Source organism: Streptomyces parvus, assembly GCF_014648875.1.
GTDB lineage: Bacteria > Actinomycetota > Actinomycetes > Streptomycetales > Streptomycetaceae > Streptomyces > Streptomyces parvus.
Genome location: NZ_BMRY01000001.1, coordinates 57,672 through 173,014, shown reverse-complemented (window position 1 = coordinate 173,014; position 115,343 = coordinate 57,672). Strand labels below are relative to the sequence as shown.

At 72.0% G+C, this 115,343-nt stretch carries 94 protein-coding genes, 1 tRNA gene and 2 pseudogenes (2 of these 97 cut by a window edge); 47 read left to right on the top strand and 50 right to left on the bottom strand.

Annotation, left to right across the window (positions count from 1 at the left end; translation table 11 throughout):
• A protein-coding gene (locus tag IE140_RS00715; RefSeq protein WP_189459974.1) for an LLM class flavin-dependent oxidoreductase crosses the window boundary here: on the bottom strand, positions 1-101 show its beginning. The gene continues 970 nt to the left of window position 1, outside the view; only the first 101 of its 1,071 coding nucleotides appear in the window; the start codon lies at positions 99-101; its stop codon lies off the left edge, out of view.
• Positions 102-314: 213 nt separating this feature from the next.
• Here IE140_RS00715 and IE140_RS00710 point away from each other — a divergent pair, with 213 nt between their 5' ends.
• Positions 315-644: an Rv1322 family protein gene (locus tag IE140_RS00710; RefSeq protein WP_010072153.1), complete on the top strand. Its 330-nt coding sequence runs from the start codon at positions 315-317 to the stop codon at positions 642-644.
• Between the two features lie 8 nt (positions 645-652).
• On the opposite strand, the gene IE140_RS00705 is transcribed toward IE140_RS00710, so the two are convergent.
• From IE140_RS00705 to mce, 7 genes are all read right to left on the bottom strand, one after another.
• A complete protein-coding gene (locus IE140_RS00705) occupies positions 653-1,504 on the bottom strand; it encodes an ABC transporter permease subunit (RefSeq protein WP_093442001.1) in 852 nt (283 codons plus the stop codon).
• Positions 1,501-2,664, bottom strand: a complete 1,164-nt coding sequence (locus IE140_RS00700) for an ABC transporter ATP-binding protein (RefSeq protein ID WP_189459972.1) — start codon at positions 2,662-2,664, stop codon at positions 1,501-1,503. Before IE140_RS00700 ends, IE140_RS00705 begins: the two co-directional genes overlap by 4 nt.
• 185 nt (positions 2,665-2,849) lie before the next feature.
• On the bottom strand, positions 2,850-3,629 hold the full coding sequence (locus IE140_RS00695; protein WP_093442098.1) for an ABC transporter permease: 780 nt from the start codon (positions 3,627-3,629) through the stop codon (positions 2,850-2,852).
• Positions 3,630-3,634: 5 nt separating this feature from the next.
• On the bottom strand, positions 3,635-4,630 hold the full coding sequence (locus IE140_RS00690; protein ID WP_150196037.1) for an ABC transporter ATP-binding protein: 996 nt from the start codon (positions 4,628-4,630) through the stop codon (positions 3,635-3,637).
• 83 nt (positions 4,631-4,713) lie between these two features.
• On the bottom strand, positions 4,714-5,652 hold the full coding sequence (locus IE140_RS00685; protein ID WP_006127615.1) for a coiled-coil domain-containing protein: 939 nt from the start codon (positions 5,650-5,652) through the stop codon (positions 4,714-4,716).
• 183 nt (positions 5,653-5,835) lie between these two features.
• Complete coding sequence (gene scy / locus IE140_RS00680; protein WP_150196039.1) at positions 5,836-9,729, bottom strand: polarized growth protein Scy; 3,894 nt, start codon at positions 9,727-9,729, stop codon at positions 5,836-5,838.
• 200 nt (positions 9,730-9,929) lie between these two features.
• A complete protein-coding gene (gene mce, locus IE140_RS00675) occupies positions 9,930-10,358 on the bottom strand; it encodes a methylmalonyl-CoA epimerase (RefSeq protein ID WP_010072158.1) in 429 nt (142 codons plus the stop codon).
• 175 nt (positions 10,359-10,533) lie between these two features.
• Between mce and IE140_RS00670 the strand changes: the two genes are divergently transcribed.
• Both IE140_RS00670 and meaB read left to right on the top strand, forming a co-directional pair.
• Positions 10,534-11,709 carry an acetyl-CoA C-acetyltransferase gene (locus tag IE140_RS00670; RefSeq protein ID WP_065488261.1) on the top strand — a complete coding sequence of 392 codons (1,176 nt, stop codon included), beginning with the start codon at positions 10,534-10,536 and terminating at the stop codon, positions 11,707-11,709.
• A gap of 36 nt (positions 11,710-11,745) precedes the next feature.
• The gene (gene meaB / locus IE140_RS00665; RefSeq protein ID WP_176734613.1) at positions 11,746-12,714 is read left to right on the top strand and encodes a methylmalonyl Co-A mutase-associated GTPase MeaB; all 969 of its coding nucleotides are present in this window, start codon (positions 11,746-11,748) and stop codon (positions 12,712-12,714) included.
• Between the two features lie 87 nt (positions 12,715-12,801).
• Here the strand turns inward: meaB and IE140_RS00660 are convergent, their stop codons facing one another.
• A complete protein-coding gene (locus IE140_RS00660; RefSeq protein WP_150196042.1) occupies positions 12,802-13,548 on the bottom strand; it encodes a PepSY domain-containing protein in 747 nt (248 codons plus the stop codon).
• A gap of 118 nt (positions 13,549-13,666) precedes the next feature.
• On the opposite strand from IE140_RS00660, the gene IE140_RS00655 reads away from it, so the two are divergent.
• Both IE140_RS00655 and IE140_RS00650 read left to right on the top strand, forming a co-directional pair.
• Complete coding sequence (locus IE140_RS00655) at positions 13,667-14,329, top strand: response regulator transcription factor (protein ID WP_010072162.1); 663 nt, start codon at positions 13,667-13,669, stop codon at positions 14,327-14,329.
• Positions 14,326-15,777 carry a sensor histidine kinase gene (locus tag IE140_RS00650; protein WP_150196044.1) on the top strand — a complete coding sequence of 484 codons (1,452 nt, stop codon included), beginning with the start codon at positions 14,326-14,328 and terminating at the stop codon, positions 15,775-15,777. Before IE140_RS00655 ends, IE140_RS00650 begins: the two co-directional genes overlap by 4 nt.
• Before the next feature lie 60 nt (positions 15,778-15,837).
• On the opposite strand, the gene IE140_RS00645 is transcribed toward IE140_RS00650, so the two are convergent.
• From IE140_RS00645 to IE140_RS00630, 4 genes are all read right to left on the bottom strand, one after another.
• Positions 15,838-16,314 carry a MarR family winged helix-turn-helix transcriptional regulator gene (locus IE140_RS00645; RefSeq protein WP_032770414.1) on the bottom strand — a complete coding sequence of 159 codons (477 nt, stop codon included), beginning with the start codon at positions 16,312-16,314 and terminating at the stop codon, positions 15,838-15,840.
• A gap of 104 nt (positions 16,315-16,418) precedes the next feature.
• Positions 16,419-17,192 carry an AIM24 family protein gene (locus tag IE140_RS00640; RefSeq protein ID WP_150196046.1) on the bottom strand — a complete coding sequence of 258 codons (774 nt, stop codon included), beginning with the start codon at positions 17,190-17,192 and terminating at the stop codon, positions 16,419-16,421.
• Positions 17,189-17,839, bottom strand: a complete 651-nt coding sequence (locus tag IE140_RS00635; RefSeq protein ID WP_032779010.1) for an AIM24 family protein — start codon at positions 17,837-17,839, stop codon at positions 17,189-17,191. The genes IE140_RS00640 and IE140_RS00635 overlap by 4 nt, the downstream gene beginning before the upstream one ends.
• Positions 17,839-18,471, bottom strand: coding sequence for an AIM24 family protein (locus IE140_RS00630; RefSeq protein ID WP_032770408.1), 633 nt, complete (start codon positions 18,469-18,471; stop codon positions 17,839-17,841). The genes IE140_RS00635 and IE140_RS00630 overlap by 1 nt, the downstream gene beginning before the upstream one ends.
• 243 nt (positions 18,472-18,714) lie before the next feature.
• Here IE140_RS00630 and IE140_RS00625 point away from each other — a divergent pair, with 243 nt between their 5' ends.
• The 6 genes from IE140_RS00625 (at position 18,715) to IE140_RS00600 (ending at position 25,179) form a co-directional block, all read left to right on the top strand.
• Entirely contained in the window at positions 18,715-19,065 is a 351-nt protein-coding gene (locus IE140_RS00625) for a DUF3817 domain-containing protein (RefSeq protein WP_010060127.1), read from the top strand.
• Entirely contained in the window at positions 19,062-19,355 is a 294-nt protein-coding gene (locus IE140_RS00620) for an MTH1187 family thiamine-binding protein (RefSeq protein WP_006127629.1), read from the top strand. Before IE140_RS00625 ends, IE140_RS00620 begins: the two co-directional genes overlap by 4 nt.
• Before the next feature lie 184 nt (positions 19,356-19,539).
• On the top strand, positions 19,540-21,354 hold the full coding sequence (locus tag IE140_RS00615) for a glycosyltransferase family 2 protein (protein WP_189459970.1): 1,815 nt from the start codon (positions 19,540-19,542) through the stop codon (positions 21,352-21,354).
• Positions 21,355-21,357: 3 nt separating this feature from the next.
• A complete protein-coding gene (glxA, locus tag IE140_RS00610; RefSeq protein ID WP_150196050.1) occupies positions 21,358-23,313 on the top strand; it encodes a radical copper oxidase GlxA in 1,956 nt (651 codons plus the stop codon).
• 79 nt (positions 23,314-23,392) lie between these two features.
• A complete protein-coding gene (locus tag IE140_RS00605; RefSeq protein ID WP_150196052.1) occupies positions 23,393-23,950 on the top strand; it encodes a SigE family RNA polymerase sigma factor in 558 nt (185 codons plus the stop codon).
• Positions 23,947-25,179, top strand: coding sequence for a hypothetical protein (locus IE140_RS00600; protein WP_150196054.1), 1,233 nt, complete (start codon positions 23,947-23,949; stop codon positions 25,177-25,179). The genes IE140_RS00605 and IE140_RS00600 overlap by 4 nt, the downstream gene beginning before the upstream one ends.
• A 33-nt stretch (positions 25,180-25,212) precedes the next feature.
• Here the strand turns inward: IE140_RS00600 and IE140_RS00595 are convergent, their stop codons facing one another.
• Together IE140_RS00595 and IE140_RS00590 are read right to left on the bottom strand one after the other, a co-directional pair.
• Complete coding sequence (locus tag IE140_RS00595) at positions 25,213-26,262, bottom strand: glycoside hydrolase family 6 protein (protein ID WP_093440359.1); 1,050 nt, start codon at positions 26,260-26,262, stop codon at positions 25,213-25,215.
• Positions 26,263-26,422: 160 nt separating this feature from the next.
• Positions 26,423-27,406: an ArsR/SmtB family transcription factor gene (locus tag IE140_RS00590; protein WP_150196056.1), complete on the bottom strand. Its 984-nt coding sequence runs from the start codon at positions 27,404-27,406 to the stop codon at positions 26,423-26,425.
• 103 nt (positions 27,407-27,509) lie between these two features.
• On the opposite strand from IE140_RS00590, the gene IE140_RS00585 reads away from it, so the two are divergent.
• From IE140_RS00585 to IE140_RS00555, 7 genes are all read left to right on the top strand, one after another.
• Entirely contained in the window at positions 27,510-28,919 is a 1,410-nt protein-coding gene (locus tag IE140_RS00585; protein WP_189459968.1) for an MFS transporter, read from the top strand.
• A gap of 10 nt (positions 28,920-28,929) precedes the next feature.
• Positions 28,930-29,439: a MarR family winged helix-turn-helix transcriptional regulator gene (locus IE140_RS00580; protein WP_010060117.1), complete on the top strand. Its 510-nt coding sequence runs from the start codon at positions 28,930-28,932 to the stop codon at positions 29,437-29,439.
• 101 nt (positions 29,440-29,540) lie between these two features.
• Positions 29,541-29,867, top strand: coding sequence for a DUF3817 domain-containing protein (locus IE140_RS00575; RefSeq protein ID WP_029182238.1), 327 nt, complete (start codon positions 29,541-29,543; stop codon positions 29,865-29,867).
• 93 nt (positions 29,868-29,960) lie between these two features.
• Positions 29,961-31,661: a coenzyme B12-dependent isobutyryl-CoA mutase large subunit gene (gene icmA, locus IE140_RS00570; RefSeq protein WP_032779019.1), complete on the top strand. Its 1,701-nt coding sequence runs from the start codon at positions 29,961-29,963 to the stop codon at positions 31,659-31,661.
• Between the two features lie 393 nt (positions 31,662-32,054).
• Complete coding sequence (locus tag IE140_RS00565; RefSeq protein WP_128806461.1) at positions 32,055-32,693, top strand: sporulation delaying protein family toxin; 639 nt, start codon at positions 32,055-32,057, stop codon at positions 32,691-32,693.
• 146 nt (positions 32,694-32,839) lie between these two features.
• Positions 32,840-33,436: an SdpA family antimicrobial peptide system protein gene (locus tag IE140_RS00560; RefSeq protein ID WP_093440347.1), complete on the top strand. Its 597-nt coding sequence runs from the start codon at positions 32,840-32,842 to the stop codon at positions 33,434-33,436.
• The gene (locus IE140_RS00555; protein ID WP_150193518.1) at positions 33,433-34,353 is read left to right on the top strand and encodes a sporulation-delaying protein SdpB family protein; all 921 of its coding nucleotides are present in this window, start codon (positions 33,433-33,435) and stop codon (positions 34,351-34,353) included. The genes IE140_RS00560 and IE140_RS00555 overlap by 4 nt, the downstream gene beginning before the upstream one ends.
• Here the strand turns inward: IE140_RS00555 and IE140_RS00550 are convergent.
• A complete protein-coding gene (locus IE140_RS00550; protein WP_032770390.1) occupies positions 34,307-34,933 on the bottom strand; it encodes a TetR/AcrR family transcriptional regulator in 627 nt (208 codons plus the stop codon). The genes IE140_RS00555 and IE140_RS00550 overlap by 47 nt on opposite strands.
• Before the next feature lie 399 nt (positions 34,934-35,332).
• Between IE140_RS00550 and IE140_RS00545 the strand changes: the two genes are divergently transcribed.
• The 4 genes from IE140_RS00545 (at position 35,333) to IE140_RS00530 (ending at position 39,557) form a co-directional block, all read left to right on the top strand.
• Positions 35,333-36,304, top strand: coding sequence for a tetratricopeptide repeat protein (locus IE140_RS00545; RefSeq protein ID WP_150193519.1), 972 nt, complete (start codon positions 35,333-35,335; stop codon positions 36,302-36,304).
• Positions 36,305-36,932: 628 nt separating this feature from the next.
• Positions 36,933-37,586, top strand: coding sequence for a DUF6230 family protein (locus tag IE140_RS00540; RefSeq protein WP_010072170.1), 654 nt, complete (start codon positions 36,933-36,935; stop codon positions 37,584-37,586).
• 95 nt (positions 37,587-37,681) lie between these two features.
• The gene (locus tag IE140_RS00535) at positions 37,682-38,227 is read left to right on the top strand and encodes a DUF6114 domain-containing protein (RefSeq protein WP_032779025.1); all 546 of its coding nucleotides are present in this window, start codon (positions 37,682-37,684) and stop codon (positions 38,225-38,227) included.
• On the top strand, positions 38,217-39,557 hold the full coding sequence (locus IE140_RS00530) for a hypothetical protein (RefSeq protein ID WP_150193520.1): 1,341 nt from the start codon (positions 38,217-38,219) through the stop codon (positions 39,555-39,557). The genes IE140_RS00535 and IE140_RS00530 overlap by 11 nt, the downstream gene beginning before the upstream one ends.
• Before the next feature lie 99 nt (positions 39,558-39,656).
• On the opposite strand, the gene pyk is transcribed toward IE140_RS00530, so the two are convergent.
• The 3 genes from pyk to pta all read right to left on the bottom strand — a co-directional run bounded on the left by pyk (position 39,657) and on the right by pta (position 44,538).
• Positions 39,657-41,087 (bottom strand): pyruvate kinase, encoded by a 1,431-nt coding sequence (pyk, locus tag IE140_RS00525; RefSeq protein ID WP_032770382.1) that lies wholly within the window; start codon positions 41,085-41,087, stop codon positions 39,657-39,659.
• A 74-nt stretch (positions 41,088-41,161) separates the two neighbouring features.
• Positions 41,162-42,403: an acetate kinase gene (locus tag IE140_RS00520; protein ID WP_078567258.1), complete on the bottom strand. Its 1,242-nt coding sequence runs from the start codon at positions 42,401-42,403 to the stop codon at positions 41,162-41,164.
• A gap of 53 nt (positions 42,404-42,456) precedes the next feature.
• Positions 42,457-44,538, bottom strand: a complete 2,082-nt coding sequence (pta, locus tag IE140_RS00515) for a phosphate acetyltransferase (protein WP_093440338.1) — start codon at positions 44,536-44,538, stop codon at positions 42,457-42,459.
• 339 nt (positions 44,539-44,877) lie between these two features.
• On the opposite strand from pta, the gene IE140_RS00510 reads away from it, so the two are divergent.
• Positions 44,878-45,903, top strand: a complete 1,026-nt coding sequence (locus IE140_RS00510) for an ATP-dependent 6-phosphofructokinase (RefSeq protein ID WP_032770377.1) — start codon at positions 44,878-44,880, stop codon at positions 45,901-45,903.
• A 52-nt stretch (positions 45,904-45,955) separates the two neighbouring features.
• Here IE140_RS00510 and IE140_RS00505 read toward each other — a convergent pair whose 3' ends face one another.
• The 3 genes from IE140_RS00505 to IE140_RS00495 form a co-directional block, all read right to left on the bottom strand.
• Positions 45,956-46,660 carry a helix-turn-helix domain-containing protein gene (locus IE140_RS00505; protein ID WP_189459965.1) on the bottom strand — a complete coding sequence of 235 codons (705 nt, stop codon included), beginning with the start codon at positions 46,658-46,660 and terminating at the stop codon, positions 45,956-45,958.
• Between the two features lie 181 nt (positions 46,661-46,841).
• Positions 46,842-47,516 carry a response regulator gene (locus IE140_RS00500; RefSeq protein ID WP_032779031.1) on the bottom strand — a complete coding sequence of 225 codons (675 nt, stop codon included), beginning with the start codon at positions 47,514-47,516 and terminating at the stop codon, positions 46,842-46,844.
• Positions 47,513-49,225, bottom strand: coding sequence for a sensor histidine kinase (locus tag IE140_RS00495; protein ID WP_150193521.1), 1,713 nt, complete (start codon positions 49,223-49,225; stop codon positions 47,513-47,515). The genes IE140_RS00500 and IE140_RS00495 overlap by 4 nt, the downstream gene beginning before the upstream one ends.
• Before the next feature lie 171 nt (positions 49,226-49,396).
• Between IE140_RS00495 and IE140_RS00490 the strand changes: the two genes are divergently transcribed.
• The 3 genes from IE140_RS00490 (at position 49,397) to IE140_RS00480 (ending at position 53,407) form a co-directional block, all read left to right on the top strand.
• Positions 49,397-50,767 carry a cation:dicarboxylate symporter family transporter gene (locus IE140_RS00490; protein ID WP_093440333.1) on the top strand — a complete coding sequence of 457 codons (1,371 nt, stop codon included), beginning with the start codon at positions 49,397-49,399 and terminating at the stop codon, positions 50,765-50,767.
• Between the two features lie 283 nt (positions 50,768-51,050).
• Positions 51,051-52,361 (top strand): LAETG motif-containing sortase-dependent surface protein, encoded by a 1,311-nt coding sequence (locus IE140_RS00485; protein WP_150193522.1) that lies wholly within the window; start codon positions 51,051-51,053, stop codon positions 52,359-52,361.
• Positions 52,362-52,501: 140 nt separating this feature from the next.
• Positions 52,502-53,407 carry an NAD(P)-dependent oxidoreductase gene (locus IE140_RS00480; RefSeq protein ID WP_150193523.1) on the top strand — a complete coding sequence of 302 codons (906 nt, stop codon included), beginning with the start codon at positions 52,502-52,504 and terminating at the stop codon, positions 53,405-53,407.
• 82 nt (positions 53,408-53,489) lie between these two features.
• Here IE140_RS00480 and glgB read toward each other — a convergent pair whose 3' ends face one another.
• The 4 genes from glgB to IE140_RS00460 form a co-directional block, all read right to left on the bottom strand.
• The gene (gene glgB / locus IE140_RS00475; protein WP_150193524.1) at positions 53,490-55,922 is read right to left on the bottom strand and encodes a 1,4-alpha-glucan branching enzyme; all 2,433 of its coding nucleotides are present in this window, start codon (positions 55,920-55,922) and stop codon (positions 53,490-53,492) included.
• An 80-nt stretch (positions 55,923-56,002) separates the two neighbouring features.
• Positions 56,003-57,424, bottom strand: a complete 1,422-nt coding sequence (locus tag IE140_RS00470; RefSeq protein ID WP_093443804.1) for a maltokinase N-terminal cap-like domain-containing protein — start codon at positions 57,422-57,424, stop codon at positions 56,003-56,005.
• A gap of 228 nt (positions 57,425-57,652) precedes the next feature.
• Positions 57,653-59,359 (bottom strand): maltose alpha-D-glucosyltransferase, encoded by a 1,707-nt coding sequence (gene treS / locus IE140_RS00465; RefSeq protein WP_032779036.1) that lies wholly within the window; start codon positions 59,357-59,359, stop codon positions 57,653-57,655.
• Positions 59,356-61,374, bottom strand: a complete 2,019-nt coding sequence (locus tag IE140_RS00460; protein ID WP_150193525.1) for an alpha-1,4-glucan--maltose-1-phosphate maltosyltransferase — start codon at positions 61,372-61,374, stop codon at positions 59,356-59,358. Before IE140_RS00460 ends, treS begins: the two co-directional genes overlap by 4 nt.
• Positions 61,375-62,059: 685 nt before the next feature.
• On the opposite strand from IE140_RS00460, the gene glgP reads away from it, so the two are divergent.
• Positions 62,060-64,732: an alpha-glucan family phosphorylase gene (gene glgP / locus IE140_RS00455; RefSeq protein ID WP_150193526.1), complete on the top strand. Its 2,673-nt coding sequence runs from the start codon at positions 62,060-62,062 to the stop codon at positions 64,730-64,732.
• A gap of 64 nt (positions 64,733-64,796) precedes the next feature.
• Here glgP and IE140_RS00450 read toward each other — a convergent pair whose 3' ends face one another.
• Complete coding sequence (locus tag IE140_RS00450; RefSeq protein ID WP_150193527.1) at positions 64,797-66,842, bottom strand: M4 family metallopeptidase; 2,046 nt, start codon at positions 66,840-66,842, stop codon at positions 64,797-64,799.
• Between the two features lie 456 nt (positions 66,843-67,298).
• Positions 67,299-67,889, bottom strand: a complete 591-nt coding sequence (locus IE140_RS00445; protein ID WP_093443812.1) for a TetR/AcrR family transcriptional regulator — start codon at positions 67,887-67,889, stop codon at positions 67,299-67,301.
• A 120-nt stretch (positions 67,890-68,009) separates the two neighbouring features.
• Here IE140_RS00445 and IE140_RS00440 point away from each other — a divergent pair, with 120 nt between their 5' ends.
• The 3 genes from IE140_RS00440 to IE140_RS00430 all read left to right on the top strand — a co-directional run bounded on the left by IE140_RS00440 (position 68,010) and on the right by IE140_RS00430 (position 71,571).
• A complete protein-coding gene (locus tag IE140_RS00440; protein WP_150193528.1) occupies positions 68,010-69,071 on the top strand; it encodes an FAD-dependent oxidoreductase in 1,062 nt (353 codons plus the stop codon).
• Between the two features lie 442 nt (positions 69,072-69,513).
• On the top strand, positions 69,514-70,812 hold the full coding sequence (locus tag IE140_RS00435; protein ID WP_229826654.1) for a hypothetical protein: 1,299 nt from the start codon (positions 69,514-69,516) through the stop codon (positions 70,810-70,812).
• 45 nt (positions 70,813-70,857) lie between these two features.
• Positions 70,858-71,571 carry a nucleotidyltransferase domain-containing protein gene (locus tag IE140_RS00430; RefSeq protein ID WP_150193529.1) on the top strand — a complete coding sequence of 238 codons (714 nt, stop codon included), beginning with the start codon at positions 70,858-70,860 and terminating at the stop codon, positions 71,569-71,571.
• Between the two features lie 87 nt (positions 71,572-71,658).
• Here IE140_RS00430 and IE140_RS00425 read toward each other — a convergent pair whose 3' ends face one another.
• Both IE140_RS00425 and IE140_RS00420 read right to left on the bottom strand, forming a co-directional pair.
• A complete protein-coding gene (locus IE140_RS00425; protein ID WP_109180154.1) occupies positions 71,659-73,542 on the bottom strand; it encodes an ABC transporter ATP-binding protein in 1,884 nt (627 codons plus the stop codon).
• A complete protein-coding gene (locus IE140_RS00420) occupies positions 73,539-75,416 on the bottom strand; it encodes an ABC transporter ATP-binding protein (RefSeq protein WP_150193530.1) in 1,878 nt (625 codons plus the stop codon). Before IE140_RS00420 ends, IE140_RS00425 begins: the two co-directional genes overlap by 4 nt.
• A 78-nt stretch (positions 75,417-75,494) precedes the next feature.
• Between IE140_RS00420 and IE140_RS00415 the strand changes: the two are divergent.
• Positions 75,495-75,635 (top strand): annotated as a pseudogene (locus IE140_RS00415) (sensor histidine kinase); the annotation flags it as partial.
• Between the two features lie 91 nt (positions 75,636-75,726).
• On the top strand, positions 75,727-76,380 hold the full coding sequence (locus tag IE140_RS00410) for a response regulator (protein WP_150193531.1): 654 nt from the start codon (positions 75,727-75,729) through the stop codon (positions 76,378-76,380).
• A gap of 11 nt (positions 76,381-76,391) precedes the next feature.
• On the opposite strand, the gene glgX is transcribed toward IE140_RS00410, so the two are convergent.
• Positions 76,392-78,683 (bottom strand): glycogen debranching protein GlgX, encoded by a 2,292-nt coding sequence (gene glgX / locus IE140_RS00405; RefSeq protein WP_167533445.1) that lies wholly within the window; start codon positions 78,681-78,683, stop codon positions 76,392-76,394.
• Positions 78,684-78,836: 153 nt separating this feature from the next.
• Here glgX and IE140_RS00400 point away from each other — a divergent pair, with 153 nt between their 5' ends.
• From IE140_RS00400 to IE140_RS00390, 3 genes are all read left to right on the top strand, one after another.
• Positions 78,837-80,078 carry a L,D-transpeptidase gene (locus tag IE140_RS00400; protein ID WP_150193533.1) on the top strand — a complete coding sequence of 414 codons (1,242 nt, stop codon included), beginning with the start codon at positions 78,837-78,839 and terminating at the stop codon, positions 80,076-80,078.
• A 255-nt stretch (positions 80,079-80,333) separates the two neighbouring features.
• A complete protein-coding gene (locus IE140_RS00395; protein ID WP_093443827.1) occupies positions 80,334-81,584 on the top strand; it encodes a L,D-transpeptidase in 1,251 nt (416 codons plus the stop codon).
• Between the two features lie 89 nt (positions 81,585-81,673).
• Positions 81,674-82,441, top strand: coding sequence for an enoyl-CoA hydratase/isomerase family protein (locus tag IE140_RS00390; protein ID WP_150193534.1), 768 nt, complete (start codon positions 81,674-81,676; stop codon positions 82,439-82,441).
• Between the two features lie 160 nt (positions 82,442-82,601).
• On the opposite strand, the pseudogene IE140_RS00385 reads toward IE140_RS00390, so the two are convergent.
• A pseudogene (locus tag IE140_RS00385) lies at positions 82,602-82,958 on the bottom strand (Imm10 family immunity protein); the annotation flags it as partial.
• A gap of 203 nt (positions 82,959-83,161) precedes the next feature.
• On the opposite strand from IE140_RS00385, the gene IE140_RS00380 reads away from it, so the two are divergent.
• Positions 83,162-83,761, top strand: a complete 600-nt coding sequence (locus IE140_RS00380; RefSeq protein ID WP_150193537.1) for a DUF6058 family natural product biosynthesis protein — start codon at positions 83,162-83,164, stop codon at positions 83,759-83,761.
• A gap of 142 nt (positions 83,762-83,903) precedes the next feature.
• Here IE140_RS00380 and IE140_RS00375 read toward each other — a convergent pair.
• Positions 83,904-83,967 (bottom strand) — tRNA-Arg (locus IE140_RS00375).
• A 265-nt stretch (positions 83,968-84,232) separates the two neighbouring features.
• On the opposite strand from IE140_RS00375, the gene IE140_RS00370 reads away from it, so the two are divergent.
• The 4 genes from IE140_RS00370 to IE140_RS00355 all read left to right on the top strand — a co-directional run bounded on the left by IE140_RS00370 (position 84,233) and on the right by IE140_RS00355 (position 87,441).
• Positions 84,233-84,748, top strand: a complete 516-nt coding sequence (locus tag IE140_RS00370; RefSeq protein WP_093443845.1) for an ATP-binding protein — start codon at positions 84,233-84,235, stop codon at positions 84,746-84,748.
• A 401-nt stretch (positions 84,749-85,149) separates the two neighbouring features.
• The gene (locus IE140_RS00365) at positions 85,150-85,986 is read left to right on the top strand and encodes a polysaccharide deacetylase family protein (RefSeq protein ID WP_093443833.1); all 837 of its coding nucleotides are present in this window, start codon (positions 85,150-85,152) and stop codon (positions 85,984-85,986) included.
• A gap of 39 nt (positions 85,987-86,025) precedes the next feature.
• Positions 86,026-86,241 (top strand): EF-hand domain-containing protein, encoded by a 216-nt coding sequence (locus tag IE140_RS00360; RefSeq protein ID WP_032779059.1) that lies wholly within the window; start codon positions 86,026-86,028, stop codon positions 86,239-86,241.
• Between the two features lie 141 nt (positions 86,242-86,382).
• Positions 86,383-87,441, top strand: coding sequence for a CopD family protein (locus IE140_RS00355; RefSeq protein WP_150197359.1), 1,059 nt, complete (start codon positions 86,383-86,385; stop codon positions 87,439-87,441).
• A 6-nt stretch (positions 87,442-87,447) separates the two neighbouring features.
• On the opposite strand, the gene IE140_RS00350 is transcribed toward IE140_RS00355, so the two are convergent.
• From IE140_RS00350 to IE140_RS00300, 11 genes are all read right to left on the bottom strand, one after another.
• Complete coding sequence (locus IE140_RS00350; protein ID WP_150197357.1) at positions 87,448-88,929, bottom strand: carboxylesterase/lipase family protein; 1,482 nt, start codon at positions 88,927-88,929, stop codon at positions 87,448-87,450.
• Between the two features lie 185 nt (positions 88,930-89,114).
• A complete protein-coding gene (locus IE140_RS00345; protein WP_425281910.1) occupies positions 89,115-89,981 on the bottom strand; it encodes a terpene synthase family protein in 867 nt (288 codons plus the stop codon).
• A gap of 493 nt (positions 89,982-90,474) precedes the next feature.
• Positions 90,475-91,803: a zinc ribbon domain-containing protein gene (locus tag IE140_RS00340; RefSeq protein ID WP_189459963.1), complete on the bottom strand. Its 1,329-nt coding sequence runs from the start codon at positions 91,801-91,803 to the stop codon at positions 90,475-90,477.
• A gap of 4 nt (positions 91,804-91,807) precedes the next feature.
• On the bottom strand, positions 91,808-92,392 hold the full coding sequence (locus IE140_RS00335; RefSeq protein ID WP_150198612.1) for a phage tail protein: 585 nt from the start codon (positions 92,390-92,392) through the stop codon (positions 91,808-91,810).
• Complete coding sequence (locus tag IE140_RS00330; RefSeq protein WP_150198610.1) at positions 92,389-94,350, bottom strand: putative baseplate assembly protein; 1,962 nt, start codon at positions 94,348-94,350, stop codon at positions 92,389-92,391. Before IE140_RS00330 ends, IE140_RS00335 begins: the two co-directional genes overlap by 4 nt.
• A complete protein-coding gene (locus IE140_RS00325; RefSeq protein ID WP_150198609.1) occupies positions 94,350-94,811 on the bottom strand; it encodes a GPW/gp25 family protein in 462 nt (153 codons plus the stop codon). The genes IE140_RS00330 and IE140_RS00325 overlap by 1 nt, the downstream gene beginning before the upstream one ends.
• Complete coding sequence (locus tag IE140_RS00320; protein WP_150198605.1) at positions 94,808-95,125, bottom strand: PAAR domain-containing protein; 318 nt, start codon at positions 95,123-95,125, stop codon at positions 94,808-94,810. The genes IE140_RS00325 and IE140_RS00320 overlap by 4 nt, the downstream gene beginning before the upstream one ends.
• Positions 95,126-95,184: 59 nt before the next feature.
• Positions 95,185-96,966, bottom strand: a complete 1,782-nt coding sequence (locus IE140_RS00315) for a VgrG-related protein (RefSeq protein WP_150198470.1) — start codon at positions 96,964-96,966, stop codon at positions 95,185-95,187.
• Positions 96,963-97,685: a CIS tube protein gene (locus IE140_RS00310; protein WP_093443262.1), complete on the bottom strand. Its 723-nt coding sequence runs from the start codon at positions 97,683-97,685 to the stop codon at positions 96,963-96,965. Before IE140_RS00310 ends, IE140_RS00315 begins: the two co-directional genes overlap by 4 nt.
• Positions 97,686-97,734: 49 nt before the next feature.
• Complete coding sequence (locus tag IE140_RS00305; protein ID WP_032779069.1) at positions 97,735-98,160, bottom strand: phage tail protein; 426 nt, start codon at positions 98,158-98,160, stop codon at positions 97,735-97,737.
• 85 nt (positions 98,161-98,245) lie between these two features.
• On the bottom strand, positions 98,246-98,662 hold the full coding sequence (locus IE140_RS00300; RefSeq protein ID WP_229826653.1) for a hypothetical protein: 417 nt from the start codon (positions 98,660-98,662) through the stop codon (positions 98,246-98,248).
• 139 nt (positions 98,663-98,801) lie between these two features.
• Here IE140_RS00300 and IE140_RS00295 point away from each other — a divergent pair, with 139 nt between their 5' ends.
• Positions 98,802-99,536 carry a hypothetical protein gene (locus IE140_RS00295; RefSeq protein ID WP_150198474.1) on the top strand — a complete coding sequence of 245 codons (735 nt, stop codon included), beginning with the start codon at positions 98,802-98,804 and terminating at the stop codon, positions 99,534-99,536.
• 1,755 nt (positions 99,537-101,291) lie between these two features.
• On the opposite strand, the gene IE140_RS36490 is transcribed toward IE140_RS00295, so the two are convergent.
• The 5 genes from IE140_RS36490 to IE140_RS00270 form a co-directional block, all read right to left on the bottom strand.
• On the bottom strand, positions 101,292-101,450 hold the full coding sequence (locus IE140_RS36490; protein WP_003966147.1) for a DUF6760 family protein: 159 nt from the start codon (positions 101,448-101,450) through the stop codon (positions 101,292-101,294).
• A complete protein-coding gene (locus IE140_RS00285; RefSeq protein ID WP_150198373.1) occupies positions 101,447-101,950 on the bottom strand; it encodes a hypothetical protein in 504 nt (167 codons plus the stop codon). The genes IE140_RS36490 and IE140_RS00285 overlap by 4 nt, the downstream gene beginning before the upstream one ends.
• Entirely contained in the window at positions 101,947-102,387 is a 441-nt protein-coding gene (locus IE140_RS00280; RefSeq protein ID WP_010060032.1) for a phage tail protein, read from the bottom strand. The genes IE140_RS00285 and IE140_RS00280 overlap by 4 nt, the downstream gene beginning before the upstream one ends.
• Positions 102,388-102,449: 62 nt before the next feature.
• Positions 102,450-103,991, bottom strand: coding sequence for a phage tail sheath family protein (locus tag IE140_RS00275; RefSeq protein ID WP_150198375.1), 1,542 nt, complete (start codon positions 103,989-103,991; stop codon positions 102,450-102,452).
• 741 nt (positions 103,992-104,732) lie between these two features.
• Entirely contained in the window at positions 104,733-106,088 is a 1,356-nt protein-coding gene (locus IE140_RS00270) for a COG1470 family protein (RefSeq protein WP_189460139.1), read from the bottom strand.
• 236 nt (positions 106,089-106,324) lie between these two features.
• Here IE140_RS00270 and IE140_RS00265 point away from each other — a divergent pair, with 236 nt between their 5' ends.
• Positions 106,325-107,047, top strand: a complete 723-nt coding sequence (locus IE140_RS00265) for a helix-turn-helix transcriptional regulator (protein WP_075264133.1) — start codon at positions 106,325-106,327, stop codon at positions 107,045-107,047.
• An 84-nt stretch (positions 107,048-107,131) separates the two neighbouring features.
• On the opposite strand, the gene IE140_RS00260 is transcribed toward IE140_RS00265, so the two are convergent.
• Complete coding sequence (locus IE140_RS00260; protein ID WP_150198494.1) at positions 107,132-108,631, bottom strand: esterase/lipase family protein; 1,500 nt, start codon at positions 108,629-108,631, stop codon at positions 107,132-107,134.
• Between the two features lie 18 nt (positions 108,632-108,649).
• Here IE140_RS00260 and IE140_RS00255 point away from each other — a divergent pair, with 18 nt between their 5' ends.
• The 5 genes from IE140_RS00255 to IE140_RS00235 all read left to right on the top strand — a co-directional run.
• Positions 108,650-110,749: an ATP-binding protein gene (locus IE140_RS00255; RefSeq protein WP_189459961.1), complete on the top strand. Its 2,100-nt coding sequence runs from the start codon at positions 108,650-108,652 to the stop codon at positions 110,747-110,749.
• Entirely contained in the window at positions 110,746-113,058 is a 2,313-nt protein-coding gene (locus IE140_RS00250) for a WD40 repeat domain-containing protein (protein ID WP_189459958.1), read from the top strand. The genes IE140_RS00255 and IE140_RS00250 overlap by 4 nt, the downstream gene beginning before the upstream one ends.
• Before the next feature lie 326 nt (positions 113,059-113,384).
• Complete coding sequence (locus tag IE140_RS00245) at positions 113,385-114,071, top strand: RES domain-containing protein (RefSeq protein ID WP_093444708.1); 687 nt, start codon at positions 113,385-113,387, stop codon at positions 114,069-114,071.
• 502 nt (positions 114,072-114,573) lie between these two features.
• Positions 114,574-114,957 carry an XRE family transcriptional regulator gene (locus tag IE140_RS00240; RefSeq protein ID WP_093444707.1) on the top strand — a complete coding sequence of 128 codons (384 nt, stop codon included), beginning with the start codon at positions 114,574-114,576 and terminating at the stop codon, positions 114,955-114,957.
• Between the two features lie 259 nt (positions 114,958-115,216).
• Positions 115,217-115,343 carry the start of a DUF11 domain-containing protein gene (locus IE140_RS00235; protein ID WP_229826652.1) on the top strand. It continues 3,143 nt past the right edge of the window, so 127 of the gene's 3,270 nt are visible here — the first part of the coding sequence; it begins with the start codon at positions 115,217-115,219; its stop codon lies off the right edge, out of view.

Genomic DNA, 115,343 nt, shown 5'->3' with positions numbered 1-115,343 from the left:
CTCTCCTCCGCGGCCTCGGTGGACCGGACGGCCCGGTGCAGGGCCTCACCCGGCCCCTGTCCCGGGAACTGGGCTGCCAGAACGAACGTTCCGATGCGCATCGCTACTTGCCTCCTTGCGGCCCGACGCGTTTCTCCCCCACCGGCAACAACGTCTGACACGTGCCAAAGGCACGGTCCCGGCGGAAGTTGTTGCGATTTTCCGCTAACTCACCCCACTGCCGGACCGGACCGGCGGGCCGGCCGACGACTGCCCCGGACGAGACCGCCTAGGCTGGGTGGAACCCAGCCCGATCCGTTTCCGTGAGGTGTCCCGTGTCCCCGCGCCGCAACCGCCCCCGTGGCGGCGAGAGTCCCGACGAACGCCCCGGCACGGCGCCCGGCAGGTACGGCGGGGGAGGGGCCACCGAGAGCTGGCAGGGTGAGGAGTGGTCGGTGCGCCCGGTCAGCGGCGCGAGCGCCCAGGGCAAGCGGTACCGCTGCCCCGGCTGCGACCAGGAGATCCCCTCCGGGGTCCCGCACCTGGTGGCCTGGCCGGAGTACGGCGGTATCGACGACCGCAGGCACTGGCACAAGGCCTGCTGGAACGCGAAGGACCGCCGCACCACGAAGGTGCAGCGGTCCCGGAACGCACCGCGCTACTGAAGCGCTCCTCAGACGTCGCGCCGGTTCAGCAGCGCGACCGCCCCGCCCAGCGCCACGGCCACCAGGCCCAGCATCACCAGCAGCGGTTCCCAGGCGGACGGGCCGGAGTTGGTCATCGTCGTGCCGTAGAGCGCGCTGAGCTGGTTGGGGATCGAGTACTCGATCAGGAAGCGCTGAAGGCCCCGCAGATCCTCGGCGAACATGAACAGCGCGAGGACCAGCGGCAGCAGCACCACGCCGATCATGATGGTGATCGCGCCCGCCGAGTGCCGCACGATCGCGCCGACTCCGAGCGACAGCAGGCCGAGGCCCGCGAGGTAGAGCCCGACGCCGACCGTGGCGCGTGCCCACTCGCCACCCGAGGGGGCGACCGGGCTGTCGAGGATCAGAGTCTGGAGCACCGCCACGACCGTGGCGGTCACCGTCGTGATGACGAAGGTCAGCGAGAAGAAGACGATCGCCTTCGCCGCGAGCACCCGGACCCGGCTCGGGCAGGCCGTCAGCGTCGTACGGATCATGCCGGTGCTGTACTCGGAGCCGATGGTCAGCACCCCGAGCGTGATCACGCAGATCGAGCCCAGCAGCACTCCGAAGAAGCCCATGGCCAGCGAGGGCTCGCCCGCCAGGTTGGTGTCGTTCGCCGCGAGCAGCAGCGCGGTGCCCACCCCGAGCGTCAGCATCAGTGCGACCATCACGCCGAGCGTCCAGACCGTGGCGCGCACGGAACGGAGCTTGGTCCACTCCGAGGCGATCGCATCGCCCAGGGTGGCGGGCCGGATCGGGATCGGCGACTCGTAGAAGCTCAGCAGGCCCGCCTGCGGCGCCTGCCGGCGGTCCTGCGGGGTGGCCGGGGACGTCATCTCAGGTCCTTGCTGGTCTGCTCTCCGGCCGGGGCGGCGGAAGAGGGCTCGGCGGCCGGGGAGGGCTCTGCGGCGGGGGAGGGGGCGGGCGGCGCGGGGGCCGGGCGCGGACCGGGCGGCGGCGGGGCGTACCAGCCCTCCTGCGGCACCTCCACCGGCTCGGCGGGCACCTCGGCGCGGCCGCCGACCGGATGGCCGTACGCGTCCAGGGGCGGCGGCTCCACGAGCCCCGCCTTGGCGTCGTCCGTCGAGCGGTAGTCCACCAGACCCTGCGTGAGGCGCATGTAGGCCTCCTCCAGCGACGCCTGGTGCGGGGACAGCTCCCAGAGCCGTACGTCGCAGCCGTGGGCCAGGTCGCTGATCCTCGGCAGCGGCAGCCCGGTGACCCGCAGGGCCCCGCCCGGCTCCGACAGGACCTGGCCGCCCGCCTCGATGAGCGTGGCCGTCAGTTTCTGCCGGTCCTCGGGGCCGTCCTCGGGCACCCGGACCCGGGCGAAGTCGGCGGAGTTGGCGGAGATGAAGTCCGTGACGCTCATGTCGGAGAGCAGCCGGCCGCGCCCGATCACGATCAGATGGTCGGCGGTGAGGGCCATCTCGCTCATCAGGTGGGACGAGACGAAGACCGTGCGTCCCTCGGCGGCGAGCGACTTCATCAGATTGCGGACCCAGTGGATGCCCTCCGGGTCGAGACCGTTGACCGGCTCGTCGAACAGCAGCACCTGCGGATCGCCCAGCAGCGCCGCCGCGATCCCGAGCCGCTGCCCCATCCCCAGCGAGAAGCCGCTGGAGCGCCGCTTGGCGACGTCCTGGAGGCCGACGACGCCGAGGACCTCGTCGACCCGGGCCGCCGGGATCCCGGCCAGCTGGGCCAGGGACAGCAGGTGGTTGCGGGCGGTGCGGCCGCCGTGCACGCCCTTGGCGTCCAGCAGCGCGCCGACCTGGCGCGGCGCGTTCGGCAGGCTGCGGTAGGGGTGGCCGCCGATGGTGACATGACCTGCGGTGGGGCGGTCCAGGCCGAGGATCATGCGCATCGTCGTGGACTTGCCCGACCCGTTGGGACCGAGGAAGCCGGTGACGGCCCCCGGCCGCACCTGGAAGGAAAGGTCGTCCACGGCCGTCTTCGCGCCGTAGCGCTTGGTCAGGCCGACTGCCTCGATCATGCTCCAGCCCCATCGACTCACTCTGTCGTTCGGGGCCCGGGCCGCCCGGCCGCACACCCCCGTAAGAGTTAGGAGGATAACCAGGCGCTGTCGGTTCCGGCCAAGTTGCGCACAGCGTGCGAGCGGGCGGTTACGGGGTCTGCGCGTCCCGCTGCCTCAGGACTACGCGTCCCGCTGCTTCAGGACTACGCGTCCCGGTTCTTCAGGACCAGGAAACCGCCGAGCACCGCCGCCAGCACCCAGAGCACCATGATCCCGAGCCCTCCCCAGGGGCCGTACGGGGCGGGATCGGTGTTCATCGCGTCCGGGACGACCTGCATGATCTTCGAACCGGCCTGGTCGGGGAAGTACCGGGCGACGCTCTTGGCCCCGGGCACCGCCGCGAGGATCTGCGAGACCAGGAAGAAGAACGGCATCAGGATGCCGAGCGACAGCATGGAACTGCGCAGCATCGCCGCCACGCCCATGGAGAAGATCGCGATCAGACCCATGTAGAGCCCGCCGCCGATGACCGCGCGCAGCACGTTCTCCGCGCCGATGTCGGTGCCCCGGTCGCCGAGCATGGCCTGGCCCAGGAAGAACGAGACGAAGCTGGTGAGCAGCCCGACGCCGAGGGCCAGCACACCGGCCACCGCGATCTTGCTGAAGAGGAAGGTCGCGCGCTGGGGCACCGCCGCCAGCGAGGTGCGGATCATGCCGGAGCTGTACTCCGTGCCGACCACGAGCACCCCGAACACCACCATCGCGAGCTGGCCGAGAACGGTCCCGGAGAAGCTGACGAAGGTCGGGTCGAACGTCGCCTGCTCGGCCTCGGAGAGGTCGTCGAACGTGGCGTTCAGCAGGGCGGCCAGTGCCGCGCCCATCACGACCGTGACGGCGAACGCCGAGATGAGGGTCCAGGTGGTCGAGGAGACCGACCGGATCTTGGTCCACTCCGAGGTGAGAACCGCGGGTACCGATGCCATCGTCGTCACTTGCCCTCGGTGTCGTTGCTGCCCGGCTTGTTGCAGTTCTCGCCCCAGCCCGCTCCCACCGCGGGCGGTTCGGCCGCCGGATCCCGGTCCGAATGGGCGTGGTACTCCACCGAGCCGGCGGTCATCTGCATGAACGCCTCCTCCAGCGAGGCCCGCTGGGAGCTCAGCTCGTGCAGCACCACCTGGTGCCGGGCCGCCAGCTCGCCCAGCTCCTCGGTGGTGGCGCCGTCGATCTCCAGGACGCCGCCCGCCGTCTCGACGGCGGTGAAGCCCTCCTGGTGCAGCACGTCACGCAGCCGTTCGAACTGCGGTGAGCGCAGCCGTGTGTAACTGCGGGAGTTCTCCTGGATGAAGTCCGCCATCGAGGTGTCGGCGAGCAGCTTGCCCTGGCCGATCACGATCAAATGGTCGGCGGTCAGCGCCATTTCGCTCATCAGGTGCGAGGAGACGAAGATCGTCCTGCCCTCCGCGGCGAGCGCCTTCATCAGATTGCGGATCCAGTGGATGCCCTCCGGGTCCAGTCCGTTGACCGGCTCGTCGAACATCAGGATCTCGGGGTCGCCCAGCAACGCGGAGGCGATACCGAGCCGCTGGCCCATGCCGAGGGAGAACCCCTTGGACTTCTTCTTCGCGACCGCGCTCAGTCCCACCATGTCGAGGACCTCGTCGACCCGGCCGCTCGGGATGCGGTTGCTCTGCGCCAGGCACAGCAGGTTGTTGTACGCGCTGCGGCCGCCGTGCATCGCCTTGGCGTCGAGGAGCGCCCCGATGTACTTCAGCGGTTCCTGGAGGTCGCGGTAGTGCTTGCCGTCGATGCGCACCGTACCGCTGGTGGGGTTGTCGAGATCGAGCATCATCCGCATCGTGGTGGACTTGCCCGCCCCGTTGGGGCCGAGGAAGCCGGTCACGATGCCCGGCCTGACCTGAAACGACAGATGATCGACGGCGACCTTGCTGCCGAATCGTTTGGTGAGTCCCTCGAGCTCGATCATGCGCACACGCTAGAACGCCAGAGCGCCCGGCGCCACCACAAAGGCGGAACCGGGCGCACACGGGGGTAGCGGTACTGCGGGGATCAGCGGCTCTGCTGGGCCGGGACACCGCGGGTGGCGGGCTCGTCCTCCACCGGGGTGCCGGCGGCGGCCACGGCGGCACCGGTCAGCGTCGCCAGCATCTCGCGGACGTTGGTCAGCTGCGCGTTGATCGAGTCGCGGCGGTTGGTGAGCGCAGCCAGCTCGCGCTCCGATTCGCTGCGGATCCGGTCGGCCTTGGCGTTGGCGTCGGCGACGATGTCCTCGGCCTGACGCTGGGCGGTCTCCACCGTCTGGCGGGCCCGGCGCTCGGCGTCCGTGCGGAGCTTCTCGGCCTCCAGGCGGAGCTGCTCGGCGCGGTGCTCGATCTCGGCGAGACGCTTCTCGGCCTTGGCCTGACGGGACGCGAGGTCGCGCTCCGACTGCTCGCGGCGCTTGGCCAGGTTGGTCTCGAAGTCGGCCGCGGCCTGGGCGGCCTTGGCGCGGGTCTCCTCGAAGAGGGCGTCGGCCTCCTCACGCTTCTGCTGGGCGTCCTTCTGCGCGTCGGAGCGCAGGGTGTTCGCCTCGCCCTGGGCCTTCTCGACGATGCGGACGCCCTCGTCCTCGGCCTTCGCCTTGCGCTCGGCGGCGAACGTCTCGGCGTCGTTGCGCACCTGCTGGGCGGCCGACTCGGCGAGCTCGCGGTGCTGCTCGGCCGCGCGACGGGCCTCCTCGCGCAGGTCCTTGGCCTCCTCCTCGGCGAGGCGGAGAATCTTCTCGACACGGGCGCCGAGACCGGCGTACGACGGCTCGGCGTCGTTTACCTGGGCCTGGGCGTTCTGCGTCTCGAGGTGCAGTTCCTCGATGCGCTTTTCCAGAGAGGTGATTCGGGCCAGGGCACTGTCACGGTCCGCGATGAGCTTGGCGATGCGGTCGTCCACCTGACCGCGGTCGTAGCCACGGCGCACGTGCTCGAAGCCGAAGGGGGAGGAAGGGTCACTCATGGGGTTCCTGTCGAATGAGACCGGTGAGGTGATAGAGGGAATCCTAGGGGCCATTGCGGCGTGTCAGCGTGAAGATGCCGGTTTGATCTGGAGAATGACACCCCTTTTGAGTGGCTGACCCCCGGAGTGCTTGCCACTCGAAGGCTTGAATGTCCATGACGAAGCGCGGCGCACCGTGGACGGTCACCGCTCGGACGACTTGCCCCCCGACCGTGTGCCCGCCGCCGCCGGAGCCTTGGCGCCTCCCGCGGAACCACCGGCCGGTTTCCCGCCCCCGCCCGGAGTCTCGAAACCTTCCAACGCTTCCAGCACGTCCTGGACACGGGAGATCTCCGCATTGATGTCCTCGCGCCTGCGCACCAGGACGTCCAGCTCGCGTTTGCCCTCGTCGACCGTCGCCTCGGCCTCTGCCTTCGCCTCGGCCCGCAGCTTCTCCGCCTCGCGGATCAGCTCGGCCTTCTTGGTCTCGGCCTCCTTCAGCAGCGACTCGGCCCGTTTCACCGCGGCGATACGGACCTTGCTCGCCTCCGAATTGGCCTCCGCCATCAGCTCCTTGGCCTTCGCCTCGGCCTCGTCGCGCTGCTCGGTCGCCGCCTTCATGAGGTTGTCGACGCGCTCCCCGGCGGTCTTCATCTGCTCGGACGTCTCCCGGCGGGCCCGCTCGTGCAGCTCCTCGATCTCGCTCTCCAGCCGGGCCCGCAGCTCCTCGGCCCGCTCCCGGATCTGCGTCGCGTCACGCCGGGCGCCGACCAGCAGCTCGTCCGCGTCGGCACGGGCGCGCTCCACCAGGGTGTTGCCCTCGACGGTCGCCTCCGAGGTGATCCGCTGGGCCTCCTTGCGGGCCGCACCGACCATCGTGTCGGACTGCGTCTCGGCCTCGGTGGCCGTACGCAGCGCCTCTTCCCGCGCCTTGTTGATGAGCTGGTCCGCCTGCTCGGCCGCGTCCGCCCGGCGCTTGGCCGCCGCCTCGCGCGCCTCGTCCAGCACCCGGTCCGCCTCCTGGCGGGCCGACGAGCGCAGCTCCTCCGCCGCCGACTCCGCCTCGTCGCGCAGCCGCTCGGCCTCCTCGTGGGCGCGGGCCGCGTGCTCCTGCGCGGAGCCCAGCCGCTCCGCCGCCTCGCCGCGCAGCCGCTCCGACTCGGCGGTCGCCTCGGCCAGCATCCGGTCCGCCTTCTCGGTGGACTCGCTCCGGCGCCGGTTGGCCTCCGTGGTGGCCTCGACAACGAGCTGCTCGGAGGACTGGGCGGCCTCGTTGCGGACGCGTTCGCTCTCGGTGGTCGCCTCGCCGATCAGCCGGTCCGCCTGGGCCGCGGCCTCGGAACGGATCCGGTTGGCGTCCTGACGGGCCTCGGCGCGGGCGCGCGAGGCGTCCTGCTCCGCCGACGCCAGCGCGTCGGACCCCTCGGTGCGCATCCGCTGGCTGTACTCGGAGGCGTCCGCGCGCAGCCGCTCCGACTCGGTGATCGCCTCGGAGACCGTCCGCTCGGCCAGCGCCTTCGCGGCCTCGGTCTCCTCGTGCGCCTCCTGCCGGAGCCGGCCCGACTCCTCGTTCGCCTCCCGGCGCAGCCGGACCGCGTCCTCCGAGGCCCGCTCCCGCTCCGCGTGCGCGTCGGCGCGGACCCGGTCCGCCTCCTCCTGCGCCTCGCTACGGGTGCGCTCCGCGGCGTGCTCCGCGGCGAGGCGCAGCCCGGTGATCTCCTCCTCGGCCTGCTCGTGCAGACCCGTGACGGAGTCCCGTACCTGCTGGGCGGTCTGCTCGGCCGCCGCGACCAGCTCGGTCGCCCGGGCGTCCGCCTCCTCGACCAGACGGCGCGCCTCGGCCTCCGCCTCCTCGACCCGCTTGCGGGCGGAGGCGAGCAGCTCCTCGCTCTGCTCGCGGGCCCGCTCACGCTCCTGCTCCGCCTCGGACCGGGCGGCACCGAGGGTCTCCTCGGCCTCCCGGCGGCGGCGGGTCGCCTCCTCCTGGGCGGCGGCCAGCGCCTCGGCGGCCTCGGTCCCGACCCGCTCGGCGGCGGCCGCGGCCTCCGCGCGCACCCGGTCGGCGGCCTCCTGCGCCTCGGACCTGAGCCGCTCCGCCTCGGCGGCCGCCTCGCTCCGCAGCCGTACGGCGACGTTCTCGCCCTCGGCCCGGGCCTCGGCGGCGTCCGCGGCGGCCTCGTCGCGCAGCCGCTCGGCCTCCGTCTCGGCCTGCTCGGTCAGCGCCCGCAGCCGCTCGGCGGCCTCCGCGCGCAGCCGCTCCGACTCCTCGTTCGTCTCGCGGCGGATCCTCTCGGCCTCGGTACGGGCCTCGCCCAGCGCCTCCTCGGCGGCCGTGAGCTTCGCCTCGGCCTCGGTGTGCAGCCGGGCCAGCTCGTCGGCGGCCTCGGCCTGCCGGGCGGCGACCCCGCGCTCGGTCTCCTCGCGCAGCTCGGCCGCCGCCGCCTCCGCGGCCGCCGTGACGGCCGCCGCCTGCTCCTCGGCCTCGGCCCGCAGTGCGTCGGCCTCGGTCCGGGTGCGCTCCAGCGTCTCCTCGGCCTGCTTGCGCAGCGTCGCGGCCCGCTCGGTGGCCTCGGTGCGGATGCGCTCGCTCTCGCCGTTCGCCTTGGCGCGCACCTCGTCCGCGTCGGAGCGGGCCTTGGTCAGCAGCTCCTCGGCGGTACGGGCGCCCTCCTCCAGCTGCTGGACCGCCTCACGACGGGCCTCGCCCCGGATCCGCTCGCCCTCGGCGACCGCCTCGGAGCGCAGCTGCTCGGCCTCGCCGCGCAGCCGGCGGGCCTCCTCCTGGAGCTCGACCGTCTTGGCCCGGTACTCCTTGGTGTCGTCCTTGGCCGCGCCCTTCAGCTCGTCGGCCTGCTCGGCCGCCTCGCCGCGCAGCCGGTCCGCCTCGGCCTCCGCCTCGCGGCGGATCCGCTCCGCCTCCTCGCTCGCCGCCTTCGTCGTCGACCGCGCGTCCTCGGAGGCCTTGGTGAGCACCTCCTCGGCGCTGCGGGCCGCCTTCGCCAGCTGGGCCGCGGCGTCCTCGGCCGCCGCCGTACCGGCCTTCTCGGTCGCCTCGGCGACCAGCCGCTCCGCCTCGGCACGGGCGTCGGCGAGGGCCTGCTCGGCCTCTTCCTTGAGGGTGTCGGCGCTCTTGGTGGCCTCCCCGACCAGCCGGGCGATCTCCGACTTGGCCGTACGGGTGCGCTGCTCGTTCTGCGACTCCGCGGCGGCCAGCTGCTTGGCGGCGGCCTCCTTCGCCTCGGAGAGGACCTTCTCGGCCTCCAGGCGGGATTCGCGCAGCCGGGTCTCCGCCTCCGCGAGACGCTGCTCGGCGGTGCGGTTCAGCTCGGCGGTCTGCTGGCGGGCCTGGTCGGTCTCCGCGGTCGTGCTGGAACGCAGCTGCTCCGCGTGGCTGGTGGCCTCCTGCGCCTGCGCGGAGGCGGCCCCGAGCATCCGCTCGGCGTCCTTGCGGGCGCGCAGCAGGATCGCTTCCGCTTCGGCCCGGGCGGTTTCGGCCTCCGAGCCGGTCCGGCGACGGGTCTCCTCCGCCAGCCGGGCGGCCTCGTCGCGGGCGGCGGCCAGCGCCTGCTCGGCCTCGGCGCGGGACTCCTCCAGCAGCCGGCGGGCCTGCGACTCGGTGCGGGCGCGCAGCTGTTCGGCCCAGGCGACGTTCTCGTTGACATGCGACTCGACGGTCTGACGGCGCTCCGCCAGCTCCTGGTCGAGCCGCTGCCTGCGCTGGACGGCCTCGGTGTGCAACTCGGCCTGGAGGCGCGCCTGGTGCTCGGCGTGCTCCTGGAGGATCCGCTGGGTCTGGGCGCGGGCCTCGCGCAGTTCGCGCTCGGCGTCACTGCGCATCTGCTCGGCCTGGACCTGCGCGTTCCGCAGCATCTGCTCGGCCTGGTAGCCGATGTCCGCGCTGTCGTAGGCGGGACGGGTTGCGAGATTGCGCCGGGCCTCGTGCAGCTTGGCACGCAAGACCTCGACCTGGTAACCGAGGTCCTCGGCGTGCTGGACGGCCTTCTCCCGGTCGGTCTTCAGCCGGTCCATCTCGGCTTCGAACCGCGAGAGATGGTCGTCTTCAGCTCGGTGGCTCTCCTGGCGTTCGTAGCCCCGCACTGCGCGGTCCCATCCTTCCCCGAGCTCTCAACTTCTGCGAGCAGGGGAGACCCCAACCCTGGTCGTGACTCTGCACACGGGGGGCTCGCCGACGAGCGGTCCCCCGGGGAATGGTGACAGACAAACGACGAGGACGCGGTACGGCCCCGACCCGGCCCCGGCCCGGAACCGCCCACTCTACCGGGCCGGGTATGCGGCGGTCAGTGGTCCGCCCGGCTCGTGACCAGTTCGGTGAGGACACCGTGGCAGTCCTTGGGGTGCAGGAACGTGATCCGGGACCCCATCGACCCCGTCCTGGGCTCGTCGTACAGCACCCGGACGCCCTTCTCGCGGATGTCCGCGGCGTCCCCGTCCACATCCTCCGTACCGAAGGCGATGTGGTGCACGCCTTCCCCGTTCTTCGCCAGCCACTTGCCCACGGCGGAGTCCTCGCGGGTGGGCTCCAGCAGCTGGAGATAGGAGGCCCCGCCGTCCGAGGTCTCGTTGATCCTGAGCATGGCCTCGCGGACCCCCTGCTCCTCGTTGACCTCGGAGTGGAACACCTCGAACCCGTACGTGGCACGGTAGAACTCGACCGTCTTGTCCAGGTCGAAACAGGCGATCCCGATGTGATCGATTCGCGTCAGCATGGATTCAGCATGGAGCCGCCGTCGCGCTCCCGCCATGGTTACGCAACGTGCGCGCCGTCACACCGGCAGCCGGATGACGGGCGCGGGAGCGCTCAGTACATTCAGGTAAACCCTCGTTCACATCCGATCCCAAGGGGCCGTGCCCATGCCAGCAACGACCGGTACCACCACCTCAGTGATCGTCGCGGGCGCCCGGACGCCCATGGGCCGTCTCCTCGGCTCCCTGAAGAGCTTCTCCGCGGCCGACCTCGGCGGCGTCGCGATCAAGGCCGCGCTGGACCGGGCCGGCATCGGCGGTGACCAGGTCCAGTACGTGATCATGGGCCAGGTGCTCCAGGCCGGCGCGGGCCAGATTCCCGCCCGGCAGGCCGCGATCAAGGCCGGCATCCCGATGAACGTGCCCGCGCTCACCGTCAACAAGGTGTGTCTGTCCGGGCTCGACGCCATCGCGCTGGCCGACCAGCTCATCCGCGCCGGGGAGTTCGACGTCGTGGTCGCGGGCGGCCAGGAGTCCATGACCAACGCCCCGCACCTGCTCCCCAAGTCCCGCGAGGGCTACAAGTACGGCGCGATCGAGATGCTGGACTCGATGGCGTACGACGGTCTCACCGACGCCTACGAGAACATCCCCATGGGCGAGTCCACCGAGAAGCACAACGGCCGCCTCGGACTGGACCGCGCTGCCCAGGACGAGATCGGCGCGCTGTCCCACCAGCGGGCCGCCGCCGCCCAGAAGAACGGCCTCTTCGAGGCGGAGATCACCCCGGTCGAGATTCCGCAGCGCAAGGGCGACCCGGTCCTCTTCTCGAAGGACGAGGGCATCCGCGCCGAGACGACCGTGGAGACCCTCGGCAAGCTGCGCCCCGCCTTCGCCAAGGACGGCACGATCACCGCCGGCACCTCCTCGCAGATCTCCGACGGCGCCGCCGCGGTCGTCGTGATGAGCAAGGCCAGGGCCGAGGAGCTGGGCCTCGACTGGATCGCCGAGATCGGCGCCCACGGAAACGTCGCGGGCCCCGACAACTCCCTCCAGTCGCAGCCCTCCAATGCCATCAAGCACGCGCTGAAGAAGGACGGCCTGACCGTCGACGACCTCGACCTGATCGAGATCAACGAGGCGTTCGCGGCCGTCGCCGTCCAGTCCATGAAGGACCTGGGCGTCACCTCGGACAAGGTCAACGTCAACGGCGGCGCGATCGCGCTCGGCCACCCCATCGGGATGTCCGGCGCCCGGGTCGTCCTGCACCTGGCCCTGGAGCTGAAGCGGCGCGGCGGCGGCACGGGCGCGGCGGCACTGTGCGGCGGCGGCGGCCAGGGCGACGCGTTGATCATCCGCGTCCCGGGCAAGTAACACCGTAACGACACGAGGCAAGGCGAGAACGGAGCGGTGAACGTGGACGTGGACGTCCCCACGCTGGTCGAGCAGGCGCGAGCAGGCAGGCCGCGTGCGGTGGCCCGGCTGATCTCGCTGGTGGAGGGGGCGTCCCCGCAGCTCCGTGAGGTGATGGCGGCACTGGCCCCGTTGGCGGGCCATGCGTACGTCGTCGGCCTCACGGGCTCGCCGGGCGTCGGCAAGTCCACCTCCACCTCGGCCCTGGTCTCCGCCTACCGCCGGGCGGGCAAGCGGGTCGGCGTGCTCGCCGTCGACCCCTCCTCGCCGTTCTCCGGCGGGGCGCTGCTGGGCGACCGGGTCCGGATGTCGGACCACGCGTCCGACCCGGGTGTCTACATCCGCTCGATGGCGACCCGGGGCCACCTCGGCGGTCTCGCCTGGGCCGCCCCGCAGGCCATCCGCGTCCTGGACGCGGCGGGCTGCGACGTGGTCCTCGTCGAGACGGTCGGCGTCGGCCAGTCCGAGGTGGAGATCGCCTCCCAGGCCGACACCTCCGTCGTGCTGCTCGCTCCGGGCATGGGCGACGGCATCCAGGCGGCGAAGGCCGGAATCCTGGAGATCGGCGATGTGTACGTGGTCAACAAGGCCGACCGCGACGGCGCCGACGCCACCGCCCGCGAGCTGAACCACATGCTGGGCCTGGGGGAGTCCCGGGGCCCCGGCGACTGGCGCCCCCCGATCGTGAAGACGGTCGCGGCCCGGGGCCAGGGCACCGACGAGGTCGTCGAGGCCCTGGAGAAGCACCGGGCCTGGATGGAGGAGCACGGCGTCCTGGCCGAACGCCGCACGGCCCGCGCCGCCCACGAGGTCGAGTCGATCGCGGTCACCGCGCTCCGCGAGAGGATCGCGGACCTGCGCGGCGACCGCCGGCTGCACGCCCTGGCGGAGCGGATCGTGGCGGGGAGCCTCGACCCGTACGCGGCGGCGGACGAACTGGTGGCGGGGCTGACGGAGGCCTCCTGAGCGCCTGAGCGCGCGCTGAAGGCCCCCTGAGCGGATGTGTGCCGCTCAGGGGGCCTTCTCGTGTACGGGGCCGGGTACGGGCTCCCGTCAGTCGTCGTCGCCGTCCCGGTCGTCCCGGTCGTCGTTCCGGTCGTCCCGGTCGTCGTCCCCGTCGTCGTCGCGGTCCACGGTGACCTTGCCCGTCTTGGCGTCCACGCGCAGTTCGTGCTGCTTGCCGTCCTTGCCCGCGATGTCGACGTCCCAGCGCAGGACCTCGCCCCGGCGGCCGTTGTCGTCGTCATCGTCATCGTCGTCCAGGTCGATGGACGTGATGGCGCCCGGCGCGGTCTTCAGGGCCGCTGCCGCCGCCTCGTTCAGGGTGACGGCCGAGGAGCGGGGCGCGTGGTCGTCGCGGTCGTCGTTGTCGTCGTCGCGAGTCTTCAGGACCTTGCCGTTGCCGGCGTCCACCGTGACGTCGTGCCACTTCTTGTCGGAGCCCCGGACGTCCAGCTCCCACACCGAGCGGCCGTCGTGGTCGTCGTCGTCCCGGTCCAGCTCGGCCTGGGTGACCGTGCCCGGGACGCTCTTCAGCGCGGCGGCGACGGCCTGGTCGAGGGAGATCCGGGCGCTCTTCGCGGCGGCCGGGGCCCGGTCGTCCGACCGGTCGTCGGAAGCGTCGTCCGTACGGTCGTCCCGGTCGTCACGGTCGTCGTCGGCGAGGCTCACGGAGCTCGCGGACCTGGTGGATGTACGGTCGCGGTCCCCGTCGCTGTCCGCGAAGGCGACGGTGGCTGCGGTGGTGCCGCCGATCAGAACGGCCGCGGTGATCGCTGCGATGGTGACGTTGCGCTTCATGAGGTTCTCCCCGAGAGCTGCTGTGCTGGCTGACGGGTTCCACACTGCCGACCCGATGCTGAACGCAGCCTGAAGCCACCTGAAGGCTTCTTCAGGTGGAGTTTGCGAGGCTGTGCGCATGCGCCTGTTGATCGTGGAGGACGAGAAGCGTCTCGCGGTGTCCCTGGCCAGGGGACTTACCGCCGAGGGCTTCGCCGTGGATGTCGTGCACGACGGCCTGGAGGGGCTGCACCGGGCGAGCGAGGGCGGCTACGACCTGGTGATCCTCGACATCATGCTGCCCGGCATGAACGGCTACCGCGTCTGCTCGAACCTGCGCGCCGCCGGACACGAGGTGCCGATCCTCATGCTGACGGCCAAGGACGGCGAGTACGACGAGGCCGAGGGCCTGGACACCGGTGCCGACGACTATCTGACCAAGCCCTTCAGCTACGTCGTCCTCGTCGCCCGCGTCCGCGCCCTGCTGCGCCGGCGCGGGGCCGGAACGGCCGCGCCCGTCCTGACCGTCGGCCCCCTGCGCATCGACACCGCCGCCCGCCGGGTCATCCGAGGTGAGGACGAAATCGCCCTCACCGCCAAGGAGTTCGCCGTGCTGGAGCAACTCGCCCTGCGCGCCGGGCAGGTGGTCAGCAAGGCGGAGATCCTGGAGCACGTCTGGGACTTCGCCTACGACGGCGACCCGAACATCGTCGAGGTCTACATCTCCACCCTGCGCCGCAAGCTGGGCGCCGCCACCATCCGCACCGTACGCGGCGCCGGCTACCGGCTGGAGGCGAAGTGAGGTCCGTCCGGGCCAGGGCCGCCCTCGGAGCCACCCTGGTCGTCGCCGTCGCCCTGATCGGGGCCGGTCTCGCCGTGCTCCTGGTCCTGCGGGCCAACCTGATCGACCAGGCGGACCTCCAGGCCGAGGTGGCGGCCCGCGAGGTGGCCGGGGCGCTGGCCACCGGCACGCCGTACGAGGACGTGGAGCTGGACGACGACGAGGACCACCCGGTCCAGGTGACCGACGAGGAGGGCCGGGTCGTCCTCGTCTCCAAGGACCTGCGGGCCGTCACCGGCACCGGTGCGACGGGCGTCACCCCCGTGCCCTCGGCCTCGGCCGGGGCCACCCCGGCACCCGACGACGATGACGACGGCGACGACGACGATCAGGACGACGACCGCAGCCGCCCGGGCCGGAGCGAGGTCTCCTCGGACGACCCGGACTTCTCCGACGGCACCGCCACCGTCGACCGCACCACCGCCGACTACCGCTTCGCCGCGGTCGAGGCGACCACCCCCGACGGCGTCACCCTCACCGTGTACGCGGGCGCTCCGCTCGCCGCCGAGCAGGAGGCCGTCAACACCGTGCGCGGGGCCATGCTCACCGGGCTTCCGGTGCTGCTGGTCGTCGTCGCCGGGGTGACCTGGCTGGTGACCCGGCGGGCACTGCGGCCCGTCGAGGGCATCCGCCAGGAGATGGCGGCCATCACCGCGTCCGAGGACCTGGCCCGCCGGGTGCCGGAGCCCGATTCGCGGGACGAGATTGCGGCCCTGGCCCGGACGACGAACGAGACGCTCACCGTCCTGGAGGCGTCCGTGGAACGGCAGCGGCGGTTCGTCGCGGACGCCTCGCACGAGCTGCGTTCCCCGATCGCCTCGCTCCGTACCCAGCTGGAGGTGGCCGAGGCCCACCCGGAGCTGCTGGACCTCCCGGGCGCGGTCGCCGACACCGTACGGCTCCAGGTGCTGGCGGCGGATCTGCTGCTGCTGGCCCGGCTGGACGCGGGGGAGAAGCCCGGGAGCGGGACGGTGGAGCTGGGCGCGCTGGTCCGCGAGGAGGTGTCGCAGCGCACCCGGGACCGGATCGCGGTGGCGGTGGAGGTCCCGGAGGGCGGTGCGTTCGAGGTGAACGGGTCGCGCGGGCAGCTGTCCCGGGTGATCGGCAATCTGCTGGACAACGCCCAGCGGCATGCCGAAAGCAGCGTCGCGGTGTCGGTGGTGGCCGACGGACGCGGTGTGCGGGTCGAGGTCCGGGACGACGGGGCGGGCGTACCCGAGGACGAGCGGGAGCGGATCTTCGAACGGTTCGTCCGGCTCGACGACGCCCGCAGCCGGGACGACGGCGGCGCCGGCCTGGGCCTCGCCATCGCCCGGGACGTCGCGGCCCGCCACGGCGGGACGCTGACGGTGCACCGGGCGGACGAGGGCGGTGCGGCCTTCCGGCTGTGGCTGCCGCGCCCGGCCTGATCAGCGGGGCGCGGCCCTGGTCGCCACGGCTTGCCGCGCCCCGCCCGAGCGGCCTCGCCGCTACAGCTTGCCGCGCTTGCCGCGCAGGTGTTCCGCGATCGGGGTCAGCGCGGCGTGCAGTTCGCTCAGCGCCTCGGGGGACAGCAGGTCGATGAAGTGCTGCCGCACCGAGTCGACGTGGTGCGGGGCGACCTTCCGCATGGTCTCCGCGCCGTGCTCGGTGAGGACCGCGAACAGTCCGCGCCGGTCCGATTCGCAGTGCGTACGCCGCACCAGACCGGCGGTCTCCATGCGGGTGATCTGGTGCGAGAGCCTGCTCTTGGACTGGAGCGTGGCGGCGGCGAGGTCGCTCATCCGCATCCGCTGGTCGTCCGACTCGGAGAGGTTGACCAGGATCTCGTAGTCGTTCATGGTCAGGCCGAACGGCTGGAGGTCCTTCTCCAGCTGGTGCATCAGCAGCCTGCTGACGTCCAGGTGGGTGCGCCAGGCGCACTGCTCCGCGTCGCTCAGCCAACGGGTGGCCGTCTCGGTCTCCATATATGGATTCTACCTAAGAAGTTGAAAGCCGGACGAAATCGGCGAGGTCTGGGGAGTGTGACAATCGGCGCAGACGTTCGATGTCACACTCCGCAGACTACCGCTCACAAACCGAAGCGACGCTGGAGGTCCCCCAGCTGGCCGGGCATGCGCGGGGTGGAGCCGTGTTGACCTCCACCGCCCGGCCCGCCCGGAACACCCGGCTCGTTCGGTACGAGGCCCGTCGCCTGCTCGGCCATCAGCGCCTCGCTCGACTGCATCAGCACCGTGCCGGCCCCGACGAACTCGAACTGGTGCTCCTCGCCCGACGTCCCGCCGATCCCCGTCAGTGACCGGATTCCGCCCATCACGCCCGTCATGTACCCGTGGTCGTAGTGATGGCACGGGGAGGGGCAGTCGGCCCACCCCACCAGCGCCTGCGGGTCCACCCGCAGCGGCGGCTCCATGAAGACCACCGGACCGTTGGACGCGGCCACGAACTTGCCCGTGCCGATCAGCGTCACGAACCCCGGCACGATCGACTGCTTCAGCGCGAGCGAGGGCTCGTACGCCAGCAGGTTCCCGGACCGGATGGTCAGGTTCCCGTCGTCCAGGTCGAAGGAGTTCACGTCGAAGGCCCGGTCGGCCAGCAGCATCTTCCCGCTGCCCTCCGCCACCACCCAGTCGCTCGCGTGCAGCGGCGAATGGAAGCTCGTGCGCACCAGCCGCTCGAACCGGCCGTGCCCGATGCCGTCGAAGCTGATCTGCCCGTAGTAGGCGATCATCTTGCCCTTCTGCAGGAACCACCGGCTCCCCTTGAGCTCCACGCAGAAGGTGTAGGAGTTGACGTTGTCGTCCGACGGCAGCGTCATCGGATCGAGGACCACGGGCGTGTTCACAGCTTCTCCTCCGATGCCTGGACGTACACCGCACCGCTCCCGCTCAGCTCCAGCTGGAACGCCTCGCCGGAGCCCCGCCCGACCATGTCCCGCCAGCCGACCGCCGTGGACAGCTTGTTGCGGACGTCCCCGTGGTGGGCGACGTAGGCCTGCGGGTCCACATGGACGTCCCGGCCCGGGGTGATCGGCAGTTCGATCACCCCGCCGTGCGCCATCACCGCGACCGCGCCGTGCCCCTTGAGCGTGGTGGTGAACAGGCCCTGGCCGGTCACCTGGCCGCGCACCATGCCCATCACCCCGCCCTGCGAGCCCATGAACATCGTGCCCTGCTGGAGCGTCCCGTCGAAGGCGAGGAGCCGGTCCGCCTCCACGTACAGGGTGTCGCCGGACAGGTTGATCACCTGGATGTGGTGGCCGCCGTGGCCGAACATCACCGTGCCCGACCCCTCGACCGTCATCAGCGGCGTCGCCTCGCCCGCCACCCGGCGGCCGATCATCGACGCGAAGCCGCCCTGGCCGCCCTGGATGTTCGGGGTGAAGGACACCTCGCCCCGGTACGCCAGCATCGCGCCGCGCTGGCTGAACAGCTTCTGGCCCGGCGCGAGCGTGGCCTCGACCATCTTGGAGTTGATCTCACGGAACGGCATCAGACATCGCCCCCGACGGTGTTGCGCTCGCTGGGCTGGACGTAGACGAGCCCGTCGCCCTCGAAGCGGATCTGGAACGCCTCGCCGGAGCCCTCGCCCATCAGCGTCCGGAAGTTCACACCCGACTGGAAGCTCTGCTGGAGCCGGCCCTGATGGGCGATGTACGCGCCGGGGTCGACCATCAGCGGATACTGCGGCGACACCCGCAGCAGCACCGCCGTCCCGTCCGACACGATCGCCGCCTGCCCGGTGCCCTCCACCGTCGTGGTGAACAGCCCGTTGCCGCTCGCGCCGCCGCGCAGCCCGGTGAACGTGGTGCCCGTGCGCAGCCCGGCGTCGGTGGCCAGCAGATTGCTCGCCTCCACGTACAGCTTGTCGCCGTGCAGGGAGACCAGGTTGATCTCGCTCGCCCGGTCGGCGAAGTAGCAGGTGCCCTGCCCGGACACCTCCATCACGGTCATCTGCTCACCGGTCAGCCGGCGGGTCACCATGCCGCGCAGGCCCTCGCCGCCGCCGGACATCTTCTTGAAGGTCATCCGGCCGTCGTACGCGACCATCGAACCGTTCTTCGCCTTGACGGAATCGCCGGCCAGATCGACGGCGAGCGTCTTGCTGCCTTGGAGTCGGAACATCGCCACGCCCCGAAGGTAGCCCGCCGCCCCGCCCCCGTACCAGGTCCCACGGAACCGTTACGCCCCTGATGCGCACCCGGACCGGCCCTGATATGCGGTGATAAGGGCGACCGTGCCCCACAGCCGCCCCCGGCTCCGGGGGCGTACCGGCGCGATGCCACAATGGGGGCGGCTTGTGCCCGCGTTCACAAGCCCGTACGGCCCTTCCCGCCCACACGACCCCCTCCCACCGAAGGTGCCCTCGTGGACATCAAGACCGCTTCCGCCCTGCATCGGCTGCGCCTCATCTCGCTTCCCGAGGCGCTCTCCTTCCCGGCGCTCCTCATTTTCGGTTCGCTGCTCATGCGCGTCTCGGACATCGACTTCCTGATGCCGCCCCTCGGCATGATCCACGGCATCCTCTTCACGATCTACGTCGTGTTCCTGCTGGACGTCTGGGTCAAGGCCAAGTGGCCGCTCAAGCGTGTGGCGCTGTTCTTCCTCCTCGCCGTCATCCCCTTCGGCGGTCTCTACGGCGACAAGCTGCTGAAGAAGTACGAGGCCGACGGCGTCATCGCCGCCCGCGCCCGCCGCGAGGGCACGGTCAGCGCATGATCGTCGCGTTCTCGGTCTCGCCGCTCGGCGTCGGCGAGGACGTCGGGGAGTACGTCGCCGACGCCGTACGGGTCGTGCGGGAATCCGGGCTCCCCAACCGCACCGACGCGATGTTCACCTCCATCGAGGGCGAGTGGGACGAGGTCATGGACGTCGTCAAGCGCGCCGTGGCCGCCGTCGAGGCCCGCGCCGGCCGCGTCTCCCTGGTACTGAAGGCCGACATCCGGCCCGGTGTCACCGACGGTCTGACCTCGAAGGTCGAGACCGTGGAGCGGTATCTCAACCCCTGACGGACCGTCCGCGCGCGGACGCCCCGCCAGGCATCCGCGTTCACCCGAAAAGCCCCCGGCGCCACACGGCCGGGGGCTTTTCCGGTCCCGGACCGAAAACCCCTCACTCGGACCTGCCAGGTCGACACGCCGTTAGCCGTCCCCTTCTGTGGGGATATCAACCCGTTCGACAGTGGGAGGCACGGTGCGGTCGGGCTACGACTACGACACCTACAGCCGGCTCGCGGGTCCGCTCACGGAGCCGGAACCGACGGGGTACCGGGTGCGGTACAAGAGCCTGCTCTCGACGGAGAAGCACCGAATAAGAGCGGTCCTGCTGATGACGCTCGCCCCCGTGCTCACCGGCATCCTCCTGCTGTACCTGGTCTGGCCCACGCACTGGACCGAGCGGGAGAACGGGGAACGCTGGCTGGTCGTCGCCGACACCGTGATGCTGGTGTCGATCGCCCTGATCGAGCTGTTCATGCTGGTCAACGTGGTCTCCATCGCGCACGCCACGCTCGTCGCGCGGGACCCGGTCCCGGTGACGCCCGAGCCCGGCACCCGGGTCGCCTTCCTCACCACGTACGTCCCCGGCAAGGAACCGCTCTCCATGGTCCGCGCCACCCTCAAGGGCGCCGTACAGCTCGAACACCCCGGTCCGCTGGACGTCTGGCTGCTCGACGAGGGCGACGACCCCGGCGCCCGGATGCTCTGCGCGGAGCTCGGCGTCCACCACTTCACCCGGCGCGGGGTCCCCGAGTGGAACCGCGACAAGGGCGTCCACAAGGCGAAGACCAAGCACGGCAACTACAACGCCTGGATCGCCCTGCACGGCGGCGACTACGACTTCTTCGCCTCCGTCGACACCGACCACGTGCCCATGCCCAACTTCCTGGAGCGGATGATGGGCTACTTCCGCGACCCGGACGTCGCCTTCGTCGTCGGGCCGCAGGTCTACGGGAACTACGACTCGGCCGTCACCAAGGCCGCCGAGTCGCAGCAGTTCCTCTTCCACGCCCTGATCCAGCGCGCGGGCAACCGCTACGGCGCCCCGATGTTCGTCGGCACCAACAACGTCGTGCGCATCGCCGCGCTCCGGCAGGTCGGCGGCCTGTACGACTCGATCACCGAGGACATGGCCACCGGCTTCGAGATCCACCGCCGCCGCAACCCGCGCACCGGGCACTACTGGCGTTCCGTCTACACCCCCGACGTGCTCGCCGTGGGCGAGGGCCCCGCCTCCTGGACGGACTTCTTCACCCAGCAGCTGCGCTGGTCCCGGGGAACGTACGAGACGCTGTTCAAGCAGTACGGCAAGGCGCTCTTCCGGGTGCCCCCCGGGCGGCTCCTCAGCTACACGCTGATGCTCGTCTACTACCCGATGACCGCCGTGAACTGGCTGCTCGGCATCCTCAGCTGTGTGTTGTTCCTCTGGTTCGGCGCGTCCGGCACCCAGGTCGCCGCCTCCATCTGGCTGATGCTCTACAGCGACGCCGCCGCCCTCCAGATCGGGCTGTACCTCTGGAACCGCCGCCACAACGTCTCGCCGCACGAGCCCGAGGGCTCCGGCGGCCTCGCCGGCATGGCCATGTCCGCGCTCTCCGCGCCGATCTACCTGAAGTCGCTCGGCTCGGCCGTGCTGCGCACCGACGGCCGCTTCGTCGTCACACCCAAGGGCGGCCAGGCCTCCCCGGACCGGCTGCTCACCTTCCGCATCCACCTCTTCTGGGCCGCGGTCCTGCTGTCCTCGCTCGCCGCGTCCGTGTACCTCGACCACACCCATGTCGCGATGCGCACCTGGGCGACGCTGGGCCTCGCGATATCCCTCTCCCCGGTCGTCGTCTGGGCCTGGACCGTCCGGCAGGACAAGCGCGCCGAGGCCGCGCGCGCCGTCCCCGTCCCGGCGCCCCCGCCTCCCGAACCGGCGTACGTCACCACGACGACGACCCCCGCCCCCCAGGCGACCACCACGGCGAGCGCCGGCACCACCGCCACCACCACCGCAGGAGGGAACTGAGCCATGGCCTACCGGCCCTCGAAGAAAATGAGGAAGACACTCCTGGGCGGCGGCGCTGTGGTGCTGCTCGCCGGGCTGAACGCCCCTGCCGCGCTCTCCTTCGCCGAGGACCGGTACCACGCGTACAAGATCGACCAGCCGGAGTACAAGGCGGAGTACGGCTCCTGGGAGCGGGTGAACATCCCGAAGGAGTACCGCACCAACGCGATCCACGCGGCGCTCCTGCACACCGGGAAGGTCCTGATCGTCGCGGGCTCCGGCAACGACGAGGCCCACTTCGACGAGGGCACGTTCGACACCGTGCTGTGGGATCCGGCCGAGAACACCTTCCAGAAGATCCCCACCCCGGAGGACTTCTTCTGCGGCGGCCACGCCCAGCTCCCCGACGGCCGCCTCCTGATCGCGGGCGGTACCGCCCGCTACGAGGTGCTCGACGACAAGGTGAAGCGGGCCGGCGGCGGGATGCGGGTCAAGAACGAGAACCCGGACAAGCCGCTGAAGCTCAAGAAGGGCACGGTCTTCCGCTCGCCGTCGGGCGTCGAGTACCGGGCCAAGTTCGACGTCACCGTGCCCAAGGCGAAGCGCGAGTTCGAGGTCGACTACTTCGAGAGCGGCCAGATGAAACCGTGGAAGACCAAGGTGACCGCCGCCGAGCAGCGGGTCTTCGTCGAAGCGGTCGAAGAGGGGCCGGACGCGGTGACGACGGACGCCGCCCAGTACGAGATCGTCGGGCTGAAGGGCAAGGAGGCCGACAACTCCTACGGCCTCGCCGAGAAGATCACCATGGACAAGCAGGACTTCCAGGGGATCCGCGCCGCCTACGAGTTCGACCCGACGGCGGAGAAGTACATCAAGGTCGACCCCATGAAGGAGGCCCGCTGGTATCCGACGCTCGTCGGCCTGGAGGACGGCCGGGTGCTCTCCGTCTCCGGCCTCGACGACGTCGGCGCGATCCTCCCGGGTGACAACGAGATCTACGACCCGAAGACCAAGAAGTGGTCCGAGGGACCCTTCCAGTACTTCCCGACCTATCCGGCGCTCTTCCTCACGAAGGGCGGCAAGCTCTTCTATCCGGGCGCCAACGCCGGATACGGTCCGGCGGACAAGGGGCGCGAGCCCGGGATCTGGGACATCAAGAAGAACACCTTCACCAAGGTCCCCGGCCTCACCGACACCGACCAGCTGGAGACGGCGGCCTCGCTGATGCTGCCGCCCGTGCAGGACCAGAAGGTGATGGTGCTGGGTGGCGGCGGGGTCGGCGAGTCCAAGAAGTCCACGGCCCGCACGGCCGTCATCGACCTCAAGGAGGCCAGCCCGGCCTTCAAGCCCGGCCCCGACCTGCCGCAGGGCACCCGCTACCTCAACAGCGTGATCATGCCCGACGACACCGTCTTCACCAGCGGGGGGTCCGAGGACTACCGGGGGCGCAGCGCCAGCAACATCCTCAAGGCACAGACGTACGACCCGAAGACCAACACCTTCAAGGAAGCAGCCGAGCCGACCGTGGGCCGCAACTACCACTCCGAGGCGCTGCTGCTGCCCGACGGACGGGTGGCGACGTTCGGTTCCGACTCCCTGTACGACGACAAGGACAACACCAAGCTCGGCAAGTTCGAGCAGCGCATGGAGGTCTACACCCCGCCCGCCCTGCACCGCGGCAAGGACAGGCGGCCGGTGATCGGGAACGGCCCCGAGAACGCCGAGCGCGGCGCGACGGTGACGTACGAGAGCGCCGACGCCGACCGGATCGCCACCGCCCGGCTGATGCGCCCGAGCGCCGTCACCCACACCACCGACGTGGAGCAGCGCTCCATCGAGCTGGGGCTGAAGAAGGCCGGCGGCAAGCTCAGCGTGACCGTGCCGGACGACCCCACCCTGGTGCCGCCCGGCTGGTACATGCTCTTCGTCACGGACACCGACGGCATCCCGTCCGAAGCGAAATGGGTCAAGGTCGCCTGAGGAGGCATAGCGGGGAGCACCCGCGCGCGTCAGTACGGTCAGGGAGGGCAGGGGGCCCGCCCGGGAAGAGAAGGTGACCGTGGACGCGGCAGGCCAGGAGAGCTTCCGTGAATTCGTGAGCAACCGTTCGGCGCCGTTGCTGAAGACGGCCGTCCTGCTCAGTGGCGGGGACCGCCACGCGGGCGAGGACCTGTTGCAGAACGCGCTGATCAAGGCCGCCGGGCGATGGGGGCGGATCGATGAACCCGAGGCGTACGTACGCCAGATCCTCTACCGGCAGCAGGTCAGTCGCTGGCGGCTGAAGGGCCGCAGACGGGAGCTGACGGTCGCCGAACCGCCCGACCGGGGCAGCGGCACGGACGGCGCGGGCGCCACCGAGCTGCGGCTCGTGATGCGCGAGGCCCTGTCCCGGCTCACCGCCCGGCAGCGCACCGTCCTCGTGCTGCGCTTCTTCGAGGACCTTCCCGAGGCCGACGTGGCCCGCCTCCTCGGCTGTTCGGTGGGCACCGTGCGGTCCACCACCCACCGCTCCCTGGCCCGGCTGCGCGCCCACGCGCCCGAACTCACCGCCCTCGGCGGGCCCGGCGCGGAGCAGCCGCCGTCCCGCAATCTCGCTGCCGTGGAGGTACGACCGTGAACGTCGAGGAACTCGTCCGTGACTCCCTGCGCGAGCAGGCCTCCGGCATCGCGCCCCCGCGCTCCGGCTTCGCCGACCGGATCCTCGCCGCACGGCGGCGTCGCCGGGCCCGCACCCTCGCCGCGGCCGCGGGCACCACGGCCCTCGTCGTCGCGGCCGTCGGCGTACCCACACTGCTCGACGCGGGCCCGGACGACGGCCGGGGGCAGGGCGTCCACGTGGTCGGCGGCGAGGTCTCCGACCGGGGCGTCCAGAGCCATGTCGACCAGTCCCCGCCGCGCGACAGGATCGCCGTCGGCGGCCAGGTACTCGCCGCGTACTACACCTCCGAGAAGGTCCGTCAGCCCAACCGCGACGAGATCGTCGAGCGGACCTACTCGGTGCTGAACCAGGAGACCGGCCGCTACGAGGCCGACGACCGCTGGTCCTTCCTCGCCGTCGCGCCCGGCATGCGGACCGCCGCCGTCCTGGAACGTGAACTGCCCGCCCCCCGCATCGGGCTGCTCGACCTCCGTACCGGCGAGGTGACCCGCTGGATCCCACTGGCCCAGGGCGTCGGCGGCCTCTTCTTCTCGCCCGACGGCAGCAAGCTGGTGGCCACCACGTACGACAAGAACCCGGACCGCGCCTACTGGTCCCACAAGGTTCAGGTGAACGACGACCTGGAGCCTCAGCGGGTGCCCTGCCGCACGGGGTTCGCCGTGGTCGACGTGGCGACGGGGGACTCGGACTGGCACGCCCTGCCCGCGTTCACCGACGCGGGCCGGAGCTTCGGCTCCGGCGAGAACCTGCGCTTCAACACCGACGGCACCCTGCTGTACGAGCCCATCAACGTGAACCCGGGCGTCGTCTACCGCGACTTCGCCGGCAAGAAGGTGCCCGTACCGGCGAAGGAGGCCCATGTGGACCTCATGTTCGCGCCCGCCGGTCTCTCCCCGGACGGCAAGCTCGTCGCCGGGCCCTTCGCGGGCGGGCTGAAGACCACCGCCACCCAGGTCCTCGACCCCCGGACGGGCGAGCGCGTCGCCAAGCTGCGCGGCCAGGAGCTCCTGGCCTGGGTCGACAACGAACGGCTGATCGCCTGGGACATCGCCCCGGGCGGCGGGGAGTACGAGAACCGGCTGGTCCTCGTCGGCGTCGGCAGCAAGAAGACGATCTCCCTCAGCGGCGCCCGCACGCCCAAGGACCACTCGTCCAAGCGCTGGGAGCCGATCTTCGCCCGGAGCTGAGAGCGCGTCGCGCGTCGTCCGGGGATACAGGACTCAGGTGGCGGCGCGCCGGGCGAGGCCGAGGGCGTACTCCGGCCACCAGTCGCCGGCCGGCGGGCCGCCCCGGCAGGTGCCGTCGGAGTCGCCCGGCCGCTTGATCCACAGATAGGCGTCGAGCCGCTCGTCGCCGGTGTCGGTGGTCGGGGGCGTGCCGAGCCCCCGGCCCGGCGGATTGCACCAGGCTTCCTCACGGCCCCCGGACAGGGGGCCCTTGCCGTTGCGGCTGGTGTCGATGACGAAGTGCGAGCCGCCCACCGCGTCGGAGAGCTGTCCCGCGTACGTCTTCACGCTGTCGTTCGACTGGAAGTTGGAGACGTTCAGCGAGAAGCCGTCGGCCCGCTCGACACCCGCCTGCCGCAGCGGCTGCGCCATCTTGGCCGGTTCGTCGATCCAGTCCGGGTTGCCCGCGTCCAGGTAGACCTTGGTGTTCGGGAGGGCCTTGAGGGTGTCCACCGCCTCGGAGAGGAGCTGGTAGCGCTCGGCGTGGTGCTCGGGCGGGGTGCAGCCGTCCGTGATGTGGGGGAGGGCGTCCGGCTCCAGGACCACGGTCGCGGGCGCGTCCCCGACGGCGCCCGCGAACTCCCCGATCCAGGAACGGTAGGCGTCCGCGTCCTTCGCTCCGCCCGCGGAGTACAGCCCGCAGTCGCGGTGCGGGATGTTGTACGCCACGAGCACCACGGTCTTCTTCGTCCGGGCGGCGGACCGCACGGCGGACCGGATCCCCGGGGCCGGGTCGTCCCACGCGGGCCAGTCGGCCACCGGCCGCTCGGAGATCCGCCGCAGCATCTTCGCCTCCGCGTCGCGCCCCTCCTTCTCCCAGGCGCGCACCTGGCGGGCCGCGTCGCTGTCCGGGTCGACCCAGAACGGGGAGGCCGCACTCGGGGCGGGTTCGCCCCGGACGGGTCCGTCCCCCTCCTCGGCGGCCCCGGTGACGCGCGGCTGCGGCGTCGAGCACCCCGCGGTGAGGGCGGTCGCCAGGGCGAGGGCGGCCAGGACGTGGACGGTACGGGGGAGAGCGCGCGGGACGATGCTGCGGCCGGACATCCAGACCCCTCGGGCGGCGATGACTCACGGACACGGGGAAACAGGGGCAATCGTGACATATTGGTTACAGGGAGTGGTGGTGCGACACCGTCCGTGACGCGTCTTCAGGCACTCGGACGGGATCCGTGGCGCGTCGGTACGTACGTCCGCGGGCGCGCCCTCAGTCCGAGGCGGCCAGGGCGATCCCCAGCGGGGTGCGCTCGTACAGCACCTGGTGGCCGTAGCGCCGCGAGGTCAGCAGCCCCGCCCCGCGCAGCACGGACAGATGGGCCGAGACGGACGAGGCGGCCAGGCCCAGCCGGTGGGCCAGCGCACTCGTCCCGGCCGGTTCGTCCAGCGCGCACAGCACATCGGCCCGGACCCGGCCCAGCAGCCGGGCGAGGGCTTCCGGCGTCCGCTCCCCGGCCTCGCTCCACAGCCCGCCGATCCCGCGCGCAGGGTAGATCAGCCCGGGCTGCCAGGGCTCCAGGTGGCCGCCGACCACCTCGGGCCAGACGAAGACGCTCGGCATCAGCACCAGCCCCTGGCCGCCCAGCACCTGGTGGTGGTCGCCCCGCGTCCCCTTCACGGTGAGCGTCGAACCGTTCCAGCTCAGCTGGGTGCTCACCTCGCCCAGCAGCCCTTCCAGACCGCTGTCCGCCAGCCGCCGGGAGTGGTAGGCGATGTCCGCCTCCAGCAGGGCCCGCAGCCGGGGCCAGTACGGCTCGATCAGGGTCCGCCAGACCTGCTCCAGCAGATCGGCGAGCTCCTGCACGGCCCGTGCCGGATCGGCCAGCAGGCGCCGGCCCGTCGCGGATTCCCGGGCGGCGGGCCGTTCCGCCAGCGCCAGCGCCATGTCCGCCCACGCCACCTCCGGGTCGACCGCCCGGACGCCCGCGATCTCCTCGTCGAAGGTGGCGAACGGGCCGATCGGCGGCGGGCAGATGAAGTCCGGGTTGTGGCCGCCGTCCGGCATCAGCAGCCACAGCGGCTCCAGGTCCAGGGTCGCGGCCGCCTCCCGGATCCGGCGGAGCCACGGCAGGTGGTAGCCGTGCCGGTGGGGACGGGCCAGGGTGCGCACGGCCTCCTGGGTCTCGAACAGCGGGGACAGGGCGAACCGGCAGCGCAGCAGGTCGCTCTCGCTGAAGTGCAGCTGGAACGGCACGCCTCTCCCTCCGCGGCGAAGCCCCCGCGGGCCCGCGGGGCTGAACATTCGGCCTGAGCCGAAAGTCTACGGAGGGCGGGGGTCCTGGCCCCAGTCTCGTCCCATGCCGACCGACAGCCCCGCCCCGGCGGACACCCCCTGTACCACGCCCGCCCCGGCGGCGCAGTCCCCGGCTCCGCCCCCGGAGCGTGCCGCCCTCCCCGACCCGGGCTCCGCGCCCACGCTCCGGGGCCCCGTCGCCCCGAAATCCGAGCCCGCCGCCCCGCGCGGCTACCGCGCGGTCTTCGCCGTCGCCGAGTTCCGGGCCGTCTTCGCCGCGCATCTGCTCTCGCTGCTCGGCGTCGTCGTCAGCGAGCTCGCGCTCACCGTGCTCGTCTACGACCTCACCGGCTCCCCGCTGCTCAGCGCGCTGACGTTCGCGCTCGGGCTGCTCCCGTACATCGTCGGCGGCACCCTCTTCGCCGGGGTCGCCGACCGTTACCCGGCCCGCCGCGTCCTGGTCGTCTGCGATCTGCTCTGCGCGGCCTGCGTCGCCGTGATGCTCGTGCCCGCCACCCCGGTCGCCGGACTCCTCGCCCTGCGCTGCCTGGTCGCCGCGATCGCGCCCGTCTTCACCGGGACCCGGATGGCGGCGCTCACCGACATCCTCGGCGAGGGCGACCTCTACGTCCTGGGCCGCTCCCTCCTGCGGATCGTCTCGCAGAGCGCGATGCTCATCGGGTTCGGAACCGGCGGGGTGCTGCTCACCGTGCTGTCCCCGCGCGGCGCGATCACCGTCACCGTGGTGACCTTCCTCTGCTCGGCCGTCCTCCTCCGCTTCGGCACCCAGGACCGTCCCGCCCGCGCCACCGGCGACGGCGGCGGGGCCCTGCTCAAGGAGTCGCTCTCCGGGGCCCGCCTCGTCCTGGGCGACCGCCGCATCCGCGCCCTGATGCTGCTGTTCTGGCTGCCCGCGATGTTCGTCGTGGCCCCCGAGGCGCTCGCCGCCCCGTACGCCGACGCGATCGGGGCCCCGCCCGCTGCGCTCGGGCTGCTGCTCTGCGCGATGGCCGTCGGGCACATCGGGGCCGAACTGTTCGTGGGGTCCGCGCTCAGCCCCCGTAACCGCTCCCGGATCGTCCTGCCGGTCGCCGCCGTCGGCCTGCTGCCGCTCCTCGTGTACGCCGCCCGGCCCGGACTGCCGCTCGCCCTGGCGGCCCTCGCGCTGGCCGGGGCGGGAGCCGCGTACGTCATCGGGCTCGACCAGTGGTTCGTCGACGCCGTGCCCCAGGAACTGCGCGGCCGGGCCATGACCCTGCTCACCGCCGGACTGATGACCGTCCAGGGCCTCGGGATGGCGCTGGCGGGGCTCGCGGCCGAGTTCTTCCCGGTGCACCAGGTGGTCGCCGGATCCGGAATCATCGGTACCGTCTGCGCGCTCCTGCTTGTCGCGGAGGTCCGCAGGACGGCCCCCGGGCAGATGTCCGATACCGAAGGACGAGACGGGGCTGACCGGCATGTGACCAGTCGGTAAGGTCGTTGCCGTGCCGAAGCCGCTCAGCCTTCCCTTCGATCCCATCGCCCGCGCCGACGAGCTCTGGCAGCAGCGCTGGGGACCCGTGCCCTCGATGGGGGCGATCACCTCGATCATGCGGGCCCAGCAGATCCTGCTCGCCGAGGTCGACGCCGTCGTCAAGCCGTACGGGCTGACCTTCGCCCGGTACGAGGCGCTGGTGCTGCTCACCTTCTCCAAGGCCGGGGAACTGCCGATGTCCAAGATCGGTGAGCGGCTGATGGTGCACCCCACCTCGGTCACCAACACCGTGGACCGGCTGGTCAAGTCCGGTCTGGTCGACAAGCGGCCGAACCCCAACGACGGCCGCGGCACCCTCGCCTCCATCACGGACAAGGGCCGCGACGTCGTCGAGGCGGCCACCCGGGACCTGGTCGCGGTCGACTTCGGCCTCGGGGTCTACGACTCCGAGGAGTGCGCCGAGATCTTCGCCATGCTGCGCCCGCTGCGGGTCGCGGCCAAGGACTTCGAGGAGCGCTGAGCGCGGCCTTCCCGTGAGGGGCGTATCTGCGTGAGGCGAGGCTCGGCCGGTGGGAGGGGTCGCGCGAAGATCGCCCCGGACGCCCGGTTACGCTCGATGCCATGAAACAGAACGTGCTCACCCGCTACCGGGTGATGGCCTACGTCACCGCCATCTGGCTGCTCGTCTTCACGGTGGCGATCATCGCGAAGTACGGCTTCGAGACCGGCGACACCATGCTGATCTCCCAGATCCACGGCGTGCTGTTCATCGTCTACGTCGTCTTCGCCTTCGATCTCGGCTCCAAGGCGAAGTGGCCCTTCGGCAAGCTCCTGTGGGTGCTGGCCGCGGGCTGCATCCCCTTCGCCTCGTTCTTCGTCGAACCGAAGGTCAGCCGCGAGGCCCGCGCCCTGGTCACCGACCCGGCCCCGGCTCCCGCGAAGGTCTGACCCGGTACCTCCGGCACACCCGACCGCCCCGCGCACAAAGCGCCGGGCGGTTTGCCATCGACATTTACTAGGACGTCCTAGTAAATTTGAAGTATGGACGCTGACGCGATCGAGGAAGGCCGCCTCCGCTGGCAGGCCCGTTACGACAAGGCCCGCAAGCGTGACGCGGACTTCACCACGCTCTCCGGGGATCCGGTGGAGCCCGCGTACGGGCCCCGCCCCGGCGACACGTACGAGGGATTCGAGCGGATCGGCTGGCCGGGGGAGTACCCCTTCACCCGCGGACTCCACCCCACCGGCTACCGGGGCCGTACGTGGACGATCCGCCAGTTCGCCGGCTTCGGCAACGCACAGCAGACCAACGAGCGCTACAAGATGATCCTCGCGGCGGGCGGCGGCGGCCTCAGCGTCGCCTTCGACATGCCGACGCTGATGGGCCGCGACTCCGACGACCCGCGCTCGCTCGGCGAGGTCGGCCACTGCGGGGTCGCCATCGACTCCGCCGCCGACATGGAGATCCTCTTCGGAGACATCCCCCTCGGCGACGTCACCACCTCCATGACGATCAGCGGCCCGGCCGTCCCCGTCTTCTGCATGTACCTGGTCGCCGCCGAGCGCCAGGGCGTCGATCCGGGCGTGCTCAACGGCACCCTCCAGACCGACATCTTCAAGGAGTACATCGCGCAGAAGGAGTGGCTCTTCCAGCCCGAGCCCCACCTGCGCCTCATCGGCGACCTGATGGAGCACTGCGCCGCCTCCATCCCCGCCTACAAGCCGCTCTCGGTCTCCGGCTACCACATCCGCGAGGCCGGAGCCACGGCCGCGCAGGAGCTGGCGTACACCCTGGCCGACGGCTTCGGCTACGTGGAGCTGGGCCTCTCACGCGGTCTCGACGTCGACACCTTCGCCCCCGGCCTCTCCTTCTTCTTCGACGCCCACCTCGACTTCTTCGAGGAGATCGCCAAGTTCCGCGCCGCCCGCCGCATCTGGGCCCGCTGGATGAAGGAGACGTACGGCGCGAAGACCGACAAGGCGCAGTGGCTCCGCTTCCACACCCAGACCGCCGGGGTCTCCCTCACCGCGCAGCAGCCGTACAACAACGTCGTCCGCACCGCCGTGGAGGCGCTCTCCGCCGTCCTCGGCGGCACGAACTCGCTCCACACCAACGCCCTCGACGAGACCCTCGCGCTCCCCTCCGAGCAGGCCGCCGAGATCGCGCTGCGCACCCAGCAGGTGCTGATGGAGGAGACCGGCGTCGCCAACGTGGCCGACCCGCTGGGCGGCTCCTGGTACGTCGAGCAGCTCACCGACCGGATCGAGGCCGACGCCGAGAAGATCTTCGACCAGATCAGGGAGCGCGGCACCCGGGCCCACCCCGACGGGCAGCACCCCATCGGGCCGATGACCTCCGGCATCCTGCGCGGCATCGAGGACGGCTGGTTCACCGGCGAGATCGCCGAGTCCGCCTTCCAGTACCAGCGCGCCCTGGAGAAGGGCGACAAGCGGGTCGTCGGCGTGAACGTCCACCACGGCTCGGTCACCGGCGACCTGGAGATCCTCCGGGTCAGCCACGAGGTCGAGCGCGACCAGGTCAGCCAGCTCGCCGACCGCAAGGCCGCCCGCGACGACGCCAAGGTCACCGCCGCCCTCGACGCGATGCTGGCCGCCGCCCGCGACGGCTCCAACATGATCGCGCCGATGCTCGACGCCGTACGGGCCGAGGCCACGCTCGGCGAGATCTGCGGGGTGCTGCGCGACGAGTGGGGCGTCTACACGGAGCCGCCGGGCTTCTGAGCCTTGTCAGGAGAGCGTCGGGTCGGACAAGCGCTCGGCCGGGGTTTCCCGGTCGAGCGCTTCGTCGTGCGCGGCGGCCGGGTCCGGCGTCGTGCGCGGCGCGGTGGGCGGCGCCGCCGGTTCCTCGTGTCGGAATGAGCGCCCGGCCCGCCCCGGACCTGCGGTCATCGCGCCCGGACCGGTGCGTCCGGCCGCCGGGAGCGTACGAAGGCCGGGGCGCGCGGGGTACCCCCCTTTCTGGTGGGTACCCCGGTCTCCGGTCGGCTGCTTTGGTTGCCCCCATGGTCGCTCACCCGCCGTCCTCCGCCTGACGTCCGCTCGACGCGGAGCCACGCCGGTACAGCGTTCCCGGACGTGGTCGCGGGACGGTGCGGCGGTGGGCATGGAAAGGAAATGGGAGGCATTCCTGTGCAGTTCTCACCGAAGGTGATCGCCACCGCCCTGGCGGCGGCCGTCGCCCTGGGAGCCGGTGTCGTCGGCACCGCTCACGCGTCCGCGTCGCAGACGGCCCCGCCGGCCGCCCTGGCGGTCAAGAAGGCCGCATCGGCGAAGGAGGACGGCCGCGCCCTGTTCGGCGGCCTGGTCTTCACTCAGGGACGGGTGGCCGACAGCCTCATCGCGGGCGGCTACTACCGGAGTTCGAAGGAGACGCTCAAGGAGAACCGCAGCGTCAAGTCCGTGGCCGCGGTCGGCAAGCTGATGGACGTCATGGAGAAGAGCGAGCCGGGCTTCTTCGCCGGGCTATCGGCGGACCTCCGCAGCGGCGACCCCCGACGGGTCGAAGCAGCACTGGACCACACCTCGGCGCTTCTCAAGAACCACGTCAAGTTCATCGAGAGGAGCGGGGACGGCAGCACCGGGGCGTGTGTCGCCGTCGTCGTCGCGGTGAACGTCGCGGTGGTCGGCAACGTTGTCGCCGTCTACAACGCCGAGGTGGCGTGGGACGTCCAGCACTTCTGGATGGAGCAGCGGCCGATGCTGTCGGCGGAGGAAAGCATCGCCCTCCTGACGACGCTTCTGAAGGACGCCTGACGGCGGCGGGGCGCCCGGAGCCGGTCCCCCGGCCCGGACACCCCGCCGGGCCGACGCGTCAGCCGTCCCGCACCGTTCTTCCCCGGCACCCCGGTGCCGGGGAAGAACGGTGACCGCGTCGAGCAACGAGCGAAGGAAGACCTCCTATGAACTGGCCAGCGAGCGGTCGCCGGTGGGCCCGGCTGTCGATCTCCCCGCCCCGTGCCCGTCGCGTACCACGGTCCCTGGCGGCAGGAGTCACCGCTGTGTGGGCGGTGCTCCTCCTGTATGTGGTGCAGACACAACTACCGGACAACGCAGTGAAGTTGCCGGGACAGGACTCGGTGGAATCCACTACGCGGACCGTGGTCCCCCAAGGGTGGGCGTTCTTCACCAAATCTCCGAGGGAGACGGACATGGACCCCTACGGCCTGGTCGACGGCACCTGGCGCGGCCTGCGGTCGGGCCGGCACGCCGAGTACGGCTTCAATCGGGAGTCGCGAGCCCAGGGCCTGGAGATCGGCCTGCTGTTCTACCAGGTCCAGGACACCAAACCCTTCGCATGCGAACGCCGTGCGCTGACGGACTGTCTCGACCGCGCGAGCGCGGACATCACCCCGGTCGGCAACCCGTCGCCGTCGCCCACCCTGTGCGGCCGGGTCGCGCTGGTCGACCAGCTGCCCGTTCCGTACGCCTGGCGCGACTTCTACGCGGACACCCACACGCCGGAGAGTGTGCGGATCCTGGAGGTGACGTGCGGATGAGATCCTTCCCGTCGCCGTGGACCAACGTCTACGGACTGGCACGCACGCTGGTGGCCCTTGCCACATCGGGCACCCTTCTGTGGAGCGGTTCCGACACGCTCTTCCGCCCGTCCGCGGGCCGCGACGACATCGTGGGCTGCGACGGACTGCGGTCGGTCGGCCTGTTCTGCCACGTTCCCGAGCAACGCCTGGACGTGGCGCGGCTGGTGTGCGTGGCGGTCCTGCTCGTCGTCGCGTCCGGCTGGCGGCCCAGGTGGACGGCGCTGCCGCACCTGTGGATCACGTACAGCGTCTGGGCCAATGTCGCCATCCCGGACGGCGGCGATCAGATCGCGTGCAACCTCGCCGTCCTCCTCGCCCTCGCGGCCCTCGGTGATCCCCGGCGCTGGCACTGGGACGACCCGCCGGAGGAACGGACCGGCTCGGTGCGCTCGCAGGTCACGGCCTTCGCCTGTTGCTCCGCCCTGTTCATGGCCCAGTTGCAGATGTCGTTCCTGTACTTCCAGGCCTGCGTCGCGAAGCTTCCCCATGCGGAGTGGGCGGACGGAACCGCGATGTGGTACTGGACCAACAACCTCGCCTTCGGCGCTCCCGGGTGGCTCCACCCGGTGGTGGACCTCGTCGTCCGGCAGCCTCTGGGGGTCGCGGCGCTGACGTGGGTGCCCCTGTTCATCGAACTGGGCCTCGCTCTGGCCCTGCTGCTGCCGCGGCGCTACCGCCTGTACCTGCTGGTGGCCGGCTTCCTCTTCCATCTCTCCATCGCGCTGATGATGGGGCTGTGGAGCTTCGCCTTCGCCATGTGGGCGGGGCTCGTCCTCCTCTGCCTCCCGCTGGGCGCGGGTCTGCGCGCCGGACCGCGTGCGCGGAGTCTCACCCCGCCTGAGCGCCCGCCAGTCCCAGCAGCAGCAGCGAGGTGAAGCCGCTCGCCCACTCGGCGTCCACCGGCTCCGCGCTCACCAGCGTCCGGTGCACCACCGCTCCGGCGATCACGTCGAAGATCAGGTCCGCGTTGCGGGCGGCGGCCGACGCGTCGTCCTCGTACCGCAGTTCGCCACGGGCCTGGGCGCGCTCCCGGCCCAGCAGCACCAGCCGTTTCTGCCGGTCCACGATGGCCGAGCGGATCCGTCGGCGCAGCGAGTCGTCGCGGGTGGACTCCGCGACCACGGCCATCAGCGCCGTACGGGCCTCCGGCCGCTCCAGCAGCGCGGCGAACTGGAGCACGACGCCCTGCACATCGGCGGCCAGGCTGCCCCGGTCGGGCAGCTCCAGCTCGTCGAAGAGGACCGCGACCGCGTCCACGACGAGTTCGTTCTTGCCCGCCCAGCGCCGGTAGAGGGTCGTCTTGGCGACCCCGGCCCGGGTGGCCACATCGCTCATCGTCAGCTTCGACCAGCCGAGATCCACCAGGGACTCCCGCGTCGCGTCGAGGATCGCGGCATCGGCCGCGGTGCTGCGCGGACGTCCTGTTCGAGTGGCTTTGGGGTCGGTGGCGCTCATGATGCGGCGACCATACCGGTCGGTAGGGAGAACGGTTGCGCCCCGGGGCCCGTGAGACAGATCACCGGGACGATCTGTTCCGGCGGGCTGATCGGCAGTTACGCTACGGGTCGTAGCGTAAGGAAGGTGGCTCGGACCCGCCCCGAACGCCACGGAACACGAACGACAGCCACCGGGGCCTTCAGGGGCCCCAGGCGCCGGGTGGGGACCCGGAGCCGAACGGACCGGCCGGATGGGGATCCGGCAGGTCCACCAGGGTCTTTCAGAGGTCCACCAGGGTCTTTCAGGGGCCCGCGACCGTTCCGGTCCGTACGCCCCCGCACGCCGGCGGGGGCCCGGGCCGGGCCGGTTCTCGCGCTCGCTTTTCGCAGCGGCGTGTTCTCGGGGGAGGATGTACGTATGCAGCCTAGGAACATGTCCATGAGCGGCGTTGTCGACCTCGCCGCGGTCAAGGCGGCCGGAGAGGCCAAGGCCAAGGCGGAGCAGGCCCGCGCGGAGGCCGCCCGCACCGGGGGCGCCGGCGCCGTGTCGCCCGCCGCCCTGGTGATCGACGTCGATGAAGCCGGTTTTGAGCGCGATGTCCTCCAGCGCTCCGCCGAGGTCCCCGTCGTCATCGACTTCTGGGCCGAGTGGTGCGAGCCGTGCAAGCAGCTCGGCCCCCTGCTGGAGCGCCTGGCCGTCGAGTACAACGGCCGCTTCCTGCTGGCCAAGGTCGATGTCGACGCCAACCAGATGCTGATGCAGCAGTTCGGCATCCAGGGCATTCCGGCCGTTTTCGCCGTCGTCGCCGGTCAGGCCCTCCCGCTCTTCCAGGGCGCCGCCCCCGAGGCCCAGATCCGCGAGACGCTGGACCAGCTGATCCAGGTCGGCGAGGAGCGCTTCGGCCTCACCGGGATCGTCGTCGACCCGGACGCCGGGGCGCCGGGCGCGGCCCCGGCCGAGGTGCCGGCCGGTCCCTACGATGCGCTGCTGGAGGCCGCCGCGTCCGCGCTCGACGCCAATGACTTCGGCGGGGCGATCCAGGCGTACAAGAACGTCCTCGTGGACGAACCGGGCAACCCGGAGGCCAAGCTCGGCCTCGCCCAGGCGGAGCTGCTCGGCCGCGTCCAGAGCATGGACCCGCAGGCGGTCCGCAAGGAAGCGGCGGACAATCCGGGCGATGTGGACGCCCAGATCGCCGCGGCCGATCTCGATCTGGTCGGCGGTCATGTCGAGGACGCCTTCGGCCGGCTCGTCGAGGCGGTCCGTCGCACGGCCGGCGACGACCGGAACACCGCACGGCTGCGGCTGCTGGAGCTGTTCGAGGTGATCGGTCCGGAGGACCCCAGGGTCACCGCCGCGCGCACCGCGCTGGCCCGCGTTCTGTTCTGACGAGCCTGATTGTGCCGATGTGACAAGGCGGCCGCACTGCCCACCGGGCGGGGCGGCCGTTTTGCCGTTCTGACGTCGAAGAAGGGCCCCGGAGGCCTTCGCTTTACCAAATCTTGACAAAGATGCAAACTGTTACCCGCAGTAAGTCCGGCGGGCTGTTCTGTCCTGTTTCCAGGAAGTTTCCCGCCATTCCGATGTCCCTTTCGTGCCACCCTGTGTCGCCGCTCGATGCCGCCCTGTCGTCCTCCGGTTATCGGGCCGTTACTAGCCAGTAACGATCCCCCTTGTGTCAGGGCCGTGAATGCACCACGATCGGCCACGCTCGGTCCAATACCTTCAGCCCGGTCTCCAGCCGGTGCCCGAGGGTCTGTTGGGTCCCCACCGGGTGGGCCGGCGGCAGAGGCGCCGGCCGTGGACAGGGGGGTTCCCGCTCACGGGCGGGGCCTGTCCGACCGGCCGTGCGGAACGTGCGGCCAGTGGTTGTCGCTCGGGGGTGAACGCCGGTGGATCGGATGCGGGACACGTCTCCGATACGGGCGCTCTCCTTCCCGAGGACGTAGCACTTCTCCCATCCCAGGACGGGCACGACGCCCGGCCGGAGATGTACGTCCGAGAAGAAGGAGCAAGTATGGGTTCCCAGGTTCGCGGTGGGACGAGATGGAAGCGGTTCGCTCTGGTCATGGTGCCGAGCGTCGCCGCGACGGCCGCGGTGGGCATAGGCCTGGCCCAGGGTGCGCTGGCGGCTTCGTTCAGCGTTTCCGGCCAGAGCTTCAAGGTCAGCACGGACCGTCTTGAGGGCGAGAACTTCGTCCAGTACGGCAGCGTCGCGGTCGGCAAGGACATCGAGGGCGAGAAGGACCAGGCGCACGCGGTCGCGGTGTCGGGCTTCAGCGACGCCAAGATCACCAACATGTGCCAGTCGGTCGTCACGCCGAAGGTCCCCTTCCTCGGCAACGTCAGCCTCATGCTGAACGCCGGCACCAACCCGAAGAAGCCGGTCGTCGCGACCAACCTCTACCTGGACGTCGCGGAGCTCGACGCCGACGCCGACTTCGAGAACATCGACATCGGTGTCGCGGCCGGATCGCTGAAGAAGGAGAACAAGCCCGGGAGCATCGGCATCCAGCCGGGCACCCAGGCCAAGCAGGGCGGCTTCGCGCAGCGCGCCGACAAGGCCGTGCTGACCAACGTGAAGCAGACGGCGTGGGCGACCACGGCCGGCACCTTCAAGCTCAGCGACCTGAAGCTGAGGCTGCACACGGGCGTCAAGGAGTGCTTCTAAGCACTCGCCCGGGTGGCCGGAACACCCCCGGCGGGTCTTCCGGCCGCCCACCCCTTCTCCTTTACGGCAGTACCGGTTCCAGGGAGCTGTTTTCCATGAGCCCCGAGTCCACAGGGCAGAACGAGCACTACATCAGCGTCGCCCGACGACGCTTCCGCACCTGGCGGGGTGACCGGCCGTTCTGGGCGGGTCTGTTCACCATCCTCGGCGGTGCGCCCATCGCCTATTTCCCGTACGCCGACCTGCACCTCGGCAACATGACGCTGACGATGTCCACCACCGCCGGCGCCGGTTCCCTGATCATCGGGGTTCTGCTGATCACGCTGGGTCTGACGATGTGGTTCCACCACATCGTCCGGGTCTTCGCCGGTATCGCGGCGATCCTGCTCGCGCTGATCTCCATACCCGTGGCCAACATCGGCGGCTTCCTCATCGGGTTCCTCTTCGCGCTCGTCGGCGGAGCCCTGTCCATTTCCTGGGCGCCGGGCCGGCCGGAGAGCGAGCAGGCGCCGTCCGACGAGCAGCCGTACGAGGAGCGGCCCGAGGCCGAGCTCCAGGGTGCGGCGGCCGTACCGCAGCAGCAGGGCGCCGAGTTCGACACGGCGGCCGACGCCGACGGTGGGAGGCACCGTGCGGGGTGACGACGAACAGCAGACGAACGCCTACCACCCCGGCGACGGCTTCCGCGAGCGCAAGAGCCCCCGTCACGCGGCCCCCAGGAAGTCGCTGCTGACCAAGCTCCACCTGCCCAGCGGCAAGAAGGCGCTGGCGCTCGCGGCGATGCCGACCGCGGTCTTCGTGGGCATGGGACTGACCCCCAAGCTCGCCCTGGCCGACGACAACGGCGACATTCCCTTCGCACCGGGACCGTGCGTCACCCGGTCCGACGAGCCGAGCGAGAGCGAGTCGCCGAAAGCGACCCCGTCCCCCTCGGCCACGGCGAAGGACGAGAAGGACGACGCCTCCGGCAAGGACGACTCCGCGACCCCGAAGCCCTCGGCGAGCGGTTCCGCCTCCGGCCCGGACGAGGACCCGGCGGCCGACGCGAAGCCGGACGCGGACGTGGACACGTCGGCGCGGTCCGCCGATGAGAAGCCCGCCGACGAGCCCTCCGCGACCCCGACGCCCACGAAGTCGAAGAACCCTCTCGACCCGCTCGGCCTCGGCGACGCCCTCAAGGACCTCTTCGACGGCCCGGACAAGGACGAGGACAAGGCCGAGGAGTCGGCCGACCCGTCCCCGAGCCCCACCTCCGAGGCCCCGGCCCCGTCCGAGCAGCCGGAGAACCCGGCGAAGGACCAGCAGAAGGACCCGGTCGAGGGCGCGGCCGACAAGGCGAAGGAGGCGTCAGACAAGACGGCCGACGCCATCCGCGAGGCGGCGGAGAAGGCCGGCGAGGACGTCGAGGAGCTCGACGAGGACGTCAAGGGACTCGACCCCAAGAAGGACGAGAACATCCCCGACGGCGCCAAGCCCCGCTTCCCGTGCCCCGAGGCCGACCCGGACGCGCTCGCCGCGGCCGAGCTGGAGCCCGGCATCCCGCTGCTCCCGTCCGACCCGTGGACGCTGGAGTCGACGCTGCTCACGCTCCACGGTCTCGACTACCACGGCATCGTCGAGGTGAAGAAGGCGGACGGCAGCATCAAGAAGGTGCTGAAGTTCACCGCCGGCGCCATCGACATCAAGGACCTGCACCAGCTGACCGTCGGCCCCGCGGGCACGACGGGCCATGTGAAGTCGCGGCCCGGCTCCACGTCGACGATCCGCAACGGCGAGGTGACGATGTACACGGAGGAGCTGAAGGGCAACCTCTTCGGCCTCATCCCGATCACCTTCAGCCCCGAGACCCCGCCGCCGCTGAACGTCCCCTTCGCCTTCTTCACCAAGGTGACGGTGAAGCAGGCCGGCCAGTTCGGCGGCACGCTCACCGTGCCCGGACTGAAGAACTACCTGGAGGGCGGCAACGGCTAGCCGCCCCCACGGACCCGTCCGGGAGCCGCACACGACCGTGGCCCGCACCCCCTGTCAGGAGGGGGTGCGGGCCACGGTCGTACCGGCGGGCGCCGCGGGTCAGTCCCGCTCGCCGCCGCCCAGGTGGTGCACCCGGACCATGTTGGTGGTGCCGGGGACGCCGGGGGGCGAGCCGGCGGTGATGACCATCGTGTCGCCGGAGCTGTAGCGGTTCAGCTTGAGCAGCTCCGCGTCGACCAGGTCCACCATCGCGTCGGTGTTGTCCACGTGCGGGACGACGTACGACTCGACGCCCCAGCTCAGGGCGAGCTGGTTGCGGGTGTTCTCGTCCGTGGTGAAGGCCAGGATCGGCTGGGCCGTGCGATAGCGGGAGAGGCGGCGGGCGGTGTCGCCGGACTGGGTGAAGGCCACCAGGGCCTTGCCGTTGAGGAAGTCGGCGATCTCGCAGGCCGCGCGGGCCACCGAACCGCCCTGCGTACGCGGCTTCTTGCCCTGGACCAGCGGCTGGAGGCCCTTGGAGAGCAGCTCCTCCTCGGCGGCGCAGACGATCTTCGACATCGTCTTGACCGTCTCGATCGGGTACGCGCCCACCGAGGACTCGGCGGACAGCATGACCGCGTCCGCGCCGTCCAGGATCGCGTTGGCGACGTCGGACGCCTCGGCGCGGGTCGGCCGCGAGTTGGTGATCATCGACTCCATCATCTGGGTCGCCACGATCACCGGCTTGGCGTTGCGCCGGCACAGCTCCACCAGGCGCTTCTGCACCATCGGGACCTTCTCCAGCGGATACTCCACGGCCAGGTCACCGCGGGCCACCATCACACCGTCGAACGCCGCGACGACGCCCTCCATGTGCTCGACCGCCTGCGGCTTCTCCACCTTGGCGATGACGGGGACCCGGCGGCCCTCCTCGTCCATCACCTTGTGCACGTCCTTGACGTCGTTCGCGTCCCGGACGAAGGAGAGGGCGACCAGGTCGCAGCCCATCCGCAGGGCGAAGCGCAGGTCCTCGACGTCCTTCTCGGACAGGGCCGGGACGTTGACCGCCGCACCGGGCAGGTTGATGCCCTTGTGGTCGGAGATGACACCGCCCTCGATGACGATGGTCTTCACCCGGGGGCCCTCGACCGCGACGACCTTCAGCTCGACGTTGCCGTCGTTGATCAGGATCGGGTCGCCCTTGACGACGTCGCCGGGCAGACCCTTGTAGGTCGTGCCGCAGATCGACTTGTCGCCGGGGACGTCCTCGGAGGTGATGGTGAACTCGTCCCCGCGGACCAGCTCGACCGGGCCCTCGGCGAACTTCGCCAGCCGGATCTTGGGGCCCTGGAGGTCGGCGAGCACGCCCACCGCGCGGCCGGTCTCGGCGGCCGCCTTGCGGACGCGGTCGTAACGGCCCTGGTGTTCCTCGTGGGAGCCGTGGCTGAAGTTGAAACGGGCCACGCTCATGCCGGCCTCGATCAGAGCGACGAGCTGCTCGTGCGAGTCGACGGCGGGACCGAGGGTACAGACGATTTTGGAACGGCGCATGAGGCGGATCCTATCGGTTTGTTTCGCTGCGGAATATTCCGTCTGGTGGAAGATACAAAGGGGCGCGGGGGCGCTCAGTTGTCGCTGTGTACCGGGCTGACGGCGTCACCCCGGCTGACCAGTGCGAACGTCTGCTCGGCGATCTCCAGCTCCTCGTCCGTCGGCACCACGGCGACCGCCACCCGGGCGTATTCCGGCGAGATCAGCCGCGGCTGAGGGGACCGTACGGAGTTGAGCGAGGCGTCCACCGCCATGCCCAGCTCCTCCAGGCCCGCGATGGCAGCTTCCCGCACCGGGGCCGCGTTCTCCCCGACCCCCGCCGTGAACGCCACCGCGTCCACCCGCCCGAGCACCGCCGTGTAGGCGCCGATGTACTTCTTCAGCCGGTGGATGTAGATGTCGAAGGCCAGCGCCGCCCGCTCGTCGCCCTCGTCGATCCGGCGGCGGATCACCCGCATGTCGTTGTCGCCGCACAGGCCGACCAGCCCGCTCCTCTTGTTCAGCAGGACGTCGATCTCGTCGGCCGACATCCCCGCCACCCGCTTCAGGTGGAAGGTGACCGCCGGATCGATGTCCCCGGAGCGCGTACCCATCACGAGCCCTTCCAAAGGCGTCAGCCCCATCGAGGTCTCCACGCACCGCCCGCCCGCGACCGCCGAGGCCGACGCCCCGTTGCCCAGGTGCAGCACGATGACGTTCACCTCCTCGGGGGTCTTCCCCAGCAGCTCGGCCGTCTTCCGCGAGACGTACGCGTGCGAGGTGCCGTGGAAGCCGTAGCGGCGGATCCGGTGCGCGTCGGCGGTCTCCACGTCGATCGCGTACCGCGCGGCCGCCTCCGGCATCGTCGTGTGGAACGCCGTGTCGAACACCGCCACCTGCGGCAGGTCCGGCCGCAGCGCCTGCGCCGTCCGGATCCCGGTGATGTTCGCCGGGTTGTGCAGCGGGGCGACCGGGACGAGCCGCTCGATCTCCTTCAGCACCTCGTCGGTGATGACGGTCGGCGCGCTGAACCGCAGCCCGCCGTGCACCACCCGGTGCCCGATCGCGGCCAGTTCGGGGGAGTCCAGGCCGAGCCCGTCCGCCGCCAGCTCCTCGGCCGCCGCCTTCAGCGCCTCGTCGTGGTCCGCGATCCGGCCCGTACGCTCCCGGGGCTCGGCGCCGCCACCGGCCAGCGGGGTGTGTACCAGGCGCGAGGTCTCCTCGCCGATCCGCTCGACCAGACCCGAGGCGAGCCGCGATCGGTCGCGCATGTCGAGCAGCTGGTACTTCACCGACGAGGAGCCGGAGTTGAGGACGAGGACGCGGTGCGGTTCCACAGGGGCTGCCGTGCTTTCGTGGTCGGGGGAGGGGGCGGAGGAAGGGGCCGGGGTCATGCGGGGCGCTCCTCGCTCTGCGCCTGGATCGCCGTGATCGCCACCGTGTTGACGATGTCCTGGACGAGCGCGCCGCGCGAGAGGTCGTTGACGGGCTTGCGCAGACCCTGGAGCACCGGGCCGACCGCCACGGCGCCCGCCGAGCGCTGCACGGCCTTGTAGGTGTTGTTGCCGGTGTTCAGGTCCGGGAAGATCAGCACGGTCGCCTGCCCGGCCACCTCCGAGTCCGGCAGCTTCGTCGCCGCGACGGACGGCTCGACCGCCGCGTCGTACTGGATCGGCCCCTCCACCCGCAGCTCGGGCCGCTCCGCCCGCACCCGCTCGGTCGCCTCGCGCACCTTGTCCACGTCCGCGCCGGAGCCCGAGGTCCCGGTGGAGTACGACAGCATCGCCACGCGCGGCTCCACGCCGAAGCGGGCCGCCGTCACCGCCGACTGCACCGCGATGTCCGCGAGCTGCTCGGCGTCCGGGTCCGGGTTGACCGCGCAGTCGCCGTACACGAGGACCTTGTCGGCCAGGCACATGAAGAAGACCGAGGAGACGATCGACGCGTCCGGCTTGGTCTTGATGATCTCGAACGCCGGGCGGATCGTCGCGGCCGTGGAGTGCACCGACCCGGACACCATCCCGTCGGCGAGCCCCTCCTGCACCATCAGTGTGCCGAAGTAGTTCACGTCCGCCACCACGTCGTACGCCAGCTCCACCGTCACCCCGCGGTGCGCACGCAGCTGCGCGTACCGCTCGGCGAAGGTCTGCCGCAGCTCCGAGGTGTGCGGGTCGATCAGCTGGGTCTCGGCGAGGTCGATGCCGAGGTCGGCGGCCTTCTTGCGGATCACGTCCACATCGCCGAGGAGCGTGAGGTCGCAGACGTCCCGGCGCAGCAGCACATCGGCCGCGCGCAGCACCCGCTCCTCGGTGCCCTCCGGCAGCACCACGCGCTTGCGGTCGGAACGGGCCTGCTCCAGCAGCTCGTGCTCGAACATCATCGGCGTGACCCGGGCACTGCGGGCCACCGAGATCCGGTCGAGCAGCGCCGCGGTGTCCACGTGACGCTCGAACAGACCGAGGGCGGTCTCCGCCTTGCGCGGCGTCGCCGCGTTCAACTTGCCTTCGAGGGTGAAGAGTTCGGCGGCGGTGGGGAAGGATCCGCCGGCCACCGACACGACCGGGGTCCCCGGTGCGAGCCGGGCGGCCAGCGTGAGTATCTCCTCGCCGGGGCGCTCGTCCAGGGTCAGCAGCACGCCCGCGATGGGCGGGGTGCCCGCGCTGTGCGCGGCCAGCGAGCCCACCACCAGGTCCGCGCGGTCCCCGGGGGTGACCACCATGCACCCGGGCGTCAGCGCGTTCAGCAGATTCGGCAGCATGGCCCCGCCGAACACGAAGTCGAGCGCGTCGCGCGCGAGACCCGAATCGTCGCCGAGCAGCACCGTGCCGTTCAGCGCCGCGGTGATCTGGGCGACCGTGGGGGCCGAGAGCGCCGGGTCGTCCGGCAGTACGGAGACGGGGACGGGCAGCCGGGCCGCCAGCCGCTCCGCTATCGCCGCGCGGTCCTCGGCGGCGACCCGGTTCACCACCATGGCCAGCACGTCGCAGCCGAGACCGGCGTAGGCGCGGTAGGCGTTGCGGGTCTCGGCGCGCACGGACTCCGCGGTCTGCCCCTTGCCGCCGACCACCGCGATCACGGAGGCCCCGAACTCGTTGGCCAGCCGGGCGTTCAGCGCCAGCTCGTCGGGGAGCTGGGTGTCCGCGAAGTCGCTGCCCAGCACGAGGACCGCCTCGTACTCCCTGGCCACCTGGTGGAACCGGTCGACGAGCCGCGAGACCAGCTCGTCGGTGCCCTTCTCCGCCTGGACGGCGGAGGCCTCGTGGTAGTCCAGGCCGTAGACGGTGGCGGGGCTCTGGGAGAGCCGGTAGCGGGCCCGCAGCAGCTCGTAGAGCCGGTCGGGACCGTCATGGACCAGCGGGCGGAAGACCCCGACCCGGTCCACCTGACGCGTCAGAAGCTCCATGACTCCCAGCTCGACGACCTGCCGGCCGTCCCCCCGGTCGATCCCGGTCACGTACACGCTCCGCGCCACGCGCGCTCTCCCGTCCATGTTCGTGCCGCGACCCGCGGGGCGTCCGGACGTGCGGTGCTGCCCCCGTGCCCGCCCGGTGTTCCGCCGGATGCGGCATTGGCCTGCATTGCCTCTTGACGATACCTGCGGGGACCGCTATATCGCCCGCCGGAGGTCCCGGCGGGCGACGGCCCCAGGTCCCGTCTTTCGGGTTTCCCCTCCCCACGGGTGCCCGCCCCGGCCCGGCCGAAAGCGCGGGGTCCGTGCCCGGCGTGGGACAATCGTCGCGGTTCAGGGCAGGGGGGCCGCCACGGTCGGCCTCCTGGAAAAGCGCGACTAGCGAGCAGGAGACATACCTCGATGCGCATCGGCATTCTCACCGCGGGCGGCGACTGCCCCGGCCTGAACGCAGTGATCCGGTCGGTCGTCCACCGGGCCGTCGTCGGCCACGGCGACGAGGTCATCGGCTTCGAGGACGGCTTCAAGGGGCTGCTCGACGGCCACTTCCGTCCCCTCGACCTCAACGCGGTCAGCGGCATCCTGGCCCGCGGCGGCACCATCCTCGGCTCCGCCCGGCTGGAGCGCGACCGGCTGCGCGAGGCCGCCGAGAACTGCGAGGAGCTGGCCCGCCGTTACGGCATCGACGCGCTCATCCCGATCGGCGGCGAGGGCACGCTCACCGCGGCCCGCATGCTCTCCGATGCCGGGATGCCGGTCGTCGGCGTCCCGAAGACCATCGACAACGACATCTCCTCCACCGACCGCACGTTCGGGTTCGACACGGCGGTGGGCGTCGCGACCGAGGCCATAGACCGTCTGAAGACCACCGCCGAGTCGCACCAGCGCGTGATGGTCGTCGAGGTCATGGGACGGCACGCCGGCTGGATCGCGCTGGAGTCCGGGATGGCCGGCGGCGCCCACGGCATCTGCCTGCCCGAGCGCCCCTTCCAGGTCGACGACCTGGTCAAGATGGTCGAGGAACGGTTCGCGCGCGGCAAGAAGTTCGCCGTCATCTGCGTCGCCGAGGGCGCGCACCCGGCCGAGGGCTCCATGCCGTACGCCAAGGGCGAGATCGACCAGTACGGCCACGAGCGCTTCCAGGGCATCGGCAACCGCCTCGCCATCGAGCTGGAGACCCGGCTCGGCAAGGAAGCCCGGCCGGTCATTCTCGGCCATGTCCAGCGCGGCGGCACGCCCACCGCGTACGACCGGGTGCTCGCCACCCGCTTCGGCTGGCACGCCGTGGAGGCCGTGCACCGCGGCGAGTTCGGCCGGATGACCGCCCTGCGCGGCACCGACATCGCGATGGTCCCGCTCGCCGAGGCCGTCACCCAGCTGAAGCGGGTGCCCGCCGACCGGATGTACGAGGCCGAGTCGGTCTTCTGAGACCTCCCGGTCGCTTCGAACCGCACGGGCCGCACGGGCGGCCCGTGCGGAGTCACACTCCGGCGGTCCGCCAGAACTGCTCCACCACCCGGGCCAGGAACGCCCGGCCCGCGTCGCCCGTCGATCCGGAGCGCTCCTGGCCGGTGCTGCTCCAGCTCAGTGTCGAGACCATCAGGGCCTGGTAGTCGGTGTGCAGCTGCTCCAGCACGTCCTGGATCAGCGCCCGGTCCAGCGGCACGACCTTGGCCACCGGCCGGACGTACGCCTGCCAGCGCGTGGCGACCGCGCTGCTCAACAACTCCGCCAGCTCCTCGTCGCGGCCCGTCGCCGTCAGGAACTGGGCCGCCGTCAGACCCAGCGCCCGGCACAGCGCCGCCGACTGTTTCTCGTTGCCCCGCCAGCGCCCCGACTCCTCCATCCGCAGGTACGAGGCGCCGGTCATCCCCAGCTGCCGGGCCAGCTCGTCCACGGTCAGGTCCCGGGTCATCCGGTGCTCGCGCAGGGTGGTGGCGGCGGCCAGCAACTCCCCGGGCGCGCACCACAGGACGCCGGCGAGGGCGGTCAGCTCGCGTTCCCCGGGGGTCGCGATGCCGCGCTCCCAGGCGATGACGGTCTCTGCGCTGATCCGGAGTCCGTACTGGGCGGCGAGCCCGTAGGCGACATGGCCGGGAGCCATCCCCAGTGCCTCGCGGAGACGGCGCGCGGCGGGGGCGTTGAAGGGCGGGGTGGGGTGCACGGGCCCACCGTAGAAGTCCATTTCCGCCCTGGCTACGGTACGTTCCCCACAGAACACGCTTCGTAGGAACCTCCAGCCGCGAACCGGGCGGGCGGTACGGGAAACCCGTCTCACCAGCGCTTTCTTCTGCATCCCCGGGGGAGGCCATCAGGGCCGCGAAACCGACCAGAAAGCGCTTGTCGGCTGATGGCCTCCCGAGCGGTCAGCGCCCCGCGGCCAGCCAGCTGTAGTGCAACTCCGGTCGGCCGACCTGCCCATAATGTGGACGCCTCGCAGCGCTGCCGACGGTCACCAGATGCTCCAGATACCGCCGGGCCGTGATCCGGGAGATGCCGAGCCGCTCCCCGGCGGCGGCCGCCGTCACCCCTTCCGGGGACTCCTTCAGCACCCCGGTCACCGCCTCCAGCGTCGGTCCGCTGAGCCCCTTGGGCAGCGCGGCCGGATGCGCGACCCGCAGCGCGCCCAGCGCCCGGTCTACCTCCTCCTGGCCGCTCGCCTCCCCGGCGACGCCCCGGAACTCCGCGTACCGCACCAGCCGGTCCCGCAGCGTGGGGTACGTGAACGGCTTCAGCACGTACTGCACGACGCCCAGCGACACCCCCTCCCGCACCACCGCCAGATCCCGGGCCGAGGTCACCGCGATCACATCCGCCCCGTGGCCGGAGGCCCGCAGCGAACGCAGCAGCCCGAGCCCGTGGCCGTCGGGCAGATAGAGGTCGAGCAGCAGCAGGTCCACCGGGGTCCGCTCCAGCGCGCGCACCGCCGCCGCCCGGGTGTGGGCCACCGCGGTCACGGTGAAGCCCTCGACCCGCTCCACGTACATCTGGTGGGCGTCGGCGGCCACCGGATCGTCCTCCACCACCAGCACTCTGATCACGCCGTGACCTCCTTCGCCCGGGCCCCCGCCGCTTCCGACTTCGCCGTACGGTCCCTGAGCGGCAGCCGTACGGTGAACCGTGCCCCGCCGTCCGGACCCGCGTCCAGCTCCACCGTGCCCCCGTTGCGGTGCGCCGCCTGCCGGACCAGCGCCAGGCCGAGGCCCCGCCCCGCCCCGTGTGTGGACCAGCCGCGCCGGAACACCTCGTCCGCCGCCTCCGGACCGATGCCCGCCCCCGTGTCCGCCACCCGCAGCAGCAGCTCCCGCTCGTCGGCGAGCGCGGTCACCGTCACCCGGGCCCGGCCCGCCGGAACCCCGGCCGCCCGGGGCCCGGGCACCGCGGCCCCGGACTCCGCCGGCCCCTCCGCACCCTCGGGACCCTCCGACGCCGCGTCCACCGCGTTGTCGATCAGATTGCCCAGGATCGTCACCAGATCCCGCTGGGCCAGCGACGGCGGCAGCGCCCCGTCGTCGATCAGGCTGTCCTCCGCGAGCACCAGCTCCACCCCCCGCTCGTTCGCCTGGGCCGCCTTGCCCAGCAGCAGCGCGGCCAGCACCGGTTCCTCCACCGCGCCCACCACCCGGTCGGTCAGCACCTGGGCCAGCTCCAGCTCCGCCGTCGCGAAGTCCACGGCCTCCTCCACCCGGCCCAGCTCGATCAGCGACACCACGGTGTGCAGCCGGTTCGCCGCCTCGTGGGCCTGGGAGCGCAGCGCCTGCGTGAACCCGCGCTCGGAGTCCAGCTCCCCGGTCAGCGCCTGGAGCTCGGTGTGGTCCCGCAGGGTCACCACCGTGCCGCGCTGCTCACCGCCCACCACCGGACGGGTGTTGACCACGATCACCCGGTCCGCCGTCAGGTGCAGCTCGTCCACCCGCGACTCCGACGCCAGCAGCGCCCCGGTCAGCGGCGCGGGCAGGGCCAGCTCGTCGACCGTACGGCCGACCGCCTCCGTGTCCGGCCCCAGGCCCAGCAGCTCCCGCCCGGCGTCGTTGATCAGCGCGACCCGCCGCCGCCCGTCCAGCATCAGCAGCCCCTCGCGCACCGCGTGCAGGGTGGCCTGGTGGTAGTCGTGCAGCCGGCTCAGCTCGGCCGCGTTCATCCCGTGCGTGTGCCGCCGCAGCCGGGCGTTGATCACGTACGTACCGATGCCGCCGAGTGCCAGCGCCCCGCCCGCCGCCAGCGCGAGGGCACCGAGCTGCTCCCGGACCTGCGAGGAGACCCGGTCCACGGTGATGCCCGCGCTGACCAGGCCGACGATCCTCCCGCCGTCGCGGATCGGGGTCACCACCCGTATCGAGGGGCCCAGCGTGCCGGTGTACGTCTCGGTGAAGGTCTGGCCGCGCAGGGCCTTCGCGGTGTTCCCGAGGAAGGTGTCCCCGATCTGGCTGGTGTCCGGGTGCGTCCAGCGCACCCGCTCCGTGTCCATGATCGTGACGAAGGCGATCCCGGTGTCCTCCCGCACCCGCTCCGCGTACGGCTGGAGTACCGCCGACGGGTCCGGGGTGCGGATGGCCTCCCGTACGGAGGGGGAATCGGCCACCGCGAGAGCCGCCACCCGCACCTGCCGGGCGGCCGTCTCCTCGGCCTGCGCGCTGCCGGAGGCGTACGCGAACACGGCGCACCCGGCCACCACGGCGGCGATGAGCACGACCTGCATGGCGAAGAGCTGGCCCGCCAGGCTGCGGGGGCGGGTACGGGGGAGGCGCATACCCCACAGTCTGCCTGGCCCGGCCGGACGCTCCCAGAGCTCTCCCGCGTGGCCGGAAAACGACTGTGAACGATATGAACGCAAGGGTGACCGGGGTCACAGGCCGGTGGATAGTCACCGAAGCCCCCAGGGACGGGGGCGCAACCCCTGACCGAGCCGAGGAGCCCCACCATGGCTGTGGCAGCCAAACAACGGGACCGCACCCACTACCTGTACATCGCCGTGATCGCCGCCGTGGCGCTCGGCATCCTGGTGGGCTTCGCGGCCCCCGGGGTGGCCGTCGAGCTGAAGCCCATCGGCGCCGGATTCGTGAACCTGATCAAGATGATGATCTCGCCGATCATCTTCTGCACGATCGTCCTGGGCGTCGGCTCGGTCCGCAAGGCCGCCAAGGTCGGCGCGGTCGGCGGTCTGGCGCTGGGCTACTTCCTGGTCATGTCGACCGTGGCCCTCGCCATCGGCCTGCTGGTCGGCAACTTCCTGGAGCCCGGCTCCACCCTCCACATCACCGAGGCCGCCCGCGAGGCGGGAGCGGAGCAGGCCGGCGGCGCCGGCGAGTCCACCGCCGACTTCCTGCTCGGCATCATCCCGACCACGATCGTCTCCGCCTTCACCGAGGGCGAGGTCCTCCAGACCCTCCTCGTCGCGCTCCTCGCGGGCTTCGCGCTCCAGGCGATGGGCAGGGCCGGTGAGCCGATCATCCGCGGCATCACGCACATCCAGCGCCTCGTCTTCCGCATCCTCGCCATGATCATGTGGGCCGCCCCGGTCGGCGCGTTCGGCGCGATCGCCGCGGTGGTCGGCGAGACCGGCCTGGACGCCCTGAAGTCCCTGGCGATCATCATGATCGGCTTCTACGTCACCTGCGCGCTGTTCGTCTTCGTGGTGCTCGGCGCGCTGCTCCGCATGATCGCCGGGGTGAACCTGTTCTCGCTGCTGAAGTACCTGGGCCGCGAGTTCCTGCTGATCCTCTCCACCTCCTCCTCCGAGTCGGCGCTGCCGCGACTGATCGCGAAGATGGAGCACATGGGCGTCAGCAAGCCCGTCGTCGGCATCACCGTGCCGACCGGCTACTCCTTCAACCTCGACGGCACCGCGATCTACCTCACGATGTCCTCGCTCTTCATCGCCAACGCGATGGGCGACCCGCTGAGCGCGGGCGAGCAGATCTCGCTGCTGGTCTTCATGGTCATCGCCTCGAAGGGCGCGGCCGGTGTGACCGGCGCGGGCCTGGCGACCCTGGCCGGCGGCCTCCAGTCGCACCGCCCCGAACTCGTCGACGGCGTCGGCCTGATCGTCGGCATCGACCGCTTCATGAGCGAGGCCCGCGCCCTGACCAACTTCGCGGGCAACGCGGTCGCCACGGTGCTCGTCGGCCACTGGACCAAGGAGATCGACAAGGACCGCGTGGGCGAGGTGCTGGCAGGCCGGATCCCGTTCGACGAGAAGACCCTCGTCGACGACGGCCACGGCCCGGCCCCCTCCGACGAGGTCCCCGAGCAGCGGGACAGCGCGCCCGCCGAGCAGCCCGCCAAGGTCTGACCCGCACCACCACCAGGGCCCGGCGCCACCACGCCGCCCGCCAGGACCGCTGCGGCTTCCCCCCGGCCGCCGCGGTCCGCCCGAGGACACCCGTATCCCCCGGTACGGGTGTCCTCGCGTCGGTGGCGGGTACGAGGCGGCGTGTCCGTGGCCGGTACCGGCCCCTTGTGTCCGTGTTCTGTCACGACCGGTCCGGCCCGGACAACCCTCGCCGTCCAGCACCGGTCCTGAGAGGTGAAGGACCGCAGTCAGCCCCCATGCGCCCCACGACCGAAGGACTTCCATGCGTATCGCCCCTTCCCGCAGCCGTATCCTGCGCGGCGGGACCGCCGCCGTGGCCGCCGCAGCCCTGGTGGCGCTGGGCGCCGTACCGGCGCTCGCCGCCGACCCGGAGCCGGACCTCGGCGTCGGAACGATCGCGCCGGTCAAGGGGGTGCAGCCCGGGAGCTCGTTCTCGACCCCGCTGACCTTCCTCAACAAGGGGACGGCGGAGGTCCCCGAGGCCTGGGTGACGTACGCCGTGTCGCCGGGGCTGGAGGCGGACGAGACGCACAAGAACTGCACCTACGACACCATCGGCTCCTACGACGAGATGCCCGCGTCGAACGTCGCCTCCTGCAAGATCGACCAGCCGCTGAAGCCCGGCGTCGTCTACCGCACGGCGAAGCCCGTCTCGCTCAAGGCGCTCGACTCCGCGTTCCGGGACAACCTGCGGGTGTCGATCGGTGTGCACGAGCCCGGCCCGGACGACGGCGGCTCCACCGAGCCGGTGCCCGGCACCGGCGACCCGCTCACCCTGGTCGAGGAGGGCCCGGCCACCGACGCCGACCGGACGAACCACCCCGAGGCGTACGCCAGGGCGGACGTCACCGCCGCGAACACCGCGGACTTCGCCCTGACCGGCGACGAGAAGCAGGGGAAGGTCGGCGAGAAGGTCACCGCGACGGTGAAGTTCGCCAACAAGGGCCCCGCCCGCGTCCAGGGACTCCCCGACGAGAGCGTCACCACCGTCGACATCCACATCCCCGAGGGCACCTCCGTGGTCAAGCCGCACGACTTCTGCGAGGTGATCACCAAGACCCACTACCGCTGCGGGACCTCCCAGTCCTGGGTGAACGTGAACGGAGGCGAGAGCTACCCCTTCGTCCTGCGCATCGACAAGGCGGTCGGCCGCACCACCGGCGAGGTCTCCTTCACCGGCCAGGAGCGCCCCTTCGACCGGAACGCCGAGAACGACACCGCGCAGATCGTGATCGACACCGGCGAGGACGAGGGCACGGCGGGCTCCTCGGGCTCCTCGGGCTCCTCGGGCTCCAACGGTTCCACCGGCGGTACGGGCGGCTCCTCGTCCACCGGCGGTTCCGGCTCCACCGGCTCCACGGGCAGCACCGGCGGGACGGCCGGTACCTCCGGCGGCTCCGCCGACACGGGCGGCGCGACGGCCGGCGGCGCCACCCCGCAGACCGGCGGCAACCTCGCGGCCACCGGCTCGGACTCCACCGCCCCGCTCATCGGCATGGCGGCCGCCGCGGTGGCCGCGGGCGGCGGCATCCTGTGGGCCGTGCGCAGGCGGTCGGCGGCCCAGGACGGCTGACGACCGGACCGACACGACCGGGCGGGACCCTCACGGGTTCCGCCCGGTCGGCCGTTGACCTGCATCCTTTCCCGGAAGTGCGTATCTGACAGTCAAGTGGGTTCTGGTCAGGCCCTGTTCGCGCGCCAAGGATGGTCCCCATGACGCAAGCGCACACGACCACCGAACCCGCACCCGCACCCACCCCCGTCACCGTCCTGGGCCTCGGTGACATGGGCCGTTCCCTGGCCCGCGCCTTCCTGGCCGCGGGCCACCCCACCACCGTCTGGAACCGTTCGCCGGAGAAGGGCGAGGACGTCGTCGCGCTGGGCGCGGTGCGCGCCGCGTCCGCCGATGAGGCCGTGCGGGCGAGCGGACTCGTCGTGGTCTGCCTCGTCGACTACGACGCCTCCGACGCGGTCCTGGAACCGTTGGCCGAAGCACTGAAGGGGCGGGTCCTGGTCAACCTGACCTCGGACACCCCGGCCCGCTCGCGGCAGACCGCCGCCTGGGCCGCGAAGCACTCCCTGTCCTACCTCGACGGGGCGATCATGGTGCCGGTCGACGTGGTCGGCTCGGCGGAGGCCCTGGTCTTCCACTCCGGCGACCGCGCCGCCTTCGCCGCGCACGAGGACACCCTCAAGGCGCTGGGCGAGCCCGCCACCTACCTCGGCGAGGACCACGGGCTCGCCGCCGCCTACGACATGGCGATGCTGGACTTCTTCTACGGAGCCATGGGCGGCCTGGTCCACGCCTTCGCGCTGGCCCGGGCGGAAGGCATCGAGCCCGCCTCGCTCGCCCCGTACCTCACCACGATCACCGGCATCCTGCCGCCGATCGTGGAGTACACCGCGGAAGAGGCCGGCTCCGGTGCGTACCCTGCCAACGGCGCGAACCTCGGCATGATGGCGGCGAGCGTCGACCACATCCTGCACACCGCGAAGGACCGGGGCCTGGACGTCGCGCAGCTGGCCGGACTCAAGTCGCTCACCGACCGGGCGATCGTCCAGGGACGCGGCCCCGGGTCCTGGTCGAGCCTCGTCGAGGTGATCGCCGCCGACCGCTGACCCGAGCCGGGAACGGGGGAGGGGCCGGTACCGCGCCGCAACGGACGCGGTACCGGCCCCTCCCTTCACGGGCTCGGACGGGTCACGCCGGGCGGAACCACACCGTCGCCAGCGGCGGCAGCGTCAGCGAGATGCTGCACGGCCGGCCGTGCGCGGGCACCGCCTCCGCCTTCAGCGGCTCCTCGTTGCGCACATCGCCCCCGCCGTACCGGGCCGCGTCGGTGTTGAGGACCTCCACCCAGCCCTCCGTACCGGTCTCCGGCACCCCCAGGCGGTAGTCGCTGCGGACCGCCGGGGAGAAGTGCGAGACCGCGAGCAGCGGCGAGCCGTCCGCGTCGTACCGCAGGAACGCGAACACGTTGTCCTCGGCCGCCCCGCCGTCCACCCAGCTGAACCCCTCCGGTGAGGTGTCCCGCTGCCACAGCGCGGGCACCGCCCCGTACACCGCGTTCAGATCGCCCACCAGCTCCCGCACCCCGCGGTGGTCGCCGGACGCCTCGTACGACGGGTCCAGCAGCCACCAGTCCGGGCCGTGCCCCTCGGACCACTCCGCGCCCTGCGCGAACTCCTGGCCCATGAAAAGGAGTTGCTTGCCGGGGTGGGCCCACATGAAGCCCAGGTAGGCGCGGTGGTTCGCACGCCGCTGCCACCAGTCGCCGGGCATCTTCGTCACCAGCGCCTGCTTGCCGTGCACCACCTCGTCGTGCGAGATCGGCAGCACGTAGTTCTCGCTGTACGCGTACACCATCGAGAACGTCATCTCGTTGTGGTGGTACTTGCGGTGGATCGGCTCCTTCGCCATGTACTGGAGCGAGTCGTGCATCCAGCCCATGTTCCACTTCAGCCCGAAGCCGAGGCCCCCGCTGTCGGTCGGGCGGGTGACACCGTCCCAGGCCGTGGACTCCTCGGCGATCGTGACGACGCCCGGATTGCGGCGGTAGACGGTCGCGTTCATCTCCTGGAGGAAGGCGACCGCGTCCAGGTTCTCCCGGCCGCCGAACTCGTTGGGCGACCACTGGCCGTCCTCGCGGGAGTAGTCGAGGTAGAGCATCGAGGCGACCGCGTCGACCCGCAGCCCGTCGATGTGGAACTCCTCGCACCAGTACGTGGCGTTGGCGACCAGGAAGTTGCGGACCTCGGTGCGGCCGTAGTCGAACTCCAGCGTCCCCCAGTCCGGGTGCGCAGCGCGCTGCGGGTCGGCGTGCTCGTACAGCGGACGCCCGTCGAACTCGGCCAACGCCCAGTCGTCGCGCGGGAAATGGGCCGGCACCCAGTCCATGATGACGCCGATGCCCGCCCGGTGCAGGGCGTCGACGAGGAAGCGGAAGTCGTCCGGGGTGCCCAGACGCGAGGTCGGCGCGTAGAACCCGGTGACCTGATAGCCCCAGGAGCCGCCGAAGGGGTGCTCGGAGACCGGCATCAGCTCGACGTGCGTGAACCCGAGGTCCTTGACGTACGCGGGCAGCTGCTCCGCGAGTTGACGATACGTCAGTCCTGGCCGCCAGGAAGCGAGGTGCACCTCGTACACCGAGAACGGGGCCTCGTGGACCGGCCGGTCGCCCCGGTGCGCCATCCAGTCCGCGTCCTGCCACTCGTGGTGCTTGGCGGTCACGATCGACGCGGTCGCGGGCGGCACCTCGGTGCGCCGGGCCATCGGGTCGGCCCGCACCGTGTGCGAACCGTCCGGGCGGCAGATGTCGAACTTGTACAGCGCGCCCTCGCCGACCCCCGGCAGGAACAGCTCCCACACCCCGGTCGAGCCGAGCGACCGCATCGGGTAGCCCGTGCCGTCCCAGTAGTTGAAGTCACCGGTGATCCGCACCCCGTGCGCGTTCGGCGCCCACAGGGTGAACCGGGTCCCGGCCACCCCCTGGTGGACCAGCGGCTCCGCGCCGAGCGCCCGCCACAGCTCCTCGTGGCGGCCCTCACCGATCAGATGCAGGTCCAGCTCGCCGATCGCGGGCCAGAAGCGGTACGGGTCCTCCACCTCGATGGTGTTGTCGTCGTACGCCACTTCCAGCCGGTACGCGGGCACCTGCGGCACCGGCAGCACACCGGAGAAGAAGCCGTCGCCGTCGTCGTGCAGCTCGGCCCGCAGCCCCGTCGCCAGCACGGTGACGGTCCGGGCGAACGGCCGCAGCGCCCGGACGAGCACCCCGCCGGGGATCGGGTGGGCGCCCAGCACGTCGTGCGGAGCGTGGTGGTCGCCGGCCAGCAGCCGGCCGCGGTCCGCGCCGTCCAGGGCCGGTGCGGGGCGGGCGCCCTGGCCGTCCCCGGCCTGCCGGGGGCGCGGCGGGCCCGCGTCCGCCCGCTTGGGCCGGGCGCGCTTGGCGGGCGCGGCCTTGGTGGCGGTGGCGGTGGTAGTGGCGGCGGGTGCGGGGGCTGCCGCCGCGTCGGCTGCCGTCTCGGCGGCTGCGGGCTCGGCTGCGGGCTCGGCGACGGTCTCGACAGTCACCTCGACGGGGGCCTCGGCGGACTTGCGGGATGCCTTGCGGGACGGCTTGCGGGCGGTCACAGGGACTGCCTCCTCGGGGAGTGAAGGGGGAGAAGCACGGGCGGAGGGGAGGGGAGCGACGGTAGGGGCGAGGGGAAGGCTCAGGCCGCCGCGGACTGGGCCAGCCGTTGGATGGCCGCCATCGGCACCGGCAGCCAGTCGGGGCGGTGCCGGGCCTCGTACACCACCTCGTACACGGCCTTGTCGGTCTCGTGGGCGCGCAGCAGCTCGGGTTCGCCGCGCGGATCGCTGCCCGAAGCCTGGGCGTACCCCTCGCAGTAGGCGGCACGGCAGCGGGCCGCCCACTCCGGGTTCCACGGGCGGTGCGAGCGGGCCGCGTAGTCGAAGGACCGCAGCATGCCCGCGACATCGCGCACCGGCGGTGCGGGCATCCGGCGCTCGGGCAGCGGGCGGGCCGGTTCGCCCTCGAAGTCGATCAGCGACCAGAAACCGTCGGCGGAGCGCAGCGTCTGCCCGAGATGGAGATCGCCGTGCACCCGCTGCTGGGCCCAGCCGCTGCCCCGGACCCCGAGGTCCGTCACCGCGTCGAACGCGGCGCGCAGCCCGGGAACGTAGGGCACGAGCGCCGGGACCGCCTGCGCGGCGGCCTCCAGCCGCTGGGTCATCTGGGCCACCAGCTGCCGGGTCTGGGTGCCGCGCAGCGCCGGGGTCGGCAGCGCGGCGGCGAGTGCGGTGTGCACCTCGGCGGTGGCCCGGCCCAGCGCCCGCGCCTCGGGCAGGAAGTCCCGGCCCGCGGCGAGCGCGGCCAGCGCGAGCTGCCAGCCGTCCCGTGCCCCGTGCAGGAAGGGCTGGAGGACGCCGAGGGTGAGCGGTTCGGCGCCGGGGGCCTCGAACCAGGCGATCGGGGCGGGTACCCGTTCGCACCCCTCGCCGGTCAGCGCGAGCGGCAGTTCCAGGTCCGGGTTGGTGCCCGGGAAGACCCGCCGGAAGATCTTCAGGATGAACGCGTCCCCGTAGACGAGCGAGGAGTTGGACTGCTCGGCGTCCAGCACCCGGGGCGTGAGGCCGGCCGGGATCTCGGCGGTCCGCTCGAAGCGCAGCGAACCGAGGCTGCCGGGACGGCGGAACCGTTCCAGCAGCACATCGGCCAGCCGGGGGTCGTGCAGCGCGTCGTACACGGTCCGTCCGGCGAGCGGCCCCCGCTCCACCCGGCCGACCAGCGCGCCGGCGAGCAGCGGCGGCAGTGACGTCCGTACGCCCAGCAGCAGTTGGTAGCAGTCGTCGGCCGCCCGGACCGACCGGGTGGGCTGCTCCACCCGCAGCAGCAGGTGCAGGAGTCCGGGGCCCGTCGTGCCGGCCGACGGCACCATCTCGGTGGCCGAGACCAGCCGGAAGCCGGTGACCGGCCGGCCCTTGCCGGCGAACCAGCGCTGCCGGGGCAGCCATTCGTGGAGCAGCGGGGCGAGGGACGGGAGCAGGGCCCCGTCCGTCGTACTGCCGGTAGTTGCGCTGTTCCTCGTGCTCTTCGCCAGGGCGACGTGAGTGGATGCAGCCTCCGACATGGCATCGCGTCCTTTCCCCGGGCACACAGGATGCGAAGAGTGTCCCGGATTGCGGCAATGGCTGTCCGGCTGTGCGGGACGTGTCGGGAGAGGAAGGTGCTTACGGACTCGAACGGCGGAACCGTGATGGCCGGGGGCGCGGGAACCGGTGAGGGCCCGGGGCCTTCGTTTCGCTCAGAGTGCCCCGTGCGGGGCGGTGGAAACCGCCCCGCACGCGACCGGTGCCTCTCAGGCCGGCGGCGCGTCCTTGCGCAGCCGGAACCAGTAGAAGCCGTGTCCCGCGAGGGTCAGCAGGTAGGGCCACTGACCGATGGCCGGGAAGCGTACCCCGCCGATCAATTCCACCGGATGACGTCCGTTGAACGATCGGAGGTCAAGTTCCGTCGGCTGCGCGAACCGCGAGAAGTTGTGCACGCACAGGACGAGGTCGTCCTTGTACTCGCGGGTGAACGCCAGCACCGCCGGGTTGGAGGAGGGGAGTTCGGTGTACTCGCCGAGACCGAAGGCCGGATTCTGCTTCCGGATCTCGATCATCCGGCGGGTCCAGTGCAGCAGCGAGGACGGCGACGCCATCGACGCCTCGACGTTGGTGACCTGGTAGCCGTAGACCGGGTCCATGATCGTGGGGAGGTAGAGCCGCCCCGGATCGCTGGAGGAGAACCCGGCGTTGCGGTCGGGCGTCCACTGCATCGGGGTGCGCACCGCGTCCCGGTCGCCCAGCCAGATGTTGTCGCCCATCCCGATCTCGTCCCCGTAGTAGAGGATCGGGGAGCCGGGCAGCGACAGCAGCAGCGCGGTGAACAGTTCGATCTGGTTGCGGTCGTTGTCCAGCAGCGGGGCGAGCCGCCTGCGGATGCCGATGTTGGCGCGCATCCGCGGGTCCTTGGCGTACTCCGCGTACATGTAGTCGCGCTCTTCGTCCGTGACCATTTCGAGCGTGAGCTCGTCATGGTTGCGCAGGAAGATGCCCCACTGGCAGTTCTTCGGGATCTCCGGGGTCTTGGCCAGGATTTCGGAGACCGGGTAGCGGCTCTCGCGGCGCACCGCCATGAAGATGCGCGGCATCACGGGGAAGTGGAACGCCATGTGGCATTCGTCGCCGCCCGCCTCGTAGTCGCCGAAGTAGTCGACGACGTCCTCCGGCCACTGGTTGGCCTCGGCGAGGAGCACGGTGTCCGGGTAGTTGGCGTCGATCTCCTTGCGGACCCGCTTGAGGAAGTGGTGGGTCTCGGGGAGGTTCTCGCAGTTGGTGCCCTCGCGCTGGTAGAGGTAGGGCACCGCGTCGACCCGGAAGCCGTCGATGCCCAGGTCCAGCCAGAACCGCAGGGCTGCCAGGATCTCCTCCTGGACCGCCGGGTTCTCGTAGTTGAGGTCCGGCTGGTGCGAGAAGAAGCGGTGCCAGTAGTACTGCTTGCGCACCGGGTCGAAGGTCCAGTTGGACGTCTCGGTGTCGACAAAGATGATCCGGGCGTCCTGGAACTGCTTGTCGTCGTCGGCCCAGACGTAGTAGTCGCCGTACGGCCCGTCGGGATCCGTACGGGACTGCTGGAACCACTCGTGCTGATCGCTCGTGTGGTTCATGACGAAGTCGATGATGACGCGCATGCCGCGCTGGTGCGCGGCGTCCACGAACTCCACGAAGTCGGCGAGGTCGCCGAACTCCGGCAGCACGGCGGTGTAGTCGGAGACGTCGTAGCCCCCGTCGCGCAGCGGCGACTTGAAGAACGGCGGCAGCCAGAGGCAGTCGACACCGAGCCACTGGAGGTAGTCCAGCTTGGCGGTGATGCCCTTGAGGTCGCCGATTCCGTCGCCGTTGGAGTCCTGGAAGGACCGGACGAGCACCTCGTAGAAGACGGCTCGTTTGAACCAGTCGGGATCGCGGTCCTTGGCGGGGGTGTCCTCGAACGTGTCGGGGACAGGCTCATTGACGATCATGGTGTGGGTGACCCTCCGGTCGGCGGGGACGGTCGCAGGACCGCGATGTGCGCGGGCGTGATGCCCGGCTCCAGGCGCACATAGAAGGCCCTGCCCCAGTGATAGGTGTCGCCGGTGAGCTCGTCGCGCACCGGTACGCGCTCGTGCCAGGAAAGGCCGAGCCGCTCCATGTCCAACGAGACCGTGGCCTCCTGGGTGTGGTGCGGGTCGAGGTTCACGACCACCAGAACGGTGTTCGGTCCGGAGCGCTTGCTGTAGGCGATCAGCGCTTCGTTGTCGGTGTGGTGGAAGTGGACGTCGCGCAGCTGCCGCAGAGCGGGGTTACGCCGGCGGATCCGGTTCAGCGAGGTGATCAGGGGGGTCAGCGTGCGGCTCTCGCGTTCCGCCGACTCCCAGTCCCTCGGGCGCAGTTCGTACTTCTCCGAGTGCAGGTACTCCTCGCTCCCCGGCTTGACCGGGGTGTTCTCGCACAGCTCGAATCCCGCGTACACGCCCCAGGAGGGGGCCAGCGTCGCGGCCAGCACCGCCCGCGCCTCGAAGGCCGGGCGGCCGCCTTCCTGGAGGTAGCCGGGAAGGATGTCGGGGGTGTTCACGAAGAAGTTGGGCCGCATGTAGGAGGCGGCGTCCCCGGCCAGCTCCGTGACGTACTCGGTCAGTTCGTGCTTGGTGTTGCGCCAGGTGAAGTACGTGTACGACTGCTGGAAGCCGACCGCGCCGAGCGTGTGCATCATCGCCGGGCGGGTGAACGCCTCCGCCAGGAAGATGACATCGGGGTCGGTGCCGTTGATCTCCTCGATGACCTTCTCCCAGAACACCACCGGCTTGGTGTGCGGGTTGTCGACCCGGAAGATACGCACCCCGTGGTCCATCCAGAAGCGCAGAACGCGTACGGTCTCCGCCACCAGACCGCGCATGTCCTTGTCGAAGGCGATCGGGTAGATGTCCTGGTACTTCTTCGGCGGGTTCTCGGCGTACGCGATCGAACCGTCGGCGCGGTGGTGGAACCAGTCCGGGTGCTCCTTGACCCACGGGTGGTCCGGCGAGCACTGGAGCGCGAAGTCCAGCGCGATCTCCATCCGCAGATTCCGGGCCGTCGACACGAAGTGGTCGAAGTCCTCCAGCGTGCCCAGCTCCGGGTGGACCGCGTCGTGCCCGCCGTCCGGCGAACCGATCGCCCACGGCACGCCCGGGTCGTGCTCCCCGGGCGTCAACGTGTTGTTCGGGCCCTTGCGGTGGGTCGTCCCGATCGGATGGACCGGCGGCAGGTACACCACGTCGAACCCCATCGCGGCGACCGCGGGCAGCCGCTCGGCGGCCGTCCGGAAGGTGCCGCTGACCAGCCTCGTCGGCGCGTCCGGTGAGGTGTCCGCCGGGTCCACCGGCACCCGCTTCGCGCCCTCGGAGCGCGGGAACAGCTCGTACCAGGACCCGAACAGCGCCCGCTCGCGCTCCACCCGGACCGCCAGCGGCTTGGACCGGGTGACCAGTTCGCGCAGCGGGTAGCGGGCCAGCACCGCGTCGGCGGCCGGGGTCAGCGCCGCCGCCAGCCGGGCCTCGGCCGGGTGGGCGGTGTCGCGCAGCGCGTCCACCGCGGCCAGCACCGCCTCGCGGCCGTGCTTCTTCGGCACGCCCGCGGCGGCCCGCTCCAGCAGCGCCGCGCCCTCGGCCAGCACCAGGTCCGTGTCGATGCCCGCCGGGATCTTGATCGCGGCGTGGTGCCGCCAGGTGGTGACCGGATCGCTCCAGGCCTCCACCGTGTACGTCCAGCGGCCCTCGGCGTCCGGGGTGATGTCCGCACCCCACCGGTCCGTGCCCTGCGCCAGCTCCCGCATCGGGGTCCACGGGCCGACCCGCCCGCTCGGATCGCGCAGTACGACATTGGCGGCCACCGCGTCATGGCCTTCGCGGAAGACGGTGGCGGTGACCTGGAAGGTCTCACCGACGACGGCCTTCGCCGCCCGTCTGCCGCAGTCGACGAGGGGACGGACGTCCAGGACGGGAATACGACCGATCATGGAATCACCTGAGGGCTGGAGGAGCTCGGCGTGCACGGGGGACGGCACGGGCGCGGAGGACCGACCGCGTGTGCCGCGAAGACGGGGATCTGTCCTTTGTAACTGCTCAGCTGTCTGCTGACGGGCTGTGGGCATGGCCGCTCCTGTCCGCGTTCACTCGAATGGCACTCGAATGGGTGGGTCGCGGGGGTTTCGTGCATGTTTCGGGATGCACGGGAGAACGTGTGCGGGCCGGTCGTGCCGTGTACCGGGGAAGCCTTCCCCGCGTCGAAGGGTGGGAAATCCGGCGCCGTGTTAACTACTCGGTCGTAACGGGCCGCTCGGGCTCCGCCGCACGCGGCGCGCACGCCCCGGTGGGCGTGGGAGACCCGAAGCGCCCCCACGGGTTCCGGATACCCGTTCTGCGGCGCCACACGGCAGCCTTCCCTGTGACAGGAAGGTCCACAAGGCTGCGTACGGGAGAGAAATCGGCCAAACCCCCAGGTGGGAGGAGTGGCGGGGGATCACCGGTGGGGTGCGTGGGGCGTCTGTGGGGAGGCGCGCGGCGGACGGTCCCCGGACCGGGCGCGCCGCCCGCGCGCCGTGGCAGCCCGCCACGGACGGCCGCTACCGTCAGGGGTGACGGAAGGGACGCACACCGTGGTGCGTCCGCTCGGATGCGCAAGTCCCCTGTAAAGGTGGAGCAGTGAAGGCCATTCGTCGATTCACCGTGCGTCCTGTTCTCCCCGAACCCCTTCGACCCCTCCACGACCTCGCGCGCAACCTGCGCTGGTCGTGGCACACCGAGACCCGCGAACTCTTCCGGGCCGCCGACCCCGAGGGCTGGCGGCCCGCGGACGCCGACCCCGTACGCCTGCTCGGCTCGCTGTCCGCCGGACGGCTGACCGAACTGGCCGGGGACGCGGAGTACCTCGGCCGCCTCGCCGCGGCCTCCGCCGATCTGGCGGAATATCTGGACGGCCCGCGCTGGTACCAGGAACAGCGGGCCGCCGGAGCCGAACTTCCCTCCGGCATCGCCTACTTCTCGCCCGAATTCGGTGTCACCGCCGCCCTGCCCCAGTACAGCGGCGGCCTCGGCATCCTGGCCGGCGACCACCTCAAGGCCGCCAGCGACCTCGGCGTCCCGCTCATCGGCGTCGGGCTGCTCTACCGGCACGGCTACTTCCGCCAGACCCTCTCCCGCGAGGGCTGGCAGCAGGAGCACTATCCCGTCCTCGACCCCAACGAACTCCCGCTCGACCTGGTCCGCGAGGCCGACGGCACCCCCGCCCGGGTCGTCCTCGCCCTGCCCGGCGGACGCTCGCTGCACGCGTGCGTCTGGCTGGCCCGGGTCGGCCGGGTGCCGCTGCTCCTCCTCGACTCCGACGTCGAGGAGAACGCCCCCGGCGAACGCGACGTCACCGACCGGCTCTACGGCGGCGGCAGCGACCACCGCCTCCTCCAGGAGATGCTGCTCGGCATCGGCGGGGTGCGCGCCGTCCGCACCTGGTGCCGGCTGACCGGCACCCCGGAGCCGGAGGTGTTCCACACCAACGAGGGCCACGCCGGCTTCCTCGGCCTGGAACGCATCCGCGAACTCATCCCCACCGGCCTCGACTTCGACGCCGCCCTCGAAGTGGTCCGGGCCGGGACCGTCTTCACCACCCACACCCCGGTGCCCGCCGGCATAGACCGTTTCGACCGGGGGCTCGTCGCCCGCCACTTCGGCGACGAGGGCGAACTGCCCGGCGTACCCGTCGAGAAGATCCTGCCGCTCGGCACCGAGACCTACCCCGGCGGCGAACCGGAGCTGTTCAACATGGCGGTGATGGGCCTCAGGCTCGCCCAGCGCGCCAACGGCGTCTCCACCCTGCACGGGGCGGTCAGCCGGGAGATGTTCTCCGGGCTCTGGCCGGGCTTCGACCCCGCCGAGGTGCCCATCACCTCCGTCACCAACGGCGTCCATGCCCCGACCTGGGTCGCCCCCGAGGTGTTCCGGCTCGGTGCGGGCCAGGTCGGCGAGGGCCGCGCCCACCAGGTGCTGGCCGGCGGACCGGTGGACGGCGAGCCCTCCGAGCAGCGGACCGGCACGCCCCGCCGCTGGGACGCGGTGACCGGCATCGGCGACCAGGAGATCTGGGACCTGCGCCGGGACCTGCGCGGACAGCTCGTCACCGAGGTCCGCCGCCGCCTCTACGCCTCCTGGCGCAGGCGCGGCGCGGGCACCGCCGAACTGGGCTGGATCGACGGCGTCCTCGGCCCGGACATCCTGACCATCGGCTTCGCCCGCCGCGTCCCCTCGTACAAGCGGCTCACCCTGATGCTGCGCGACCGCGACCGGCTGCGGGAGCTGCTGCTCCACCCGACGCACCCGATCCAGATCGTCGTCGCGGGCAAGGCCCACCCGGCCGACGACGGCGGAAAGCGGCTGGTCCAGGAGCTGGTGCGGTTCGCGGACGACCCGCGGGTGCGCCACCGCATCGTGTTCCTCCCGGACTACGGCATGGGCATGGCGCAGAAGCTCTACCCGGGCTGCGACGTCTGGCTCAACAACCCGCTGCGCCCGCTGGAGGCCTGCGGTACGAGCGGGATGAAAGCGGCGCTCAACGGCTGCCTCAACCTGTCGGTGCGCGACGGCTGGTGGGACGAGTGGTTCGACCCGGACTTCGGCTGGGAGATCCCCACCGCCGACGGCTCCGCGGTCGACGAGGACCGCCGGGACGAGCTGGAGTCGAACGCCCTCTACGCCCTGATCGAGGACCGGGTCGCCCCGCGCTTCTACGACCGGGGGGCCGGGGGCCTGCCCGACCGCTGGATCGAGATGGTCCGCTCCACCCTGGTCAACCTCGGCCCGAAGGTGCTCGCGGGGCGGATGGTGCGCGAGTACGTGGAGCGCCTGTACGCCCCCGCCGCCCAGGCCCGCCGGGTCCTGGAGCCCGCGGTGGCGCAGGATCTCGCCGCGTGGAAGGCCAGGGTCCGGGCGGCCTGGCGCGGGGTCTCCGTCGACCATGTGGAGACCGTCACCGGGGACGCCGCGGGCGGCTCGGCGGAGCTGGGGGCCACTCTGGCGCTGCGGGTGCGGATCGCGCTCGGCGGCCTGGAGCCGGACGACGTCGAGGTCCAGGTGGTCGCGGGCCGGGTCGACTCCGGCGACGCCATCGCGGACGCCCAGACCTTCCCGCTGAAGCCGGCGGGCGGTCAGGACCTGGAGGACCGCTGGCTGTACGAGGGCCCGCTCACCCCGGACCGGACGGGACCGTACGGCTACACCGTGCGCGTCCTGCCCGCCCACCGGCTGCTGGCCACCAGCGCCGAACTGGGCCTGGTCGCCCTGCCGACCGGGGCGACGGGGGAGGGCGGCGGCGTGCTGATGCGCTGAGCGCGCGCGAGCGGCCCGGAAGGGGTTCGCCCCCTCCCGGGCCGCTCGACTGCGGTGGGCCGGATCAGAAGGTGAGCTTGACGCTGTTGATCCGCCCGGTGTCGTAGCGTGCGACGTCCTGGACCCGCAGCTTCCAGACCCCGTTGGCCACCTCGGACGAGGCGTTGACGGTGTAGGTCTCCACCACGTTGTCCGCGGAGTCACCGGAGGAGGAGTTCTTCAGCCGGTACGCCGACCCGTCCGGGGCCAGCAGGTCGATGACCAGGTCACCGCGCCAGGTGTGCGTGATGTCCACGCCCACCTTGAGGGCGCTCGGCGCGTTGCCGGCCACACCGGAGACGGTGACCGAGCTGGTGACGGCCGCACCGGCGTCCGGGATGTTCACCACGGTGGTGTTCTCGAACACCTTGCCGCCCGGGTCGGGGTCGCCGCCGCCGGGGCGCGAGCCGACGTTGATGCCGGCCCAGGCGTGGGCCACGGCCGCGTACTCGGGGCTGGTGGCCCCGTACAGCTCACTGGCTACCGCGAGCGTGCCCGTGCGGGCGGCGGCGTAGTTGGTCGTCGAGGTGAACTTGGTGGTGAGCGCCTTGAACCAGATCAGCGACGCCTTGTCCCGGCCGATGCCGGTGACCGGCAGTCCGTCGGAGGTCGGGGAGTCGTAGCTGACACCGTTGATCGTCTTGGTGCCGCTGCCCTCGGAGAGCAGGTAGTACCAGTGGTTGGCCGGGCCCGAGGAGTAGTGGACGTCGACGTTGCCGATGCCCGCGTACCAGTAGTCCTTGGAGCTGCCGTCCCGGCTGGGCTTGTCCATGTAGCGCAGCGGGGTGCCGTTGCCGCGGATGTCGATCTTCTCGCCCACCAGGTAGTCGCCCTGGTCCTGGGAGTTGTTCGCGTGGAACTCGACGGCGGCGGCGAAGATGTCGGACGTCGCCTCGTTGAGACCGCCGGACTCACCGCTGTAGACGAGGCCCGCGGTGTTCGACGTGATGCCGTGGGTCATCTCGTGGGCGGCCACGTCGATGGAGGTCAGCGGCTTGGCGTTGCCCGCGCCGTCCCCGTAGGTCATGCAGAAGCAGCTGTCCTGCCAGAAGGCGTTGACGTAGTTGTTGCCGTAGTGGACCCGGGAGTACGCGCCGACGCCGTCACCCCGGATGCCGGAGCGGCCGTGCACGTTCTTGAAGTAGTCCCAGGTGAGCGCGGCGCCGTAGTGGGCGTCCGCGCCGGCCGTCTCGGCGTTGCCCGGGGTGCCGTCGCCCCAGATGTCGTCCGCGCCGGAGAACAGGGTCCCGGTCCCGGAGGTCCCCCGGTTCAGGTTGTACGTCTTGTGGTTGCCGCGCCCGGTGTCGGTCAGGGTGTACGAGGGGGCGGTGCCCAGCGTCACCTGGCCGCTGTACTGCGTGTTGCCCGTGCCGTTGTGGACGGCCTGCCACTCGTAGAGCTTCTCGCCCGTGGTGGCGTCCGTGAGCACGTGCAGCTCGTTCGGGGTGCCGTCGTGCTGGAGTCCGCCGACCACGGTCTCGTACGCGAGCTGCGGGGAGCCGCCGCCCACCCAGACCACCTTGCGCGGGGTGTTCTCCGCCTTCTTGGCCTTCGACCCCTCGGCCTTGGCCGCGCCGAGCGCCTGCTTCTCGGCGGCGGCCGGGGCCACGTCGGCGGTCAGGCCGACGGCCTTCAGCTGCGCGCTGGTCGCCCTCGACGCCTTGCTGACGCCCTCGGTCTTTCCGGCCGCGGACTCCTTGACCACGAGGTCGCCGCCGAGGACGGGGAGCCCGTCGAGGGTGCGCTCGTAGCGGGTGTGCGTGGTGCCGTCGCGGTCCTGGACCACGTCACGGACCACGAGCTTCTCGGTGGACCCGAGACCGAGCTCCTTGGCGGTGGCCGCCTTCGTGGCGTTCGCCTCACTGAGCAGCTCCGCGCGCTGGGCGGGGGAGAGCTTGGCGGGGAGGGCGCCCGGGTCGGCCTTCGTGCCGGCGGTGATCCCGCCGAGCGGGGCCGAGGCGGGGGCGGAGGTGGCGGTCGCGGCGCCGGACGGAACGGCGACGGCTATGAGGGCTGCGGCGGCTATCAGAGCGCCGGTCGCGGTCGCGCGACGGCTGGGCGTGGATCTCACGCGGACTCCTTCTGCGAGGGGGGTACCGGGCGGCCTGGAGGGCTGTCCGGTCGGTGCAGGCGGTGCGCAGAACGGGGTGAACAGTGCCAGCCGACGACCGTGCCTGTCAGGGGCGCGTCAAGAACTTGGCCGGATTTCGTTCGTTGCCGGAAAGGTCATGTTCGTTGAGCGGACGTTTCGTCGATCATTGCCGCAGTGTTACCGGGTGTTCTTGAGCCCGGCATTCACAGGGTGGTCACAGGTTTCGCGCGCGGCGGCCACCGGCCCGCCGCGAGCGGGAAGAGGTGTGATGACCGTCAGATGAGACGGTGTCGGGTTCTGGCCAGATCGGCCCGCCGGAATGTGCCGGTCCGTCAGGGTGCGGGGATCTCTTCGGGATCGGGGTGCGGGCTTCCGGTCACCGCTGCCGGGTGGGTCGCGTGCGCTCGGGTGGTCGCGTCCGGCGGGCTGTGGCGCTCAGGCCGTGGCGTCCGGCGGGTACACCGTGTCCAGGAGGTCGCGCACGAAGCGGTCCGGGTCGTCGAGCCCCGCCGCCGCGAGCGTGCCGGGCCCGTCCGTCAGCAGGTGGGGCACCGCCGCGTGCAGGGCGAGGGTGACGACGGCGGCCCGCTGCGGGGTCACCGGCAGCCCGGCGGCGCGCTGGGCCAGCTCGAACCCCGCGAAGTCGCCGCTCGCCATCGGGTCGAGGATGCCGGAGAGCCAGGGCCGCCGGGTCGCCTCGGCCTGGAGCTCCAGCACGGCGAGGAGCCGGGGGCGGCCCGGCCCCGCGACGTTCTCCAGGAGTGAGCGGAAGAGGGCGATCAGGGCCTCCCGGTTCGCGGGGCCCGGACCGGCGGCCAGCTGTTCGGTGAGTGCCAGGTACTGCTCCAGGCAGCGTTCCGCCACCGCGCGGAGCACGGCGTCCCGGGTCGGGAAGTAGTTCTTGGTGGTGCCGGACGGCACCTCGGCGGCCCGGTCCACGGCCCGGTGCGTCAGCCCGCGCCCGCCGTCCCGGGCCAGCACCTCGATCGCCGCGTCCCGCAGCCGGTCCCGCCGGTCCGGATTCACTCGTGCCCGCTCCCTCGTCCCCGTCGTCTCCGCCGCCTCTCCTTGCCGATGGTACCCCAGCCGTGGTACCACGGATGTGGTGGTTCTTCTGCATGGCCCTACGAGCTTCGGGAGCGCGACATGGCAGGGACGGCGACCGTGGTCGGCGCGGGCATCGGCGGACTGGCGACCGCGATCGGCCTCCGCCGCGCGGGCTGGAGCGTGACCGTGCTGGAACGCCGCACCGAACTGGAGCGGTACGGAGCGGCCTTCGGCATCCACCCCACCGCACAGTCCGCGCTCGACCGCCTCGGTGCCGGCGACGCCCTGCGCGAGCACGCCGTGCCCTACCGCGACGCGCACATCCGCACCCCCGACGGGACGCCGATCGCCCGGCTCCCGCTGGAGCGCATCGAACGCACGGCGGGCCGCCCCGAACTCCTCATCTCCCGTCCGTACTTGCTCGACGCCCTGCTCGCTGGGCTGGACGCCTTCGGTGACGTACCGGTGAAACTCGGCGAGCGGGTCACGGACGTGGGGGCACTCGCCGCCGGACAGGACCTGGTGATCGGCGCCGACGGCATCCGCAGCGCCGTCCGCACCGCCCGCTTCGGCGACCGCAGCGGCCCGCGCGAGGTCGGTACCGTCGCCTGGATCGGCATCGCCGACATCGAGAGCCGGGTGCACGGCGAGACCTGGGGGAGCGGCCGCTTCTTCGGGCTGACCCCGGTCGAACCGGGCCGCACCAACTGGTACGCCACCGCACCCGAGGCGACCACGGCCGACGACCTGCGCGGCCTCTTCGCCGACTGGCACGACCCGATCCCACGCATCCTGGACGCCACCGACCCGGCAACCTGGATCCGCTACGAGATGCGCCACCTGTACCCGGCGCTGCCCTCCTTCGTCTCCGCCGACGCCTCGGCGGGCCACGTGGCACTGGTCGGCGACGCGGCCCACGCCATGACGCCCAACCTGGGCCAGGGCGCCTGCACCGCGATCCTGGACGCGGACGCCCTGACCCGGGCGCTCGCCGCGGCGCCCCCGGGCCCGGCGGGCATTGCCGGAGCCCTGCGCGCCTACGACCGGGAGCGCCGCCGCAGCGCTCAGCGGACCGCCTTCGCCTCCCGGACGCTGCACCGCTTCATGAGCACGGAACGCACCCGGCTGCGCAACGCGGCGGTACGGCTGCTGCCGGGGTGACGGCGGCGAATTCCGTCGGCATCGCACCCGCACCGTCCGCGTGTCCCGTCCGGCCGGGCCGGTGCACGGCCTGACGCGTCGTAGGGGCGCCCGGTGTCCGTCAGGTCGGGCCCCACGCGAAGCGGGTCACGGTGAAGGTCTCGCCGTCCTGCGGCGGCCGGGTCCAGGGGCGGGTGGTGGACGTGTGCAGCCCTCCCTAGGTGATCGCGTGGCGCGGCCGCTGGATGCCGCTGAGGTGTCTCGGAGAAAGTCCCTTCCTTCAGCGGCCCCCTCATGGGCACGCCGAAGGCATGGAACCGAGCAACTCCCTTTCGTACCAGGCAGTAATGGGACAGTTCTTGATCCTATGTGGCCAGTTGTGGTATGGCCCTGCCGTCGTCGGCGACGGTACCTTCGCTCACGCTCACCTCATCGACCGCGTACAAGCAGGGGGAAGACAGTGATGCGCCGTACACGTACCCGCCTGGGCAGAGGGCTCGGGGCAATCGTCGCCACCGCGACGGCCGCCGTGGCCATGGCCGCCCCTCAGGCCGCCGCCGTACCCGCCGAGCCCGGACCCGGCCGGCAGGCGGCCGGGGCCGAGGCCGGTCAGGCCTGTACCGTCGCCGATCTCGGCAAGCGCCACCCGCTCGTCAGGACCACCGAAGTCTCACCGACGATCACCCACTTCAAGGGCTGGTACGTCACCGAGGGCACGACCGGTTCGCAGACCGTCACCACCAGTACCCAGACCACCATCTCGGTGTCCGTCGGGCTCAACGGCACTGTGCAGGGAAGCTTCGCCGTCGAACTCCTCGGTACGGTCGGTGCGACCCTGGGGCTGAACGTACAGGTCAACTACACGTCCACCAGCAGCGTGTCGAACTCCATCAGCTGGAACTTCATGCAGCCCGGCTACTACGGGCTCTACAAGGGCACGAAGAAGGTCACCGGCACCTACGGCAGTCTCAACTGCAACCGTGTCCAACAGGGCGACGGCAGCTACGCGTTGAAGTGGGTCGAGGGTCCCGACAGCGGTAGCTTCACCACCTACGCCACCATGGAGGAAGGCGCGGTGCGCTGCGAGGACACGGTCCCCGCCAACAGCATCATGGCCAAGGCCAAGACTCTGCTGGACTGCGGCGCCGCCGCCACCGCCGGACACACGGCGGGCCCGGTCCCCTCGGCGAAGGCTGAGAAGGCCGCGAAGGCTGAGAAGGCCGCCGCGGCCCGGGACGCGGCCGGGAACGACGCCGAGGCCACCGCGAGCGCGAAGAGCGCCCCGGCCGCCGCATCCGCCACCCGTGCCGCCCTCAACTGCAGCGCGGACGCCTACAAGATCGCCGTACCCGGCAAGCCCCTGTCCTGGGGCGCGCCGCTCCTGGCGGACGACGGCGTCCGCCTGCGGCCCTCGACGATCTTCAGCGCCCACCTGGACCACTGGCGGCTGTGCGACGTGACGGAGAACAACGGGGTCCTCGAAGCGACCCTGTGGAACTGGGGCAACGGCGGGTGCGCGACCATCGCCCAGCCGAACGCGGCCGACGAGCGGGCGGTCCTGAGGACGGTCGCCTGCACGGAGGACGACCTCCAGCGGTTCTACATCTACCGTGACGTCCCCGGCTCCGCGAAGATCGGCGTCCAGAACAAGCACACCGGCTACATGATCGGCCACGACCGGTACGCCGACGGCGAGTTCCTGCGCCAGTACAGCAGCGGCAGGCCGGACGGCACCGGCACCTACGACCTCCTGAAGGTCTGACCGGCCGCGCGGCCACGGCAGGGGCGGCCACGGCAGAGTAGGGGCATGGACGTAACGGAAGTCGCCCGTGCCCTTGTTCTGGAGCGTCACCCCGACGCCCGCGCCGCGTTCCTCGGCGGCAGTGTCCTGACGAGCCGCCGCACCGCCCGGTCCGACCTGGACATCGTCGTCCTGCTCGACGGCCCGCCCGCCCCGTACCGCGAGAGCCTGCGGTACGGGGCCTGGCCGGTGGAGCTGTTCGTGCACACCGAGGACTCCTGGCACAGCTTCGTGACCCCGGAGATCGCGCGGCGGAACTCGGCCCTGCTGTGGATGTGCGCCGACGGGGCGCTGCTGCTCGACGCCGACGGGACGGGAGCCCGGATCGCGGTGACGGCGCGACGACTGGCGGCCGCGGGGCCGCCCCCGGTCACCGGCACGGCGCTCGAAGACGCCCGGTACGCGCTGACGGACCTGCTCGACGACTTCGCCGCCGTCACGGACGCGGGCGAGCGGCTGTTCGTCGTCACCGAACTCGTCCAGCGCGCCGGCGAACTGGCCCTGCTGACCCACGGCACCTGGCTCGGCGGCGGCAAGTGGCTGGCCCGGCGCCTCGAACCCGTCGCTCCGGGGCTGCCCGCGCGCCTGGACGAGACCGCGCAGGCCGCGCTGCGCGGCGCTCCGGAGGGCCTCACCGCCCTGGTCACCGAGGTCCTCGACGCGGCGGGTGGCCCCATCTGGGAGGGGTACCGCCGCAGCGGCCCGCGTCGGACGGCCTGAGCCCTTTGCGGGTCGCCGGACCGCCTGACCCTTTCGCGGGCGCGGGCCCGCGCACCGGATGCCGGTGCGCGGGCCGCCGCCCGCCCCTCAGCTCAAGCTGTCCCGCCACGTCCGGTGCAGCCCCGCGAACCGCCCCGCCCCGGCGATCAGTTCCGCGGGCGCGCCGTCCTCCACGATCCGGCCGTGCTCCATCACCAGCACCCGGTCCGCGATCTCCACGGTCGAGAGCCGGTGGGCGATCACCACCGCCGTGCGGCCGTGCAGCACCGTGTCCATGGCCCGTTGCACCGCGCGCTCGCCCGGGATGTCCAGGGAGCTGGTCGCCTCGTCCAGGATCAGCACCGACGGGTTCGCCAACAGGGCGCGGGCGAAGGCCACCAACTGGCGCTGGCCCGCCGAGATCCGGCCGCCCCGCTTGCGTACGTCGGTGTCGTAGCCGTCCGGCAGGGCTGCGATGAAGTCGTGCGCGCCGATCGCCCTCGCCGCGTGCTCGATCTCCTCGCGGGTGGCGTCCGGGCGGCCGATCGCGATGTTCTCCGCGACCGTCCCTGAGAACAGGAACGCCTCCTGCGTCACCATCACCACGCCCCGGCGCAGCTCGGCCGTGGACAGGTCGCGCAGGTCCGTGCCGTCCAGCAGGACCCGGCCGTCGGTCGGGTCGTAGAAGCGGGCCAGCAGCTTGGCCAGCGTCGACTTGCCCGCGCCCGTGGAGCCGACGACCGCCACCGTCCGGCCCGCCGGGATACGCAGGTCGAACGTGGGCAGCACCTCGCCGCCCGTACGGTAGGCGAACCGCACCCCGTCGAACACGACCTCCCGGCCCGGGAGGTCGCCCGAGCGCGGCGGCAGTTCCCGGGGGTGTCCGGTCTCGGGGACGTTCGGCGTCTGGGCCAGCAGCCCGGCGATCTTCGTCAGCGAAGCAGCCGCCGACTCGTACGAGTTGAGGAACATCCCCAGCCGGTCGATCGGGTCGTACAGCCGGCGCAGATACAGCACCGCCGCCGCCAGCACCCCGAGCGCCAGCGTGCCCTCCGCCACCCGGTAGGCGCCCCACAGCACCATCCCGGCCACCGCCGTGTTCGCGATCAGCCGGGAGCCGACGACATAGCGGGCCATCTCCAGGATCGCGTCGCCGTTCGACCGCTCGTGGCGGGTGTTCAGCTCCGTGAAGGCGGCGTCGTTGCTCCGCTCCCGGCGGAACGCCTGGACCGGGCGGATGCCGTTCATCGTCTCCGCGAACTTCACGATCACCGCCGCGATCGCCGTGGACCGCGCGGTGAACGCGACGGACGCCCGCCGCCGGTACATCCGGACCATCAGATACAACGGTACGAAGGAGAGCGTGGCGATCGCGCCGATCCCCAGGTCCAGCCAGAGCAGCACCACGGCGATCGACACGAACGAGAGGACCACGCCGATCAGTTCCTGGAGCCCCTCGCTCAGCAGCTCCCGCAGCGACTCGACGTCGGTCGTCGAGCGCGAGATCAGCCGGCCCGAGGTGTAGCGCTCGTGGAAGTCGACGCTCAGCGCCTGCGCGTGCCGGAAGATCCGGCCGCGCAGCTCCAGCAGCACGTCCTGGTTGATCCGCGCGGCGGCCCGGATGAAGCCGTACTGGAGGACGCCCGCGCCGACCGAGCAGAGCGCGTAGCCGACGGCGACCGCGATCAGCGGCCCGTAGTCGTGGTCCCGGAACGCCGGGACCCCGCTGTCGATCGCGTACGCCACGAGCAGCGGGCCCGCCTGCATCGCCACCTGCTGCACCACCAGCAGCAGGGCCGCCACCGCGACCCGGCCGCGCATCGGGGCCAGCAGCGAGAACAGCAGCGCCAGGGTCGACCCGGGCGGCGCGGGCAGATCGTCCTGGTCGAACGGGTCGCCGGAGGACTCCGGTCCGGGCGCGGCCGGGCTCTTCTTCCGCAGGCCGTCGTCCTCGGCCGCGGGAAGCGAGGCGTCGTCGGTGGTCGTCGTCATCGGGCACTGCCCTCCTCGGCGGGAATCTGCGCGGGAATCTCCTCGGCGGGAATCTCCTCGGCGGGGGCGCTCATCGGCGCCGCGGGGGACTCTCGTTCGGGTACGGGACCGGACTCCGCGCCCGACATCAGCCAGGCGTACTCCGCGTTGTCGCGCAGGAGCTCCTGGTGCGTGCCCACCGCGGCGATCCGGCCCCCCGACAGCAGCGCCACCCGGTCCGCCAGCATCACGGTCGACGGGCGGTGCGCCACGACCACCGCCGTCGTCCGCGCCAGGACCTCCCGCAGCGCGGCCTCCACCAGCGTCTCCGTGTGCACGTCCAGCGCGGAGAGCGGGTCGTCCAGCACCAGGAAGCGCGGCTCGCCGACCACCGCGCGGGCCAGCGCGAGACGTTGGCGCTGGCCGCCGGAGAGGCTCAGACCCTGCTCGCCGACCTCCGTGTCGAGGCCGCGCGGCAGCTCGTGCACGAAGTCCGCCTGGGCCACCGACAGCGCCCGGCGCACCTGCGCCTCGTCCGCGTCCGCCGCGCCCATCGTCACGTTCTCGCCGACCGTCGCGGAGAACAGCGTCGGCTCCTCGAACGCCACCGACACCAGCTCCCGCAGCCGCGAGCGCTCCATCGTGGCGATGTCCTCGCCGTCCAGCGTGATCCGCCCGCCGGTCACCTCGTGCAGCCGGGGCACCAGCGCCGTCAGCGTCGTCTTGCCCGACCCCGTACCCCCGACGAGGGCCAGGGTCTCGCCGGGCCGGATGTGCAGATCGATGCCGGACAGGACGGGCGGGGATTCCGGGTCCGCGTCCGGGTAGCGGAAGGCGACGCCCTCGAACACCATCCCCGGCGCGGTGGCCGGCGCGCCCTCGCGTACGGCGGCGGCACCCCGCTCCTCCGCCACGTCCATCACCTCGAAGTACCGGTCCGTGGCGGTCGCCGACTCCTGGCTCATCGCCAGCAGGAAGCCGATCGACTCCACCGGCCAGCGCAGCGCGAGCGCCGTGGACAGGAACGCCACCAGCGTGCCCGCGGACAGCGTCCCGTCCGCGACCTGGATCGTGCCGAGCACCAGCGCCGCGCCGATCGCCAGCTCCGGGATGGCCGTGATCAGCGCCCAGATCCCGGCGAGCAGCCGGGCCTTGCCCAGCTCCGTGTCGCGCAGCCGGTGCGCCAGCGCCCTGAACGCCCGCGCCTGGCTGCGGTGCCGGCCGAAGCCCTTGACGATGCGGATGCCCAGCACGCTCTCCTCGACGACCGTCGTGAGGTCGCCGACCTGGTCCTGGGCCCGGCGCGCCACCACCGAGTACTTCGTCTCGAACAGCGAGCACAGGATGATCAGCGGCACCGCGGGCGCCAGCAGCACCAGCCCGAGCGTCCAGTCCTGGGCGAACAGAAGGACGAACCCGACGAGAATCGTCGCCGTGTTGACGACCAGGAAGGTCAGTGGGAACGCCAGGAACATCCGCAGCAGCATCAGGTCCGTCGTCCCGCGCGACAGCAGCTGACCCGAGGCCCAGCGGTCGTGGAACGCGACCGGCAGCCGTTGCAGATGGCGGAAGAGATCCGCCCGCATCGCCGCCTCCACCCCGGCCAACGGCCGCGCCACCAGCCATCGCCGGAACCCGAACAGCAGCGCCTCCGCGATACCGAGCAGCAGCAGATACAGCGCCCCCAGCCACACCCCGCCCGGATCGCGGTCGGCGACCGGGCCGTCCACCATCCACTTCAGGACCAGCGGGATCACCAGGCTCAGACAGGACGCCAGGATCGCCACGAAGGCGGCCGTGAACAGGCGCACCCGCACGGGTCGGACATAGGGCCACAGGCGCAGGAGGGAGCGCACGGCGGACCGGTCCGTGCGCTCTGCAGGCATTTTGGGCATCAGGGCCGACCATACGTTTCACCACTGACATCGGGCCTCCCAATTTCCGGCCCCAGCCGCCCGCCGCCCAGCCGCCCACCGCCCGGCCGCACCGGCGGCTTCGGCCTCGGCGGCATGCGGGCCCGCGCGGAGCGCATCGCGGGCGCGGTCGAGGCGGAGTCGGAACCGGGCGGCGGCACGGCGGTGTCGGCCAGGGCTCCGCTGGTCGGGCACCCGTGAACGACCCCGCGGCGCAACCCGGCCGGGCACCCGTCAACGGCCCCACCGCAGGCCCTGGCCAGACACCCGTGAGCCCCCGTACGGTGCGATCATGACCGAGACCCCCGCCCGTATCATCACCCTCGTCATCGTCGACGACCACCCGGTCGTCCGGGACGGGCTGCGCGGCATGTTCACCGCCGCCCCCGGCTTCGAGGTGCTCGGAGAGGCGACCAACGGTGTGGACGCGCTCACCGTCGTCGGTGAACTCGACCCCGACGTGGTCCTGATGGACCTGCGGATGCCCGGCGGCGGGGGAGTGGCGGCCATCGCCGAGCTGAGCCGGCGCGGCGCCCGATCGAAGGTCCTCGTGCTGACCACGTACGACACCGACTCCGACACCCTCCCCGCGATCGAGGCGGGCGCGACCGGCTACCTCCTCAAGGACGCCCCGCGCGATGAGCTGTTCGCCGCCGTCCGGGCCGCCGCCGACGGGCGCAGCGTCCTGTCGCCCGCCGTCGCCTCCCGGCTGATGACCCGGGTCCGCACCCCCGCCGCCGACCCCGCCGGGACCACCCTGTCCGCCCGCGAGCGGGAGGTGCTGGTCCTGGTGGCCCGGGGCACCACCAACCGGGAGATCGCCGCCGAACTCTTCATCAGCGAGGCGACCGTGAAGACCCACCTCACCCACGTCTTCGCCAAACTGGGCGCCAAGGACCGGGCCGCGGCCGTCGCCGTCGGCTACGACCGGGGCATCCTCGGCTGACCCACCCCGCCCTACTCCACCACGCGCAGCAGCAGCACCGAACGGGCCGGCACCGTCACCTCCGTACCGCCCTCCAGGACCGTGCCCGGGGCCTCGGCCTGCTCCTCCCGCGAGGTGTCCAGGACCAGTTCGTACGTGTCTCCCCACGGCGCTCCCGGCAGGGCGAAGGACGTCGGCTCCGCGCCCGCGTGCAGGACGGCCAGAAAGCTGTCGTCGGTCACCGGCTCGCCCCGCGCGTCCCTCCCCGGGATGTCCCGGCCCGAGAGGTAGAGGCCGAGCGTGGCGGCGGGGGCGTACCAGTCGCCCTCCGTCATCTCCCGGCCGTCCCGGGCGAACCACGCCAGATCCCGCAGCCCGTCCGGGGCCTGCGCCCGGCCGGAGAAGAACGCGCGGCGCCGCAGTACCGGATGGGTCCGGCGCAGCGTCAGCACCCGGGCCGTCAGCGCGGTCAGCTCCCGCCACTGCGGCTGGTCCAGCAGCGACCAGTCGACCCAGCCGGTCTCGTTGTCCTGGCAGTAGGCGTTGTTGTTGCCGCCCTGGGTGCGGCCCATCTCGTCGCCGGCCACCAGCATCGGCACCCCGGTGGAGAGCAGTAGCGTGGTCAGCAGGTTACGGAGCTGACGGCGGCGCAGCGCGTTGATCTCCGGATCGTCGCTCTCCCCCTCGACCCCGCAGTTCCACGCCCGGTTGTCGTTCGTCCCGTCCCGGTTGCCCTCCCCGTTCGCCTCGTTGTGCTTCTGCTCGTAGCTCACCAGGTCGCGCAGGGTGAAGCCGTCGTGCGCGGTGACGAAGTTGACCGAGGCGTACGGGCGGCGCCCGCCCCAGGCGTACAGGTCGCTGGAGCCGGTCAGCCGGTAGCCGAGATCCCGTACGTCGGGGAGCGCGCCGCGCCAGAAGTCGCGCACGGCGTCGCGGTAGCGGTCGTTCCACTCCGTCCACAGGGGCGGGAACGCCCCGACCTGGTAGCCGCCGCTGCCGACGTCCCACGGCTCGGCGATCAGCTTCACCCGGCGCAGTACCGGGTCCTGGGCGATCACCGCGAGGAACGGGGAGAGCATGTCGACGTCGTGCATCGAGCGGGCAAGCGCCGCCGCCAGGTCGAAGCGGAAGCCGTCGACGCCCATCTCGGTGACCCAGTAGCGCAGCGAGTCCGTGATGAGCCGCAGCACCTGCGGCTGCACGACGTGCAGGGTGTTGCCGCAGCCGGTGTAGTCGGCGTAGCGGCGCGGGTCGCCCTCCAGGCGGTAGTAGCCCCGGTTGTCGATGCCGCGTAGCGACAGCATCGGCCCCAGCTCGCCCGCCTCGGCGGTGTGGTTGTAGACGACGTCGAGGATCACCTCGATTCCGGCGTCGTGCAGCGCGCGCACCATCCGCTTGAACTCGCCGACCTGCTGGCCTGCGGTGCCGGACGCGGAGTAGCCGGCGTGCGGGGCGAAGTAGCCGATGGAGTTGTAGCCCCAGTGGTTGTGCAGCCCGCGTCGCAGCAGATGGTCCTCATGGGCGAACTGGTGCACCGGCAGCAGCTCCACCGCCGTGACGCCGAGCCGGGTGAGGTGTTCGATCGCCGCCGGGTGCGCGAGACCGGCGTACGTGCCGCGCAGTTCGCGCGGGATGTCCGGGTGCAGCTTGGTGAAGCCGCGTACGTGCAGCTCGTAGATGACGGAGTCGGCCCACGGGGTCTTGGGCCGACGGTCCTCCACCCAGTCGTCGTCATCGTGGACGACCACCCCCTTGGGGACGTACGGGGCCGAGTCCCGGTCGTCGCGCACGGTGTCGGCGACATGCTGGTCCGGCCAGTCCCGGACGTGCCCGTAGACCTCGGGCGGCAGGGTGAAGGTCCCGTCGACGGCACGGGCGTACGGGTCGAGCAGCAGCTTCGCCGCGTTCCAGCGGGCCCCCGTCCACGGGTCCCAGCGCCCGTGCACCCGGTAGCCGTAGCGCTGACCCGGCCGTACGCCGGGGACGAAGCCGTGCCAGATCTCATGGGTCAGCTCGGTCAGCGGGCAGCGCGTCTCGACGCCCCGCTCGTCGAACAGACACAGCTCGACCGCCTCGGCCCCGCCCGCCCACAGCGCGAAGTTCGTCCCCGCCACCCCGTCCGGACCGACCCGGAAGCGGGCCCCCAGCGGCATCGGGGCGCCGGGCCACACGGCGGGGGCCGGGGCCGCGGCCCGTGCGGCTTCGGCGTGCTCGGTGCGCTGCACCTCCACGATCTCCGCGCGGACGGCGGCCACCGTCCCCGGGTCCTGCACCGCCTCCCGCTCGGGATCCTGTACTGCCTCCTGCTCGGCTGCGCTCGACACCGTGTAGCCTCCCGCGGCTCGTAGGACGGGCACCGGCGAAGGGGCGCGCGGCGTCCCGGCCGCGGCCCCTTTCCCGTAGTCCTCCCCTCTGTTCTGCCCACCGGGCGGCCCGCACTCACGTTTCCCCCGACCGGCCCTGGTCGTTGGGGGAGCGTGAACCACACAGCGAAGAGCGCACGCGCCTCCTCGGCCGCCGTGCTGACCTGGGCAGGACTGCTGACCGTGCTGGCCCTGCTGACCGGCTGCACCGACACCCGTGAGGCCCTGCTCAACGGCAAGGCACGGTCCCCCGGCGACGTGATCAGCGTCTTCCCCGAGAACGGGGCCAAGGACGTCGACGAGGAGACCCGGATCGCGGTGAAGGTCCCCGACGGGCGGCTGGAGAGCGTGAAGGTCATGCGGATCGAGGACGCGCAGCAGCAGACGGTCGCGGGGCGCATCGCCGAGGACGGCCGCTCCTGGGCCCCGGAGCCCAAGGTGGCCCGGCTCGCCCTCGCCGCGAAGTACAGCATCGACGCGGTGGCCGTGGACGCCCAGGGCCGCCGCTCCGCCCGGCACTCCACGTTCACGACGCTCGTACCGGAGCACCGCTTCATCGGCTACTTCAAACCGGAGAACCGGTCCACCGTGGGCACCGGCATGATCGTTTCCTTCGCCTTCAACCGGCCGGTCGCCGACCGGGCCGCGGTGGAGAAGGCCATCCGGGTGACGGCCGATCCGGTGGTGGAGGTCGTCGGCCACTGGTTCGGCAAGGACCGGCTCGACTTCCGCCCGAAGACGTACTGGAAGCCCGGCACCGAGGTCACCGTCGACATCGGGCTGCGGGACGTCGAGGGCGCCCCGGGCGTCTACGGCAGCCAGGACAAGACCGTCGTCTTCACCGTCGGCCGCCACCAGATCTCCCGGGTCGACGCGGAGGCCAAGACCATGGAGGTACGCCGGGACGGCGAGCTCGTCAGCACGGTCCCGATCACCGCGGGGGCCCCGAAGACGACCACGTACAACGGGAAGATGGTGGTCACCGAGATGCACGAGGTGACCCGGATGAACGGGGCGACCGTCGGCTTCACGGACAAGGAGGGCAAGGGCGAGTACGACATCAAGGACGTACCGCACGCGATCCGGCTCACCACCTCCGGCACCTTCCTGCACGGCAACTACTGGGCCGACGAGTCCGTCTTCGGCGAGGAGAACGTCAGCCACGGCTGCATCGGGCTGCGCGACGCCAAGGGCGGCGGGGGCTCCACCCCCGGAGGCTGGTTCTTCGACCGGACCCTGATCGGCGACGTGGTCGAGGTGGTCAACTCCAAGGACAAGAAGGTCGCCCCGGACAACGGGCTCAGCGGCTGGAACATGACCTGGAAGAAGTGGACGGCGGGCTCGGCCCTGCGCTGAGACCCGGGCTCGGCCCCGCGCTGAGACCCGGGCCCGGCGAGCCCGGATTCGGGCACCGGCCGTTCGGCCCCGGCACCCCGCGCCACCTGCGCAGCTCCCCGCGGAGCCCTCCGGACCAGTTGGGACGGAACGGTGACATTCCGGAGGGAGTTCACCGCACTCGCGATGTGATTATCTTGCGGCGGGCGTGCAGGTGTAGCGCGCGGGGGTGCGGGCCCTGGCGGGAGCCGGGCCGTGCGAGGGGAGACGACCACAGTGAACGGGCAGCCGATATCGGGGGCATCGGCCGGGGCGAGCGGGAAGCGGCGCGGCGGACCGGGGCTTCTGGCCCTGGTTCTGGGAGCACTGCTGGTGCTGGTGACGGCGTGCGGAGGCGGCGGCGGCGCCGACGCGGGGGACAAGAAGGGGCCGGCGGGCGGCACGAAGAAGGAGGACACGAAGGCCTCGCAGGCGGTCGTGACCATCGTGCCCAAGGACGGGGCGGAGTCCGTGGCGACCAGCGGCGCCCTGAAGATCGGCGCGGAGCAGGGCAAGCTGACCACGGTGAAGGTCGCCGACCCCAAGGGCAACGAGGTCGAGGGCGAGATCTCCGCCGACGGCGCGAGCTGGACGCCGGAGCGCCACCTCGCCGCCTCCACCAAGTACACGGTGCACGCGGTCGCCAAGGACTCCGAGGGCCGTGAGTCGGCGAAGGACACGACCTTCACCACGCTCGTCCCGGCGAACACGTTCATCGGGCACTACACGCCCGAGGACGGCTCCACCGTCGGCGTCGGCATGCCGGTCTCCATCAACTTCACCCGTGGCATCACCGACCCGGACGCGGTGGAGAAGGGCATCAAGGTGACGGCCGAGCCGGCCGTCGAGATCGAGAACCACTGGTTCGGCAACGACCGCCTCGACTTCCGCCCGGAGAAGTACTGGAAGCCGGGCACCAAGGTGACCGTCGAGCTCAACCTCGACGGCGTCGAGGGCCGGCCGGGCGTCTACGGCAAGCAGGCCAAGACGGTGACGTTCACCATCGGCCGCAGCCAGGTCTCCACCGTCGACGCGAGCAGCAAGCGGATGAAGGTGGTCCGCGACGGCAAGCAGATCAAGGACATCCCGATCTCCGCGGGCGCCCCGGCGACGACCACGTACAACGGTCAGATGGTCATCAGCGAGAAGCTCAAGGTGACCCGGATGAACGGCGACACCGTCGGCTTCGGCGGCGAGTACGACATCAAGGACGTCCCGCACGCCATGCGCCTGTCCACCTCGGGCACGTTCCTGCACGGCAACTACTGGGGCGCGTCCTCGATCTTCGGCAACACCAACACCAGCCACGGCTGCGTCGGTCTGCGCGATGTGCGCGGCGGCTACGACAACCAGACGCCGGCGGCCTGGTTCTACAACAAGTCGATGATCGGCGACGTGGTCATCGTGAAGAACTCCAAGGACAAGCAGATCCAGCCGGACAACGGCCTCAACGGCTGGAACATGGACTGGGAGGAGTGGAAGAAGTAACGCTCTCCCACCCCCGTACGACCCGGCGGGCCGGTGCTGTGACCAACGGCACCGGCCTCGTCGTCGTTAGCGGTGGTTAACCTCTAGCCATGACTGTGACCTTCGAAGTACGCGACGGCGTCGGCACCATCCAGCTCGACCGGCCGCCCATGAACGCCCTGGACGTCGCGATCCAGGACCGGCTGCGGGAGCTGGCCGAGGAGGCGACCCGGCGCGAGGACGTGCGCGCCGTGATCCTCTACGGCGGCGAGAAGGTGTTCGCGGCGGGCGCGGACATCAAGGAGATGCAGGCGATGGACCACACGGCGATGGTCCTCCGCTCCAAGGGCCTCCAGGACGCCTTCACCGCCGTCGCCCGCATCCCGAAGCCGGTCGTCGCCGCCGTCACCGGCTACGCGCTCGGCGGCGGCTGCGAACTGGCGCTCTGCGCCGACTTCCGGATCGCCGCCGACAACGCCAAGCTCGGCCAGCCGGAGATCCTCCTCGGCCTGATCCCCGGCGCCGGCGGCACCCAGCGCCTCGCCCGCCTGATCGGCCCTTCCCGCGCCAAGGACCTCATCTTCACCGGCCGCATGGTCAAGGCGGAGGAGGCCCTGACCCTGGGCCTGGTCGACCGTGTGGTCCCGGCCGCCGAGGTCTACGACCAGGCACACGCGTGGGCCGCCCAGCTGGCCAAGGGTCCCGCACTGGCGCTGCGCGCGGCCAAGGAGTCGATCGACGCCGGCCTGGAGACGGACCTCGACACCGGACTCACCATCGAGCGGAACTGGTTCTCCGGCCTCTTCGCCACGGAGGACCGCGAGCGGGGGATGCGCAGCTTCGTGGAGGAGGGGCCGGGGAAGGCCACGTTCCTCTGACCGGCAGCTCAGAGCTGTGAGCGGGGGCCGCCGACGGTCGTGGTCGGCGGCTGCTTCCCCAGGCGCCGGCCTGTTGGGGAGGGGACCAGCATCGCCTCGCCTCGGGCACGGCCCACTGACGCCCGAACGTGTCCGGCCGTGGGGAACGCCGCTGCACTCGCTACGTCGTGATGAATCGCGGGTGGGCATCCGGTCGCCCGTACGCCAGGATGCGTGGCAGTACTTCGCGCAGGCGTGCCACATCTGCTGCTGGAGCGCGGAGCTGAGCCTCAACGACGGTGTCGACCAGACCCAGGTCGGCCAAGGCCGCAGGATCCAAGGTCACCCGTAGCACGTCTCCGTTCAGTTCCACTTCACGTACACAGCCGTAAGAGGTGCCTTGATCGGGCGTGACAAGGCAATGCGTGTCCATTCCGAGGGACACTTCCTGCGCTTCGGGTTCGTCGAAGTCGCACATGAAGATCAGGGAAAAGCCGTCCTCATCATCCGACTCGGCCACGCCTGCCATCATGCAGTCGTCTTCTTCGGGGTTGACCGTTCATTCGGCGATGCCGACGAGTAGGTGCCAAGAGCTGTGGATCGGTGGGCGGAGCGAGGGCGAGGTGCCCTCGTGCTGTAGTGGTTCCATCGATGGTTCGGTGAGTGCCGAACCGTCCGGCCCGTAGCGTGCCGAGTCCTGTGCGGGAGATGGCCGCGCTGGTAGACGCCGGAGGCGACCCGATGCCGGAGACAGATCTGAAGCAGCAGCTCGCCGAGCGATTCCGCGAAGTCAACGGCGACCATGCGATGACCGATACCGATGACGCATACGTCGGCGCGCAGTTCGTTGCCCTGGAGGAACTGTGCGCAGTTCATGGCCGCGATGCCGATGCGGTCCGCCGGCTGATGCTGGGGCAGTATCTGCCGCTTCCGGGATATCTGCGCTCCGACGGTGCCGAGATGGTGCCGGCCGACCTGTTCGCTCTCGCCGACGAAGCGGGCGGCGTAGAGCTGCTCGAAGCGTGGTTCACCGCTCACTGGGCCGACCCGATCACCGGGAAGGCGGAGTGGAACGCGTATCTCAGCGGACAGTACGTGTGCCTGCACTCGGTGACCCCGGCCGCCATTCAGCGCAAGGACTACCTGACGACCGCGATCAGCGCCGCAGCGAACGAGCCGGATGCCGGTTCAGCACGGTGGTCTGAGCGGCTGCACGCACTGGTCGACGAACTCGACACGCTGGAACCGGCGTTCACGGCCTACGACCGTCTTCGGTTCGGCGGACCCACGTCCCGGGACACCTGCATCGACGCCCCGCGCGCCCGCTTCCCGCGCCCGTGACCCGGATCCATGGGTGGCGTTCCGCAGATCGGTTGTAATCGCTCAAGCCGCGCGGGCATTGTTCCACCACGGTTGCTTTGCCGCTGTACGGGTCAGGCGAGAGACTCCCCGGATTTCTCCGGGGGCCTCTCGGCTGCTGTGCACTCGGCAGGATTCGAACCCGCAACCCTCTGATCCGTAGTCAGATGACTCGTGATCCCTAGTCAGGTCGGGGCCGCCGATAGTCGGGTCGGGTGGGCCTCGCGTGCGGGGTTCACCAATCAGGGCGGATTATCCGGGCCTTAAGGCAACCTTAAGGCCCGGTGTCGTCGCCGTACGGGGCGTTCGTGGCGGGTGGGGCGTCTTAGCAGCTCAGACGGGCCGTTCGTGGGGCTGGATTGCCGGAGGCATATGCCGAAAGCCTCCCGTGAACCCCGTCGGTCCGGGGTGCGGATTCCCTCGGAACGGCCCCGGAAGGCGATGCGTGCGGCCATGATGGTGGGCATGGCGGGCCTGGAGGGTGTGGAACAGCCGCGACCGCGCAGCAGCGCGACGGCGGCGCGCAGTTCGTCGATCATGGATGACGAACAGGCGTTCAAGGCGCTGGAGTTGTTCGGAAATCCGACCGAGGGGGAAGTCCGGCTGCCGTCCCGTCCGGAGTCGGCGGCGACGGCCCGTCGGCTCACCTCCTGTGTCGTGCTCCGCCAGTGGGCCCTCTCGCCGCAGACCGCCGAGTACGCGGTGCTCCTCGTCTCCGAGCTCGTCGGCAACGCCGTGCGCCACACCGGGGCCCGGGTCTTCGGGTTACGCATGGTGCGCCGCCGGGGGTGGATCCGCATCGAGGTGCGTGACCCCTCGCGCGGGCTGCCGTGTCTGATGCCGGTGCGCGAGATGGACGTCAGCGGCCGAGGGCTCTTCCTCGTCGACAAGCTCTCCGACCGGTGGGGTGTGGACCTGCTGCCGCGCGGCAAGACCACCTGGTTCGAGATGCGGATCTCCGACCGCTGAGGCGGGGAGGGGGTCGCGTCCCGCCGGAACGCAGAAGCCCCCGGGTGGCCGTGGTGCGGCGCTGCGGGGGCCTCTGTGGGGGGCCGCGAAATGGGGGGTGTGTCCGCGGCCGCTTGTGACGACCGGAGCCCGGGTCAATGGGGGTCGTGGCTCCGACTATGGCAGATGGGCGACCCCGGTGCCAAAGCGACTTGTCGGAATATTTAAGAAACAATCGGGCAACTCTCGGTTGAATCGTAGGTGTGCTCGGTCACTCGCCTGGTTTTCCATGCATTTTTATGGCAACGCTTGAATGATTCATTGATCATCTGCTGAACTGCGCAATCGGTCCATTTCGGTCAGTTCGCCCCTACTGTGTCCCCGGGAACCGGTCGTACCCGTGGAACGTGAGGTGGTCGGGCATGGACGGACGCAGGGCTCCGATGGGCCGCCGTGACGTGCTCGGCGTGGGGGCCGCCGGGGCGCTGGCCGCTGCCCTTTCCACAGGCTGCGCACGGCGCGACGGGCCCGGTCGAACAGCCGCCCCCGGGCCCAGCGCCCCGGGCCCCACCGGCTCCGCCGCCCCGACCACCCTCCCGGCCACCGCCCCGCGCCGCTTCCCCGGGCTGCCCTTCCGGATCGCCCACGGCCCCCGCGACCGGCCCCGCGTCGCCCTCACCTTCGATGGGCGGGGTGATCCGGACCTCGCCCGCACCGCACTCGCCCGGTGCGAACGGGCCGGGGCGCGCGTCACGGTCCTCGCGGTCGGCACCTGGCTCGCCGAGCACCCCGGGCTGGCCCGCCGGATCCTCGACGGGGGCCACGAGATCGGCAACCACACCGAGCACCACCTCGACCTCGCGACCCTCGACGAGCGCGCCGCGTACGAGGAGATCGCCGCCTGCGCCCGGCGGCTGCGCCGGCTCACCGGGTCCATCGGCACCTGGTTCCGGCCCTCGCCCACCGCTTACGCCTCCCCGCTCGTCCAGCGCCTCGCCCGGCGGGCCGGCTACCCCCACGTCCTCGGCTGCGACGTCGAGTCGCGCGACCACGCGGCCACCCGCGTCGCCGCCGTCACCCGGAAGGTCGCCGGAGAGCTGCGCAACGGATCGGTGGTGGAGCTGAGCCTCGGCCGCCCGGTCACCGTCGAGGCACTGCCGCTCCTCCTCGCCGAGATCGGCCGGCGCGGGCTGCACGCGGTGACGGCCACGGAGCTGCTGGACCGACCGGCCGCCGCCGTCACCCGTACGGCCCGATAATCTGACCCCTGACATTCGGCATCACGAAGGGGCGGAACAGTGGCGGACATCGAGTCGGCGCGCGCGGTATTCGAGAAGTTCGACGGGAACGGCGACGGCCTCATCACGGCCAACGAGTACAAGAGCGCGATGGCCCAGCTGGGCGACCCCTTCGTCACCGAGACGGTGGCGCAGGCGATCATCAACGCCCACGACGCCAACGGCGACGGCCAGCTCACCTTCGACGAGTTCTGGGCCGCGCAGAACAAGGCCTGAGCCGCGTAGAGCTTCATCCGTTGCGGCGGTCGGCCCCGCGCCGTCGGGGGCCGGCCGCCGCCGCGTACGCCCCGAGGGACCCCTCCTGCCCGCCGTGCGCGGCTTGCTGTGGCTTTGTCCACCGACGAGGATCGAGCCGTGATGTTCTCCGGACCCCCGGCCGACCCGGCCACGCCGACGATGCAGGCAAGCAGCGTGCCGAGCGCCGTGCCGCCCGTCGGCGAGATGGGTGACATATCCGGGGGAGCCTCCGGGGCGACGCCCGCCCGTCGCTCGTGGGCGGCCCCCCTCCTGCTCGGCGCGGCGGGCATCCTCGCCCTCCTCATCGCGCTGTTCGGGCCCGGCCTCATGGCCCGCGGCACCGGCGAACTGCGGATACCCGGCGCGGGGCTCACCACCGTGCTCCGCACCGTCCTGTTCGCCGCGCTCGCCCTCCACCTGGGCGAACTGGTCGCCCCGCAGCTCATCCGGCCCGTCCGGGGCCGTCCCCGTACCGCCGTACGGAGCTGGGCGGTGCTCGCCTCGCTCGCCGGGGCCGCCGCCGCGGCCGGGCAGATCGTCCGGCTCGCCGCCGTCAGCGGCCTCGGGATCACCGAGACCTACGGCACCCGCGAGGGCGGCCTGCTCCTCCTCATCGCCAACGGCCTGGTCGTCGCCGCCCTCTGCGCCGCGAGCAGACGCCCGGCCCTCGCTCTCGCCCCGCTCGCCGTCGTCATCGGCGCGGAGGCCCTGCGCGCCCACCCGGAGGCGTACAGCCCGGAGTTCGGCGCCGCCCTCACCGTCGTCCACCTGACGGCCGCGTCGCTGTGGACCGGCGGGCTGCTGTACGTCCTGCGCACCATGTGGCTCTGGCGCGGCTCACCCGTCGCGGCCCGCGCGCTGCTCGGCCGGTACGCGCGCCTGGCGATCTGGCTGTACGTCGCCCTCGCCGCGACCGGGACCGCCTCGACCCTGCGCCGGCTGCCGCTGGACGTGGTGTTCACCTCCGCCTACGGCCGCACCCTGCTGCTCAAGCTGGCGCTGATGGCCGTCGTCAGCGTGCTGGCCCTGGCGGCGCGGCGGCGGATGCTCCGGGACACCGACCCGGCCGTCGCGCACCGCCTCGCCCGCCGCGAACAGGTCGTGCTGGGGCTCGTCGTGGTGGTCTCGGCGATCCTCACAGTGGTCCCCGACCCGCACTGGATCTCGCTCAGGCCCTGAGCGGCGTCAAGAGGCGCTCCGATACGGCTCCCAGCTCCGCAGCTCGTCGTCGCGCGGGGCCAGGACCAGAGCCGGAGCACCCGGACCGAAGACGGTCACCGGCCGCCGCGCGTCCCAGGCCGGCCACCCCGGATCCCCGTCCGTCGCGAAGTCCACCCACGCCCGGTGCATCGCGTCCGCCAGTTCCTGCGGGGCGTCCGGACCCGTCAGGGCCCTGGTGTCGGGGTGGGCGAGCGTGTCGAAGACGAAGCCCAGCTCCAGGGCGTGGCAGGCGCCGAGCCGCTGTACGGGGGTGGGCCAGCCGAACTCGTACACGTACGTGGCACCGGGCGCGTCCGTCCGGGCATCGGCCAGCCGGTTGAGCGGGACCCGCAGCAGCAGGTCCGTCGCGAGCGCGCCGAGGATCTCACCGGGCGTGGCGTCCGGGCGGTTGGCGCGGTAGGTGCGGGCGGTGGCGTTCGGCACCCGGAACTTCAGCAGCGCCAGCCGCAGTTTCAGCCGGCTGATCTTCTCGGTGAGGCCGCCGGGCACGAACCAGAGCCGGTACTCCTCGGTGTTCGTCCCCACCAGCAGGTCCACCCCGGTGGACGTGCCCGCGTGCAGCGCCGCCACGGGGTCCTGCGGCAGCAGGTCACCGTCGACGACGAGCTGGAAGGAGTTGCGGCCGGTCAGCGGGTTGCCGCCGCTGGTGACCTCGGTCTGCGCGGTCAGCACCGCCTCCGGGTCCACGGCGGCCAGCGCGGCGGCGGTCGCGGGCACCCCGAGCCGCTTCGTGATCAGCTCGGTCGTCCCGCGCGCCGCGTCCGGGGGCAGCGCGGCGGGCGCCCCGCTCTGGAGCACCGCCCGCCGGAAGAGCCCCGCCGACCGGGGCGCGGCCAGCAGCCCGGCGATGGAGATCGCGCCCGCCGACTCCCCGGCCACCGTCACCCGGTCCGGGTCGCCGCCGAACGCCGCGATGTTGTCGCGCACCCACTCCAGGGCGGCCAGCTGGTCCAGCAGGCCCCGGTTGGCGGGCGCGTCCGGGAGGACGCCGAAGCCCTCGACGCCCAGGCGGTAGTTGACGGATACGAGGACCACCCCGTCCCGGGCGAACGCCCACCCGTCGTACACCGGCACCGCGGAGGAGCCGTGCACCAGCGAGCCGCCGTGGATCCAGACGAGGACGGGCAGCCCGGCGGCCCGGTCCGGCTGCGGCGAGGGCGTCCACACATTGAGGTTCAGCCAGTCGTCGCCGGGCACCGCCGGGTCCGGCAGCAGCCGGTCCAACGGCGGGGCGTAGGGCCGCTTGGGTGCGGTCGGACCGTAGGCCACGGCCTCGCGCACCCCGGTCCACGGCTCCGGCGGTTCCGGCGCGCGGAACCTCCGCGTCCCCACCGGTGCGGCCGCGTACGGGATGCCGCGAAAGACCGCGACGCCCCGCTCCACCGCACCGCGCACGGTGCCGTGCACGGTGGTCACCTGCGGGGCGCCCGCCACGCTGTCGGTCATGATGCCTGCCGATCCCTCTCGCCGGGCGGCCCTTCGTGCCGAAGACCACGGCACGGACGTATGCCTGCCCCGAAGCGGTGGCCCGCGACACCCCCCGGGCGGCTGATCGACCGGTGAGCGCCGAGGTCGGCCCGTACCCCGGGCCCGGGAGTCCCCCCGGGCCGGGGCACAGGCGGTCCGGTCGCTCAGGCCGCGAAGTACTGGGACAGCGAGTCCCGTTCGTCCAGCTCCACCAGGTCCGGACGGGTGTAGCGTTCGGCGCGCGCGTGGTAGTCGAAGTCGCCCCGGACGAGCCCCCGGTAGTCCTGGACACAGCGCTCCAGGGCTGCCCGGGCCGGGCCGGTGATGCCCGCCGCCTCGATTTCCTCGATCAGTTCCTTCTCCGCCCGCTGTACCCGCTCGGCTATCCGTGCCAGCTGGATTCCGGCCTCGTCCACGGCTTCCTGGAGGGTGCATCCGCGGTCGCGCTGAATGAGGCGTACGGCGTTGTGCTCGTAGCCGAGAGCGGCCTCCTTCTCGAAGGAGCAGATGTCATTGCAGAGCCCGGAATGATCGGTGACCGCGTTCCGCAGGGCGATATACGCGGGCAGACTCCGGGCGGAATCCGGGAGATCGATTTCCGCGGTGATCTCGTGCAGGCAGAGAAAGGGCTGCATGGCGACCGAATCCCGCCGGTGCTTGGCGAATTCGGAACGGCTCGGCACCTGACCGGCGGCCCGCTCGACGGCCTCGGCGTAATACGTCCACAGCCAAGCGGCGGTGTCCCGCCGGAACTGCCGGTTCCACTGCGGCGACCGCCCGGGGCAGGTCCGGTCCCGCAGCCCTGCGAGGGCCCGCTCCATCGGTCCGTTCGGCGCGGCCCCGTCGAGGACGTCCACCAGGCGGGTGATCGCCCTCTCGCACATCAGCGGATTGCGTCCGGCCGGGCCGTCGTCGAACTCGTCGTCCACCAGGAAGGCCCAGAAGAGCCATTGACAGAACAGGTCGAGGTGCTCCTGCGAGGCCTTCGGGAAGATGAGGGATATCCACAGTTCGGGACGGGTCCGGATCATTTTCTTCCGGGCCGGTACGGAGAGGTCGAGTCCCTCGGATTCGGCCCATTCCCAGGCGGCCTCACGGGTTTTCGCCAGGCCTGGATGGCATCCAGCACTCTGGAACGGCATATGAAACGCCGGTAACGTGATCTGGCTCATTGCTGCCCCTCGTCTATGAATACGGGCGGACGATGTGAACGGCACATTCCGGGTGGTGGAGCGGGGGACGGGCCCGTCGGGAAGCGGCTGCCGGGAGCCTCGGAGGCCAGGCGGCGGAGCGGCGCCGCGAGGCAGGAGGGCTGGCCAATCGCGGTGCTCCTTCCTCCGCCGGGAGTTGCGGCGCCGGGGCAGGGCCGACGAGCCGGTGGGCGGGCGCGTCACCATGTGTAATGCCCAGTCAACCCCGTGTGGGGGTGCCGAGGGAAGTCATTTGTGACTGAAATTGTTTGATCGTCAATAACTCTCTGATCGTTACTGAGGCGTTGGTGAACTTCTGGGGCGGCGGGCCGGTTCAGGTGCGCCGGAAGAACTCGACCTCGCCGACCGCGACCGGCCGCCCCTCGCCCTGCCCGGCCGCCTCCCGCAGCACCAGCTCGACGGAGCGGACGTCGCTGATGCCCATCCGCACCGTCTGCTTGCCGGGCTTGTCGTTGAAGGTCACCGCCTTCCGGTGCACCTTGCCGTCCTCCGTGGTGACGAGCAGGTCCGCCCGGGTCGGCCGCGCGCCCCGCCGGAACTCCTGCGGCTCCTTCGACACCCCGGTGTGCACCACGATGCCGACCAGCCGGAACGGCGTCCCGAACGAGCAGGTCAGCGAGGCGCCGAGCGCGGGCGCGCCCCAGTACTTGTTCGTCAGACCGTCGATCGCCGCGCTCGCCGGATGCCCGGGGGCCGCCGCGCTCGCGGACACCCCGGTGGGGCTGATCTCCGCCGTGCCGCCGAGCTTGTCCCGGACGTCCTCGAAGACGTACCGCCCCAGCGGGAAGAACAGGAAGCCCGCGAGCACCAGGCCCGCCACGGCCAGCACCAGCAGGGTCCGCCGCAGCGCCCGGCCCGAACCGCCGCGCACCCGGCGGCGGAACGGCCACACCGTGCGCCACCACGGCAGGGCGGCGGGCTGCTCCCGGACCTGCAACGGAGCGGCGCACCGCCGGCAGAACTTCCGCCCGGGCAGATTCGGCGTACCGCAGGCCGGGCAGGGCGGCCCGTCCGGCGCCTCGTCCGCCGCCACCGGCCGCACGACGGGCCGCCGAGCCACGGGCCGGGCCGGTTGCACCGCCCCGATCGGCCCGTCGGCCCTGTCCGCCTCGGGCGCGCTCGGGGGCGTCGGAGCGGATGCCGGCACTCCGGGGCGTACGGGGGCGGGGGTGGGCCGCCCCGGTGGAACCGGGGGTACGGGAGGCCGGGCCGGTCCGGGCGGCGGTGGGAGTGCGGAAAGCCGCTGGGGTACGGGGGTGGGGGCGGTTCCCGCAGGGGGCGGGGGAACCGGCCGGGGCGCCTCCGGCCGTTGTTCGGGGCGCGCGGGGGCTTCCGGCCGCGCGGCCGGGCCGGGGTCGGGCGCGGCCTCCGGGGCCGGCGCCTCGGCCTCGGCCGCCGGATTCACCGCCGGCCCCGGGGCGGGCGCGGGGGCGGGCCCGGACTCGGGGACCGGCTCCGGCTCCGACCTGGCCGCCGGATTCGTCGCCGGTTCGGGGGCGGGCCCCGGTTCCGGCACCGGTTCGGGCTCCCGTGTGCGCCCCCGCCGTACGGGCTCCGAGGACCAGCCCAGGTAGCTGCCGCAGTTGCCGCAGAAGTCGTCGCTCTCGCCGTTGGCCGTACCGCATGCCGGGCACGAACGCATCACGTCAGCCTCCAGTCTCTTCGGGCGGGCCCGGCAGGACCTCCACCCGGCAGGTCAGGTGTGCCGGGCACGAGGCGGCGGCGACCTCCAGGACGCGGCGGGCGTCCACCGCGTCCACCACGTCTTGCCCGTCGCCCGCGCGCACCGGCCAGACCCGGACCAGGAGTTCACCGGTCGGCGGCGGCGGGAGAGCGGCCCCCGGTTCGGCCGACCAGGTGGCGCCCCCGCCGTCCCGGACCTCCGCGTGCACCCCGCAGCACAGCCGCAGCCGCTCGACGAGACCCCGTCGGGTGCCGCGCCACCGGTGCAGCTCGACGGCGTGCGCGACGACCGCCCGGCGCAGCTCCACCGGCCACGCCGGATCGGCCTCCACGCCCACCCAGGACGCCAGCCACGGCAGGAAGTCGGCCGGTGCGAGCGCCGGGTCGACGTACGCGGGCAGGTTGTCCAGCGTGGACAGGACCGGGGCCAGCACCGTGTCCAGGCCCGCCGTGAACCGCTGGGCCAGGTCGTCGTCCGCGTACAGGGCGGGCAGCAGTTCGCCGATCGGGTAGCGGCTGGGCAGCCCGGGTACCGCCGCCCGCGTCATACGGCCTCACCGGCCCCGCTCGCGGTGACCACCACCTGGTGCTGGTGCGAGAAGACCAGGGCCCCCGGCGCCACGTCGACCCGGTCCGCGGCCGCCCCGCGCCGGCCCGTGATCGGGTCCGCCGGGAACAGCCGGACGTCCTCCACGAGCCCCGCCCCCTCCACGCTCTGGAGCACGGCGAAGACCTCCCCGTACTGCACGGGCCTGCCGAACGGCCACCCCCGCCCGTCCGCCCCGCCCCGCAACGGATCAATGTGGCGGAACAGCGCCTCCAGCGCCTCGGCCCGCACCCGGTCCACGTCACCGGGCGCGGCCACCAGCCGGGCGACGACCGTGACGCCCTGGTAGGCGGGCGGTTCGACGATCAACCGGGTTCCGACCAGGCGCCGTTCGTCGAGCCGCTCGGTGACCGCCGCGAGCACCGCGTCCGAGGGGATCAGCTGCTCGAACCGCACCTGCCCGTCCTCGTCGGCCACCGCGTCCGGCACCACCAGCACCCGTACCGCACCGGCCTCGCCCGGCACCGCGGGCAGGCACCGTACCCGGCGCAGGGACGGCGCGGCCTCCCGGGCGATCAGCTCGTAGTCCTCGGCCGTCACCGCCCGCTCCTGCACCCGCAGGATGTTGGGCGCGCGCACCTTCGCGTTCTCGACGGTCTCCCCGTCGACCCCGCCGGTCGCCGCCTCGCGGTTGTTCACGCCCGCGACGTACGGCACGGAACTGCGCAGCACGGAGATCGCGCCCCGGGCGACGTTCCCGGCCGACCCGCCACCCGTGCGGCAGCGGGGCACGCGGAGCTGGGCGCCCTTCGCGGGCACCGCCCCGTACGCGCGCATCGTGCCGTCCGGCTCCCGCACCTCCGGCGGGAACGCGAACTCCCCGGCGACCGCGTCGAGGCGGACATGGCGGTCCCCGGGCCCGGACGCGCCGAAGTGCTCGACCGGGGTCCAGATCTCCCAGCCCTCGTCGGTCGACACCTGGACGACCGGCGGGTCCCCGTCCAGCAGCAGCGGCGCCCGGCTCACCGTGAACCGCTGCCCGGCGACGCCCTCCGACACTCCGAGCGGCACGTCGAGGACGGTCTCCGCGTGCTCGGCCGCCGTCGTGCCGCCGACCGTGAACACCTCGGCCTCCCGGATCGTCGGCGACTCCGAGTAGAACGGCTGGCCCGGCTCCGGGGCGGTCACCCGGCAGCGCAGCCACCCCGCGCGGGTCCCCGCCACGACGGACGCCGTGTGCCCGGCCGGTACGAACACCACCACCTCGCCGGGCCGGTTGAGGCCGCCGGTGGAGTCGGTGCCGGTCGCACAGCCCACCCAGCGGGCCCCGTCCCACGCCTCCCACACCAGCGGCGGCTGCCGCGGGTCGACGCCCACGCCCTCCACCCGGCTGTCCAGCCGGACGGCGACGATGCACCGCGGCACCGCCGTCGGCAGCCCGAACAGCAGGGCGTCACCGGGCTCCGGCCGGGCCTGGAAGCACGGGATGTCCTTGCCCGCGCCGAGCGGCGCCGTCCGGTCCGTCTGGTCGCCCGACACCGGCGCGGTCACCAGCCGTTCCAGCGAACTCGGCACGATCGGCAGATCCTCGGAGGTGGAGAACACCACCGGCTCCTCGGCCTCACCGCGCGCGGTCGCCACCTCCGTACCGGCGGGCAGGTGCACGGTCTCCGGCTGCGGCGCGGAGAGCCAGAAGTCGATGTCGGCCCGCGCCACGGCCGGCGGGAACAGGGTCACGCCGAGCAGGTCGAGGAAGGCCGCGTAGTTCTTGTCGGGCACCCGGTTCAGCCGGTACAGCAACTGGTCGACCATGTACGCGAACGTCTCGATGAGCGTGACCCCGGGGTCCGACACATTGTGGTCGGTCCACTCGGGGGAGCGCTGCTGGACGAACCGCTTGGCCTCGTCGACGAGTTGCTGGAAACGCCGGTCGTCCAGGTTGGGGGAGGGCAGAGCCATCAGAGCCTCCCCGTTTCCCGGGCGGTCCCTGCCGCCGAGCCCTCGGAGGAGGGGATCGTGTAGAAGGGGAAGACCAGGTTGCGCAGGTCGTTGGTGGCCCGCACGGTGTAGTGCACGTCGATGTAGAGCGTGCCCTCCTCGATCGCGTCGAAGGCGACCAGCACATCCGTCACCTCGATCCGCGGCTCCCACCGCTCCAGCGAGGTGCGGACCTCCTGTGCGATCCGCCCGGCGGTCGCCCCGTCGCCGGGCGCGAAGACGTACTCGTGGATGCCGCAGCCGAACTCGGGGCGCATCGGCCGCTCGCCCGGTGCGGTGCCGAGGATCAGCCCGATCGCCTCCTCGATCTCCTTGTCCCGTTCGACCAGGGCGATCCCGCCCGTCGGCCCGGTCCGCAGCGGGAAGCCCCAGCCGCGCCCGATGAATCCGTCGCCACGCCCGGCGTATCCGTCGCCGCTCACATCGGGCCCCCGATCAGGACGTTGAACGCACCGCTGACGATCGGCGCGCCGCAGGTGGTCTTGTCGCCCATCCGGGCCGCGGGCAGCCCGCCGATCAGCACCGCGCCGCCGATCGCGGCGGCCGGGTCGGGCATGATCACGTTGCCGGGGCCGAGCGCCGCGTGCGGGGGGACGACGCACCCGTGCAGGCTCCCGGTGACGGCCGCGGGCCGGCCGCCGATGAGCACGGTGGCCACGGCCAACGCGCCCGGGGGCGGGGTGCCGATGAGACCGCCGTGGGCGGTGCTGTCGCCCGTGCGGGCTGCGGGGGGCATGGCCGGGTTTCTCCTTGCTGTGAAAGGGACTTCGGGGATGGGAGGGGGCGGGCGGGGGGTCAGTTGATCCTGATGAGCTTGGCCTTGAGGACGGCGAGCAGGCCGCCGTCGACCGTGACCCCCGTCTTGCCGTTGACGGTCACCGAGCGGCCCTTGATGTTCACGTCACCCGTGGCACCCGCGTCGAGCGTGATGCCCGAGGCGGACAGAGTCACCGAGCTCAACTCCCGTGTGCCGCCACGTGCTTTGACGGTGAGGGTGATCTCGCCCTTCTTCTCGTCGAGGACGACGTCGAGCCGCTTGTCGCCGGTGGCGATGCGCACACCCGCCGGACCGCGCGGAGCGTCGAGCAGCTCCAGCCGGTTCCCCGAACGGGACACCAGGGAACGGCGGTTGACCTTCCCGCTGGTCGGATCGACCAGCGGGACGTCGTGCGGGGAGGGCTTGTCGACCCCGTTGTAGAGCCCGCCGAGCACGTACGGACTGTCCAGCAGCCCCTGTTCGAACCCGACGAGCACCTCGTCGTTGACCTCGGGGCTGAACACCCCGCCGCCGCCCTGGCCGCCCCACTGCACGGTGCGGACCCAGTCGGTGACGTACGAGTCGTCCAGCCAGGGGAACTTCAGCCGCACCCAGCCGCGTTGGCCCTTGCCCTCCTCGCGGATGTCGGTGACCACCCCGATCGCCAGACCCGGCATGCGCGGACCGCGCGAGGGGGCGTTCGCACCGGCGGCCAGCCCCGAGAGCGACCGGTCCGGCGAGGCGCTGACGATCACCGTCGTGCGGTAGCCGGTGTCCGGTTCCAGGACGTGGTGCGCGGCGGTCGCGGTGTAGCGGCCGGAGAACGCGGGCCCCACGTTGCCGAGCGCCACCGGCAGGCCCGCCCGCAGCTGCGGATTCCCGTACGCCACCGCCTCGACCTCGCCGAACCCGGCGCTGACGGACGCGGCGAGCGCCCCGGCCACGGCCCGGGTCTCCGCCTGGGTGCGGTACGGGGTGTCGGCGATCGTCGTCCGTGAGTTCGCCCCGAACATCCTGGCCGCCGTCGCCGGGCTCATCCCCGGGGCGACGGTGTCGCTGCGCACGGACTGCTGCCGGGCCACCAGCCGCGTCTTGGTGTCGACGTTCCAGCCGCGCACCTCCACGCTGTCCGACCCGTCGGCCCCGGTCAGCGCCGCGCGCAGGGCCAGCAGATTGTTCCCGTACTCCAGGACCATCGGGTCACGCGTGGCGGACGTCGAGGGCGAGGGTGCCGAGGAGGCCGGGTCCGGCTTGGTGAACTGCAACAGGCCCTTGTCGTCGACCCGTACGGTGGCCCCGCTCTCGGCCGCCAGATGCTGGAGGAACTCCCAGTCCGAGACGTTCGGCTGGGTCAGCTGCTTGTACGTGACCGGCGCGGCCTCGATCCGCCCGCAGGCCAGACCCGCCCCGGCGGCGACCTTGCGGACGATGTCCGCCGTCTTCATGTTGCGGTACGCCATCACCTTCCGCCCGCGCTGGAGCCGGTGCGCTTTGGAGAACGCCCGGACGACGGTGAACGACCCGGTGGTGTCGGTGTCCAGCTCGACGGCCGTGACCTCCCCGGTGAACAGCCGCTCGCGCCCCCGGTCCTTCACGGTCACCACCGAGATCTTCAGCGGGGTCCCCATGCCGATACCGGTCTTGGAGAGGAAGGTGTGGTCGGGGTCCCGGTACATCAGGACGGCGGTGTCCGGCAGGCCCACGTTCTCGTCGACGACACAGCTCACCAGCTGGGTGGCCCAGGCCTTGGGCAGCTCGGCGGGCGCCTCGACGATCGGGTCGGCGGCGAACGAACGGCCCGGGGCTTCCTTCCCGCTCATCGGCCGCCCTCCGCGGCCTCGTCCTCGCTACCGGGCACCAGAAGCTCCTGGCCGGGCGTCAGCCGCATCGGGTCGTCGATGTCGTTGGCATACGCGATGGTGCGCCACGCGGTGGCGTCGCCGTACTCCCGCCAGGCCAGCAGCGGCAGGCTGTCCCCGGCGACCACCCGGTGCGTGCGCCGCGCCTCCTTCGAACCGGAGGTGGGGTTCTGGCCCGCCGGATCGACGCTCGCCTCCTCGATGGAGAGGGCGCAGGTGGCGCGCAGCGGCTTCCCGTCGACGTCGAACAGGGTGTACGACACCGAGAGGTTGGAGAGCACCCCGTCGAACGACGTCGTCTTCGACGTCCCCCAGTCGAACCGCACCCAGGGGCTGGCGGGCGTCTTGCGGGCCAGACTGCTGGGGGTGGGGACACAGGCGGTCATCAACTGCTCGACGGCCTTCTCCACGGAGTTGTCGTGGGTGGCGGTCGCGTCGAGGAACACCTCCAGCGACAGGGCGCGGGGCCCGCTGCCGACGAACTCGGGCAGCGCGGACTGCCCGGCCATCCGGGACGGGGTGCGCCGCCACTCGGTGCTCTTGCTGAGCGAGAGCTTGGCGGGGTTGAACTGCAACGTGAGACGGGCGAGCGTGCCGCCGGGCTTGGCGCCGACGGCCGACGGCGGCTCCATGACGGTGAGCTGGGCACGGGCACGGCTCGCGCGGAGAGCGGGTGACATTGCGTTCCTCCTTTCTGCGTCCTGGTCCTGCTGGATGTGGCGTGGGCGGTCAGGACGGCTCCAGGCCCTCGTGCGCGATCTCCAACGTCTCGATCGCCGCCTGGGAGTCGGCCGGATCAAAGGACGGCCCCTGCCACCGGACCGGCACGATGCCGTGGACCTGCCAGCTGATGATCCGGCTCAGGTCGGGGCGCAGCGCCACGATCTCGCCGTCCTTGGGCTCGACCCGCTGGATCGTCTCGTTCAGCCAGCGCGCGATCTTGAGAGTGTCGGTGGTCACCGGGCGGGTCAGCGTGATGTTCGTCCAGGTGATCCGCCCCGGCAGCTGCCAGGTGAAGCCGTTGTTGCCGCCCTCGGCGTACGTCTCCATCTCCACCTCGGCGCCCAGGCCCGAGCAGGTGTGGAACGCGCCCAGGTCGCTGCCGCCGATCGCGAGCTTGAAGAACACGCTCGTCGCGAAGATGTTGTCGGTCATGCGTCTCTCGTCTTCTCTGCGGTCGGTCGGTCGTACGGGGCGTGGCGGGGGGCGGGTGCCGAGGCTGGTGCCTGTGCCGGGGCGGTCAGCGGCGGCCGTCGTGCAGCCGCCCGCTGCGCTCCCTGCCCCGGCGCAGATCGGCGCGGATGAGCCGGCTCACCGGATCGAGGAGCCGCCGGGCCAGCTCCTCGATCTCCGTTCCGCTCAGCCGGTTCGCCGGGGATGAGGCGCCGGAAGCGTCGGCGGGGCCGGTGGCCGCCCCCGTCGCCCCGGCCGCGGGCTTCGCCGGTGCGGCCTGGACGGGCACCCCGGCGATCCCGGCGTTCGCCGCCGCACGCTGCACCGCCTGGGCCCTGGTCTCCGGCCGGCCCCGCCCGCCACTCTGCGCGGCCGGGCGGGGTGGCACCCGTACGGAAGGGCTCGGGGGCCCGCCGGATGCGGCACCGCCCGCCGGGGCCGGCCCGGCGACCGGCGGACCTGCGCCGTCGGGCACGACCGGCATCGCCTGCCGCTGTACGGGGACGGCGTCCGCCGGCCGGGGCGCGACGGGCGGATGGGGCCGGACCACGGGGGGCCGCTGTGCGGGGCCCGGTCGCTGGGCCTGGCGGGTCGTCGGTCCGGATGTCTGATAGGGCGGCTGCGTGACGGGAGGCACGGGGGAGGGCGTCGCGGAGCGCTGGACCGCCGTTCCTGCCGCTGTGGCGGAGGCTGCGGCCTGCCCGGCACCGGCCTGGGCGTCGGCGGATCCGGGCTGCGCCACGTCGCGCCGCCAGGTGGCCGCGACGACCGGGCGGGACGACCCGCCGCCCGTCGCCACCGGGGGCCCCGAAAACCCTTCGGCGGATCCGGTGTTGATGCTCAGGGGGCGGTCCGGAAGCAGGGTGCGTGGCCGCCGGCCCCTGGGGGACAGCGTGGAGGCGGACGCGGGTGCCGTACCGCCGGAGCCGTGTTCCGTCGCCGTACGGTCCCGGGGGATGGGCCGGATGCGTACCGGGGGCGGGGGAGTGGTGGTGACGGCCGAGCGCTGGACGGAGGCGGGCCCGGACGGTTCGGCGGGGCCGCTGGTAGCGGCGGGTGCCGACCTCACGGGCATCGCGGCGGGCTCGCTCGGCGGTGTCGGGGCGGGGGCCGGAACCGTGGTCCCGGAGCCGGGAGTTGCCGCCGGTCCGGGACCCGGAGCCCGGTCCGCGTTCGGGCGCGTCACGGCGGACGGACGGTCACCGAGCAGCGGAGCGCCGCCGCCGAGCCGGGCGGTCGGCGGCAGCGAGGGAAGCGGGGCCCCGATCCCACCGCGCACCCGGGCGGAGGCGTCCGGCCCCGGGGCCGGGGCGCGCTGCACCGAAGGGGAGGGCTCGGACGGGTTCGACGACGGCTGACACCGTGCCGGGGTCTCGGCCGGACCGGAGGACGAAGGCGTGGGCGAGGACTTCGCGGGGGCCGTGGGTGCTGCGGCTGGAGGGCTCGACGGACTCCTGGGGCCCTGCGGGTTCGGCGGCTCCGACGTCTGGCGTTGCAGCACCGGCATGGCCGGTGCTGCCGGAGGCACGGCCCCGGGAGCGGACGGAACGACGCCCGCCGGTCCGTCGGTACCGGCAGGCCTGGCCCCGGCGGGCATTTCGCGCAGCGGCTTGCCGAGGGCCGGACGTACCGCCTCGGGGGCGGGTCTGTCGGGGGTGGAGGCGGGGCCGGAGGGCGGGGGCGTGGGACGCTCCGGGGCGTTCGACCGGGTACGGTCCGGGGCGACCGGCCCCGTACGGTCCGGACCGCTCCGCCGCTCGGACGCGGCTCGCTGGACGGTCGCCGGTGCGGCTGTCGACGACGCGGCCGAGAAGGGGGCGGGGGCGGGCGGGGCGACCGGGGTGGCAGGCGCGAGCGCGGTGATCTGCCGCAGCGGCATGGCCGGTCGCCGGGCCACGGTCAGCGACGGCGCGATCCGCTCCGGGCGCACGGCAGCGGGCCGCGACGGCGGGCGGACGACGGCCTCAGCGTTGTTGCCGGGACCGAGCGTGGGCCGCCCGGGGGCGGGAAGGGCCCCCGCATGCGCCGCCGAGCCGACCGAGCCGGATGGGCCGGACGAGCCGACTGAGCGGACCGAGCCGGACGAGCCGACCGCCTCCGACGAACCTGATGAGGCGTCCGAGCCGACCGAGTCCGACGAGCGGGATGAGCCCGACGAGCCGGACCGGAGCGAGGAGTCGGACGAGGTCGCCGATCCGGCCGCGGAGGGGTTCGCCGACGCGGACCCGGCCGCGTTCGTCGGTCCGGATACCGGCCCGGATACCGACCCGGACCGCGCCGCGTTCGAGCTCCCGGACGCGTCCCTGGACGCCTCCCCGGACCGGGCCGAGTCGGCGGGTCCCGCCGAGCCCGCCGTACCTGACGCGGCCGTACGTCCCGTCGAGGCTGCCGAGCGCGACACGTACACCGTCTCCGGCGTACCCGCTGATGACGACCGGTCCGCAGGTCCGGAGGCACCCGACGAGGACTGGTTCCCGGACGACTGGCCCCCAGGCCCCGAAGCACGTGAGGACGACCGGCTCGTGGCTCCCGCCGCACCCGACGACGGCCGGCTCCCGCCGGAAGCCGCCGACCGCTGGACCGGCGGCGACGCCGGACCCGGCTTTCCCGACCCCGTACCCGTACCGCGTGCGGACGCCCTCCCCGCCGAGGCGGACGGCAGGTCCGCAGCGGGCCCGAGGGGCTCGGCGGGTTCTTCGCTGCCGTCGGGCCGGACCGCGCGGAGCAGCAGCGGGCCGCCGGGGGACGCCGAGGGCCGCGCCGAGCCCGGGCGGGCGACTCCGTGGATGAGGCCGACCGGGGCGGACGGCAGGACGGCATGGCCGAGTTCGCCGCCGAGGGACGGGTTCTGCCAGGAGGCCAGGCGCGAGCGGAACCGCAGTCCGTCGCTCACCCCGATCGAGGACCGGGCGACGGTCACCGACGGCGGGGCCACCCGCCGCCACCCGCCGTCCCAGCCACCGTCGCCGTCGCCACGGCCCCCGGCCTCGCTGGACACGGCGGGTGTGGCGGGCACAGCAGAGGTGTCGCCGTGCCCGCTCCCGCCCTCCGGAGAGGGCACGGCGGACCGCCGACGGTCCGTCCGGCGCAGCCAGTCCCCGAACCCCACACGATCACCCGCCTTCGTTGACGCGGGTGTTGATCCGCGCTATCTCCCGCACCCACTGCTGACGCTCGCCGTGGGTGAGGTCGAGAATGTCCTCACGCTGCCAATGGAAGTGGTAGGCGACGTACGCGATCTCCTCCCGCAGCCGGGGAAGCGCGTACGTCACGATTCCCCCAGGCGCCCACCCGAGAGGTCCACCTCGAACGAGCCGTGGCACAGCGGGCAGGTCACCGCCGCATGCGTGTGGCCCTCGCTGTTGATGCGGCGGTAGAAGTCCTGGAGGAACGCCACGTCGGTCGCGTACATCCGCTCGACGATCCCCGTGTGGACGTCGGTGATCGGGCCGAGCTGCGTGATCACCTGGGCCAGCAGCACCACGGAGAGGTACGCCGGGTTCTCCTTCACCCGCAGGTCGATCTGGGGCTTCAGCTCGTCCCGGGCCGTCGCGAGCCGCATGGTGCCGTTGCGGTGCACCTGGCCCTCGTCGTCGACGTACCCGCGCGGCAGCTCGAAGGCGAACTCCGTCTGCAACGCATCCCGTTCGCGCCGGGGCGCGCGGGCGGGGGCCGCCGCGGCCGGAGCCTCCTGGCGGGTGGCGGTCGCGGCGGCCAGGTTGTCGAGGGTCTCTTCGAGCCCGGCCCCCGGCGTAACGGTCCGGCGCCTCATTCGACCACGATCTCCTCGAAGGTGATGGTCACCGTCTCGGTCGCCGCGCTGGACTCGCCGGCCTTGAGCGAGGGGCCCTCCCACTTGGAGGCCCAGCCCTGCATCAGCTGGATGCGGCGGACGGTCTCACCGGTCGAGTCCTTGATCTCGATCGTGAGGTTCTGCCGGGCGGTGTCGACGGCCCCGTTGTTGAGCGTCTCCTTGATCCAGGTGGTGAACTCGCTGCTCTTGTCGAGCCCGCGGGTGATCGTCACCTCGCCCGCCTGGCGGGCGCCCGGCTGCTTGCGGATGATCTGCTTGCCGTCGGCGGTCACCTGACGGACCTCGACGACTTCTTCCTCGACGGTCATGCCGCTGATCTCCTGGATGGACTCCACGAGATAGCCGCCGAGCTGAACGCCGAAGATGTGGGTGGAAAGAGCGTCGCCCTCTGCCATGACTGTGTGTCACCTGTTCCGGTTGCGATGGTGCTGCGGGTGGTGGGGAAGGGCCGCGAGGGTCACTCGTCGACGAGGCTGGTGCTGTCCGAGAACTGCGAGAGCCGGAAGATCACGAACTCCGCGGGCTTCACCGGCGCCACCCCGATCTCGCAGACGACCTGACCGAGGTCGATCGACTCCTGCGGGTTGTTGCTCCGGTCGCAGCGCACGTAGAACGCCTCCTCTGCGGTGCGGCCGAACAGCGCGCCGCGCCGCCACTCCTCGGTGAGGAACGCGGTGACGTTGCGCCGGATGCTCGACCAGAGGCGGTCGTCGTTCGGCTCGAACACCACCCACTGGGTGCCCAGGAGGATGGACTCCTCCAGGTAGTTGAAGAGGCGGCGGACGTTGAGGTAGCGCCAGGCCGGGTCGGAGGAGAGGGTGCGCGCGCCCCAGATGCGGATGCCGCGGCCGGGGAAGGCGCGCACACAGTTGACGCCGATCGGGTTGAGGAGGTCCTGCTCGCCCTTGGAGAGCCGGATCTCCAGGTCCACCGCTCCTCGGATGACCTCGTTGGCGGGGGCCTTGTGGACTCCGCGCTCGTTGTCGCTGCGCGCCCAGACGCCGGCCACGTGACCGCTCGGCGGGACCAGGGAGTTGCGGCCGCTCGCCGGGTCGAAGACCTTGACCCACGGGTAGTAGAGGGCGGCGTAGCGGGAGTCGTAGCCGGCGTCCTCGTTGCGCCAGGTGCGGACGCGCTGGGCGTTCATGCCGGGCGGGGTGTCGAGGACGGCGACGCGGTCGCCCATCTGCTCGCAGTGCGAGATGACCGCGAGCTGCACGGTCTTGACGCCCTCGGCGTCGATGTCGCCGCGCTGGAAGGCGCTCATCAGGTCCGGGACGGCGACCATCGTGATCTCGTCGATCGCTTCGAGACCGGCGAACCCGGTACGGGCGGAGGCGTCGCCCACGTACTCGGAGGCGTCGAGCCGGGCCACCCCGTTGCCGGGAGCCGCAGCCGTCGCGGGGGCGAGGGCCACGGTCTGCTTCTCGGGGCGGCTCTGCGCCGTGCCGGGCTGCTCGGTGACCTGGATCAGCTTGGAGTCGCGGGTCTGGGTGACCAGGTAGCCCTTGACGTTCTTGCGGGTGGAGACGTCGTACGTCTCCACGGCCTTGCCGCCCTGGCGCACCAGCAGCCGGAAGCGGTCCTCCGGCGGGTTCTCGCCCTCGGCGTCGGCGATCTCCACGGAGAGGCCGTCGCCCGTGCCGGGCCTGGCGGCGACCAGGAAGCCGCCGAGCGCCACGGGGGCGGGGGCCTGGGCGACGGAACCCTGGCCGGAGGCGCCGGAGCCCTCCGCCGGGCCGCCGATGCGTACGATGTAGGCCGCGCCGCCGCCGTTGGCGAAGAAGCCGTAGACGGCGTGCGCCAGATAGGTGTCGGCGGTGAAGGCGCCGAACGTCTGCACGTACTGGTCCCAGTTGGTCACCAGCGTCGGCCGGTGGAAGGGGCCCGTCCCCGCGAAGCCGACGAAGGCTGCGACCGCGGTGCCGACTCCTTCGATGGGCCGTGCTCCGGACTGCACCTCCTCCACGTAAACACCGGGGGTGAGGTACGACGGCATGCTCGCTCCTTCTGGACGGTCACTCGATCACCGCCCAGTCTCGACCGGCCGCGCGGGCCGGGAGTAGGCCCCGGAGTCCTGGACACGGGGCAAGGAGACTGCCCTTTCCGGGCTCTCGAACGCCGGGTAACCCTGCCCTCGGCGGCCCGGCCGGAACCGCCCGCCCCTATTCCCGTTCCTTCCTGCGTATTTCGCCGCCCACATGACGAGAATGAGAACAACGTGTTACGCCGGAGCCCGAACGAGTCTCCTCTGCGCAGCGATTGGGGAAAGGCCGGACGGCGCGCCGGGAAGCCCATGTGTTTGGTATCTCATTTCCCCGGTAAACCCTGGGCGGCCGATGGTCGTCCGGGGGTACCGGGGGATGCGCTCCGAGGCGATGTGATTCGGCCAGAATACGCCGGGAAGAGTGGCGGAATCAGTCGGGTGTGGACGGGGGAAACGGGCATGGAAGCGCTCCGAACGGGCATCGGCCGATCCTCACAGAACCGTCAGGGCCACTCCTGAGCAGGCCCGTTCGCGTCTGCGGCCGTCGGCAGCGGATATCCTTCCGGTGCTGCCGACGTCGCGGACGACCGAACCGGCGGAGATCTCCGGTGCGGTGGGGAGGGTGAATCCGCCACCGCCCGGCACGCCGGGTTTCCTTCCGGCCGGGTTTCTGTTGTTGTCTCGTCAACAGGCGCGGCAGAAGGCCCGGCGCCTCTGTTTCGCCCCGCTCCCAACGTCCTTCTATCGTCCTTACTATCGAGCGAGATCGCTCAGTACACCGCTGACATTCAGAACCTGATGGCACCCGGAAGCCTGTTGTCCGGTGGCCGGGGTGCCGGGCTTGGCACAGGTGACGGAAGCGGTGACGGTGGCGTTCTCCGGAACCTGAATGGGGGTGACCCAGTGATAGTCCTGGTTGCGGAAGGTTTCCAGAGCGATCGTCGTGATCTTGTTCTCGCCGAAGGAGATCGTCACGAGGCCCTCGTCGCCCTGGAAGTTCGCCACCACGACGTCCGTGACGCGGAAGACCTTCCCGGCCGGAACCTTGTAGGTGCCTTCCCCCTCGGCCCCCGCCCGGGTCTGCACGTCGATGGTCCTGGAGGCCTGTTCGCCCCCGCCGCCACCGCTCCCGCCCGTGCCGCCGCCCCCGCCGGTGGAGCCCGGTCCGGAACCGGTCCCGCCGGGGCCCGTGCCGTCCGGACCGGTTCCCTGGCCCTGGCCGCCTGCCGGGTTCTCCGCACCGCCGGGGGGCGTCGACCCCTGCTCCTTGCCCCGCTCGGTCTCCTCCTGCGCGGCCTTCGTCCCCGCCTGCTTGGCCGTGCTCTGCACCGCGGGCCGCACCAGGGCGAACCAGACGAGCAGCAGGGCCAGCAGCGCCGCCAGCACGATCAGCAGCCACTTGGGCAGCACGGGTATCTGCGCGAACTCCCCGGGCAGCGGCTCGGACCCGCCGGGCTGCCCGTCGTCGACCGGGGACGTGGCCACGGCCTTGGGCTCGGCATCCTTCTCGGTGCCCTCCTCGGCGCTCTCGACAACCTCCGCGCCCTCGGTCGCCAGGACCTCGAACGGCCAGGTGACGGGCTCGCCGAACCAGATCAGCTTCCGGGCCCGGACCTTCAGCGCGACCTCCGCCGACTCGCCCGGCTCCAGCCGCTTCCTGTCCGGGGTGAAGGCGAGACGCAGATCCTCCCCGTCCTGCCGGCCCGCCAGGGCCACATCCACCGGAGTGTTCCCCTTGTTCTGCACGGCGGTACGGAACCGGGAGCCCACCCAGCCCCGGCGGCGGCGCGGTTCCAGCTCCGCGCGCAGCTCGTGGAAGGGCTCCACGGTCACCGTCGACTCCGGGACGACCACCGACTCGGGGCGCTCGGCGGGCAGCACCCGTACGGCCAGGGGGGTTTCGCCCGCCCGGACCTCGTGGGAGCGGGGCGGGGCGAAGGTGAGGGTCACCGTCTCGGAGGTGCCCGGGTAGAGCGACACACGCGCCGGCTCGACGGTGGTCCAGGCGGCACAGTCGCCGACCACTTCGAGGGTGTAGGCCTCGACGATGTCGCCGTCGTTGCGCACGGTCAGGGTGGTCGTCGCGGTACCGCCCGGCGACACCGTCACCGTGGGGCTTGCGAGTTCGGCAGATGTGGTCACTCTGCGACGGTAGGCCGCCGGTACCGCGCGGCAGCAGAGACGCAAGGGCAAGAAGCGGGCAGCGGTGGTGCCCCGCGGGCCCACCGGCACGGTGTCCCCGCGCCCCCGCGCCGGGCCCGGTCGCCCTGCCCCGGCCGGCGCGGGCGATCACCAGCACAGCAGGCATATCGGGCTGAAGTACCTGAGGAAGACGGGCACGAACGATGACGATCACGGAAACGACGAACAGCACGGCGGCACGCGGGCAGTACCGCAGGCCCGACGCCGCCGGCCGCCGCACCACCGGCGCCGGGGGAGCGCCCGGGGGCAGGGTCTCCGTCGCGGTGTACGCGGAGGACCTGATCCTGCAGACCGGCATGATCCACCAACTGCGCGTGCGCCCCGAGATAGAACTGCTGCCGGAGGCCGAGGCGGACCGGGCGCAGGTCTCCCTGGTCGTGGTGGACACGGTGGGCGAGACCACGGTCCAGCTCCTGCACCGCCTCCAGCGCAACACCTCCACCCGCACCGGACTGGTCGTCGGCTACTTCGAGTCGGGCGCCCTCCAGACCATGATCGAGTGCGGGGTCGCCGCCGTCCTCCGGCGCGGCGAGGCCGACCAGGACCGGCTCGTCCACCTGGTGCGCGCCATGGCCAACGGTGAGGGCGTCCTGCCGGGCGATCTGCTCGGCAAGCTCCTCGACCACGTCAGCTCCCTCCAGCGCACGGTCCTCGACCCCCGAGGGCTCACCCTGTCCACCCTCACCGCGCGGGAGGCGGAGATGATCCGGCTGGTCTCGGAGGGCTGCGACACCGCGGAGATCGCACAGAAGACCTCGTACTCGGAACGCACCGTCAAGAACGTCCTGCACGAGGTCGCGACCCGCCTCGAACTGCGCAACCGGGCCCACGCGGTGGGATACGCGATGCGCCACGGGCTGATCTGAGGCGGGGCGGGCCCGGCCCCGCGTCCGTCCCGTCGCCCCGGGCGCCGGGCCCGGCAGGCGGAACGGCCGCACTGTCCGGGTCGCTCAGTCCTCCGTCGGCCGCGTGCCGCCGGGGCCGGCGAACACCAGCTGCGTCAGCGGCGAGGGCAGCCGGTCGGCCTCCACCGTGACCCGGTACAGCCCGGCCTCGGGGAGGTCCACGTCGGCCGTCAGCGCGTCCCCGTCCTCCGCGTAGGGAAGGGCCCGGCGGCGGACGGGGCCGTCGACCGCGGCCACCGTGCAGTCGATCCCGGACGGATCGTCGGTCCCGGTGATCCGGAGCGACCAGGTCTCCCCGGGCGTCACGTAGTCCGGAACGGTCAGCCCGAGTCCCTCGTCCGCCTGGTCCGGGCCGAGGTCGTCCTCCTCCAGAAGGAAGTCGAGAACCGCGTCCCGTGCCGCCCGGCCACTGGCCAGCGCACCGTGCTGGAGCGCGATCGGGACCGCCCCGCCCTTCAGGGCCGCCGAGTCCCGGTGGACCGTACCGTCCCCCCAGGCCCGGAACCGGAGCGCCACCCCGTTCTCGTCCCGCCTCAGCTCGCCGTTCCGGTGCGCACGGAAGCAGTACTCGGAGGCCAGGACCTCGCCGTTCTCCAACCGCAGGGACTGCACCGTGTCCTGGTGAACCCCGACGACGGCCCGGTGGTGAGGAAGCTCCTGCTTCGCGAGACGGGCGAAGAACTCCCCTGATTTCTTGGCGAGTTCCTCGTCCCCGCCGAGCGCGCCGACGTCGGACGGGGCGAGCCGGCGCGCCCCGGCGCCCTCCTCCAGGCAGATGAACCGGGGCAGCAGGTCGTGGACGCCCGGCATCGCCGACGCCAGGGCCGCAAGCCTGCGGTGCGGAAGCGGAAGCGGCGCCCCCTGTACGGAGTTGAGGATGTTCGCCGCGACCACGGACCCCCGGAACGGCGTCCCGAGCGTCATGACGCCCCGGGTGTCGGCAGCCAGGTCGTTGTCGAAGCCCAGGGTGAGCGCCGCATGAGTGACGAGCCCGCCCATGGAGTGGGCGACGAAGACGAGACGCCCTTCGCGTTCGTCGAGCGCCCGACGGCGGGCCGCGTCGTGGGCGGGGTGCCCGCGCCACTGCTCCAGATGCTTACGGGCTTCCGCCGCGAGGAGCCGGGCGTTGACCTCGACGGGCAGCCGCCAGTCGTAGGGGAACGGCAGCACCGCGTCGGGGTGGGCGACCGTCTCCTCGATGGCCCGGGTCAGCTTGTGGTACGGCTCGATCCCCCGCAGGACCGGGCTCCACACAGGGATCCGCAGCAGCCTGCGCGCTCGGACGCGCCCGTACTCCCCGGCCTGTTCCTCCGGGGTGAGATGCAGAGGGGCCAGGCCGTCCCGGGTCAGCCAGGCCTTCGCGAGCCACCCGGGGTGCGCCAGCCCCCAGAGCACCTTCCCGGAGAGGGTGTCGAACAGCTCGCTCCCCATGATGCCGGGGACGATCACGACCGCGTCGTGCGTGACCGCAGGAGTGACGTCCGGGGGGAAAAGGGTGCTGCTGCCGGGGCGATGGCCCGGATTCGTCTGCGGCGGCTTCGTCATGCCTGGAAGACTAGAGAGATGCGGAACACGGTGGGGGAGTTAGGGCGGAATCGGGCCGCCGAGCAGAATGCGGCGGGACGGACGCTGCTCACGCTGGCCGTACGGGATTACGGTGACGGCGACGAGGCCTTCACCGCCGGCATCGACGAACAGCTGGACGTGGTCGCCGAGTGGTGGTCCTCACCGGTCTCCTCCGACGCCTTCCGCCATGTCCCCGCCCCGGCCCTCACCCTGCGCGAGGACGTCGAGGACTTCCTCCGGGAGCACCGGGTGCGGGAGATGGAGGGCGAGGCCCTGGTCCTGTTCATCACCGGTCACGGCATCGCCACCTCCCGTACCCACTTCCTGCAGCTGCCGGGTTCCGTCAAGGGGCGCCACCTCAGCACCTGGGTCCGTACCACCGACCTCATCGCGGCGGCGCTCGACTGCCACGCCGAGAACGTCCTGGTCATCGTCAACACCTGCTACGCCGGGAAGATCAGCGGCGAGATCGACGACATGCTGGAGGACATCAGCGCCGACCGCCGCAACCGCTGCCGGCTCGACGTCCTCGTCACCAGCGGGCACGACCGGCCGGTCCAGGTCCGGCGGTTCCCGACGCTGCTGCGCGCGGCGCTCGAGCGACTGCGTACCACCGCGGGCATCACCACCCCCCATCTCAGCGTCGTCGAGCTGATGTCGGAGTTCGAACGCAGCCTGGATCCCGAGGAGCGCAGGAAGCACCGGCTGCGCTGGGTGGCCGACGGCGGCGGTGTCCTGAGCCCCACCCCCTGCATCCCCAACCCCGGGTACCGCCGGGTGCGCGAGCTGGGCGGCGCGGACGGGGCCCGCGCGGTCCCGGCCGCCGACTACTGGCTCGACCGGGCCACAGGCCGCACCCAGGACCAGGACCCCGGCTGGTACTTCCGCGGCCGCGAGGACATCAACCGCAGCATCGCGGCCTTCCTCGGCCCCGCCCGCACCCGCGGGGTCCTCCTCGTCACCGGCAGCGCCGGCAGCGGGAAGTCCGCCGTGCTCGCCCGAGCCGTCGTCCTGAGCGACCCCGCGTTCCGCGAAGACCCCCTGTGCAAGGCGGCACTCGACCTGTCCGCGCCCGACACCGTCCCCGCCACCGGGTCCGTCACCGGCGCGGTTCTGGCCCGTCACCGGGGCGCGGCGGATCTTGCCTGCGACATCCTCGAAGCCCTGGGGGCGACGCCGGGACGGATCCGGTCGACCGAGGACCCGGTCGTCGAACGGACCCGGCAGATCCTCGCCGTTCTCCGGGACCGCGACGACGCGGTCACCCTCGTCATCGACGGCCTCGACGAGGCGGACGAGCGGGAACGCGTCATCGAGGACGTGCTGGCGCCGCTCAACGAGTTCTGCGCACCGCTGCTGGACCAGGTCCCCGTCCCACGGGCCGACGGCGAACCGTTCGCCGCCCCGGCCGGTCTGCGGCTCCTGATCGGAGTGCGCTCCAGCCGGCCGCTCAGCGAATCCTCCGTGGACCTGTCCGAGGAGGAACAGGGCCACAACGAGGCGCTCAAGGCCGTCTTCCCGACAGCCGAGGAGCAGCGCACCGACGACGAGCACAGCGAACAGGACATCGCCGCCTATCTGCACGCGCTCATCTGCGAGGGCGGCGCGCACCGCGCGTCGGCCGAAGAGGCGGCCGCGCTGGTCGCACCCGTCGTCTGGCCCTCCTTCATCGACGCCCGCATCGCCGGTGAACAGCTCCGCTCCACCGACGACCCTGCCGCCGTCGCGCAGCGTCCGGAGTGGCAGCGGATGCTCAGCAACGGTACGGAGGGGCTGCTCAAGCGCGACCTCGCGCTGGTCGAAGGGGACGGACTGCCCTCCGAGGTGGCGCTGGCGCTCCTGCGCGCGTCCGCCTTCGCCGAAGGGGCCGGTATCCCCTGGTCCACCATCTGGCCGCAAATGGCCCGGGTGCTGCTCGGCCGGCCCCTGCCCGACTGGGACGAGATGATCGCCAAACTCCTCAAGAGCCGACTCAACGGCTATCTGGCCCACGACCACGAGGACCACCGGCGGGTCTACCGCCCGGCCCACGAGACGCTGGCCGAGGCCCTGCGCGACCTCGACATGGACTGGTTCGACCGGGGCGGGGCCGCGTGACCGGGCCGGCCGGGGACGACCGGCACACGGAGATCCACCGCCAACTGGCCGCCGCTCTCGCCGAACTGGTCCCCGACGACCCCAGCATCCCGCCCCACCCCTACCTGCGACGGCACCTGGCCCGGCATGCCGCCCAGGGGCGCGTCCTGGACGACGTCCATGTTCCGCCCGCCCTGCTGCCCTGGGAATCGAGCTCCGGGCTCGGCCGCCTGCTGGCGGGAGAGTCGAGCCCCCCGGCCCACCAGCAGTGGCTCCAGGTCTGGGCCACACTGGAGCCCTACTCCCGCGAACTGAGCCCCCTGTCCCGGCTGACCAGCCTGCACCTGGCGCACCACGCCGCGACGTCACGGCTCAGGCCGGGCCCCCGGGCCGGCTCCCCGGACGCGCCGTTCGACCGCTCGCCCGTCACACCCCTGTGGAGCGACTGCGCCAACCCGGACAACGTATGGGCCCTCAACGACGCCGATGTCGTCTCGCTGGCTTCGGTCGTCCCCCGGCGGCGCTCCCCGGCCCAGGCCCTGCTGGTCACCGGGGACGACCACGGTGTGGTGCGCGTCCTGAGGCGTGACGGCTCCGCCGCCGCACCGCCGGTCACCCTGCACGAAGGAGCCGTCACCCACCTGCTGCCCCTGCACGAGGGAATCGTCGCCACCGGGAGCACCGACGGCGCCGTGGCGATACTCAACGCCCCCCGCGGCCGCCGGACGGGGGAGGTGCTGCGGCGCACCGCCGCCTGGGTCACCGCGCTCACCCTCCACCGGCCGCCGGGCCGGACCGCGGTGCTCCTCGCTGCCTGGAGCGACGGTCACCTCGCCGCGTTCAACACGGCGACCCTGCACCGGGTCGACATCCCGCTGCCCGCGCTCGTCCCCGGGGCGGCCCACCTCAGCGGGACGACGGGGCCGGACGGCGCCGGGCTGCTGCTCGTTGCCCAGCACGACACCGTCTCCGCCTCCGACGGGCGCACCACCCGGGTCTGCTCACGCCACTCCGCCCCCGTGCGCACCCTGGTCGCGCTGTCGGAGCCCGGGGCGTACGCCGTGGGCGACGCCCACGGCCGCCTCTCCGTGCACAGCGTCGACGCCGACGCCGACATCCGTACGCACTCCGTCGAGGCGGTGGCGAGTGGCGCGGTCACCGCCCTGGCCGTCGTCACCGTCGAGGGCCGGGAGACCCTCGCGGCGGGCGGCGCCGACGGCACCGTCCGCCTCTGGCGTCCCGACAGTCTGGAGCCCGTCGGCGAGTCCCTGCCGGCGCACGCCGAAGCGGTCACCGCCCTCACCGCCCTGTCCGACGGCCCCGTGACGCGCCTCATCACAGCGGGATCCGATCGCACGGTCCGGAACTGGCCGCTGGACGGCAGCACGTTCCGGCACGGGCGCGCCCGGTGGAACCGTGTCACCGCCAGCGCGCTGTCGCCCGGTCCCGTGCATCTGCTCGCGGTGACCGAGGGGACCACCACGCTCGTCCGGGACATCGGCACCGGCACGGAACGCCCTCTCATCGAGGACGAGACCGTCACCGCCCTGGCCTGGGCCCGACTCCACCACCGCCCGGTGCTGGCAGCGGCCCTCAGCGACAACAGCATCGCGCTGCGCGCCCTCGAACCCGGCGATGATCCCGAGCCGCCGCCGCGGCTGCGCGGGCACTTCTCACCGGCGCTCGCCCTCCTCGCGCTGCCCGGCGCCGGAGACTCCTCCCTGCTGGCCAGTGGGAGCGCCGACGGAACCGTGCGGCTGTGGGACCTCGACCGGCTCCGCAGCCTGGCCGTCTTCGACGACCACCGGTTCAGCGTCCGCGCGCTGGCCTCCACCCGTACCGACGACGGCGTGCTCCTGGCGTCCGGAGGCAGTGACGGAAAAGTCCGGGTCTGGGACGTCGGCGCCCTCGCCCAGCACGGGCCGACGATCCGATGCGGCCAGAACATCGTCAACGACGTGGCCTTCGCCCGCCTGCGGGGCGAGACCGGGCTCCGCATGGTCACCGCGGGACAGAACGGCACGCTCAGGCTCTGGGACCCCGACGCGGCGAGCGGGCCCCTCGCCGAATTCGCCCCCGGAGACGGCGAGCTGCAGGCTGTGACCGCATTCCGGGTCCACCGCAGGCGGCTGGTCCTCGCCGCCGCCGGGGCCACCGGCATCCACCTGTGGGACGCGGCCGCCGACCGGATGCTTCTGCAGATCGTCACGGGTCACCCCGTCACCGCCCTCCGTGTGGCCCCGCAGCCGGAAGGGGAGCTGTCCACCGTCCTCCTCGCGACCGGAGAGGCGGGAACCATGATCTTCCGTATCCATCACGACCGCCTGTGACCCCCATGTGCGCCGTCCGCGCGCCGACGTGCTCCGCCGATGCGCCCGGCGGGTGAGCCCGACGGGCCGACAAGAAAGGGGTGCGTACGCGACAATGATCAGCCGCGGTCCGGACCGAACGGGCCTGTCCGGGCACGGCCGCGCGCTTCACCCACGACCGCGACGCTGCGACACGATCGCGATGCTTCGGCCACACTGCTCTATCGAGGATTCATGACAGCTGTCTTAGACCCCGTTGCCATTTCGTCGGCCGTCTTCCGGCCCCGCTCCCGGTGCGTGCGCGCCGGACGGCAGGGCCCCGACGGCACGGACTGGGGGCAGCGGGGATGACCGCCACCGTTCCTCCGGTCGAGCTGGTGCGGCCCCCGGACCGGGGCGTCTGGCGACTGGGCAAAACGAGCGAACCGCTGAGGTTCAACCGGATCGAACCCGAGACCATCGAGGGGTCCTCGGCAGGCCGCTTCAGCCTTTTCAGCTACGGCATGCTCTACTGCGCCTCCGAACCGGCCGGCTGCTACGCCGAGGCGCTGGCGCATTTCCGGGTCCAGCCGAAGATGCGCGAACTTCTCGCCGACGAACCCGTGGCGCAGGGCCGGATGAAACTCGGTCATCTCGCCTCCAGCTGGCGCGACACGCACATCCTCGTCCGGCTGAAGCTGGCATCCGACGCCAGGTTCCTGGACGTCGACGCGGACGCCACCCGCGCCGTGCTCGCCCGGGAACTCCGGCAGGAGTTCGACGCGTGGGGCATCGAGGGCCCGTTGGGTGAAGAGCACATCCACGGAAGGGACCGCCGGGTCGCACGGCAGATCGCCGCCTGGACCGTGGCCCAGCGCAACGCAGAGGGGCACCGACTGGCCCAGGGCATCGCCTACCGGTCGGGGTACGGCGGACGCCGTTGCTGGGCCGTTCTCAGCGGCACCGAGTACGTCGAGGCCGAACGCCGCCCGATCTTCGCCGAATCCGTCGAACTGAAGGAGGTCGCCCGCGAATACGGCATCACCGTCTGGTGAACCGCGCCCGTTGGGGCCGACTGGCGGTGCGAGATGTCCCCCGATCCGGTGCCTCTGCGCGGGGCGGGTGTTCGCACCTGTGCTCCAACACCGGGCAGCCCTTTGGGGAACGTGCAGATCAGAGACGTTCGCGGCAACACGAGGAGGGATTTAGTGCGCTTTCGAGGTGGGAAAACCGTGGAGTAACTGACGGGGAAACGGGTATCCTCTCCTCAATACCAGAGGGGGGAAGCCGTGTTGACCCAGACTGCCGGCCACTTACGCCTGCCGAACGCTGCGTCCGAACGCAGAGACAGAGCGACCCGTATGTCCCAACACCCCGGTCACCTCCTCCGGACCGAAGATGCGCCCGAAGCGGCCACGGGATCCCCGCGCATATCGCGGCGCCCGACGCCCACGCCTGACGAACGGCAGCGCCACGCGGCCCTTTCCCGTCACCGCGCTTCCGGCGCACACATCCTCGGCTGACGCCCCACGGCCAGCGAGAGGAAACGAGGAGACCATGCAGACCATGCGAGAGACCTCCGCCGAGACCTGCGCACACCGGGACACGACGGAACGGACCATCGCGGACATCGCGCGCTTCCTGCAGGACAACTTCAGCCAGCGCGTCACCGCGCACGTCGCCGGCATCGAGGACGCCAAGCAGGTCGGCAAGTGGTGCAGGGGGATCAACGCCCCGCGCTACGAAGCCGAGGTGCGCCTGCGTACCGCCTACCAGATCTTCAAGCTCATCGAGAACGGCGAGAACCCACACACGGCACGCGCCTGGATGATCGGGATGAACCCGCAGCTGGAGGACGAGTCACCTCTGCAGGCCATCGCCGACGGGCAGTTCAAGGACGTGATGGCAGCGGCCCGCTCCTACCTCCAGGGCGACCTCTGACACCGCCGCACCTCCGCGCAGCGACGACGCCGCCGGTCTGACGAACCCCCGTCGGCCGGCGGCGCCGCTGTGCGGACCGGTCGACGCCTCCGCTCCGCCCCTGGATCCCGCCGACAGCAGTGCCCCGAGCGCGGTTGGCCCACTGCCGCAAAGGGCAGCGGTCCCTTCCCCCGTTCCGGGTACTCGCGGCCTGTTCCCCACCCCACGCGGGCGCGAGGCTGGCCGGTGGAGAGTCGATCGACAGACTGTGAGGTGGGCCGTGACCGGCACTGCTGGCCCGGCGAAGCATTCCCGGCTGGGCCGACTGACCGGCGCGGTGGTGCTGTTGGCGCCGCTGCTGCTGGTCGGCTCGGCCGCCGCACCCGACGGGGCGGGCCAGGCCGTCG

Excerpts from the sequence above, each read along its gene's own strand:
- IE140_RS00705 (WP_093442001.1), bottom strand. The coding sequence starts at position 1,504 with ATGACGTCCCCGGCCACCCCGCAGGACCGCCGGCAGGCGCCGCAGGCG.
- IE140_RS00700 (WP_189459972.1), bottom strand. The coding sequence starts at position 2,664 with ATGATCGAGGCAGTCGGCCTGACCAAGCGCTACGGCGCGAAGACGGCC.
- IE140_RS00695 (WP_093442098.1), bottom strand. The coding sequence starts at position 3,629 with ATGGCATCGGTACCCGCGGTTCTCACCTCGGAGTGGACCAAGATCCGG.
- IE140_RS00690 (WP_150196037.1), bottom strand. The coding sequence starts at position 4,630 with ATGATCGAGCTCGAGGGACTCACCAAACGATTCGGCAGCAAGGTCGCC.
- IE140_RS00685 (WP_006127615.1), bottom strand. The coding sequence starts at position 5,652 with ATGAGTGACCCTTCCTCCCCCTTCGGCTTCGAGCACGTGCGCCGTGGC.
- mce (WP_010072158.1), bottom strand. The coding sequence starts at position 10,358 with ATGCTGACGCGAATCGATCACATCGGGATCGCCTGTTTCGACCTGGAC.
- IE140_RS00660 (WP_150196042.1), bottom strand. The coding sequence starts at position 13,548 with ATGAAGCGCAACGTCACCATCGCAGCGATCACCGCGGCCGTTCTGATC.
- IE140_RS00655 (WP_010072162.1), top strand. The coding sequence starts at position 13,667 with ATGCGCCTGTTGATCGTGGAGGACGAGAAGCGTCTCGCGGTGTCCCTG.
- IE140_RS00645 (WP_032770414.1), bottom strand. The coding sequence starts at position 16,314 with ATGGAGACCGAGACGGCCACCCGTTGGCTGAGCGACGCGGAGCAGTGC.
- IE140_RS00635 (WP_032779010.1), bottom strand. The coding sequence starts at position 17,839 with ATGCCGTTCCGTGAGATCAACTCCAAGATGGTCGAGGCCACGCTCGCG.
- IE140_RS00630 (WP_032770408.1), bottom strand. The coding sequence starts at position 18,471 with ATGTTCCGACTCCAAGGCAGCAAGACGCTCGCCGTCGATCTGGCCGGC.
- IE140_RS00620 (WP_006127629.1), top strand. The coding sequence starts at position 19,062 with ATGATCGTCGCGTTCTCGGTCTCGCCGCTCGGCGTCGGCGAGGACGTC.
- glxA (WP_150196050.1), top strand. The coding sequence starts at position 21,358 with ATGGCCTACCGGCCCTCGAAGAAAATGAGGAAGACACTCCTGGGCGGC.
- IE140_RS00595 (WP_093440359.1), bottom strand. The coding sequence starts at position 26,262 with ATGTCCGGCCGCAGCATCGTCCCGCGCGCTCTCCCCCGTACCGTCCAC.
- IE140_RS00585 (WP_189459968.1), top strand. The coding sequence starts at position 27,510 with ATGCCGACCGACAGCCCCGCCCCGGCGGACACCCCCTGTACCACGCCC.
- IE140_RS00575 (WP_029182238.1), top strand. The coding sequence starts at position 29,541 with ATGAAACAGAACGTGCTCACCCGCTACCGGGTGATGGCCTACGTCACC.
- icmA (WP_032779019.1), top strand. The coding sequence starts at position 29,961 with ATGGACGCTGACGCGATCGAGGAAGGCCGCCTCCGCTGGCAGGCCCGT.
- IE140_RS00565 (WP_128806461.1), top strand. The coding sequence starts at position 32,055 with ATGGGAGGCATTCCTGTGCAGTTCTCACCGAAGGTGATCGCCACCGCC.
- IE140_RS00560 (WP_093440347.1), top strand. The coding sequence starts at position 32,840 with ATGAACTGGCCAGCGAGCGGTCGCCGGTGGGCCCGGCTGTCGATCTCC.
- IE140_RS00555 (WP_150193518.1), top strand. The coding sequence starts at position 33,433 with ATGAGATCCTTCCCGTCGCCGTGGACCAACGTCTACGGACTGGCACGC.
- IE140_RS00550 (WP_032770390.1), bottom strand. The coding sequence starts at position 34,933 with ATGAGCGCCACCGACCCCAAAGCCACTCGAACAGGACGTCCGCGCAGC.
- IE140_RS00545 (WP_150193519.1), top strand. The coding sequence starts at position 35,333 with ATGCAGCCTAGGAACATGTCCATGAGCGGCGTTGTCGACCTCGCCGCG.
- IE140_RS00540 (WP_010072170.1), top strand. The coding sequence starts at position 36,933 with ATGGGTTCCCAGGTTCGCGGTGGGACGAGATGGAAGCGGTTCGCTCTG.
- IE140_RS00535 (WP_032779025.1), top strand. The coding sequence starts at position 37,682 with ATGAGCCCCGAGTCCACAGGGCAGAACGAGCACTACATCAGCGTCGCC.
- pyk (WP_032770382.1), bottom strand. The coding sequence starts at position 41,087 with ATGCGCCGTTCCAAAATCGTCTGTACCCTCGGTCCCGCCGTCGACTCG.
- IE140_RS00510 (WP_032770377.1), top strand. The coding sequence starts at position 44,878 with ATGCGCATCGGCATTCTCACCGCGGGCGGCGACTGCCCCGGCCTGAAC.
- IE140_RS00505 (WP_189459965.1), bottom strand. The coding sequence starts at position 46,660 with ATGGACTTCTACGGTGGGCCCGTGCACCCCACCCCGCCCTTCAACGCC.
- IE140_RS00495 (WP_150193521.1), bottom strand. The coding sequence starts at position 49,225 with ATGCGCCTCCCCCGTACCCGCCCCCGCAGCCTGGCGGGCCAGCTCTTC.
- IE140_RS00490 (WP_093440333.1), top strand. The coding sequence starts at position 49,397 with ATGGCTGTGGCAGCCAAACAACGGGACCGCACCCACTACCTGTACATC.
- IE140_RS00485 (WP_150193522.1), top strand. The coding sequence starts at position 51,051 with ATGCGTATCGCCCCTTCCCGCAGCCGTATCCTGCGCGGCGGGACCGCC.
- IE140_RS00480 (WP_150193523.1), top strand. The coding sequence starts at position 52,502 with ATGACGCAAGCGCACACGACCACCGAACCCGCACCCGCACCCACCCCC.
- IE140_RS00470 (WP_093443804.1), bottom strand. The coding sequence starts at position 57,424 with ATGTCGGAGGCTGCATCCACTCACGTCGCCCTGGCGAAGAGCACGAGG.
- treS (WP_032779036.1), bottom strand. The coding sequence starts at position 59,359 with ATGATCGTCAATGAGCCTGTCCCCGACACGTTCGAGGACACCCCCGCC.
- IE140_RS00460 (WP_150193525.1), bottom strand. The coding sequence starts at position 61,374 with ATGATCGGTCGTATTCCCGTCCTGGACGTCCGTCCCCTCGTCGACTGC.
- IE140_RS00440 (WP_150193528.1), top strand. The coding sequence starts at position 68,010 with ATGGCAGGGACGGCGACCGTGGTCGGCGCGGGCATCGGCGGACTGGCG.
- IE140_RS00435 (WP_229826654.1), top strand. The coding sequence starts at position 69,514 with ATGCGCCGTACACGTACCCGCCTGGGCAGAGGGCTCGGGGCAATCGTC.
- IE140_RS00430 (WP_150193529.1), top strand. The coding sequence starts at position 70,858 with ATGGACGTAACGGAAGTCGCCCGTGCCCTTGTTCTGGAGCGTCACCCC.
- IE140_RS00425 (WP_109180154.1), bottom strand. The coding sequence starts at position 73,542 with ATGACGACGACCACCGACGACGCCTCGCTTCCCGCGGCCGAGGACGAC.
- IE140_RS00420 (WP_150193530.1), bottom strand. The coding sequence starts at position 75,416 with ATGCCCAAAATGCCTGCAGAGCGCACGGACCGGTCCGCCGTGCGCTCC.
- IE140_RS00410 (WP_150193531.1), top strand. The coding sequence starts at position 75,727 with ATGACCGAGACCCCCGCCCGTATCATCACCCTCGTCATCGTCGACGAC.
- IE140_RS00390 (WP_150193534.1), top strand. The coding sequence starts at position 81,674 with ATGACTGTGACCTTCGAAGTACGCGACGGCGTCGGCACCATCCAGCTC.
- IE140_RS00380 (WP_150193537.1), top strand. The coding sequence starts at position 83,162 with ATGCCGGAGACAGATCTGAAGCAGCAGCTCGCCGAGCGATTCCGCGAA.
- IE140_RS00370 (WP_093443845.1), top strand. The coding sequence starts at position 84,233 with ATGATGGTGGGCATGGCGGGCCTGGAGGGTGTGGAACAGCCGCGACCG.
- IE140_RS00365 (WP_093443833.1), top strand. The coding sequence starts at position 85,150 with ATGGACGGACGCAGGGCTCCGATGGGCCGCCGTGACGTGCTCGGCGTG.
- IE140_RS00355 (WP_150197359.1), top strand. The coding sequence starts at position 86,383 with ATGTTCTCCGGACCCCCGGCCGACCCGGCCACGCCGACGATGCAGGCA.
- IE140_RS00350 (WP_150197357.1), bottom strand. The coding sequence starts at position 88,929 with ATGACCGACAGCGTGGCGGGCGCCCCGCAGGTGACCACCGTGCACGGC.
- IE140_RS00345 (WP_425281910.1), bottom strand. The coding sequence starts at position 89,981 with ATGATCCGGACCCGTCCCGAACTGTGGATATCCCTCATCTTCCCGAAG.
- IE140_RS00340 (WP_189459963.1), bottom strand. The coding sequence starts at position 91,803 with ATGCGTTCGTGCCCGGCATGCGGTACGGCCAACGGCGAGAGCGACGAC.
- IE140_RS00335 (WP_150198612.1), bottom strand. The coding sequence starts at position 92,392 with ATGACGCGGGCGGCGGTACCCGGGCTGCCCAGCCGCTACCCGATCGGC.
- IE140_RS00330 (WP_150198610.1), bottom strand. The coding sequence starts at position 94,350 with ATGGCTCTGCCCTCCCCCAACCTGGACGACCGGCGTTTCCAGCAACTC.
- IE140_RS00320 (WP_150198605.1), bottom strand. The coding sequence starts at position 95,125 with ATGCCCCCCGCAGCCCGCACGGGCGACAGCACCGCCCACGGCGGTCTC.
- IE140_RS00315 (WP_150198470.1), bottom strand. The coding sequence starts at position 96,966 with ATGAGCGGGAAGGAAGCCCCGGGCCGTTCGTTCGCCGCCGACCCGATC.
- IE140_RS00310 (WP_093443262.1), bottom strand. The coding sequence starts at position 97,685 with ATGTCACCCGCTCTCCGCGCGAGCCGTGCCCGTGCCCAGCTCACCGTC.
- IE140_RS00305 (WP_032779069.1), bottom strand. The coding sequence starts at position 98,160 with ATGACCGACAACATCTTCGCGACGAGCGTGTTCTTCAAGCTCGCGATC.
- IE140_RS00300 (WP_229826653.1), bottom strand. The coding sequence starts at position 98,662 with ATGCCGGTCGTGCCCGACGGCGCAGGTCCGCCGGTCGCCGGGCCGGCC.
- IE140_RS00285 (WP_150198373.1), bottom strand. The coding sequence starts at position 101,950 with ATGAGGCGCCGGACCGTTACGCCGGGGGCCGGGCTCGAAGAGACCCTC.
- IE140_RS00280 (WP_010060032.1), bottom strand. The coding sequence starts at position 102,387 with ATGGCAGAGGGCGACGCTCTTTCCACCCACATCTTCGGCGTTCAGCTC.
- IE140_RS00275 (WP_150198375.1), bottom strand. The coding sequence starts at position 103,991 with ATGCCGTCGTACCTCACCCCCGGTGTTTACGTGGAGGAGGTGCAGTCC.
- IE140_RS00265 (WP_075264133.1), top strand. The coding sequence starts at position 106,325 with ATGACGATCACGGAAACGACGAACAGCACGGCGGCACGCGGGCAGTAC.
- IE140_RS00260 (WP_150198494.1), bottom strand. The coding sequence starts at position 108,631 with ATGACGAAGCCGCCGCAGACGAATCCGGGCCATCGCCCCGGCAGCAGC.
- IE140_RS00255 (WP_189459961.1), top strand. The coding sequence starts at position 108,650 with ATGCGGAACACGGTGGGGGAGTTAGGGCGGAATCGGGCCGCCGAGCAG.
- IE140_RS00245 (WP_093444708.1), top strand. The coding sequence starts at position 113,385 with ATGACCGCCACCGTTCCTCCGGTCGAGCTGGTGCGGCCCCCGGACCGG.
- IE140_RS00240 (WP_093444707.1), top strand. The coding sequence starts at position 114,574 with ATGCAGACCATGCGAGAGACCTCCGCCGAGACCTGCGCACACCGGGAC.